The 109,826-nt window shown below is 63.9% G+C and carries 121 protein-coding genes, 5 tRNA genes, 1 other RNA gene and 1 pseudogene (2 of these 128 cut by a window edge); 70 read left to right on the forward strand and 58 right to left on the reverse strand.

The window, feature by feature from the left end:
• The 5 genes from trpC to KBZ13_RS01200 all read right to left on the reverse strand — a co-directional run.
• On the reverse strand, positions 1-819 hold the 5' portion of the coding sequence (gene trpC, locus KBZ13_RS01180; protein WP_255005209.1) for an indole-3-glycerol phosphate synthase TrpC. 66 nt of this gene lie to the left of the window's left edge; only the first 819 of its 885 coding nucleotides appear in the window; its start codon is at positions 817-819; its stop codon lies beyond the left edge, outside the window.
• A 3-nt stretch (positions 820-822) separates the two neighbouring features.
• Positions 823-2,292 (reverse strand): dihydrolipoyl dehydrogenase, encoded by a 1,470-nt coding sequence (locus KBZ13_RS01185; RefSeq protein ID WP_255005210.1) that lies wholly within the window; start codon positions 2,290-2,292, stop codon positions 823-825.
• Positions 2,293-2,337: 45 nt separating this feature from the next.
• Complete coding sequence (locus KBZ13_RS01190) at positions 2,338-3,171, reverse strand: TrmH family RNA methyltransferase (protein WP_255005211.1); 834 nt, start codon at positions 3,169-3,171, stop codon at positions 2,338-2,340.
• 21 nt (positions 3,172-3,192) lie between these two features.
• On the reverse strand, positions 3,193-3,441 hold the full coding sequence (locus KBZ13_RS01195; protein ID WP_255005212.1) for a hypothetical protein: 249 nt from the start codon (positions 3,439-3,441) through the stop codon (positions 3,193-3,195).
• A 51-nt stretch (positions 3,442-3,492) separates the two neighbouring features.
• Positions 3,493-3,576, reverse strand: a tRNA-Leu gene (locus tag KBZ13_RS01200).
• 185 nt (positions 3,577-3,761) lie between these two features.
• Here KBZ13_RS01200 and murA point away from each other — a divergent pair.
• The 5 genes from murA (at position 3,762) to KBZ13_RS01225 (ending at position 8,193) form a co-directional block, all read left to right on the forward strand.
• Positions 3,762-5,060, forward strand: coding sequence for a UDP-N-acetylglucosamine 1-carboxyvinyltransferase (gene murA, locus KBZ13_RS01205; RefSeq protein WP_255005213.1), 1,299 nt, complete (start codon positions 3,762-3,764; stop codon positions 5,058-5,060).
• Positions 5,061-5,106: 46 nt separating this feature from the next.
• A tRNA-Leu gene (locus tag KBZ13_RS01210) sits at positions 5,107-5,188 on the forward strand.
• Between the two features lie 11 nt (positions 5,189-5,199).
• Positions 5,200-6,387 carry an aspartate aminotransferase family protein gene (locus KBZ13_RS01215; RefSeq protein ID WP_255005214.1) on the forward strand — a complete coding sequence of 396 codons (1,188 nt, stop codon included), beginning with the start codon at positions 5,200-5,202 and terminating at the stop codon, positions 6,385-6,387.
• 4 nt (positions 6,388-6,391) lie between these two features.
• Positions 6,392-7,678 (forward strand): bifunctional folylpolyglutamate synthase/dihydrofolate synthase, encoded by a 1,287-nt coding sequence (locus KBZ13_RS01220; protein WP_255005215.1) that lies wholly within the window; start codon positions 6,392-6,394, stop codon positions 7,676-7,678.
• 38 nt (positions 7,679-7,716) lie between these two features.
• On the forward strand, positions 7,717-8,193 hold the full coding sequence (locus tag KBZ13_RS01225) for a pentapeptide repeat-containing protein (protein ID WP_315859585.1): 477 nt from the start codon (positions 7,717-7,719) through the stop codon (positions 8,191-8,193).
• A 32-nt stretch (positions 8,194-8,225) separates the two neighbouring features.
• Here the strand turns inward: KBZ13_RS01225 and KBZ13_RS01230 are convergent, their stop codons facing one another.
• The 3 genes from KBZ13_RS01230 to KBZ13_RS01240 are packed head-to-tail and all read right to left on the reverse strand — an operon-like array spanning position 8,226 to position 11,322.
• Positions 8,226-9,596: an FAD-binding oxidoreductase gene (locus KBZ13_RS01230; protein ID WP_255005217.1), complete on the reverse strand. Its 1,371-nt coding sequence runs from the start codon at positions 9,594-9,596 to the stop codon at positions 8,226-8,228.
• Positions 9,593-10,891 carry an amidohydrolase family protein gene (locus KBZ13_RS01235; RefSeq protein WP_255005218.1) on the reverse strand — a complete coding sequence of 433 codons (1,299 nt, stop codon included), beginning with the start codon at positions 10,889-10,891 and terminating at the stop codon, positions 9,593-9,595. Before KBZ13_RS01235 ends, KBZ13_RS01230 begins: the two co-directional genes overlap by 4 nt.
• Positions 10,888-11,322, reverse strand: coding sequence for a DUF4359 domain-containing protein (locus KBZ13_RS01240; protein ID WP_255005219.1), 435 nt, complete (start codon positions 11,320-11,322; stop codon positions 10,888-10,890). Before KBZ13_RS01240 ends, KBZ13_RS01235 begins: the two co-directional genes overlap by 4 nt.
• A 47-nt stretch (positions 11,323-11,369) precedes the next feature.
• On the opposite strand from KBZ13_RS01240, the gene KBZ13_RS01245 reads away from it, so the two are divergent.
• A tRNA-His gene (locus KBZ13_RS01245) sits at positions 11,370-11,442 on the forward strand.
• Positions 11,443-11,481: 39 nt separating this feature from the next.
• Here KBZ13_RS01245 and KBZ13_RS01250 read toward each other — a convergent pair.
• Both KBZ13_RS01250 and KBZ13_RS01255 read right to left on the reverse strand, forming a co-directional pair.
• Positions 11,482-12,588 carry a DUF1611 domain-containing protein gene (locus KBZ13_RS01250; RefSeq protein ID WP_255005220.1) on the reverse strand — a complete coding sequence of 369 codons (1,107 nt, stop codon included), beginning with the start codon at positions 12,586-12,588 and terminating at the stop codon, positions 11,482-11,484.
• Positions 12,585-13,667 (reverse strand): dipeptide epimerase, encoded by a 1,083-nt coding sequence (locus KBZ13_RS01255; protein ID WP_255005221.1) that lies wholly within the window; start codon positions 13,665-13,667, stop codon positions 12,585-12,587. The genes KBZ13_RS01250 and KBZ13_RS01255 overlap by 4 nt, the downstream gene beginning before the upstream one ends.
• 89 nt (positions 13,668-13,756) lie before the next feature.
• Between KBZ13_RS01255 and miaB the strand changes: the two genes are divergently transcribed.
• The 5 genes from miaB (at position 13,757) to ftsZ (ending at position 18,882) form a co-directional block, all read left to right on the forward strand.
• Positions 13,757-15,121: a tRNA (N6-isopentenyl adenosine(37)-C2)-methylthiotransferase MiaB gene (gene miaB, locus KBZ13_RS01260; protein WP_255005222.1), complete on the forward strand. Its 1,365-nt coding sequence runs from the start codon at positions 13,757-13,759 to the stop codon at positions 15,119-15,121.
• 41 nt (positions 15,122-15,162) lie between these two features.
• Positions 15,163-16,308 (forward strand): D-alanine--D-alanine ligase family protein, encoded by a 1,146-nt coding sequence (locus tag KBZ13_RS01265; protein ID WP_255005223.1) that lies wholly within the window; start codon positions 15,163-15,165, stop codon positions 16,306-16,308.
• Positions 16,305-16,715: a hypothetical protein gene (locus KBZ13_RS01270; protein WP_255005224.1), complete on the forward strand. Its 411-nt coding sequence runs from the start codon at positions 16,305-16,307 to the stop codon at positions 16,713-16,715. The genes KBZ13_RS01265 and KBZ13_RS01270 overlap by 4 nt, the downstream gene beginning before the upstream one ends.
• Positions 16,712-17,578 carry a cell division protein FtsQ/DivIB gene (locus tag KBZ13_RS01275; protein WP_255005225.1) on the forward strand — a complete coding sequence of 289 codons (867 nt, stop codon included), beginning with the start codon at positions 16,712-16,714 and terminating at the stop codon, positions 17,576-17,578. Before KBZ13_RS01270 ends, KBZ13_RS01275 begins: the two co-directional genes overlap by 4 nt.
• A 134-nt stretch (positions 17,579-17,712) precedes the next feature.
• Positions 17,713-18,882 (forward strand): cell division protein FtsZ, encoded by a 1,170-nt coding sequence (ftsZ, locus tag KBZ13_RS01280; protein WP_409995588.1) that lies wholly within the window; start codon positions 17,713-17,715, stop codon positions 18,880-18,882.
• Positions 18,883-18,989: 107 nt separating this feature from the next.
• Here ftsZ and ffs read toward each other — a convergent pair.
• Positions 18,990-19,086: signal recognition particle sRNA small type (ffs, locus tag KBZ13_RS01285), an RNA gene on the reverse strand.
• A gap of 45 nt (positions 19,087-19,131) precedes the next feature.
• On the opposite strand from ffs, the gene panB reads away from it, so the two are divergent.
• Complete coding sequence (panB, locus tag KBZ13_RS01290) at positions 19,132-19,947, forward strand: 3-methyl-2-oxobutanoate hydroxymethyltransferase (RefSeq protein WP_255005867.1); 816 nt, start codon at positions 19,132-19,134, stop codon at positions 19,945-19,947.
• On the opposite strand, the gene hemW is transcribed toward panB, so the two are convergent.
• Positions 19,871-21,097, reverse strand: coding sequence for a radical SAM family heme chaperone HemW (hemW, locus tag KBZ13_RS01295; protein WP_255005226.1), 1,227 nt, complete (start codon positions 21,095-21,097; stop codon positions 19,871-19,873). The genes panB and hemW overlap by 77 nt on opposite strands.
• Before the next feature lie 93 nt (positions 21,098-21,190).
• Here hemW and KBZ13_RS01300 point away from each other — a divergent pair, with 93 nt between their 5' ends.
• The 6 genes from KBZ13_RS01300 to cbiB all read left to right on the forward strand — a co-directional run bounded on the left by KBZ13_RS01300 (position 21,191) and on the right by cbiB (position 26,886).
• A complete protein-coding gene (locus KBZ13_RS01300) occupies positions 21,191-22,273 on the forward strand; it encodes a PIN/TRAM domain-containing protein (RefSeq protein WP_255005227.1) in 1,083 nt (360 codons plus the stop codon).
• Positions 22,274-22,307: 34 nt separating this feature from the next.
• On the forward strand, positions 22,308-22,979 hold the full coding sequence (locus KBZ13_RS01305) for an ATP-dependent Clp protease proteolytic subunit (protein WP_255005228.1): 672 nt from the start codon (positions 22,308-22,310) through the stop codon (positions 22,977-22,979).
• Between the two features lie 48 nt (positions 22,980-23,027).
• Positions 23,028-23,630, forward strand: coding sequence for an ATP-dependent Clp protease proteolytic subunit (locus KBZ13_RS01310; RefSeq protein WP_255005229.1), 603 nt, complete (start codon positions 23,028-23,030; stop codon positions 23,628-23,630).
• A 61-nt stretch (positions 23,631-23,691) separates the two neighbouring features.
• Entirely contained in the window at positions 23,692-24,687 is a 996-nt protein-coding gene (gene ilvC, locus KBZ13_RS01315) for a ketol-acid reductoisomerase (protein ID WP_255005230.1), read from the forward strand.
• Positions 24,688-24,751: 64 nt separating this feature from the next.
• On the forward strand, positions 24,752-25,801 hold the full coding sequence (locus KBZ13_RS01320) for a hypothetical protein (protein WP_255005231.1): 1,050 nt from the start codon (positions 24,752-24,754) through the stop codon (positions 25,799-25,801).
• A 68-nt stretch (positions 25,802-25,869) separates the two neighbouring features.
• A complete protein-coding gene (gene cbiB, locus KBZ13_RS01325) occupies positions 25,870-26,886 on the forward strand; it encodes an adenosylcobinamide-phosphate synthase CbiB (RefSeq protein ID WP_255005874.1) in 1,017 nt (338 codons plus the stop codon).
• Here the strand turns inward: cbiB and KBZ13_RS01330 are convergent.
• On the reverse strand, positions 26,880-27,632 hold the full coding sequence (locus KBZ13_RS01330; RefSeq protein WP_255005232.1) for a sugar transferase: 753 nt from the start codon (positions 27,630-27,632) through the stop codon (positions 26,880-26,882). The genes cbiB and KBZ13_RS01330 overlap by 7 nt on opposite strands.
• A 50-nt stretch (positions 27,633-27,682) precedes the next feature.
• Positions 27,683-28,915: a glycosyltransferase gene (locus KBZ13_RS01335; RefSeq protein ID WP_255005233.1), complete on the reverse strand. Its 1,233-nt coding sequence runs from the start codon at positions 28,913-28,915 to the stop codon at positions 27,683-27,685.
• 68 nt (positions 28,916-28,983) lie between these two features.
• Here KBZ13_RS01335 and KBZ13_RS01340 point away from each other — a divergent pair, with 68 nt between their 5' ends.
• Positions 28,984-29,226, forward strand: a complete 243-nt coding sequence (locus KBZ13_RS01340) for a hypothetical protein (protein WP_255005234.1) — start codon at positions 28,984-28,986, stop codon at positions 29,224-29,226.
• A 34-nt stretch (positions 29,227-29,260) separates the two neighbouring features.
• Here the strand turns inward: KBZ13_RS01340 and KBZ13_RS01345 are convergent, their stop codons facing one another.
• The 6 genes from KBZ13_RS01345 to KBZ13_RS01370 all read right to left on the reverse strand — a co-directional run bounded on the left by KBZ13_RS01345 (position 29,261) and on the right by KBZ13_RS01370 (position 33,552).
• Positions 29,261-29,500, reverse strand: a complete 240-nt coding sequence (locus KBZ13_RS01345) for a hypothetical protein (protein WP_255005235.1) — start codon at positions 29,498-29,500, stop codon at positions 29,261-29,263.
• A gap of 453 nt (positions 29,501-29,953) precedes the next feature.
• Entirely contained in the window at positions 29,954-30,121 is a 168-nt protein-coding gene (locus KBZ13_RS01350; protein ID WP_255005236.1) for a ribbon-helix-helix protein, CopG family, read from the reverse strand.
• Positions 30,122-30,312: 191 nt separating this feature from the next.
• A complete protein-coding gene (locus tag KBZ13_RS01355; RefSeq protein WP_255005237.1) occupies positions 30,313-30,582 on the reverse strand; it encodes a Txe/YoeB family addiction module toxin in 270 nt (89 codons plus the stop codon).
• Positions 30,569-30,844 carry a type II toxin-antitoxin system Phd/YefM family antitoxin gene (locus tag KBZ13_RS01360; RefSeq protein WP_255005238.1) on the reverse strand — a complete coding sequence of 92 codons (276 nt, stop codon included), beginning with the start codon at positions 30,842-30,844 and terminating at the stop codon, positions 30,569-30,571. The genes KBZ13_RS01355 and KBZ13_RS01360 overlap by 14 nt, the downstream gene beginning before the upstream one ends.
• A 419-nt stretch (positions 30,845-31,263) precedes the next feature.
• Positions 31,264-31,348 (reverse strand) — tRNA-Ser (locus KBZ13_RS01365).
• Between the two features lie 95 nt (positions 31,349-31,443).
• Positions 31,444-33,552, reverse strand: a complete 2,109-nt coding sequence (locus tag KBZ13_RS01370; protein WP_255005239.1) for a ComEC/Rec2 family competence protein — start codon at positions 33,550-33,552, stop codon at positions 31,444-31,446.
• 83 nt (positions 33,553-33,635) lie between these two features.
• Here KBZ13_RS01370 and KBZ13_RS01375 point away from each other — a divergent pair, with 83 nt between their 5' ends.
• Positions 33,636-34,490: a LysM peptidoglycan-binding domain-containing protein gene (locus KBZ13_RS01375; RefSeq protein ID WP_255005240.1), complete on the forward strand. Its 855-nt coding sequence runs from the start codon at positions 33,636-33,638 to the stop codon at positions 34,488-34,490.
• 4 nt (positions 34,491-34,494) lie between these two features.
• Here KBZ13_RS01375 and KBZ13_RS01380 read toward each other — a convergent pair whose 3' ends face one another.
• From KBZ13_RS01380 to hisF, 6 genes are all read right to left on the reverse strand, one after another.
• Positions 34,495-34,680, reverse strand: a complete 186-nt coding sequence (locus KBZ13_RS01380) for a hypothetical protein (RefSeq protein WP_255005241.1) — start codon at positions 34,678-34,680, stop codon at positions 34,495-34,497.
• Entirely contained in the window at positions 34,677-35,561 is an 885-nt protein-coding gene (gene glyQ, locus KBZ13_RS01385; protein WP_255005242.1) for a glycine--tRNA ligase subunit alpha, read from the reverse strand. Before glyQ ends, KBZ13_RS01380 begins: the two co-directional genes overlap by 4 nt.
• A gap of 55 nt (positions 35,562-35,616) precedes the next feature.
• Positions 35,617-36,363: an EAL domain-containing protein gene (locus KBZ13_RS01390; protein ID WP_255005243.1), complete on the reverse strand. Its 747-nt coding sequence runs from the start codon at positions 36,361-36,363 to the stop codon at positions 35,617-35,619.
• 141 nt (positions 36,364-36,504) lie between these two features.
• The gene (gene ubiE, locus KBZ13_RS01395; RefSeq protein WP_255005244.1) at positions 36,505-37,203 is read right to left on the reverse strand and encodes a bifunctional demethylmenaquinone methyltransferase/2-methoxy-6-polyprenyl-1,4-benzoquinol methylase UbiE; all 699 of its coding nucleotides are present in this window, start codon (positions 37,201-37,203) and stop codon (positions 36,505-36,507) included.
• A gap of 6 nt (positions 37,204-37,209) precedes the next feature.
• Positions 37,210-37,581, reverse strand: coding sequence for a hypothetical protein (locus KBZ13_RS01400; RefSeq protein WP_255005245.1), 372 nt, complete (start codon positions 37,579-37,581; stop codon positions 37,210-37,212).
• Positions 37,582-37,655: 74 nt separating this feature from the next.
• Entirely contained in the window at positions 37,656-38,429 is a 774-nt protein-coding gene (hisF, locus tag KBZ13_RS01405) for an imidazole glycerol phosphate synthase subunit HisF (RefSeq protein WP_255005246.1), read from the reverse strand.
• 55 nt (positions 38,430-38,484) lie between these two features.
• Between hisF and KBZ13_RS01410 the strand changes: the two genes are divergently transcribed.
• From KBZ13_RS01410 to KBZ13_RS01420, 3 genes are read left to right on the forward strand one after another with little or no spacing between them, the layout of a single operon-like run.
• Entirely contained in the window at positions 38,485-38,709 is a 225-nt protein-coding gene (locus KBZ13_RS01410) for a DUF2862 domain-containing protein (protein WP_255005247.1), read from the forward strand.
• Positions 38,710-38,767: 58 nt separating this feature from the next.
• Entirely contained in the window at positions 38,768-39,694 is a 927-nt protein-coding gene (gene chlG / locus KBZ13_RS01415) for a chlorophyll synthase ChlG (protein WP_255005880.1), read from the forward strand.
• Complete coding sequence (locus KBZ13_RS01420) at positions 39,691-41,778, forward strand: transglycosylase domain-containing protein (protein WP_409995589.1); 2,088 nt, start codon at positions 39,691-39,693, stop codon at positions 41,776-41,778. Before chlG ends, KBZ13_RS01420 begins: the two co-directional genes overlap by 4 nt.
• Here KBZ13_RS01420 and KBZ13_RS01425 read toward each other — a convergent pair.
• The 4 genes and pseudogenes from KBZ13_RS01425 to KBZ13_RS01440 all read right to left on the reverse strand — a co-directional run.
• Positions 41,775-43,097 (reverse strand): annotated as a pseudogene (locus KBZ13_RS01425) (16S rRNA (cytosine(967)-C(5))-methyltransferase); the annotation flags it as partial. The gene KBZ13_RS01420 and the pseudogene KBZ13_RS01425 sit on opposite strands and share 4 nt — an antisense overlap.
• A 10-nt stretch (positions 43,098-43,107) precedes the next feature.
• Positions 43,108-43,452, reverse strand: coding sequence for an MGMT family protein (locus KBZ13_RS01430; RefSeq protein WP_255005248.1), 345 nt, complete (start codon positions 43,450-43,452; stop codon positions 43,108-43,110).
• Between the two features lie 8 nt (positions 43,453-43,460).
• On the reverse strand, positions 43,461-43,787 hold the full coding sequence (locus KBZ13_RS01435; protein ID WP_255005249.1) for a hypothetical protein: 327 nt from the start codon (positions 43,785-43,787) through the stop codon (positions 43,461-43,463).
• Positions 43,788-43,823: 36 nt separating this feature from the next.
• Entirely contained in the window at positions 43,824-44,108 is a 285-nt protein-coding gene (locus KBZ13_RS01440; RefSeq protein WP_255005250.1) for a nucleotidyltransferase domain-containing protein, read from the reverse strand.
• Positions 44,109-44,142: 34 nt separating this feature from the next.
• Between KBZ13_RS01440 and trmH the strand changes: the two genes are divergently transcribed.
• The 6 genes from trmH (at position 44,143) to KBZ13_RS01470 (ending at position 47,291) form a co-directional block, all read left to right on the forward strand.
• Positions 44,143-44,832: a tRNA (guanosine(18)-2'-O)-methyltransferase TrmH gene (gene trmH, locus KBZ13_RS01445; protein ID WP_255005251.1), complete on the forward strand. Its 690-nt coding sequence runs from the start codon at positions 44,143-44,145 to the stop codon at positions 44,830-44,832.
• Positions 44,833-44,867: 35 nt separating this feature from the next.
• Complete coding sequence (locus KBZ13_RS01450) at positions 44,868-45,455, forward strand: hypothetical protein (RefSeq protein WP_255005252.1); 588 nt, start codon at positions 44,868-44,870, stop codon at positions 45,453-45,455.
• A 3-nt stretch (positions 45,456-45,458) separates the two neighbouring features.
• A complete protein-coding gene (locus tag KBZ13_RS01455) occupies positions 45,459-46,040 on the forward strand; it encodes an RES domain-containing protein (RefSeq protein ID WP_255005253.1) in 582 nt (193 codons plus the stop codon).
• Between the two features lie 44 nt (positions 46,041-46,084).
• Positions 46,085-46,231, forward strand: coding sequence for a hypothetical protein (locus tag KBZ13_RS01460; RefSeq protein WP_255005254.1), 147 nt, complete (start codon positions 46,085-46,087; stop codon positions 46,229-46,231).
• Positions 46,232-46,377: 146 nt separating this feature from the next.
• Entirely contained in the window at positions 46,378-46,833 is a 456-nt protein-coding gene (locus KBZ13_RS01465) for an antitoxin Xre/MbcA/ParS toxin-binding domain-containing protein (protein ID WP_255005255.1), read from the forward strand.
• On the forward strand, positions 46,830-47,291 hold the full coding sequence (locus KBZ13_RS01470) for an RES family NAD+ phosphorylase (protein ID WP_255005256.1): 462 nt from the start codon (positions 46,830-46,832) through the stop codon (positions 47,289-47,291). The genes KBZ13_RS01465 and KBZ13_RS01470 overlap by 4 nt, the downstream gene beginning before the upstream one ends.
• Positions 47,292-47,609: 318 nt before the next feature.
• Here the strand turns inward: KBZ13_RS01470 and KBZ13_RS01475 are convergent, their stop codons facing one another.
• Positions 47,610-47,996, reverse strand: coding sequence for a type II toxin-antitoxin system VapC family toxin (locus KBZ13_RS01475; protein ID WP_255005257.1), 387 nt, complete (start codon positions 47,994-47,996; stop codon positions 47,610-47,612).
• Positions 47,993-48,241: a type II toxin-antitoxin system Phd/YefM family antitoxin gene (locus KBZ13_RS01480; RefSeq protein WP_255005258.1), complete on the reverse strand. Its 249-nt coding sequence runs from the start codon at positions 48,239-48,241 to the stop codon at positions 47,993-47,995. Before KBZ13_RS01480 ends, KBZ13_RS01475 begins: the two co-directional genes overlap by 4 nt.
• A gap of 204 nt (positions 48,242-48,445) precedes the next feature.
• On the opposite strand from KBZ13_RS01480, the gene KBZ13_RS01485 reads away from it, so the two are divergent.
• The 11 genes from KBZ13_RS01485 to KBZ13_RS01535 all read left to right on the forward strand — a co-directional run bounded on the left by KBZ13_RS01485 (position 48,446) and on the right by KBZ13_RS01535 (position 56,308).
• Positions 48,446-48,733 carry an AbrB/MazE/SpoVT family DNA-binding domain-containing protein gene (locus KBZ13_RS01485; RefSeq protein WP_255005259.1) on the forward strand — a complete coding sequence of 96 codons (288 nt, stop codon included), beginning with the start codon at positions 48,446-48,448 and terminating at the stop codon, positions 48,731-48,733.
• Positions 48,730-49,125, forward strand: a complete 396-nt coding sequence (locus KBZ13_RS01490; RefSeq protein WP_255005260.1) for a type II toxin-antitoxin system VapC family toxin — start codon at positions 48,730-48,732, stop codon at positions 49,123-49,125. Before KBZ13_RS01485 ends, KBZ13_RS01490 begins: the two co-directional genes overlap by 4 nt.
• A gap of 170 nt (positions 49,126-49,295) precedes the next feature.
• Entirely contained in the window at positions 49,296-49,403 is a 108-nt protein-coding gene (locus KBZ13_RS01495) for a type II toxin-antitoxin system RelE family toxin (protein WP_255005261.1), read from the forward strand.
• 432 nt (positions 49,404-49,835) lie between these two features.
• Positions 49,836-50,609 (forward strand): glucose-1-phosphate cytidylyltransferase, encoded by a 774-nt coding sequence (gene rfbF / locus KBZ13_RS01500; protein ID WP_255005262.1) that lies wholly within the window; start codon positions 49,836-49,838, stop codon positions 50,607-50,609.
• Positions 50,606-51,709 carry a CDP-glucose 4,6-dehydratase gene (rfbG, locus tag KBZ13_RS01505; protein WP_255005263.1) on the forward strand — a complete coding sequence of 368 codons (1,104 nt, stop codon included), beginning with the start codon at positions 50,606-50,608 and terminating at the stop codon, positions 51,707-51,709. Before rfbF ends, rfbG begins: the two co-directional genes overlap by 4 nt.
• Positions 51,709-51,978: a hypothetical protein gene (locus KBZ13_RS01510; protein ID WP_255005264.1), complete on the forward strand. Its 270-nt coding sequence runs from the start codon at positions 51,709-51,711 to the stop codon at positions 51,976-51,978. Before rfbG ends, KBZ13_RS01510 begins: the two co-directional genes overlap by 1 nt.
• Entirely contained in the window at positions 51,957-52,202 is a 246-nt protein-coding gene (locus tag KBZ13_RS01515) for a hypothetical protein (RefSeq protein ID WP_255005265.1), read from the forward strand. The genes KBZ13_RS01510 and KBZ13_RS01515 overlap by 22 nt, the downstream gene beginning before the upstream one ends.
• Positions 52,203-52,209: 7 nt before the next feature.
• A complete protein-coding gene (gene rfbH, locus KBZ13_RS01520; protein ID WP_255005266.1) occupies positions 52,210-53,721 on the forward strand; it encodes a lipopolysaccharide biosynthesis protein RfbH in 1,512 nt (503 codons plus the stop codon).
• 223 nt (positions 53,722-53,944) lie between these two features.
• The gene (locus KBZ13_RS01525; RefSeq protein WP_255005267.1) at positions 53,945-54,826 is read left to right on the forward strand and encodes an N-acetylneuraminate synthase family protein; all 882 of its coding nucleotides are present in this window, start codon (positions 53,945-53,947) and stop codon (positions 54,824-54,826) included.
• Positions 54,816-55,322: a KdsC family phosphatase gene (locus tag KBZ13_RS01530; RefSeq protein WP_255005268.1), complete on the forward strand. Its 507-nt coding sequence runs from the start codon at positions 54,816-54,818 to the stop codon at positions 55,320-55,322. The genes KBZ13_RS01525 and KBZ13_RS01530 overlap by 11 nt, the downstream gene beginning before the upstream one ends.
• Positions 55,319-56,308: a glycosyltransferase gene (locus KBZ13_RS01535; protein ID WP_255005269.1), complete on the forward strand. Its 990-nt coding sequence runs from the start codon at positions 55,319-55,321 to the stop codon at positions 56,306-56,308. The genes KBZ13_RS01530 and KBZ13_RS01535 overlap by 4 nt, the downstream gene beginning before the upstream one ends.
• Positions 56,309-56,714: 406 nt before the next feature.
• Here KBZ13_RS01535 and KBZ13_RS01540 read toward each other — a convergent pair whose 3' ends face one another.
• From KBZ13_RS01540 to KBZ13_RS01570, 7 genes are all read right to left on the reverse strand, one after another.
• Complete coding sequence (locus KBZ13_RS01540) at positions 56,715-57,752, reverse strand: NAD-dependent epimerase/dehydratase family protein (RefSeq protein WP_255005270.1); 1,038 nt, start codon at positions 57,750-57,752, stop codon at positions 56,715-56,717.
• Between the two features lie 117 nt (positions 57,753-57,869).
• Complete coding sequence (locus KBZ13_RS15680; protein WP_255005271.1) at positions 57,870-59,027, reverse strand: FkbM family methyltransferase; 1,158 nt, start codon at positions 59,025-59,027, stop codon at positions 57,870-57,872.
• Positions 59,024-59,860: an SDR family oxidoreductase gene (locus KBZ13_RS01550; protein ID WP_255005272.1), complete on the reverse strand. Its 837-nt coding sequence runs from the start codon at positions 59,858-59,860 to the stop codon at positions 59,024-59,026. The genes KBZ13_RS15680 and KBZ13_RS01550 overlap by 4 nt, the downstream gene beginning before the upstream one ends.
• Positions 59,857-60,609: an SDR family NAD(P)-dependent oxidoreductase gene (locus KBZ13_RS01555; RefSeq protein ID WP_255005273.1), complete on the reverse strand. Its 753-nt coding sequence runs from the start codon at positions 60,607-60,609 to the stop codon at positions 59,857-59,859. Before KBZ13_RS01555 ends, KBZ13_RS01550 begins: the two co-directional genes overlap by 4 nt.
• A gap of 9 nt (positions 60,610-60,618) precedes the next feature.
• A complete protein-coding gene (locus KBZ13_RS01560; protein WP_315859586.1) occupies positions 60,619-61,455 on the reverse strand; it encodes a sugar phosphate isomerase/epimerase family protein in 837 nt (278 codons plus the stop codon).
• On the reverse strand, positions 61,455-62,258 hold the full coding sequence (locus KBZ13_RS01565; RefSeq protein ID WP_255005274.1) for an SDR family oxidoreductase: 804 nt from the start codon (positions 62,256-62,258) through the stop codon (positions 61,455-61,457). The genes KBZ13_RS01560 and KBZ13_RS01565 overlap by 1 nt, the downstream gene beginning before the upstream one ends.
• On the reverse strand, positions 62,246-64,087 hold the full coding sequence (locus tag KBZ13_RS01570; RefSeq protein ID WP_255005275.1) for a thiamine pyrophosphate-binding protein: 1,842 nt from the start codon (positions 64,085-64,087) through the stop codon (positions 62,246-62,248). The genes KBZ13_RS01565 and KBZ13_RS01570 overlap by 13 nt, the downstream gene beginning before the upstream one ends.
• Before the next feature lie 542 nt (positions 64,088-64,629).
• On the opposite strand from KBZ13_RS01570, the gene KBZ13_RS01575 reads away from it, so the two are divergent.
• The 3 genes from KBZ13_RS01575 to KBZ13_RS01585 all read left to right on the forward strand — a co-directional run bounded on the left by KBZ13_RS01575 (position 64,630) and on the right by KBZ13_RS01585 (position 67,977).
• Positions 64,630-65,223, forward strand: a complete 594-nt coding sequence (locus tag KBZ13_RS01575; RefSeq protein ID WP_255005276.1) for an SIS domain-containing protein — start codon at positions 64,630-64,632, stop codon at positions 65,221-65,223.
• Positions 65,224-65,608: 385 nt separating this feature from the next.
• Positions 65,609-66,883 carry a hypothetical protein gene (locus KBZ13_RS01580; RefSeq protein ID WP_255005277.1) on the forward strand — a complete coding sequence of 425 codons (1,275 nt, stop codon included), beginning with the start codon at positions 65,609-65,611 and terminating at the stop codon, positions 66,881-66,883.
• Positions 66,880-67,977: a hypothetical protein gene (locus KBZ13_RS01585; RefSeq protein WP_255005278.1), complete on the forward strand. Its 1,098-nt coding sequence runs from the start codon at positions 66,880-66,882 to the stop codon at positions 67,975-67,977. The genes KBZ13_RS01580 and KBZ13_RS01585 overlap by 4 nt, the downstream gene beginning before the upstream one ends.
• An 89-nt stretch (positions 67,978-68,066) precedes the next feature.
• Here the strand turns inward: KBZ13_RS01585 and KBZ13_RS15685 are convergent, their stop codons facing one another.
• Positions 68,067-69,884: a tetratricopeptide repeat protein gene (locus tag KBZ13_RS15685; protein ID WP_255005279.1), complete on the reverse strand. Its 1,818-nt coding sequence runs from the start codon at positions 69,882-69,884 to the stop codon at positions 68,067-68,069.
• Between the two features lie 1,399 nt (positions 69,885-71,283).
• On the opposite strand from KBZ13_RS15685, the gene KBZ13_RS15690 reads away from it, so the two are divergent.
• Positions 71,284-71,688, forward strand: coding sequence for a type II secretion system protein (locus KBZ13_RS15690; RefSeq protein WP_315859587.1), 405 nt, complete (start codon positions 71,284-71,286; stop codon positions 71,686-71,688).
• Positions 71,689-72,822: 1,134 nt separating this feature from the next.
• A complete protein-coding gene (locus KBZ13_RS01600; RefSeq protein WP_255005280.1) occupies positions 72,823-74,535 on the forward strand; it encodes a tetratricopeptide repeat protein in 1,713 nt (570 codons plus the stop codon).
• Between the two features lie 889 nt (positions 74,536-75,424).
• On the opposite strand, the gene KBZ13_RS01605 is transcribed toward KBZ13_RS01600, so the two are convergent.
• Positions 75,425-76,279: an ABC transporter permease gene (locus tag KBZ13_RS01605; RefSeq protein ID WP_255005281.1), complete on the reverse strand. Its 855-nt coding sequence runs from the start codon at positions 76,277-76,279 to the stop codon at positions 75,425-75,427.
• A 45-nt stretch (positions 76,280-76,324) separates the two neighbouring features.
• Here KBZ13_RS01605 and KBZ13_RS01610 point away from each other — a divergent pair, with 45 nt between their 5' ends.
• Entirely contained in the window at positions 76,325-77,044 is a 720-nt protein-coding gene (locus tag KBZ13_RS01610; RefSeq protein ID WP_255005282.1) for a response regulator transcription factor, read from the forward strand.
• A 74-nt stretch (positions 77,045-77,118) separates the two neighbouring features.
• The gene (locus KBZ13_RS01615; protein WP_255005283.1) at positions 77,119-77,538 is read left to right on the forward strand and encodes a response regulator; all 420 of its coding nucleotides are present in this window, start codon (positions 77,119-77,121) and stop codon (positions 77,536-77,538) included.
• Here the strand turns inward: KBZ13_RS01615 and KBZ13_RS01620 are convergent.
• The 3 genes from KBZ13_RS01620 to KBZ13_RS01630 form a co-directional block, all read right to left on the reverse strand.
• A complete protein-coding gene (locus KBZ13_RS01620) occupies positions 77,495-78,922 on the reverse strand; it encodes a sensor histidine kinase (RefSeq protein ID WP_255005284.1) in 1,428 nt (475 codons plus the stop codon). The two genes, KBZ13_RS01615 and KBZ13_RS01620, sit on opposite strands and share 44 nt — an antisense overlap.
• Positions 78,923-78,994: 72 nt before the next feature.
• A complete protein-coding gene (gene pyrF, locus KBZ13_RS01625; RefSeq protein ID WP_255005285.1) occupies positions 78,995-79,825 on the reverse strand; it encodes an orotidine-5'-phosphate decarboxylase in 831 nt (276 codons plus the stop codon).
• A 113-nt stretch (positions 79,826-79,938) separates the two neighbouring features.
• Positions 79,939-80,316: a hypothetical protein gene (locus tag KBZ13_RS01630; RefSeq protein WP_255005286.1), complete on the reverse strand. Its 378-nt coding sequence runs from the start codon at positions 80,314-80,316 to the stop codon at positions 79,939-79,941.
• Between the two features lie 776 nt (positions 80,317-81,092).
• Between KBZ13_RS01630 and KBZ13_RS01635 the strand changes: the two genes are divergently transcribed.
• The 6 genes from KBZ13_RS01635 (at position 81,093) to KBZ13_RS01660 (ending at position 86,791) form a co-directional block, all read left to right on the forward strand.
• Positions 81,093-82,664 carry a class I SAM-dependent methyltransferase gene (locus tag KBZ13_RS01635; protein WP_255005287.1) on the forward strand — a complete coding sequence of 524 codons (1,572 nt, stop codon included), beginning with the start codon at positions 81,093-81,095 and terminating at the stop codon, positions 82,662-82,664.
• A 71-nt stretch (positions 82,665-82,735) separates the two neighbouring features.
• Positions 82,736-84,508, forward strand: a complete 1,773-nt coding sequence (locus KBZ13_RS01640; protein ID WP_255005288.1) for a hypothetical protein — start codon at positions 82,736-82,738, stop codon at positions 84,506-84,508.
• Between the two features lie 17 nt (positions 84,509-84,525).
• Complete coding sequence (locus tag KBZ13_RS01645; RefSeq protein WP_255005293.1) at positions 84,526-85,134, forward strand: prepilin-type N-terminal cleavage/methylation domain-containing protein; 609 nt, start codon at positions 84,526-84,528, stop codon at positions 85,132-85,134.
• A gap of 5 nt (positions 85,135-85,139) precedes the next feature.
• Positions 85,140-85,706, forward strand: a complete 567-nt coding sequence (locus tag KBZ13_RS01650) for a Tfp pilus assembly protein FimT/FimU (protein WP_255005294.1) — start codon at positions 85,140-85,142, stop codon at positions 85,704-85,706.
• Positions 85,707-85,712: 6 nt separating this feature from the next.
• Positions 85,713-86,264, forward strand: coding sequence for a type II secretion system protein J (locus KBZ13_RS01655; protein WP_255005295.1), 552 nt, complete (start codon positions 85,713-85,715; stop codon positions 86,262-86,264).
• 8 nt (positions 86,265-86,272) lie between these two features.
• The gene (locus KBZ13_RS01660; RefSeq protein WP_255005296.1) at positions 86,273-86,791 is read left to right on the forward strand and encodes a hypothetical protein; all 519 of its coding nucleotides are present in this window, start codon (positions 86,273-86,275) and stop codon (positions 86,789-86,791) included.
• 7 nt (positions 86,792-86,798) lie between these two features.
• On the opposite strand, the gene KBZ13_RS01665 is transcribed toward KBZ13_RS01660, so the two are convergent.
• The 9 genes from KBZ13_RS01665 to lepA all read right to left on the reverse strand — a co-directional run bounded on the left by KBZ13_RS01665 (position 86,799) and on the right by lepA (position 93,377).
• Positions 86,799-87,299, reverse strand: coding sequence for a type II secretion system protein J (locus tag KBZ13_RS01665; protein WP_255005297.1), 501 nt, complete (start codon positions 87,297-87,299; stop codon positions 86,799-86,801).
• Positions 87,296-87,817, reverse strand: a complete 522-nt coding sequence (locus KBZ13_RS01670; RefSeq protein ID WP_255005298.1) for a Tfp pilus assembly protein FimT/FimU — start codon at positions 87,815-87,817, stop codon at positions 87,296-87,298. Before KBZ13_RS01670 ends, KBZ13_RS01665 begins: the two co-directional genes overlap by 4 nt.
• Positions 87,814-88,248, reverse strand: a complete 435-nt coding sequence (locus KBZ13_RS01675) for a hypothetical protein (protein WP_255005299.1) — start codon at positions 88,246-88,248, stop codon at positions 87,814-87,816. Before KBZ13_RS01675 ends, KBZ13_RS01670 begins: the two co-directional genes overlap by 4 nt.
• Positions 88,245-88,736: a hypothetical protein gene (locus KBZ13_RS01680; protein WP_255005300.1), complete on the reverse strand. Its 492-nt coding sequence runs from the start codon at positions 88,734-88,736 to the stop codon at positions 88,245-88,247. Before KBZ13_RS01680 ends, KBZ13_RS01675 begins: the two co-directional genes overlap by 4 nt.
• A 56-nt stretch (positions 88,737-88,792) precedes the next feature.
• The gene (locus KBZ13_RS01685) at positions 88,793-89,947 is read right to left on the reverse strand and encodes an ATP-binding protein (RefSeq protein WP_255005301.1); all 1,155 of its coding nucleotides are present in this window, start codon (positions 89,945-89,947) and stop codon (positions 88,793-88,795) included.
• Positions 89,948-90,077: 130 nt separating this feature from the next.
• A complete protein-coding gene (locus KBZ13_RS01690; protein ID WP_255005305.1) occupies positions 90,078-90,701 on the reverse strand; it encodes a Uma2 family endonuclease in 624 nt (207 codons plus the stop codon).
• Between the two features lie 135 nt (positions 90,702-90,836).
• The gene (locus KBZ13_RS01695) at positions 90,837-91,172 is read right to left on the reverse strand and encodes a nucleotidyltransferase domain-containing protein (protein ID WP_255005306.1); all 336 of its coding nucleotides are present in this window, start codon (positions 91,170-91,172) and stop codon (positions 90,837-90,839) included.
• Positions 91,147-91,557 (reverse strand): HEPN domain-containing protein, encoded by a 411-nt coding sequence (locus KBZ13_RS01700; RefSeq protein WP_255005308.1) that lies wholly within the window; start codon positions 91,555-91,557, stop codon positions 91,147-91,149. The genes KBZ13_RS01695 and KBZ13_RS01700 overlap by 26 nt, the downstream gene beginning before the upstream one ends.
• 11 nt (positions 91,558-91,568) lie before the next feature.
• Entirely contained in the window at positions 91,569-93,377 is a 1,809-nt protein-coding gene (lepA, locus tag KBZ13_RS01705; protein ID WP_255005310.1) for a translation elongation factor 4, read from the reverse strand.
• Positions 93,378-93,463: 86 nt separating this feature from the next.
• Here lepA and KBZ13_RS01710 point away from each other — a divergent pair, with 86 nt between their 5' ends.
• The 7 genes from KBZ13_RS01710 to KBZ13_RS01740 all read left to right on the forward strand — a co-directional run bounded on the left by KBZ13_RS01710 (position 93,464) and on the right by KBZ13_RS01740 (position 99,831).
• A complete protein-coding gene (locus KBZ13_RS01710; protein WP_255005312.1) occupies positions 93,464-93,643 on the forward strand; it encodes a UPF0175 family protein in 180 nt (59 codons plus the stop codon).
• Between the two features lie 161 nt (positions 93,644-93,804).
• Positions 93,805-94,062 (forward strand): NifU family protein, encoded by a 258-nt coding sequence (locus KBZ13_RS01715; RefSeq protein ID WP_254938407.1) that lies wholly within the window; start codon positions 93,805-93,807, stop codon positions 94,060-94,062.
• Positions 94,063-94,121: 59 nt separating this feature from the next.
• The gene (serS, locus tag KBZ13_RS01720) at positions 94,122-95,402 is read left to right on the forward strand and encodes a serine--tRNA ligase (protein ID WP_255005314.1); all 1,281 of its coding nucleotides are present in this window, start codon (positions 94,122-94,124) and stop codon (positions 95,400-95,402) included.
• A gap of 42 nt (positions 95,403-95,444) precedes the next feature.
• Positions 95,445-96,533 carry an RIP metalloprotease RseP gene (gene rseP, locus KBZ13_RS01725; RefSeq protein ID WP_255005316.1) on the forward strand — a complete coding sequence of 363 codons (1,089 nt, stop codon included), beginning with the start codon at positions 95,445-95,447 and terminating at the stop codon, positions 96,531-96,533.
• Between the two features lie 46 nt (positions 96,534-96,579).
• Positions 96,580-97,230, forward strand: a complete 651-nt coding sequence (gene nth / locus KBZ13_RS01730) for an endonuclease III (protein ID WP_255005317.1) — start codon at positions 96,580-96,582, stop codon at positions 97,228-97,230.
• Between the two features lie 34 nt (positions 97,231-97,264).
• Positions 97,265-97,567, forward strand: coding sequence for a 30S ribosomal protein S14 (gene rpsN / locus KBZ13_RS01735; RefSeq protein WP_255005319.1), 303 nt, complete (start codon positions 97,265-97,267; stop codon positions 97,565-97,567).
• A gap of 134 nt (positions 97,568-97,701) precedes the next feature.
• Complete coding sequence (locus KBZ13_RS01740) at positions 97,702-99,831, forward strand: polyribonucleotide nucleotidyltransferase (RefSeq protein ID WP_255005320.1); 2,130 nt, start codon at positions 97,702-97,704, stop codon at positions 99,829-99,831.
• 14 nt (positions 99,832-99,845) lie between these two features.
• Here the strand turns inward: KBZ13_RS01740 and KBZ13_RS01745 are convergent, their stop codons facing one another.
• Positions 99,846-100,775 carry a 3'(2'),5'-bisphosphate nucleotidase CysQ gene (locus KBZ13_RS01745; RefSeq protein WP_255005885.1) on the reverse strand — a complete coding sequence of 310 codons (930 nt, stop codon included), beginning with the start codon at positions 100,773-100,775 and terminating at the stop codon, positions 99,846-99,848.
• 21 nt (positions 100,776-100,796) lie between these two features.
• Between KBZ13_RS01745 and rsmI the strand changes: the two genes are divergently transcribed.
• Together rsmI and KBZ13_RS01755 are read left to right on the forward strand one after the other, a co-directional pair.
• Positions 100,797-101,651, forward strand: coding sequence for a 16S rRNA (cytidine(1402)-2'-O)-methyltransferase (gene rsmI / locus KBZ13_RS01750; RefSeq protein WP_255005321.1), 855 nt, complete (start codon positions 100,797-100,799; stop codon positions 101,649-101,651).
• On the forward strand, positions 101,651-101,908 hold the full coding sequence (locus tag KBZ13_RS01755; RefSeq protein ID WP_255005322.1) for a hypothetical protein: 258 nt from the start codon (positions 101,651-101,653) through the stop codon (positions 101,906-101,908). Before rsmI ends, KBZ13_RS01755 begins: the two co-directional genes overlap by 1 nt.
• Here KBZ13_RS01755 and KBZ13_RS01760 read toward each other — a convergent pair.
• The 3 genes from KBZ13_RS01760 to KBZ13_RS01770 form a co-directional block, all read right to left on the reverse strand.
• The gene (locus tag KBZ13_RS01760) at positions 101,887-102,690 is read right to left on the reverse strand and encodes a hypothetical protein (RefSeq protein ID WP_255005323.1); all 804 of its coding nucleotides are present in this window, start codon (positions 102,688-102,690) and stop codon (positions 101,887-101,889) included. The two genes, KBZ13_RS01755 and KBZ13_RS01760, sit on opposite strands and share 22 nt — an antisense overlap.
• A 63-nt stretch (positions 102,691-102,753) precedes the next feature.
• Entirely contained in the window at positions 102,754-103,032 is a 279-nt protein-coding gene (locus tag KBZ13_RS01765; RefSeq protein WP_255005325.1) for a hypothetical protein, read from the reverse strand.
• A 138-nt stretch (positions 103,033-103,170) separates the two neighbouring features.
• Positions 103,171-103,566: a PilZ domain-containing protein gene (locus tag KBZ13_RS01770; protein ID WP_255005326.1), complete on the reverse strand. Its 396-nt coding sequence runs from the start codon at positions 103,564-103,566 to the stop codon at positions 103,171-103,173.
• A 152-nt stretch (positions 103,567-103,718) separates the two neighbouring features.
• Between KBZ13_RS01770 and KBZ13_RS01775 the strand changes: the two genes are divergently transcribed.
• The 3 genes from KBZ13_RS01775 to KBZ13_RS01785 all read left to right on the forward strand — a co-directional run bounded on the left by KBZ13_RS01775 (position 103,719) and on the right by KBZ13_RS01785 (position 104,682).
• Positions 103,719-103,792: transfer RNA gene (locus KBZ13_RS01775), tRNA-Arg, on the forward strand.
• A gap of 55 nt (positions 103,793-103,847) precedes the next feature.
• Complete coding sequence (locus tag KBZ13_RS01780; RefSeq protein WP_255005328.1) at positions 103,848-104,378, forward strand: hypothetical protein; 531 nt, start codon at positions 103,848-103,850, stop codon at positions 104,376-104,378.
• The gene (locus tag KBZ13_RS01785) at positions 104,335-104,682 is read left to right on the forward strand and encodes a hypothetical protein (RefSeq protein WP_255005330.1); all 348 of its coding nucleotides are present in this window, start codon (positions 104,335-104,337) and stop codon (positions 104,680-104,682) included. Before KBZ13_RS01780 ends, KBZ13_RS01785 begins: the two co-directional genes overlap by 44 nt.
• 24 nt (positions 104,683-104,706) lie before the next feature.
• Here the strand turns inward: KBZ13_RS01785 and KBZ13_RS01790 are convergent, their stop codons facing one another.
• A complete protein-coding gene (locus KBZ13_RS01790; RefSeq protein ID WP_255005331.1) occupies positions 104,707-104,988 on the reverse strand; it encodes a 2Fe-2S iron-sulfur cluster-binding protein in 282 nt (93 codons plus the stop codon).
• 101 nt (positions 104,989-105,089) lie between these two features.
• On the opposite strand from KBZ13_RS01790, the gene KBZ13_RS01795 reads away from it, so the two are divergent.
• The 5 genes in view from KBZ13_RS01795 to KBZ13_RS01815 are tightly spaced (each overlapping or abutting the next) and all read left to right on the forward strand, a layout consistent with a single transcriptional unit that may run on beyond the window.
• A complete protein-coding gene (locus KBZ13_RS01795; protein WP_255005335.1) occupies positions 105,090-105,575 on the forward strand; it encodes an NAD(P)H-dependent oxidoreductase subunit E in 486 nt (161 codons plus the stop codon).
• Positions 105,572-107,191, forward strand: a complete 1,620-nt coding sequence (locus KBZ13_RS01800; protein WP_255005338.1) for a NuoF family protein — start codon at positions 105,572-105,574, stop codon at positions 107,189-107,191. The genes KBZ13_RS01795 and KBZ13_RS01800 overlap by 4 nt, the downstream gene beginning before the upstream one ends.
• Entirely contained in the window at positions 107,188-107,901 is a 714-nt protein-coding gene (hoxU, locus tag KBZ13_RS01805) for a bidirectional hydrogenase complex protein HoxU (protein ID WP_255005341.1), read from the forward strand. Before KBZ13_RS01800 ends, hoxU begins: the two co-directional genes overlap by 4 nt.
• On the forward strand, positions 107,898-108,446 hold the full coding sequence (locus KBZ13_RS01810; protein ID WP_255005342.1) for an oxidoreductase: 549 nt from the start codon (positions 107,898-107,900) through the stop codon (positions 108,444-108,446). The genes hoxU and KBZ13_RS01810 overlap by 4 nt, the downstream gene beginning before the upstream one ends.
• Positions 108,446-109,826: the 5' portion of a Ni/Fe hydrogenase subunit alpha gene (locus KBZ13_RS01815; protein WP_255005345.1), read on the forward strand. It continues 74 nt past the right edge of the window; only the first 1,381 of its 1,455 coding nucleotides appear in the window; its start codon is at positions 108,446-108,448; the stop codon falls past the right edge of the window. Before KBZ13_RS01810 ends, KBZ13_RS01815 begins: the two co-directional genes overlap by 1 nt.

Below are 109,826 nucleotides of genomic sequence, written 5' to 3' on the forward strand. Positions count from 1 at the left end.
CAGCACCGCGTCCGCACCTGCGCTCACCACCCGGTCCAGATCGCCGCGGTTGAGCAGGCCCGATTCGCTCACCAGCAGGGCCCCGCTGCGGCGCACCCGCTCGCCGTAGGTCGCCATCAGCGTTTCGGTGACGGCCAGATCGGTGTGGAACGTGGCCAGGTCGCGGTTGTTGATGCCGATCAGGTTCACCCCCTCGAGCCCCAGCACCCGCTCCAGTTCGGCGCCGTCGTGCACCTCCACCAGCGCGGCCAGGCCCAGGCTCCTGGCCACCTTGAGCAGATAGGCCAGATCCTGATCGCTCAGGATCGCGGCGATCAGCAGGGCGGCGTCGGCCCCGGCCGCCCTGGCCTGGAACAGTTGATAGGGCGAGAGGATGAAGTCCTTGCAGAGCAGTGGCAGGTCCACCTGCTGGCGCACCGCCACCAGCACCTCGAAGCCCCCCTGGAAGAAGGCCTTATCGGTGAGCACCGACAGGCAGCTGGCCCCACCGGCGGCGTAGCCCCGGGCGATCGCCTCCGGGTCGAAGGCCTCGCGGATCACCCCCTTGCTCGGGCTCGCCTTCTTGATTTCGGCGATCACCGCCGGTTTGCGGCAGCTGGCACGCAGGGCGGCCACAAAATCCCTGGGCGCAGGCAGGAGCGCCACCTGCTTCTTGAGTTCCGCCAAGGGAACCCGTTCACGGGACGCGTCCACCTCCCTGTCCTTGGCCCAGACGATCTCCTCGAGGATGTGGCGCGGTTCCGCCTCCGGATGGCGGATGCCGAACTGGAGGTGGGCCACCTTCACCGGCGGGTTCGGGGGGCGACGACGGATCTCCATCGCTCAGACCCCCACGGGCTGACGGGCGGCGCTCACCGCTGAAGCCGCCTGCTTGTAGGCCACCTCCACCAGCTCGCTGAGGGTCGGGTGGGTGTGCACCTCGGTGGCCAGCTGCAGCACGCTCTGGCGGCGGGCGACGGCGTTGGCGATCTCCTGGATCAGATCAGCCGCATGGAGGCCGTAGATGTGGGCGCCGAGCACCTCGCCGCTGGCCTTGTTGAACAGCAGCTTCATCATTCCATCGCTCTCCAGTTCAGCCAGGGCCTTGGTGTTGGCCTTGAAGTAGCTGCGCACCACCCCCAGCTCGAAGCCGCCGGCGACAGCCAGGTCCTTGGCATCGGCTTCGCTCAGCCCCACCGAGCTGATCTCCGGATGGGTGAAGGTGGCCGCAGGGATCGAGCGGTAATCGATCGTGCGGGGGTGGCCCAGGATGTTGTCCACCGCCACGGTGCCCTGGGCGGCGGCGGTGTGGGCCAGCATCAGCTTGCCGGTCACATCGCCCACGGCCCAGAGGTGGGGCACCGGCTCCCCGTTCAGCAGCACCCGCAGGCTGTCATCGACGGGGATGAAGCCGCGGTTGGTCTCGACGCCAACGCTCCCCAGGTTGAGTTCCTTGCTGGTGGGCACCCGGCCGGTGGCCACCAGCACCGCATCCACCTCCAGCACCTCCACCAACTCCTTGCTGGCCATGTCGGCCAGCTCGATGCGCACGGGGCTGCCGGGGGTGACCTTGCGGGCCAGCAGACCGGTGCGCGTCTCGATGTCGCGGCCCTCGATCAGCTTGCGGGCCGCCAGCTTGGCGATGTCGGGATCAAAGGTGGGCATCACCCGATCGAGCGCCTCGATCAAGGTGACCTCACAGCCCAACGCCGTGTAAACATCAGCAAACTCCAGGCCGATGTAGCCGCTGCCGATGATCGCGATCCAGCGCGGCAGCGAGGCCAGTTCGATCGCCTCGTCACTGGTGAACACGGTGCGGCCGTCGGTTTCGATGCCGGGGGGCACGAACGGATCGGAGCCCGTGGCGATGATCACCTCCCGGGCCGAGTAGATCCGATCGACGCCATTGCTCTGGCGCACCCCCACCTTCTGGGGCCCCTCCAGCCGGCCCTTGCCCCGCAGGATCGTGGCCCCGGAGCGCTCCAGGGTTTTGGTGAGGTTGGCGCGGATCGCGGCCACCAGCTGGGCGGCGTGGTCGGCGATCGCCTGGCGCTCGAAACGCACCGGGGCGGCGTGAATACCGAAGGCGCGAAGGTGCTCGGCGTCGGCCAGTTCCCGCACCCGGCCGCTGGCCGCCAGCAGGGCCTTCGAGGGCACGCAGCCGCGGTTCACGCAGGTGCCGCCCATGTCGCGGGATTCGATGATCGCCGTGCGCAGGCCGTGGTCGGCGGCGTGTTTGGCCGCATCGAAGCCGCCGTAGCCGGCGCCGATCACGATCACATCGAAGTCGAAAGGCGCGCTTGCGTCAGACACCGGCCGGAGGCAACTGAGGTGGCATTCTCCCCCGCCGCAGCCCCCTCAGTCCGTCCCCGGGCCCTCGCCCCCTGAAGCGAAGCGCTGGCGGCTGCGCTCCAGCAGCAGCGGAGCCGCCGCCACGGCCACGTTCAGCGATTCCACCTGGGGGCTGTGGGGAATGCTGATCCGCTGAGTGCAGCACTCCAGCAGCTCCGGAGCCAGCCCCGCCCCCTCGTTGCCCAGCAGCAACACCGTGGGCTGACACCAATCCAGCTGCCAGTAGGGCAGGCCGCCGCGCACCACCGTGGCCACCACCTGCAACCCCTGGTCCCGGGCGGCGATCAGCCGCTCCAACAGGGCCGCCGTCCCCTCCAGGCGGCGCAGGGGCAGGGCCAGGGCCGCACCGGCGGAGGCCCGCAGCACCTTGGGCTGCCAGGGATCCGCCCCCGCCGCCAGCCAGAGCTCGTCGACACCGGCCGCCAGGGCCGTGCGCATCAAGGTGCCCAGGTTGCCGGGATCCTGGAGGCGATCGAGCGCCAGCACCAGATCGAGCTGTGGGGCCGGCCCCGGTTCGATCAGGGGCAGGCTGAGCACGACCCCATCGGGGTGCTCGGTGGTGGCGACCGCCGCCAGCAGCGACTCCCCCACAGGCTGCAGCGCAACATCCAAAGGAAGGGCCCGCACCAGGGGCCCGTGGCGTTCAAGCCAGGCTTCCGTGGCCAGCACCAGCTCAGGGCGCAACTGCCGCGCCATCACCTCCTCGAGCAGATGGGTGCCCTCCAGCAGCACCAGACCCTGCTCCCGCCGGCCACGGGCGCCATGGAGGGCACGAAAACGGGCCACCAGCGGATGGCGACGGCTGCTGATCAGCTCGGGCAGGGTCCGACCAGCGCTCATCGGGCCTGCCGCGGCCGAGGCTCAGAACAACTGATGACGGCGTACATGGAGCTTGTCACCGAGCACCAGCTTGGTGTCAGCGAGGTCGAGACCGTTCACGGAGGCCACCTCACCCTTGAGACCCTCCTGGGAGAGGTTTTCGACCAATTTTTTAACCAGGATGTCTTCCATCATCGAATCATCGAGGCTTTCGGGGCTAAGGCTTCCGAGAAACTTTCCAAGTTTCGATGCCACCACTTCAGAGGCGTTGGTGATCTTCAGCACGATCATGTGGAGGGCTCAGCTGAGGTGATGAAGCGAGAAGAGCCGAGAAGAGTGAAGTGCGGATGGGGAGACTTGAACTCCCACGACATTGCTGCCACTAGTACCTGAAACTAGCGCGTCTACCAATTCCGCCACATCCGCGGGCGTTCGTCGCGATGGCGACCTGGCCACCATAAAACACCGCCTGGCGCCCACACCCTCCATGGCCGGAACTTGTCCCATGGCAGTGGAGGACTGGGGGACAAGACAGTTCCAGCGGCGGACCTCTAGACGGTGCAGCGAATCATTGTCAAGATGTCGGCACAAAAAGCGGAACCGCTTAAGTCATGACCCTGACGGCCGTTCCGTCCCAGAGCCTGGTGACACCCCAACTCGAAATCTCCGGCGGCCGCCGTCTCAGTGGGGATCTTCGCGTCAGTGGCGCCAAGAATTCCGCTCTGGTGCTGATGGCGGCCTGCCTGCTGAGCGAAGACGGCCTGCGACTGCGCAACGTGCCTCCGCTCACCGACATCGCCGCCATGGGCGAGATCCTCGCCGCCCTTGGGGTGGGTGTGCGCCGGGGGGGCGACTGGATCGAAATGGACGGCCGCACGCTGAACAAATCGGCGCCGCCCTATGAACTGGTGAACAGCCTGCGGGCCAGTTTCTTCTGCATCGGCCCCCTGCTGGCCCGCCTCGGCGTCGCCCGGGTTCCCCTGCCCGGTGGCTGCCAGATCGGCACCCGTCCCGTGGTGGAGCATGTCAAAGGGCTCAAGGCCCTCGGTGCCCAGGTCACGATCGAGCACGGGGTGGTCTCGGCGGTGGTCCCGGGCCGCGGCCACCGGCTCAGCGGCGGCCGCATTCACATGGACTGCCCCAGCGTCGGCGCCACCGAGACCCTGATGATGGCCGCGGTGCTGGCCGACGGCGAGACGGTGATCGAGAACGCCGCCCTCGAGCCTGAGGTCGTCGATCTGGCCGGTCTGCTGATCGCCATGGGCGCCCGCATCCGTGGCGCCGGCACCCCAAGCATCACCATCGTCGGGGTTGATCGCCTGCACGGTGCCGACTACGCCGTGATCCCCGACCGCATTGAAGCCGGCACCTTCCTGCTGGCCGCCGCCATCACCCGCTCGACCCTGCGGGTGTCGCCGGTGATCCCCGAGCACCTGGGCGCCGTGCTCACCAAGCTCGAAGAGGCGGGCGCCCTGCTCGAAGCCGATGGCACCGCCATGACCATCTCGGCCGAGACCATCAACGCCGTCGACCTGCGCACCCAGCCCTTCCCCGGTTTCCCCACCGACCTGCAGGCCCCGTTCATGAGCCTGCTGGCCACCGCCAAGGGCACCAGCGTGATCACCGAGAACATCTTCGAGAACCGCCTGCAGCACGTGGCTGAACTGCAGCGCATGGGGGCCGCGATCCGCATGCAGGGCAACACCGCCTTCATCGAAGGGGTCCACCGCCTCAGCGGTGCGCCCGTGCAGGGCAGCGACCTGCGGGCCTCCGCCGCCATGGTGCTGGCGGGTCTGGCGGCAGAGGGGATCACACGGGTGCAGGGGCTGGAGTATCTCGATCGGGGTTACGCCGACTTCGAGGGCAAGCTGAACGCCGTCGGAGCCTCGATTCGTCGCCACGGCGGCTGAAGCGCGGCACGAAGCCAGCGAAGGCCCTCACCTACAGTCGAAGGGCGGGAGCGTGCCGGAATTGGTAGACGGACTCGACTCAAAATCGAGCGCCTTCGGGCATGTGGGTTCGAGTCCCACCGCTCCCATCTCGGCCGTGATGGACACCTACAGCCGCTTCGATCTGGAGCTGGTGAAGGGCAAGGGCGTCTGGGTGAAGGACAGCCACGGCCGCAGCTACCTCGACTGCGTGGCAGGCATCGCCACCTGCACCCTGGGGCACAGCGACCGGGCCCTGCGCAAGGCCCTGAGCAGGCAGCTGGGCCGGCTGCAGCATGTTTCCAACCTCTACAGGATCCCCGAGCAGGAGGAGCTGGCCCGCTGGATCACCGACCACAGCATCGGTGAGCGGGTGTTCTTCTGCAATTCCGGCGCCGAAGCCAACGAGGCCGCCATCAAACTGGCCCGCAAGCATGGCCACCAGCAGCGCGGCATCGAGCGGCCGGTGATCCTCACGGCCCAGGCCAGCTTCCATGGCCGCACCCTGGCGGCGGTGAGCGCCACGGGCCAGCCGAAGTACCACCACGGCTTTGAGCCCCTGGTGGAGGGCTTCCGTTTCTTCCCCTACAACGACACCGCCGCCTTCGAAGCGCTGCTGGAAGAAACCGAGGCCGAAGGCCCGAGGGTGGCGGCGGTGCTGATCGAGCCCCTGCAGGGGGAGGGTGGGGTCAATCCCGGCGATCCCGCCTTTTTTGCCCGGGTGCGCGAACTCTGCGACCAGCGCAACATCCTGCTGATCTTCGATGAGGTGCAGGTGGGGGTAGGCCGCAGCGGCAAGCTCTGGGGCTATGAGCGCCTGGGGGTGCGCCCCGATGCCTTCACCCTGGCCAAGGGTCTGGGGGGCGGCTTCGTGATCGGCGCCCTAGTGACCACCGCCAAGGCTGATCTGTTCAAACCCGGGGAACATGCCAGCACCTTCGGCGGCAATCCCTTCGCCTGCCGCGCCGCCCTCACCGTGGTGCACGAACTGGAGCGACGCGATCTGGTGGCCCATGTGGCGGCCGTCGGCGCCAAGTTGCGGCAGGGGCTCGAAGACCTGGTCCGGCGCCATCCAGACCAGTTGGAGTCGGTGCGGGGCTGGGGGCTGATCCAGGGCCTGGTGCTCCAACCCGGAGCCCCCAGTGCTCCTGAGCTGGTCAAGGCGGCGATCGATCACGGCCTGCTGCTGGTGCCGGCGGGCCCGAATGTGGTGCGTTTCGTACCGCCCCTGGTGATCCGCCCCCGGGAACTCAAGCAAGCGGTGAAGCGCTTTGAGACGACCCTGATCCAGCTCACCGCCGCCGGCTGAGCGGGTGAGCGCCAGCCGCGTTGATCCGTTGGCGGATCTGATCGAACCCTTCCAGCGCCGGGGGGTGGACCTGGGTCTGGAGCGCCTGCAGGGTGCCCTGGCCGAACTGGGCCACCCCGAACGCCGGTTCATGGCCGTGCAGGTGGCCGGCACCAACGGCAAGGGCTCCATCTGCACCCTGGTGCACGCCGCCCTGCTGGCGGCGGGCCACTCCTGCGGGCTCTACACCTCTCCCCACCTGCTGAGCTGGTGCGAGCGCATCCGGCTGGGGGCCGAGCCGATCACCGAAGGTGAGCTGCGGCGCCGGCTCCTGGAGCTGCAACCGCTGGCCCGCCGCCACGATCTGACCCCGTTCGAGCTGATCACGGCGGCGGCGTTTGTGGCCTTCGCGGGCGCGGGGGTGACGATCGCCGTGCTGGAGGTGGGCCTGGGGGGGCGACTGGATGCCACCACCGTCCACCCCCGCCGCGACGTGATCGGCCTGGCCTCGATCGGCCTCGATCACAGGGAATTCCTCGGCCCTGACCTGGCCAGCATCGCCACGGAAAAAGCCGGGGTGCTGCACCCGGGCGCCCGGGTGGTGAGCGGCCCCCAGACGGCGGCGGTGCGGGCGGTGCTGGAGGCCCAGGCCGTGCGACAGGGCTGCCAAATGCAATGGCGCGAACCCCTGCAGCAACAGGGCGAGGAGTTGGTGGCCAGGGAATTGCGTTGGTGCAGCGGCCTGGCGGGGTCGGTGCAGCGCACCAATGCGGCCGTGGCCCTCGGGCTGATCGAGGCCTTGCGCGAGCTGGGCTGGGCGATCCCGGATCAGGCGATCCGCCGTGGCTTCAGCGAGGCCCGCTGGCCGGGGCGCCTGCAGCGCGTCCGCTGGCGCGGCCAACCCCTGATCCTTGATGGGGCGCACAATCCACCCGCTGCCGTTGCCCTGCGAGCCGAGCGGGATCGGCTCGGCGACGGGTCGATCCACTGGGTGCTCGGGATCTTGGCCAACAAGCAGGCGCCGGAGATGCTCGAAACCCTGCTCGCCCACCAGGATCGGGCCTGGATCGTGCCGGTGAGCGGCCACAGCAGCTGGGGGGCCGAGGAGCTGGCGGCCGCTTGCCCCGCACTGGCGGGCCGGCTCAGGGGCGCCGGAGATCTCGAGGCCGCCCTCACGGACGCCACCGGCTCGCGAGAGAGCCCCACGCGCCCGGTGATCGTGGCCGGCTCCCTCTACCTGCTGGGCGACCTGCTGGCCGCGGCGGACCTAGACCAGGGTGAGACGCCGTCCCCGCCATGCCATCCGTTTTGATGCCTCGGTGGGGGATCGCCGGTCGCTGCTGGCGTTTGATGGCGCTGGGGTCGCTGCTGCTGGCTCTGGTGCTGGGCGCCCCCGGTCCCTGGAGGGCCGCCCCCGCGTTCGCCGTCGATTTCACGCTCACCAGCCAGAACGGCGCCGATTTCCACGGCCAGGAACTGGCGGGCAGCTCCTTTGCCGGGGCGGTGGCCCGCGGTGCCAACTTCGCCGGTGCCCAGCTGCAGGGCGCGATCCTCACCCAGGCCAACTTCGCCGAATCCGATTTCAGCGGCGCTGACCTCTCCGATGCCCTGATGGACCGCACCGATTTCAGTGGCACCAACCTCACCGGAGCCGTGCTCACAGGCGTGATCGCCAGCGGCAGCAGCTTCAGCCAGGCCCGCATCGACGGGGCCGATTTCAGCGGCGCCCTGCTGGACCGCAACGACCAGCGCAGCCTCTGCCGGCGCGCCCAGGGCACCAACCCGATCACCGGCGCCGACACCCGCCTCAGCCTCGATTGCGGCTGAGTTGAGCTGGCCCGTGCGGCTCCCATGCCACTTCAGCGCTCCAGCCAGCCCCGCAGCTTGCCGGGGTTGAGCAGACCCCTGGGGTCATGGGCCGCCTTGGCGGCCACCTGGTCGGCGTCGATCACCCCCAGGCCGCCATCCTCGACGGTGAGCACGTGGGGATTGAACAGCACGCCCCCCAGCTCCTTCACCTGGGCGATCAGCTCCGCAAGGGGTCCATCCCCGCTCCAGCGCACCAACGGCAGCGCCGCCAGCCGCGCCACCCCCTGCTGACGCACCGCTTCGAGGTGCCAGAGCAGGTCGTCGCCCCAACGCCGGCGCAGGGCCGCGATCGCTGGGCCCTCAGGCTGGGGCAAAAGGAGTTGCAGGTAGGTCCAACCGGGATCCTGGGCGCGCAGGTGCAGGGTGGTGTGGTTCCAGCTCAGCTCCCGCAGCGGCAGCCCCCTGGCACCCGCCTGGGGGGCCTGCCAGACGATCCGTCCCCCCAGCTGGGGCACCCAGGGCTCCAGCACCGGCAGGGCATCGGGGGCCGCCAGCAGCAGCAGCCGGTGGCCGGCGGCCGGCGGGCAGCCCGCCGGGCTGGGAAGCCGCCTGGCCAGGGGCGCCTCCAGCAGGCAGAGGGCATTGAGCAGCAGGGCCGCGGCCGGCAGGGCGCGGGCCGCCTCCAGGGCGGCGTCCCAGTGCTCGAACTCCAGCACCAGTTGCCGCCAGTCCACCGCTTCGGTGGTCGCCAGGGTGAGGGCGGTGAGCAGGCCGTTGGTGCCGTAGGCGTGGTTGAGCGCCCGGCTGGCGGAGGCATCGAGCTGCAGCAACCTGGGTTCCCGCTCCAGCGTGACCACCTCCAGGCCCAGCAGATGGCCCGGATCACGCAGGAAGCCCCAGCGGATCGAGCCGATGCCGCCGGAGCCCCCGGCGATGAAGCCGCCGAGGGTGGCGCTCCGGTAGGTGCTGGGGGCCAGCCGCAGGGCCCGGCCGTGGGGCTCCAGCTGGCGGTCGAGGCTCGCCAGCAGGCAGCCCGCTTCGGCGGTGACGATGCCGCTGGCCGGATCGAAACCCCGCAACCGGTTCAGCCCACTGAGATCCAGCACCACGCCACCGGCCAAGGGCACGCACTGGCCGTAGTTGCCGGTGCCCGCCCCCCGCGGCGTCAGCGCCACCTCGTGGCGGGCGCAGGCCGCCGCCACCCGAAGCACGTCATCGACGGATTGAGCCCGCACCACCAACTGGGCCAGCCGTCCCTGGAGCTGGCGATGCAACAGCGGTGAGTAATCGAAGTAGTCGCTGGAGAGGCGTTCCAATTCGAGGCCCGCGCGCACCAGATCGAGGCCGCTGAGATCGGCGACCAGCGCCTCGAGCCGCTCGGCGCTGGCCGGAGCGGGCGACTCGTGGGCCGGGCGGGTCATGGGCCCTGGGGTTGCGGTGACAACCCCGCCAGAAACGGGGAGTCGGTCGGTTCCGGCGCCAGCCACTGACCGGCGCGCAGCACCCGCCGTTGGGGCGGTCGGGCCAGCAGCTCACCCCAGGAGCCGGCCGAGAGCACCACCAGATCGGCGGGGGCCCCCACCCGCAGCACCCCATCCCAGGCCAGGCCCAGGAGCCGGGCGGCCGCCGTCGTGAACGGCGCCAGCCCCAGCCGCTGCCAGGGGGCCAGCTGGGCCGCCGCCAACGACTGGCGCAGCAGTTCGATCGGATCAAAGGCGCCGCCGGGATACCAGGGGTCCTGGACGTTGTCGCCGCCGACTGCCACGGTCACCCCGGCCCGCTGCAACTGCCGGATCGGGGCCAGGGGCCGGCGGCTGGGGGTGGCCTCGCCGCGTCGACCCAGCAGCCAGAGGTTGGTGAGCGGCAGGGCCACGACCCCCAGGCCCGCCGCCGCCATCGCCTCCGCCAGCCGTTCCAGGGCCGGCGCGCTCAGCAGGCCCAGGCTGCTGCTGTGGCTGCAGGCCAGGGGCACCCCGAACCCGTGCCGGCGCACCAGGCGGCTCACCAGGGAGACGCCCACCCCGGGCTGGACGTCGGCCTCATCCACATGCAGATCCACGCCGCAACCCAGCCCTTCCGCCAGGCGCAACAGGGCAAGCAGCCCCGCCTCTGCCGCCTGGGGCGCCACAAACCCCGGCCCCAGCACGCCCCCCAGCAGCCCAGCGGCATCCGCCACCCGCCGCGCCAGGGCCGCCCCCTCGGGCGCCTGCCAGTGGTCGATCGGCACCAGGGCCACCAACTGCAACTCGATTCGCCCCTGCCAGCGTTGGCGCAGCTCCAGCAAGGCCTCCCAGCTGACCGCCGCCGCAGGACCAAGGCTGTCGATGTGGCTGCGCACGGCCCGCAGCCCCGAGGCCCAGGCCAGCCCCAAGGCCCGCTCCCCCCTCTCCAGCACCCGCTCACGCGTGCGGCTGAGGTGCTCCTGGCCGTTGGCCGCCAGGGCTCCCGCCACGGTGCCGGCTTGGTTGGGATGCTCCGACCAGCTGAAGGCCTTGTCGAGGTGGGCGTGGGGCTCCACCGGCGGGGTCAGGGCCAGGGGGAGCGGCGCGCCGCCCTGGGGCTCATGGGGCTCCAGGGCGCTGATGCGTCCCTCGGCCACGCGCAGCTGCACCGCCACCAGGCCCTCGCCATCGGCCCTGGGACAGGCGAGCCAGAGGGGATCAAGCAACGCCCGCGGCAGGAGCAGGGGCGGCAGCGGAGGGCCCGAGCGACTCACTTCCGCTCCACCGGGCGGCTGATGGCCTCCAGCTGCAGGAACTGGCCGGCCCCCGCCAGGGTGGTGACGTGGTAACGGGGCAGATGCAGCCAGGGCAATACCTCCTGCCCCCCCACATCGGTGTTGTAGAGGCTGAACAGGCCAGCGTTGAAACGACGGGTGTTCGCAGCCGCCAAGGAGCCCAGCAGCTTGCGCTGGCCGTGCACCAGCTCCGGGCAGTTCTGCACCAGCAGGCCGAGCAGCATCGGCAGACCGTCGTCGCCGCAGATCTCACGGGTGGTCAGGTCCACCAGCCGCTCCCCTGCGTAGAGCTCGAACTCGGCGGGGGTGGGATTGCTGAACACCAGCGCCGCGCCAGCGGCCAGCGCCGCTCCGCCACCCAGCAACAGGGTCCGCGCTCGCCGGGTCGAGGTGGTGGGCGGGGGGCTCAACGGCAAGGGAACAGAGGAGTCAGGTTGATAGGATCGCGCAGCCCACGGCGGGCGTAGCCAAGTGGTTAAGGCAGCGGATTGTGATTCCGCCATTCGGGGGTTCAATTCCCCTCGCTCGCCCTTTTTCTCTTCGCTCCCCTTCGGCTTCGTCCCTCGCCGTCAGTCCCCCAGCAGGGCTTCGAGAAGCGTGGCACCCCCGTTTCTGACCGGATCGTCCGTGGGCAGGCCAAGCCCATTCTGACAAACCTCGATCGCCGTTGATGCCCCGGCCGGATCGAGGCCACTGGTGTTGAGGGCGATGGCGCGCACCCGCGGGGGGGCCGCCACGCAGCCGACCGGACGGGCCAGGGCGGCCAGGGCCTCCACCACGGCCACCAGCTGCTCCAGGGGGGGAATCGGCACCGGCGCCGCTCCCGGCCGCTCCCGGATGCACTCCTGAGCAGCCCGGTGCACCAGCACCAGATCGGTGGGCTGGCTGCCCCGGATCAGGGGCAAGGTGGCGGTGGAGCCCGGATGGCAGAGGGAGCCCTGGCCCTCCACCAGCAGCAGTCCGTCCTCGGGCAAGCCCTGGCCCGCCTCCAGCACGGCCCGCTCCACCGCCCCGGCGGCGTAGTCGACGCGCACGGCATCGAGGGGCACCCCTGTGCCGGCGATCAGGATCCCCGCCTGGCCGGTGCCCACGAAGCGGGCGTCCAGCCCGCGACCCAGGGCCGCGGCCCGCAGCTCCAGGCAGACGCTCATCTTGCCCACGGCCATGTCGCTGCCCACCGCCAGGAGGCGCCGGCCCGGCAACGCCGCGGCCCGGGCGGCCCCCACCTGCAGCCCCTCGGGCTCCTGGCGCAGGTCCCAGATCCACTGGCCCTCCCCCACCAGGGCCGCCAGGGCGGGGTCGTCCCCCAGGCGCGTATGCAGCCCGCTGGCGACGTTCAGGCCCGCCGCCAGCGCCGCGAGCAGATCCCGCCGCAACGGCTCCGGCAGCAGCCCGCCGGAGGGGGCCAGCCCCACCACCGCCACCTGCGGCCCCAGGGGCAGGGCCTCCTGCAGCGAGGCCAGGATCGGCACCGCCCGCTGAATTCCCGTGAGCGCCCCGAGATCTTCGCCCGCGTGGGCCGGGTCCACCACGGCCACGATCGGTCCGGAGCGATAGCGGAGCATCGCCAGACCGGTCTTGCCGGAGAGGTTGTCGAGGCCGCCGTGCTGCAGCAGCACCAGCGGCGCCTGGGGATCCAGCGGTGAACGGGGGCCCAGCGCCAGGGCCGCGCTCATGGCCGGCCGATCCAGCGCACCCCCAACCCCGGCCGCTCCGACGGCCGCACCCGGTCGCCCTCCAGCGGCGGGCCCTCGAAGGGGTCATCCACCAGGTTCAGGTGGCTGTCCAGGTCGGGCCAGCGCACCAGGGGCAGCAGCTGGGCGGCGGCGCCGTTGAGCAGGGCGCTGTCGGAGTAGCAGCCGAGCATCAGATCAAGCCCCAGCCGCTGGGCGACGCCGGCCATCAACAGGGCCTCGCTGAGGCCCCCGGTCTTGAGAAGCTTGAGGTTCACCCCATCCACATGGGGAGCGAGCCGCAGCAGATCCTCGAGGTTCCAGCAACTCTCATCGGCCACCAGGGGAATCGGGCAGTGCAGATCGAGGGCGGCGAACCCCGCCGTATCGGCCTCGGGATCCGCCAGGGGCGCCAGGGGCTGCTCCACCAGCACCACCCCCTGCTCCGCCAGCCAGGGGATCAGCCGGCAGGCCGCCTGCAGGTCCCAGCCGCCGTTGGCATCCACCTGCAGCTCCAGCGCCTCACCCTGGGCCTGGCCCTGGCGCGTCAGGGCTTCCGCCACCGCCCGCACCAGGGCGCGGTCATGCTCCACCCCATCGGGGCTGCCCAGCTTGAGCTTGAGACGGCGCGCCGGCAGCTGCAGCCACCAGCGCTCCAGCCGCGAAAGCACCTGCTCCACGCTGCCCAGCCCCAGGGTGAGGCTGGTGGGCTTCACGGCCGTTGGATCCAGGCCCCAGAGCCGCCAGAGGGGCTGCCCCAGCCGCTGGCCCCACCAGTCATGCAGGGCCAGATCCAGGCCGCAGCGGGCCGGTGGCGAGAGCTCTGCGAGCAGGGGCTCGAGGGCCTGGCGATTGGCGGGGTCCCGTCCCGCCAGGGCCGGTGCCAGGGCCCGCAGTTCGGCTTCCACCGGCTCCAGGTGGTAAGCCCGGTGACCGGTCTCGAAGCCGCCGGTTTCCCCCTGGCCTTCGATCCCTTCATGGATCAGCCGCACCCGCAGACGCGTGACCGCAGCGGTGGTGCCGCGGCTGATCGCCAGCGGCACGGCCTTGGTGAGCACGAAGCGATCGAGGCGCAGCTCCATGGGGGCGGGGCCTTGTCCGCAGAAGGCTTGCACCGTAGCCAGCGCCAGCGAAGTCAGCGCATGGGCCGGCGATCAACGAAACTGGGCCCATGGGCGCGCAACCAGCCGTGAGGGGCAGCTACTGGATCACCACCTTCGGGTGCCAGATGAACAAGGCGGATTCCGAGCGCATGGCCGGGATCCTGGAAACCATGGGCTATGCCCCCGGCAGCGACGAGCACAGCGCCGATCTGGTGCTCTACAACACCTGCACGATCCGCGACAACGCCGAGCAGAAGGTCTACAGCTACCTGGGCCGCCAGGCCCAGCGCAAACGCCTCAATCCCCACCTCACCCTGGTGGTGGCGGGCTGCGTGGCCCAGCAGGAAGGCGAAGCGCTGCTGCGGAGGGTGCCCGAACTGGACCTGGTGATGGGACCCCAGCACGCCAACCGCCTGGGCACGCTGCTGGAGCAGGTGGAGCTCGGCCAGCAGGTGGTGGCCACCGGCGAGCACCACATCCTCGAAGACCTCACCACCCCCCGGCGTGACAGCGGCAGCTGCGCCTGGGTGAACGTGATCTACGGCTGCAATGAGCGCTGCACCTACTGCGTGGTGCCGGCCGTGCGGGGGAAGGAGCAGTCGCGGCTGCCGGAAGCGATCCGGCTGGAGATCGAGGGGCTCGCGGCCCAAGGTTTCAAGGAAATCACCCTGCTGGGGCAGAACATCGATGCCTATGGCCGCGATCTGCCCGGCATCACCCCCGAGGGTCGCCGCCAGCACACCCTCACCGACCTGTTGCATCACATCCATGGCGTCGAAGGGATCGAGCGGATCCGTTTCGCCACCAGCCATCCGCGCTACTTCACCGAGCGCCTGATCGACGCCTGCGCGGATCTGAGCAAGGTCTGCGAACACTTCCACATCCCGTTCCAGAGCGGCGACAACGACGTGCTCAAGGCCATGGCCCGCGGCTACACGGTGGAGCGCTACCGGCGGATCATCGAGCGCATCCGCGTGCGTATGCCGGAGGCCTCGATCAGCGCGGATGTGATCGTCGGCTTCCCGGGCGAAACCGATGCCCAGTTCCGCCACACCCTCGATCTGATCGAGGAGATCGGCTTCGATCTGGTCAACACCGCCGCCTACTCCCCCCGCCCGGGCACCCCGGCCGCTGACTGGCCCGGCCAGCTCAGCGAGACGGTCAAGGTGGAGCGGCTGCAGGAGCTCAACGCCCTGGTGGAGCGCACCGCCCGCGCCCGCAGCGCCCGCTACCTGGGGCGCGTCGAGGAAGTGCTGGTGGAGGGCGCCAACCCCAAGAATCCCGGCCAGCTGATGGGCCGCACACGGACCAATCGGCTCACCTTCTTCCCGGACGAAGGGCAGGGCCTCGGCGCGCTGGTGCCCGTGCGCATCGAGGAAACCCGCTCCTTTTCGCTCAGCGGTCGCTCCCTCGCCCCCGCCCTGCGGCACTGATACGTTTGGGCCCTGCCCCCTGGCCCCTGGGCCAGTTCCCGATGCCGTCTGCGCCCACCTCGATCGGTCTGGTGTTCGGCGGAGTGTCCGGGGAGCATGCGGTCTCGATCCGCTCGGCCGCCACCGTGGCCGGCGCCCTTGGCCGCGGTGCCAATGCAGAGCGCTACCGGCTGTTGTGCTTCTACATCGACCAGGCCGGCCATTGGTGGCCGCCGGCGGTGGCCGAGGCGGTGCTGGCGGCGGGCTGCCCCCCCGAGCCGGAGGAGCAGCCGGCCACGTCGGTGCGGCCGGGCTTCCAGGGGCTGCCCGCCGGGGCGGCTGAGGTGGAGGTCTGGTTTCCGGTGCTGCACGGCCCCAACGGGGAAGACGGCACGATCCAGGGGCTGTTCACCCTGATGCAGGTGCCCTTCGTGGGCTCCGGGGTGCTGGGCTCGGCCGTGGGCATGGACAAGCAGGCGATGAAGGCCGCCTTCGCCGCCGCCGGCCTGCCCCAGGTGCCCTATGTCTGCGTGCAGGCCGCCGAACTGGACGCCCCCCAGCGCGCGGCTGCCCTGCTGGAGCGCCTGGAGGCCAGCCTCGGCTATCCCTGTTTCATCAAGCCCGCCAACCTGGGGTCCTCGGTGGGCATCAGCAAAGCCACCGACCGCGCCAGCCTCGAAGAGGGCCTGAAAGAGGCCGCTCGCCACGACCGGCGCCTGGTGGTGGAAAAGGGCATCGTCGCCCGCGAGCTTGAATGCGCCGTGCTCGGCCGCGAGGCGATGCGGGCCTCGGTGTTGGGGGAAATCCGCTTCGACGCCGACTGGTACGACTACACCACCAAGTACACCGAGGGGCTCAGCCACACCGTGATCCCCGCCGATGTGCCAGAGGCGGTGAGCGAGCGGGCCCGGGCGCTGGCGATCCAGGCCTGCCGGGCGGTGGCGGCCGAAGGGCTGGCCAGGGTCGACTTCTTCTATGAAGAAAGTGGCGGCGACGCGGGCGGCGCCGCAAGCGCTGTCGAAGCTGGTGGCGGCACCCTCTGGCTCAACGAGATCAACACCCTCCCCGGCTTCACCAACCAGAGCATGTATCCGCTGCTCTGGGCCGCCACGGGCCTGCCGCTGGAGGAGCTGGTGCACCAACTGGTGCAGCTGGCGGGAGAATGGTCCATCGACACCCACCCAGACAGGGAGGCACAGGCGGCATGAGTCAGGGACTGCTGTGGTTGCCGTTGCTGGTGGTGTTCGTGCTGCTCACCGCCCTGGGCTGGCTGGAGCGGCGGCGCCAGCGGCTGTTCCAGGAGTGGGCGGAAGGCTCTGAGCTGGCCAAGCTCGATGGCTGCGGCGCGGCCCGACTGATCGATGGTGAACTGAGCTGGAGCCGTTTCCACGCCGGCAACCTGGAGCTGGAGGACACCTTCACGATCAAGTCGCTGGAGCTCGTCGAGCTGCTGGCCCTGGGATCCGGAGAAGCGCCGCTCACCGAGGAAAGCCAGGGCAGCTGCCGCCTGCGGCTGGTGGGCTCCGGTATTCAGAAGGATCTCCCCTTCGCCGATGCCGAACGGGCCCGCCGCTGGATGGACGATCTGATGTCGCGCTCCCGCTGCGAACTGTGAGTTCCAAGCCGGAGTCCCCGCCCGCAGGACCCCGCCAGGTGCTCCCCGCCGGCGCCGAGCGGCGGCGCCAGCTGCGCCAGCAACGACGCACTCAGCTGCTGCGCCACAGCTGGCAGGTGGTGGTGCTCAGCGCCGCCGCGGCCGGCCTGGGCTGGGTGCTGTTGCGCCAGGGCTGGACCCTGCAGAGCCCTGCGCAGGTGGAGGTTTCCGGAAGCCAGCAGGTGAGCCGCGAGCAGGTGATCCAGGCCGCCCAGCTGCGGTTCCCCTTGCCGCTGCTGGAACTGCGTCCCCAGGCGATCACGGCGGCACTGGCGGCGGCCCTGCCGGTGGAAAACGTCCAGGTGAGCCGGCTGATGCTGCCGCCCCGGCTGCGCATCCAGCTGGTGGACCGCCAGGCGGTGGCCCGGGCCGAACGGCGCACCCCCCGGGGGCTTGAGCTGGGCTATGTGGATCGTTTCGGCAGCTGGATGAGCCGGCGCCAGCAGCAGGGGGCCGGTGGCGCCGGCCCAGCCTCCAGGACCACCGTGGTCGGCTGGCAGGAGCGCTATCGCCCCGCCCTCGGACAGGTGCTGGCCCGCCGCGATGACCTCGGTAGCCCCCTGCTGGAGGTGCGCTTCGAGCCCAGTGGCTCCCTGTGGCTGCGCACCGCCTCCCTGGGGTTGATCCGCCTGGGTCCCCCCGACGCCCAGCTGGAGCGCCAGTTGGAGGTGCTCAGCCACCTGTCCGAGGAACTGCCCGCCAAGGTGCGCAACCTCAAATTGCAGTCCATCGACCTGAGCAACCCCGACCAACCGGAGCTGGGACTGCCAGCCCCCTTCAACGGCAGCGGCGGCAAGGGAGCCACTCCGGCCGGGGTGGACTGAGTGCAGCGCCGTCCCCCTGGGCTCAGGCCGATTGCCGGCTGTGGGGAATCCGGCAAAGGTGTATCAGGAGACGAAGACCCATCGCGCTTTCCACCGACATAATGCTGCCCATGGTCTTCGGAGCGGTGCGCCCCATGGAACAGCCCCCCGAGGCCCTGCCGACCGTCCCCATCCCTCTATTTGCGGTACCCGCCGACATGTCCCTGAGCCCCGCCAGCAGCAACGGCATCGTTCCGAGCCAATCCGCGCGGATCGAGGTCATCGGCGTCGGCGGCGGCGGCAGCAATGCGGTCAACCGCATGATTGCCTCCGACCTCCAGGGGTTGAGTTATCGGGTGCTCAACACCGACGCCCAGGCCCTGATCCAGTCGGCGGCGCAGCAACGGGTTCAGCTGGGCCAGAAACTCACCCGTGGCCTCGGCGCCGGAGGCAACCCGGTGATCGGCCAGAAGGCGGCCGAGGAATCCCGGGCCGAACTGGCCCAGACCCTGCAGGGCGCTGATCTGGTGTTCATTGCCGCCGGCATGGGCGGCGGCACCGGCACCGGCGCCGCCCCGATCCTCGCGGAGGTGGCCAAGGAGTGCGGCGCCCTCACGGTGGCGATCGTCACCAAGCCCTTCAGCTTCGAGGGCCGCAAGCGCATGCGCCAGGCCGAAGAGGGCATCGCCCGCCTGGCCGAGCATGTGGACACCCTGATCGTGATCCCCAACGACCGGCTGCGGGAGGCGATCGCGGGCGCGCCGCTGCAGGAGGCCTTCCGCGCCGCCGACGACGTGCTGCGCAGCGGCGTCAAGGGCATCAGCGACATCATCACCAGGCCGGGCCTGGTGAACGTGGACTTCGCCGATGTGCGCTCGGTGATGGCCGAGGCCGGCACCGCCCTGCTGGGCCTTGGTGTGGGCTCGGGCCGCTCCCGTGCCACCGAGGCCGCCCAGGCGGCGATCAGCAGCCCCCTGCTGGAGGCGGCCCGCATCGACGGCGCCAAAGGCGTGGTGATCAACGTCTGCGGTGGCAAGGACATGACCCTCGAGGACATGACCAGCGCCGCTGAGGTGATCTACGACGTGGTCGACCCCGAGGCCAACATCATCGTTGGAGCCGTGGTCGACGAAAGCCTTGAGGGCGAGATTCACGTCACCGTGATCGCCACAGGCTTCGATGCCGGCAACACCTACCGCCCGGAGGCCTCGATCAGCAGCTTCGTCTCCTCCCTGGGCTCCTCCAACGCCAGCACCAGCGAAACGGAGCTGCGGGGCGCCACGATTCCGGCTTTCCTGCTCAACCGCCAGAAACACGAGGGCTGACGCTGGCTCTCCCAGGGCCCGCAGCTGTGCTGCCGAGTGTGCTGGCGAATCGCTGAAAGCGTGGGGCCTAAGGCCATCGAGCCGCCAACGGCGAGTCCCATGAAAAGGGTGACCCGGAGTCCACGCCTGCCCCGAGCATCCCGTTTGGCTGCTCCCTTCCGGGTCTGACCAGGTTTGGGCGTCTGAGCCGCGTGGGTCCGAGTCGAATGGATGCTAGCAATGGCCCCTGCGCACCTCTGGCCTGTGCCCCTGCGTCCCGGTGATCTGATCAAGCGGAAGCAGGCCGGCCAGCGCTTCGCGGTGCTGACCGCCTGGGACGCCCTCTCGGCCGCCCTGGTGCTGGAGGCCGGCGCCGATGTGGTGCTGGTGGGCGACTCCCTGGCGATGACGGTGCTGGGGCACGCCACCACCCTGCCTGTGACCCTCGAGGAGATGATCCACCACACCCGCGCGGTGGCCCGGGGCCTGGGCGCCGCGCCAGCCAGCCAACCCTTGCTGGTCTGTGATCTGCCCTTTCTGAGCTACCAGTGCGGCTTGGATCAGGCCGTGGCGGCGGCCGGGCGGGTGCTCAAGGAGACCGCCGCCGCCGCCGTGAAGCTGGAGGGGGGGGAGAGCGAAACCGTGGCCGTGGTGGACCGGCTGGTGCGCAGCGGCATTCCGGTGATGGGTCACCTGGGGCTCACCCCCCAGTCGGTGCACCGCCTGGGCTACCGCCGCCAGGCCAACGACCCGATCAGCCAGGAGCGCCTGCGCCGGGCGGCCCTCGACCTCGAGGCCGCCGGCTGCTTCGCCCTGGTGCTGGAGCACGTGCCGGCCGCCCTGGCGGGCGCCCTGCGGCGGGAGCTCTCCATCCCGGTGATCGGCATCGGCGCCGGCGACGACTGCGACGGCCAGGTGCGCGTCACCGCCGACCTGCTCGGCCTCACCCCCAGCCCGCCCCCCTTCTGCCCGCCGCTGCTGCCGGGCCGGGAGCTGGCGGTGGAGGCGCTCAGGGGCTGGCTGGAACGGCAGCGGCAGAGCGCTGCTCCCACCACGCCAGCAGCTCCCGCAACACCGCATTGCTGAGGGCCAGACCCTCCGGGTCGCTCAGCCGCCAGCGGGGTCCCTCGATCCGCAGCAGCCCCCGCTCCCTGAACGGCGCGCAGAGCTCCCGCAACTGATCGAGCTCACCGGCCCCCAAGCCCGACTCAACCGCCAGCTCGGCCATGTCGACCCCTTCCCGGCGGCGCAGGCCCACCAACAGACGCTCATCGAAGGGCAGGGGCACCGCCGCCGCATGGTTCAGCTCGATCGGGGGCTCCGCCGTCGCCTGGAGCTCCCCCAACCAGGCGGCGTAGGCCGCCCGGGTGCGGGGCCTGGCCAGGCGCCGGCCGTAGGGGGCGGAGGTGGCCCCGAGGCCAAACCCCCACCAGCCGGCCCCACTCCAATAGACACGGTTGTGGCGGGAGGCATGGCCAGGAAGGGCGTAGTTGGAGATTTCGTAGTGGCCATAGCCGGCCGCCCGCAGCCGCTCGGCGCTCAACTCCATCAGATCAGCGCTCTGGTCTGGATCCGGCAGGGGCAACTGGCCCCGGGCCTGCAGGCGCTCGAACACGGTGCCGGGCTCAACGATCAGGTCATAGATCGAGAGGTGAGGGGGCGCTTCAGCCAGGGCTTGCTCCAGCTGCGCGCGCCAGTGCTCCAGGCCCTGCTCCGGCAGCCCCTGGATCAGATCCAGGCTCCAGCTGCCCAGCTCCCCCATCGCCTGGGCCTGGCGCAGCCAGCCGGCGGCCTCGAGCAAATCCTGTCGCCGGTGGCGCCGCCCCAGGCGCGCCAGCACGGCGTCATCGAAGCTCTGGCCCCCCAGGCTCACCCGGTTGATGCCCGCCGCCAGGTAGCCCGCCAGCCGGCCCTGGTCGAAGCTGGCGGGATCGAGCTCCAGGCTGATCTCCGCCCCCGGGGCAATTCGGAACCGCATCGCCAGGGCCGTCAGTAGCCGCCCCACCTGGGCCGGGGTGAGCAGCGAGGGGGTGCCGCCCCCCAGGTACACCGTCGAGAGCGGTGGGCCGCCTGGCGAGCGCTCGATTTCGGTTTCGATCAGCTCGAGGTAGGCGGCGATCGAGCCGGAGGAGGCGCCGTCAGCGTGGTCCCCCAGGGGCACCACCGCGAAATCACAGTAGAAGCAACGCCTGTGGCAGAAGGGGATGTGGAGGTAGGCGCTGCGGGGCTGGAGCAAGGGCTGGCCCCGAGGTGCGGTTACCTGGCCGAGTCAAACCGGCCATCGTCCGGCATGCTGCCTGCCTGAGCGCAGGACTGCCGCAAGCCGGCCATGGTGGACACCCTGATCCTGGTGCTGTTCCTGATCTCCGGTGCGGCCACGGGGTGGCTGGGGGTCGATCTGCTTCCCGAAGACCTTCTGATCAAGGTCAGCGATCTCGCCAAGCTGCGCTGGGAACTGGCGGGCTTCGGGACCTTCGTCGCCCTGCTGGCGGGCCTGTTCTTCCAGCAGCTGCGCCGGCGGCTGATGGCCCAGGTGCGCAGCATGCCCACCGACCTGCTGGTTAGCCGGGCGGTGGGGCTGATCCTGGGGCTGCTGGTGGCCAACCTGCTGCTGGCGCCGATCCTGCTGCTGCCGCTCCCCTGGGAGGTGGTGTTCGTCAAACCGCTGGCGGCGGTGCTCAGCAACGTCTTCTTCGGGGTGCTGGGCTACAACCTGGCGGAGGTGCACGGCCGCACGCTGCTGCGCCTGTTCAACCCCTCCAGCACCGAGGCCCTGCTCGTCGCCGAGGGGGTGCTCCAGCCCGCCAGCGCCAAGATCCTCGACACCAGCGTGATCATCGACGGCCGCATCCGCGGCCTGCTGGAGTCGGGGCTGCTCGAAGGCCAGGTGATCGTGGCCCAGGCGGTGATCGATGAGCTGCAGGCCCTGGCCGATTCGAGCAACAACGAGAAGCGGGGCAAGGGGCGTCGGGGTCTGATCCTGCTGGCGGAGCTGCGCAAGCTCTACGGCCGCCGGCTGGTGGTCAACACCACCCGCTACGAGGGCATTGGCGCCGACGAGAAGCTGCTCAAGCTCACCGCCGACACCGGCGGCACCCTGCTCACCGCCGACTACGGATTGACCAAGGTGGCCCAGGTGCAGGAGCTCAAGGTGATGAACCTGAGCGAGCTGGTGATCGCCCTGCGGCCCGAGGTGCGGCCGGGGGATGCCCTGCAGCTCAAGATTGTGCGCGAGGGCAAGGAGGCCGAGCAAGGGGTGGGCTACCTGGACGACGGCACGATGGTGGTGGTGGAAGCGGCCAGGGGGCGGATCGGCGAGCGCCTGCCGGTGACCGTCACCGGTGCCCTGCAGACCCCATCGGGCCGCATGGTCTTCGCCCGCTGGGATCAGGAGCCCGCGCCCCCCCGCTAGGCTCCAGCGCAGTGGTTTTGGAGTGAGCCCTTTGATGTCGGTGTCGGCCCCCTACTACGGCGATTCAGCCGTCATGCGCACACCGCCGCCTGATCTGCCCTCGCTGCTGCTCAAGGAACGGATCGTCTACCTCGGGTTGCCGCTCTTCTCCGACGACGATGCCAAGCGGCAGATGGGCGTCGACGTGACCGAGCTGATCATCGCCCAGCTGCTTTTTCTGGAGTTCGACAACCCGGACAAGCCGATTTTCTTCTACATCAACTCCACCGGCACCAGCTGGTATTCGGGCGATGCGATCGGCTTCGAGACCGAGGCCTTCGCCATCTGCGACACGATCCGCTATGTCAAGCCGCCGGTGCACACCATCTGCATCGGCCAGGCCATGGGCACCGCCGCGATGATCCTCTCGGCCGGCGCCAAGGGCCACCGGGCGGCCCTGCCCCATGCCTCGATCGTGCTGCACCAGCCCCGCTCCGGCGCCCGCGGTCAGGCCACCGACATCCAGATCCGGGCCACCGAGGTGCTGCACAACAAGCGCACGATGCTCGAGATGCTCTCTGAGAACACCGGTCGCAGCCCCGAGCAACTCTCCAAGGATTCCGATCGCATGACCTACCTCACCGCCGCCGAAGCGGTGGAGTACGGCCTGATCGACCGCGTGCTCACCAGCCTCAAGGACCTGCCGGCACCGCTTCCTGGGCTCTGAGCCTTTCCTCCCACCGATCCCGCTTCCACCACTGCACCTGCTTCCGCCATGCCCATCGGCACCCCCAGCGTTCCCTACCGCCTCCCCGGCAGCCAATACGAGCGCTGGGTCGACATCTACACCCGCCTCGGGGTGGAGCGGATCCTGTTTCTGGGCTCTGAGGTGAATGACTCGATCGCCAACAGCCTGGTCGCCCAGATGCTCTATCTGGATTCCGACGACAATAGCAAACCCATCTACCTCTACATCAATTCACCGGGGGGGTCGGTGACCGCCGGCCTGGCGATCTTCGACACCATCCAGTACGTGAAATCCGATGTGGTGACGATCTGCGTGGGCCTGGCGGCCTCGATGGGGGCGTTCCTGCTGGCGGCGGGCACCAAGGGCAAACGCCTGGCCCTGCCCCACAGCCGGATCATGATCCACCAGCCCCTGGGAGGCACCAGCCAGCGGCAGGCCAGCGACATCGAGATCGAGGCGCGCGAGATCCTGCGCATGAAGGACATGCTCAACCAGTCGCTCGCCGACATGTGCGGCCAGAGCCTCGAGAAAGTCACCAAGGACACCGACCGCGACTACTTCCTCAGCGCCGCCGAGGCCAAGGAGTACGGCCTGATCGACCGGGTGATCGCCCACCCCACTGACGCCTGATCTCTCTTAGGCCGGTCGGCCGCGACCGTAAAGTCGCCGATTGCACCGCCCGCCGCCCGGAATGGCCCAGCTCTTCTACGACTCCGACGCCGACCTCAGCCTGCTGAACGGCAGGACGGTGGCGATCATCGGCTACGGCTCCCAGGGCCATGCCCACGCCCTCAACCTCAAGGACAGCGGCGTGGCCGTGGTGGTGGGCCTCTATGAAGGCAGCCGGTCGGCCGAGAAGGCCAGGGCCGATGGCCTTGAAGTGTTGAGCGTGGCCGATGCCTGCGCCAAGGCCGACTGGATCATGGTGCTGCTGCCCGATGAATTCCAGAAGAAGGTCTACGACGCTGAGATCGCGCCCCACCTGAGCGCCGGCAAGGTGCTGAGCTTCGCCCATGGCTTCAACATCCGCTTCGGACTGATCAAGCCCCCTGCTGATGTCGACGTGGTGATGATCGCCCCCAAGGGCCCGGGCCACACCGTGCGCTGGGAGTACCAGAACGGCCAGGGCGTGCCGGCCCTGTTTGCGATCGAGCAGGACGCCTCCGGCCACGCCCGCGCCCTGGCGATGGCCTACGCCAAGGCGATCGGTGGCACCCGCGCCGGGATTCTGGAAACCAACTTCAAGGAAGAGACCGAAACCGACCTTTTCGGGGAGCAGGCGGTGCTCTGCGGCGGGCTGAGCGAGCTGGTCAAGGCCGGCTTTGAAACCCTGGTGGAGGCTGGCTACCAGCCCGAGCTGGCCTACTTCGAGTGCCTGCACGAGGTGAAACTGATTGTTGATCTGATGGTCAAGGGCGGCCTGACCGCCATGCGCGATTCGATCTCCAACACCGCCGAATACGGCGATTATGTGAGCGGCCCGCGCCTGATCACCGCCGACACCAAGGCGGAGATGAAGCGCATCCTCACCGACATCCAGGACGGCACCTTCGCCCGCAATTTCGTGGCCGAATGCGACGCCGGCAAACCCGAGATGACCCGCATCCGTGAGCGGGACAGCCAGCACCCGATCGAGAAGGTGGGCACAGGCCTGCGGGCGATGTTCAGCTGGCTCAAAGCCGCCTGAGCGCGGCGCAACGGGCTGGCTCGAACGACCTCCGGGGGCAAACTGGCGCCAATCGCCTGAAGCCATGAGCAGCCTGCTTCCCTCCCTGGCCTGGGGCAGTGCCCAGGCCGGTGGAGCCCTCACGGTGGCCTCCACCGGCTGGCTGGTCAGCGGGCTGAGCCCCTCACCACTGGTGAACAGCCTGCTCCCGGCGCTCGGAGCCCTGCCGGCCCTGCTGCCCCTGCCCCTGAAGGCCAAGGAGGGATACGGCCTGCAGTTGGCCAGCGCGCTGCTGCTGCTGGCGGTGAGCGTCAAACTCACCGGACCCTCGGTGCTGTGGCCGCTGCTGGCGGTGCTGCTCTTCGGCCTCGGGAGTCAGATGAGCCGCCTGCCCCTGCAGCAGACCCTGCTCAGCCGCTCGCGGGTGCCGATGGAGCAGCTGCGCCTCGGTGGATCCCTCGGTCAACTCCTGGGAAACCTGCTCACCGGCGTGCTGTTCCCGATCGGCAAGGCCGTCGCCCAGTACGCCAACGCCCTGGTGCTGCTCTTGCCCCTGTTGCCCCTGGCCTGGGCCTCCGGCCGCAGCGGCCCTGAGGCCGCGCCCCCAACGCCGCTGCCTGTGCCCAAGGGTGGATTCGAGCTCCGCAGCCTCCTGCAGGGGGTGCTGTTCGGCAGCCTGTTTGCCCTGCTGGCGCTGTGGGTGCGCAAGGTGGGCGCGGGCAACTGCTTCGATTTCGGCATGGTGCTGACCGCCTATGGGCTCGGCCGCACCCTGGGGGCCACCCCGCTGCAGCCCAGGCTGCGGCCCGGGCTGCCCTACCTGCTGATCGCCCTGCTGCTGGCGGCCACCCAGGCGCTGCCGGGCTGGGGGGCGGTGCTGCTGTTCCTGCCGATGGGCCTGCTGGCGGCCGGCAGCGACGGCCATCTGATCGACGCGCTGGCCCCCTTGGGGGCGGTGGCCGTGCGCTGGCAGGTGCTGGAGCGCTCAGGGGCCCTGGGGGGTCTGCTGGGCACCCTGGCGATCGGAGCTCTCAGTCAGGCACTGGGCCTGGAGCGGGCCCTGCCCATCGTTCTGGCGGCCTTCGTGCTTGCCGCCCTGCTGCTGCACCGCCGCTGGCGCCCCCAGCTGGCGTGAATGCCACCAGCCTCGACGTCACCGCCACAGCGGCACTGGGGACCAGGCTGCTGGTGACCTGGTTCCTGGTGGCCTTGGCCTGTGGGCTCGATCGCCTGCTGGGGGACCCGCGCCGCTGGCTGCATCCGGTGCAGGTGATGGGCTGGGTGATCGACGGCCTGCGGAGCTTGGCCGAGGCCTGGGCGGGCGATCGGCCCGCTGCCCTGCGGTTGGCGGGGCTGCTGATCACCCTGCTGCTGCTGGGGGGAAGCGCCGCCGCGGGCCTGGCGGTGGAGCACCTGGTGCTTGCACGTCCGTTGCTTGGGCTGCCGCTGCTGCTGCTCGGCCTGGCCAGTGCCCTGGCCGGCCGCAGCCTCGAGCAGGCCGTGGGGAGCGTGCTGGCCGCCCTCGCGGCCGGCGACCTGGAGCAGGCCCGCGAACGCCTGAGCTGGATCGTGGGCCGCGATGTGGAGGGTCTGGCGGAGGCGGAGATCCTGCGGGCAGCGGCGGAGACCGCCGCGGAAAACGCCGTTGACGGGCTGTTCGGACCCCTGTTCTGGATGCTGCTGGGGGGGTTGCTCTGGCCCTTGGGGGGCCCTGGCCCCCTGGCCCTGGCCTGGGTCTTCAAGGCGGCCAGCACCCTCGATTCGATGCTGGGCTACCGCCGCGGCCGCCTGCGCTGGCTGGGCACCGCCGGGGCGAGGCTCGACGATCTGCTCACCTGGCTGCCTTGCCGACTGGTGGCCCTGGGGCTGGGACTGCTGGCAGGGCACCCCATCAAGCTGCTCCAGCAAGCCCTGGCTGATGGGGCGCCCGACCCCTCCCCGAACGCGGGGGTCTCCCAGGCGGCCTACGCCCATGCGGCCAGGCTGCAACTGGGAGGGGCCAACCGTTATGGCGGCCAGTGGATGAACAAACCCGTGCTGGGAACTGGCCTGGGGGCCGTCACGGCCCCGGGGGTTGGTCGCATCCTGTCGCTCAGCCGCAGGCTGGAGGGACTCTGGCTGGGGACCAGTCTGGCGGTGGCGCTGGCTCTTCCGGCTGGGCTCCAGGCGGCTGGACGGCTGGCGACTTGGCAGCTGGGAAGCTTGCCGCTGCCTCAGTAGGCGCCGCGGTCGCGGGGGAACAGGATCACGCCGATGGTGCGCACGATGATGCCCAGATCCATCACCAGGCTGCGGCGGCGCGCGTAACGCAGATCCAGGCTCACCCGGGTTTTATAGCTGAGGTTGTTGCGGCCCGACACCTGCCAGAGGCCTGTGAGACCCGGGCGCACGGCCAGCACCTCATCCATCTGCAGGCCGTAGCGCTTGAGTTCGGCGCGCACGATGGGACGCGGACCCACCACGCTCATTTCGCCCCGCAACACATTCACGAACTGGGGCAATTCATCGAGGCTGGAGCGGCGCAGAAATTTCCCGATCCGGGTGATGCGCGGGTCATCCTTGAGCTTGAAATCGTTCCTGAATTCCGCCTCCAGTTCCGGTGAGCGCTGCAGCAGTTCAGGCAAGATCCGATCGGCGTCCTTGCGCATCGTGCGGAACTTGATGCAGCCGAAATCGCGGTAGCCCCGGCCCACCCTCCGTTGCACGTAGAACACCGGCCCGTGGGAACTCAGCTTCACGACCACCGCCAGAGCCAGCAGCACGGGTGATCCGAGCGTCAGCACCAGGGCAGCGAAGAGCAGATCACCGCTGCGCTTGAGCACCCGTGAACCGATCGCCTGGGCGTCGATCAGATCCTGGGCCGTGGGCACTGAAGTCCGGCGCTGATGATCAAGTTCCACGAGCAACAGATCACCAGCGCGATCGTTCAGGCGGCGGGGTGAAGGGCTCAGCGTGCTGTCAGCCATGGACATCATTCAATGATCCCCAGGTGCGTCGATCCAATCGCCAGGGTCACTCAAACCAGAGGCACAGCGCCCGGTCGGCTGTCGTGGGCCAGCCGGCGCCGGTGCTGCTCCCAGCTGCGCTCGAGCACGCTGAGCATGCGTTCCTCGAAGCGCTCGGGGGCGAAACGCTCGGCCCAATGGCGCAGGGCCTCGCTGGAGAAACGCCTCCAGAGCTCCTGGTCGTGGAAATAGGCGACGGCCGCCTCCAGTGAGGCCACGGTCTGCTCGGGGAACAGCAGACCGGTGGGGCCCGGCACGCCACTGCGCAGGCAGCGCACGCTGTCCAGCAGGCCCCCCTGGCCCAGCCCGATCACCGGGGCGCCCGCCGCCATGGCCTCCACCGGGGCAATGCCGAAATCCTCCAGTCCGGCGAACACGTAGGCGCGGCAGCGCCCCATCAGCTCATTCACCTCCGCCTCGCTGCGGCGCCCCAGCAGCCGCACGGTGGGGCCCGCGATCGCCTCAAGCCGCCGCCGCTCAGGGCCATCGCCGACCACCAGCAGCGGCAGGGCGAGGCGATTGAAGGCCTCGATCACCAGATCCACCCGCTTGTAGGGCACCAGGCGGCAGAGAGAGAGATAGAAGTCATCGCGGGGGGCCCCCGGTCTGAAACGGGAGAGGCTCACCGGCGGCGGCACCACCAGGCTCTCGCGCCGCCAGTAACGGCGGATGCGGCGGGCCGTGAAGCGGGAATTGGCCACGAGCACATCAACCCGGCCGCTGCTGAGCGTGTCCCACAGACGCAAGCGGTGAAGTTGCCAGCGGATCAGCGGCCCCAGGGGGCTGCGGGCCAGGGCGGAGCTGGCCAGATAGGGGTGCATCTGGTCCCAGGCGTAGCGCACGGGGGTATGCACGTAACTCACGTGCAGCTGGTCGGGGCCGGTGAGCACCCCTTTGGCCACCAGATGGTTGCTGCTCACCACCAGGGGATAGCCCGCCAGATCGAGCTGCTCGATCGCCAGGGGCAGCAAGGGCAGGTACTGCTGCACATGGCTGATGCCCCAGGGCAGCTGCTGAATGAAGCTGGTGCGAATGCGGCGGCCCGCCAGCCAGCTGTCGTCGCGGTGGCTCTCGCCATCCACCAGGGCGAACAGGTCCGGCCGCAGCACCGGATCGAGGGCCTGCACCACCTGCTCCGATCCCCCCACCGAGCGGGGGGTGAACCACTCGTGCACGAGGGCGATCGGAGCGGGAAGGCGGTGCATGGGCGCACCGTAGGTGGCGCTGCCATCGGGGGCGGACATCACGAAAGCTCTCAGCTGATTGCCCCCCAGCCCAGAGATTCCGATGCTGTCCGAAGTTCCGTCAGGCCATGCCGATCCGCGAGCTGCTTGAAGACGCCATGAAGGAGCCGTCGATCGGCACGACGGCCTGTTTCAGCTGGCATGCCACCCCGGTGGGCATCGCGGCGCTCTGGCGTGTGGGGAAGCCGCCCGTCTCGCCGCCCTATGAGGACGCCCTCAAGGAGGGCCTGCTGGTGGGACTCGACCTGAGCCGTGAGGAGCGGGAGTTTCACCAGCTCAGCAACGGTCTGGTGCTGTTGTTCCACTCCTGAGTTTCGGCGGTGAGCCGGCAAGGAGCGCCGCCCCTCAGGGCAGGGAGGAGGGGGAGGAGGTGGCCGACAGGCGCTGCTGCTCCCAGTACTGCTGGGCGGTGGGCAGCAGACCGATCTGGACCTGACCCAGCAACAACATCAGGCGGTTCTGGGTCTCGGGATCCTGTGGCATGAAATCCGAGAAGATCGCCGCATGGCAGACATCAACGAACAGGGCTGCCTCCTCTGAAGACAAGCCGATGAGGTGCTCGTCGTTGTAGTGGGTGACTTTCAACGTCCAACGGCCCGTTGCTTTCACCCTAAACCCGCTACCTCAGTCCTGCTCAAACGCAAGTGTGACAACAGATCACCCGAGCGAGCCCTCTCCAGGGCCATGGGTTCGGGCCCATGGTCGATCGATTGAGGAAGCAACTACACGGATCGGTGAACCGAACCGCCCAAGACGAGAGATTCGTTACAAAGTGCCATAAAGTGGAACTGGTCATCGAGCGGAGCCACCCGGGTCCGCTTTTTTCTTGCCCATCCATGCTTCCAGCAGCGATCTGGCCTACGGAAGGTTGCTAACAACCGTTGCCGAGGGGTAGAGGGTGCCCCAGAGCCATGACGCTCCAGTAGGGATCGGTCCCAGCCGCGCCCATGGGCCGATCCGCTTCCTCGTTCTCGCCCGGGCCCCCAGCTCGATCGTTGCCGCGATCCGTGCAAGACAACCAAGCGGATCTCGCTGGGCTCAATCACCCTGCAGGCGACGAATCTGCCCATCAAGCAACTCCAGGGCGACTTCGTTGATCGACCGGCCCGTGCGCTGCGCCAGCTCGATCAGGAGTTCCATGGCCTCTGCGGAGATCTCCAGCTCAAGGCGGCGGGGGAACCGCGCCGGATCCAGGCCTTCATCCAAGCCCAAGCAGGCACAGACCAACGTTGCAGCATAGATGCATCACATACGCTCCAAGGCAAGGCTGAGGTCCCGCCGCGCAGCCCAACTTCTCCGCTGCTGCCCGATCAATCACCCACCGGGCCTGGAGTGGCCCATGGCACTCCCGGGGGCTCACCCCAGCAACGTCACGGGCTCTTGCCGAGCTGCCCGTTTCAGCGGTAGTGATACCGGCAAGCCAGGATCAGCAAAACACCTGCCTCCAGTCGATAAAACAGCCGGTGCTCGTCGTTGATGCGCCGCGACCAGCAACCGGAGAGATTTTCACGCAACGGCTCAGGCTTGCCGATGCCCGCACAAGGGTCCCGCAGACAGGCCTGGATCAGTTGATTGATCCGCCGAAGCTGTTGGCGGTCCTGACCCTGCCAGTAGAGGTAGTCCTCCCATGCCGCCGGGGTCCAACCGAGCCGCTCAGCTGCCGGCATCAGCGAGATCCGGATCAATCAGACCATGCTGGAACAGCTCACCGCGCTCCGCCTGCCCAAGGGAACGCTGAAGGTGGGCTGCATTGGCGGGAGAGCGCAGCAGATGCACCGTCTCCATCAGGCTGTTGTAGGTGTTGAGCGACATCAGTACGGCGCCCTGGGCGTGGCGGCGGGTGATCAGGGTCACATCCGCATCAGCTTCCACGCGATCAAGGACGGCCTTGAAGCTCTCGCGGGCCTCCGAAAAACTGACCACCTGCATCTGATCCGTCCAATTCCCTGTACAACAGGCTAAAGCTTCTACCTGGGATGAGCACGGCAACAGCAGGGGGAACTCCCTATTGGCGCTTGCCCCACCCAGCGGCCGTCCCTGCGCCGGGTCTTGGCGACGGAGCGAGCCACCCAGGGCTAGAGGCGATCGCGGTCGTGGTGCCTGGTACCGGCTTTGTGACCGCTCGACGGAGGGCCCAAATTGCTTTCCCCGAAAGCATTTTGGAATTCGCGGAGGCCATCTTGCCGCAAAGGCTCCGAACGCAGAGGCGCCGTAGTTGACGGTATCGGCGTCAGCCGGGGGTTGATGCAGGCGGATTTCCCCGGATCAGCCCGGACCAGGGTTTCCTCAAAAGCCTTACGGTGCAACACTTCTCGTGCGCCGCCGGATTTCGTCGGATGGAGCAAAAACGGAGAGGGTGGGATTCGAACCCACGGAAGGTTTCCCTTCAAACGATTTCGAGTCGTTCGCTTTCGACCACTCAGCCACCTCTCCAGACCACCGCGCTGCAGGGACCACAACGCCTGGCCGGCCCGCAGGCCGAGGGCACTGTAGACATCGGCCCTGGGTCCGCAGATCCAGCAACGGCCTCAGCCCGGCGGCCCCTGCAGGGAACCGCTGTCCCCACTGGCGAACCAGCCCCCGGGTAGCGCCCCCTTCCCGGCCGGGGCCCGTCCGCTCAACCACAGCCGCGGGGGAGCCAGCGACGCCAGCCACACCCGCTCGGCCCGGCGGGGCCGGAAACCCAGCCACAGGCCCGCCAGCCGTGGCCTTTCGCCGACGACCGCCTGCTGCCAAGACCACAGCGACTGGCGATCCGGCAGCAGCACCCAGGGGTGCTCCCCCACCTGCAGCCGCAGGGCCAGACCGCCGGCCGCCAGAGCCTCCAGGCTCAGCCCCGGACTCTCCAGCCGCTGCCCAGGCGCCAGCGGCAAGCGCTGCTCACCGGAGCTGAGCACCAGGGGTGAGAGCGCACGCCAGCAGGCCGGGTCGGCCGCTGCCACCGGATCGCTGACCAACAGCCAGTCGTAGCGCTGCAGACCGAGGCCCAGGGCCAGCTGACGGGCGCGGCTGCAGCTGAGGCCATCGCTTCGGGTGCTCACCAGGGCAGCGCGTCCCTGGTGGGTGGCCAGCAGCAGATCCCCCGCCCCCTGGTGCACCAACAGCAGCTGGTCGACACCGATCAGGGCCAGGTGCACCGCGCTCGCCAGGGCGATCAAGGCCAGCCCGCAGGCCCGACCCCGGCGCCATCGACCCAAGGACGCCACCAGCAGCGGCAGCAAACCCAGGCTGAACAGCAGCACCAGCCCCGCATTGGGCCGCCCCAGCTGCCACTGGGCCATGGGCAGGGCCGCAAACCAGCGGGTGATCGCCAGCAGCACTCCGGTGAGGGTCACAAGGGGCCAGGCCAGCAGAACCAGCAGCGGTGGCGCCAGCACCGCCAGCAGCGCCATCGCCATCGCCCCGAGGGTGAGGGGCGTCAGCAGTGGTGAGACCACCAGATTGGAGGGCACGGCCCAAATCGGCACACTGCCGAAGTGCAGCAGCTGCAGCGGCAGGGTCCAGAGCGAGGCCGCCAGGGGCACCGCCAGCCCCGCCGCCAGGCCCCCCGACAGCTTGTGCGCCCAGGGAGCGGAACTGAGCGACCGCAGGCGAGCGGCCAGGGCTGTTTCCAGGTCGCGGGAGGTGAGCATCAGACCGGCGGTGGCCGCCACCGAGAGCTGGAAACCCACATCCAGCAGCCACAGGGGCTGCACCAGCAGCATCAGCAGCACCGTGAGCAGCAGCACCCCCAGGGGCCGGCCGCGCTGGCCGCTCTCCAGCACCACGAAGGCCACCGCCCCCATCAGCACGGCCCGCACCACCGAGGGCTGGGGCCCCGCCAGCAGCAAGAACAGCAGCATCGCCCCGCCGGCCAGGGTCCAGCGGATCGGCCGGGGGGAGCGCCGCCCCAGCACCATCACCGCCCCGAGCAGCACCGTGAGGTGAAAGCCACTGGCCGCCAGGGCGTGGGAGAGGCCGGCGACGCGAAAGGCCTCGCGCACGGCCTGCGGCACGGGCACCACGGCGCTGCCCAGCACCAGGGCCGCCAGCACCCCGCCCCTGTCGGGTCCGCCCTGCTGGAGCAGGGCCGTGGCCATACGCCGGCGCAAGTCGGCCACCGGCGTCGCCGGTCGCTCCAGCACCTCCACTTTCTCCACACGCATCTGGCTCCAGATGCCCTGGCGGGCCAGCCGCTCGGCGGCACTACTGAGCAGGGGATGGGGCCCCGAGGCCGGCCGTCGCAGGACGCCGCTGACACGCAGGCGCCAGCCCTGGCGCAGGTCGGGGCAGGTGGAAAAACGCAGCTCCGTGGCGCCCCCGGCCTGCTCGAGCACCGCCCGGCAGCCCTCACCCGCGCTGAGGGGCTGGGGATCAACCGCCAGGCGCCCCTCCAGCACGGTGATCGGGGCCGTCCCCACCAGCCGGCTCGGATCGGCCGGCCCGGGGTGGCTCTGGTGAATCAGCCCCCACAGCAGCAGCAGCGGCAACAGCGCCAGCAGCAGGGCCCGCTGACGCAGGCCCCAGGCGCGGCGCTGGCTCAACCAGCCCGCTAACGCGACCAGGGGCACAAGGGCCAGCCAGCGGACGGGATCCGGCAGCGACACCACCCCCAGGGCCAGGGCCACCAGGGCCAACGCCACCACAACGGCAGGCATAGGGAGGTCGGAGAACACCTCGTCAGGGTTCCCAGGGGGTTCCCCTAGGGTTCGGCCACTGTCCCGTCCGTTTCCCAAAGCCCGTGCGTGCCTCCGCCGTGGTTTTCGCCCTGCTGCTGGCCGCCTGCGTGCCCGCAGGGCTCAGCCAAGCCCCTCTCCAGGCCCAGTCCCTGGCCCAGGGCCTCGGCCCAGGTCGCTCGATCACGGTGCGCGAAGGGGACACCCTTGAGGCCATCGCCCAGCGCCACGGCGTCAGCGTCGAGGGGCTGATCGAGATCAACCAGCTCAAGGACGCCAACCAGCTGGTGGTGGGCCAGCGGCTACGGCTGCCACCAGCGGGGCCGGGGCTGCTGATCCGCTCCGGCGACACCCTCGAAGCGATCGCCAACCGCAGCGACACCACCGTGGACGCCCTGCAGCGGCTCAACCCGGGCCTGCGGGCCGAGGCCCTGCCGGTGGGCAGCTGGCTGAAGCTGCCGGGGAGCCAGGGAGTGCGCCCTGAAGCGCCGGCTCCGCCGCGCCCCCTGGGGCCCGCCATTCCAGCGCCGCCGGCCGGCACGGGGGACCAGACCGCCGCCGCCGCCTTGCTGCTGAGCCCAGCCGAGCGCCGCGACCGGGCCGATCTCAGCCTGCGGGAGCAATCGGGCCGGGCCCGCTGGCGCCGCTACGGGAGCACGGAGGTGGACTGGGCCGGCTGGCGGCTGCACCCGGGCGGCGTGCGCATCACCCTGGTGAAGCCGGCCGTGGCCGATCTGGGGGTGCGGCGGGCCGGGGCAACGGCGGTGGCGGTGCAGTGCGAGAGCCTGCGCCAGACCTGGCGCATCGATGGGGACTGGGAGGGCTGGGCGCCGCCGGATCCCAGATCCATCGGCCAGCAGATCGTGATCGACCTGTGCAGCAACACCCTCGATGCACCGGCCCTGCCGGTGGCCCCCTGAGCGCTCAGGGGCTGGGCAACTTGAGCATCAGATCGCAGAGCTGGGGGCTGGGCATCTTCTGGCCGATCAGCGGCGCCAGCAGGGCGGCCACGGGCCGGATGCGGCAGGGCCCCACGGCCCGCTCGGTGAGGCGGCCCCCCTGGAAACTGCCCGCAGCCACCACCACCAGCAGCAGGATCCGCTTGATCACACCGGCACCGCCGGGGCCTTGAGCAAGGGGAAGCCCAGGGCCTCGCGCTCCTGCAGCCAGGCTTCGGCCACCTGCCGGGCCAGGTGCCGGATGCGGGCGATGGTGGCGGTGCGCTCGGTGACCGAGATCACGCCACGGGCCTCCAGCAGGTTGAAGGTGTGGCTGCACTTGAGCACGTAATCGAGGGCTGGGGCCGGCAGGCGCCGTTCCACCAGCTCAGTGGCCTCGGCCTCGTAGAGAGCGAACAGCTGCAGCAGGCGCTCGGCGCTGGAGGCTTCGAAGTTGTAGGTGCACTGACCCTTCTCAAACGGCAACCAGATGTCGCCGTAGGTGCGCTCGCCGTTCCAGCTCAGCTCCCAGATGCTCTCCACGTCCTGGAGGTACATCGCCAGGCGCTCGAGGCCGTAGGTGATCTCGATTGACACCGGCCGGCAATCGAGACCGCCGCACTGCTGGAAATAGGTGAACTGGGTGACCTCCATGCCATCGAGCCACACCTCCCAACCCACGCCCCAGGCACCGAGGGTGGGGGATTCCCAGTTGTCCTCCACGAAGCGGATGTCGTGGTCAGCGGCGCGGATGCCCAACGCTTCAAGGGAGGCCAGGTAGGTCTCCTGGATGCCATCGGGGGAGGGCTTGATCAGCACCTGGTACTGGAAGTAGTGCTGGGCGCGGTTGGGGTTGTCGCCGTAGCGGCCGTCGGTGGGGCGGCGGCAGGGCTCCGGATAAGCCACGGCCCAGGGCTCCGGGCCGATCGCTCGCAGCACCGTGTGGGGGCTCATCGTGCCAGCCCCCTTCTCAGTGTCGTAGGGCTGGAGCAGCAGACATCCCTGTGCCGCCCAGAACTGATTCAGGGTGGAAATGATGTCTTGGAAGTGCATCGCCCGCGCCGCTTGAGGATCGACCTGGTCGATCCCGATGATCCCAGACCGCCGCTCAGGAGGCGTTGAGGATGCGCCCGAGCGACTGGGTGACCGACTCCATCGGCACCGTGAGCGCCTCGAACTGATCGGCGGGGAGTGCCTTGCTCCAAAGCCAGCCCTGACCCTGGTCGACACCGATGCGGCGCAGGAAGGCGGCCTCGGATTCCGTTTCGACGCCCTCGGCGCACACCTCCACACCGATGGCATGGCAGCCGGCCAGCAGCCACTGCAGAAAACGCTGGCGGTAGCTGTCGGAATCGATGCCGGTGATGATCGAGCGGTCGACCTTCACCTTGGAGAACTTCAGCGAGAGCATGTGGGAAAGGGGAGCATCCCCGGTGCCGAAGTCATCGACGGCGATGGTGTGCAGACCCGTGAGCTCGTTGATGAAGGCCGATTCCTCATGGCCGGCCACGCCACGCTCGGTGACCTCCACCACCAGACGCTTGCCCACCTTGCGGCGCAGGTTGTCGAGGTCAGGGACGGCGCGGGAGATCGGGCGGAAGAACATCCGGCCCGAGCCGATGAAGCGGCAGGAGAGGTTGACCGACAGCCAGACGTTGGTCTGAATCCGCTCCAGCTGGTTGAGGACGAAGACGAAGGAATCCTGGGTGACCTTCAGATTCAAGGTCGGATCATCTTGCAGGGCCTGGAGCTGCTCAGAGGCAGGAGCATTGCCGTTCGGCCGCCAGAGGACCTCCCCACCGCAGACACGGCCGCTGGCGAGATCGACGATGGGCTGGATGTGGAAGTTTTCCACGCTGAAGGTTCCGTTCGGATGATGTCTAATCGCCTTCAGTTCAACGTGCATGGTTGGCGCTGCCTTCCCTGGCCCACCAGTGCCGCAACCGTCTACCGGCCAGCGGCAGCCTGGCGATGGGGAGGGGCAGGGGAACCTGCCTCAGGCCACCAGCTCCAGCAACCCCATCAGCCCCCCCGCGAGGGGGCGGTGGCGGGCCTGGGCGAAACCGGCCGCCCCGGCCAGCCGCTCCTGCTCGGGGCCGCTGGGAAAGCGCTCCAGGCTGGGCTCCAGGTAGGCGAAGTGCTCCCGCAGCCCGAAGCGCTCGGCCGTGGGCACCACCAGCCGCCGCAGGGCCTGGCGCTGCAGGGCCGCAACCGCCGGGGCGCTGGGCCGGTTGAAATCCAGAACCGCCGCGCGGGCGCCCGGTTTGAGCACACGCCGCAGCTCCGCCAGGCCCGCGGCGGGATCCGTGAGGTTGCGCAGCCCGAAGGCCATCACCGCCCCATCCACGCTGGCACTGCCCAGGCCGGTGGCCAGGGCATCGGCCTGGTGCCACTCGAGGGGCAACCAGGGCTGGGCGGCGGCGCGGCGGCGGGCCAGCGCCAGGGGAGCGGCGGCCGCATCGAGCCCCAGCACCCGGCCCGCAGGACGCACCCGGGCCGCCAGCAGCAGGGCCAGATCACCGGTGCCGCAGCAGAGATCGAGCATCCGCTGGCCGGGACACGGCCGCAGCCAGGCGATCGCCTGGCGTTTCCAGAGCCGGTGCAGCCCCAGGCTGAACAGGTCGTTGAGCAGGTCGTAGCGGGGGGCGAGCGCCTCGAACAGCTCGCGCACCGCGGCGGGATCACCGGGCTTCACGGGCGCTCAGCCGAGGGGATCAGCGGTCCGGCCGCTGGAGGGGGCCAGCCGGAACGCTGCTCCCGAGGCCCCTTGATCAAGGGCCATTTGATCCCACGGCAAGGCGATCGCATCGAGACTGATCCCAGCTTCGCCGTCGCTGGCCAGACCAGGGGGGCGGGCGGCGAGCAGACCGTGGGGCCCTGACAGGGTGATCACCATCACCGTGGCCAGGCCCACGGCGGCGAAGCAGACCATGCAGCCCGCCAGCATCAGGGCGAACTCCTTGCGGTCATTGGCGGCCTGCATCAGTTGCAGGGCCCAGGCCACCAGCGCCAACACCGTGACCACCATCAGCAGGGCCAGGGCAGTGGACAGGGGTGGAGCCAGGGGCGGCAACGGATGGTCTCGGATTGTTACTCACAATGTAACGAGGGATCACAGCCCCGAAGGGCCGCCCGGCCCATCAAGGCTCAGGGCCCATGCAGCGGGCGGATCTCCAGCCCCCGTCCGATCAGGTCGGCCTTGATCTCCCCCACGGTCAGCACGCCGTCGTGGAGCAGGGAGGCCAGCAGGGCCGCCGAGGCCTGGCCGGGCCCCAGGGCTTCGGCGATGTGGTCGATGCAGCCGGCGCCGCCGGAGGCGATCACGGGCACCTCCACGGCGGAGGCCACAGCGGCGGTGAGCGCCAGGTCATAGCCCGCCTGGGTGCCATCGCCATCCATCGAGGTGAGCAGGATCTCGCCGGCCCCGAGCTCCACCACCCGCCGCGCCCAGGCCAGGGCATCGAGGCCGGTGTTCTCGCGGCCGCCCTTGACGAACACATCCCAGCCCTCGCTGCTTGAACGGCGGCGGGCGTCGATCGCCACCACGATGCACTGGCAGCCGAAGCGCTCGGCCCCCCGGCTGATCAGCTCGGGATCGGCCACGGCCGAAGAATTGAGGCTCACCTTGTCGGCGCCGGCCCGCAGCAGTTCGGTGATCCCCTCCACCGAGCGGATGCCGCCCCCCACGGTGAACGGAATCGTGACCGCCTCGGCGGTGCGCCGCACCAGTTCCACCAGGGTGCCGCGCCCCTGGTGGCTGGCGGCGATGTCGAGGAACACCAGCTCATCGGCGCCGGAGCCGTCGTAGCGGCAGGCCAGCTCCACCGGATCGCCCGCATCCCGCAGGTCGACGAAATTGACCCCCTTGACCACCCGCCCAGCGGCGACGTCGAGGCAGGGAATGATGCGCTTGGCAACCATCAGAACTGGCAGGGGGTGACTGTTAGTGTTGCGCTTCTCTCCCGTCGCGCAGGCCATGTCCCAGGCTGCCACCTCCGGCACGGTCCAGATCGGCTCGCGGGTCAAGGTCACCCGGGTGCGCGATCGCATTCCCGCCGAGATGGTGGAGCTGCTGCGCACCGACGCCACGGGCACCGTGAGCGGCTACAAGATGACCGACGGCAGCGGTGTCGGCGTCGTGGTCGAGCTGAGCAACGGCAGCAGCGGCTGGTTCTTCGACGACGAGATCACCCCCGCCTGAGGTGAGCGACTCCCCTGAGCCCACTCCCAGCGGCGGCGGCGCCCGCCAGCTCCTTGGCATGAAGGGGGCGGCCGGCACCACCAGTGCCTGGAAGCTGCATCTGCAGCTGATGAAACCCGTCACCTGGATCCCCCTGATCTGGGGCGTGATCTGCGGGGCGGCCGCCTCCGGCAACTTCAACTGGTCGCTCAGCCAGGTGGGCGCCTCGATCGCCTGCATGCTCATGAGCGGTCCGCTGCTGGCGGGCTACACCCAGACGATCAACGACTACTACGACCGCGAGATCGACGCGATCAACGAGCCCTATCGGCCCATCCCGTCGGGCGCCGTGAGCCTGGGGGCGGTGAAGCTGCAGATCTGGGTGCTGCTGCTCGCCGGCCTGGCGGTGGCCTGGGGGCTCGACCTCTGGGCGGGCCACAGCACCCCGGTGCTGCTGCTGCTGGCTCTGGGGGGCTCACTGGTGAGCTACATCTATTCAGCTCCGCCCCTGAAGCTCAAGCAGAACGGCTGGCTGGGCAACTACGCCCTCGGCGCCAGCTACATCGCCCTGCCCTGGTGGGCGGGCCAGGCCTTGTTCGGCCAGCTCACCTGGACCACCGCCCTGCTCACCCTCGCCTACAGCCTGGCGGGGCTCGGCATCGCGGTGGTGAACGATTTCAAGAGCGTGGAGGGGGATCGGGCCCTGGGGCTGCAATCACTGCCGGTGGTCTTCGGGATCCAGCGGGCCAGCTGGATCAGCGCCGGAATGATCAATGTGTTCCAGCTGGCGATGGTGGGCGTGCTGATCGCGATCGGCCAGCACTTCGCCGCCGTGCTGCTGGTGCTCTTGATCGTTCCCCAGATGACCTTCCAGGACATCTGGCTGCTGCGGGATCCGGTGGCCTTCGATGTGAAATACCAGGCCAGCGCCCAACCGTTTCTGGTGCTGGGCATGCTGGTGACCGCCCTGGCGATCGGCCACAGCAGCCTGGTCGCCACGATGTGAGCAAGCGCAGTCTCCAACTGCTGCTGCTGGGGGCGCTGGCGGCCGGCGCCGGCGCTCTGGTGGCGGTGGGCCAGGGGGCCCTGGTGCGCTCGATCGACGGGATGCTGCCCGAAGTGGAGCGGATCAGCAGCTTCAACCGCCCGGGCACGATCACGGTGCTCTCGGCCGATGGCCAGGTGCTGCAGAAACTCGGCCCCGCCACCCGCGAGAAGGTGGCCAGTGGCCAGATGCCCCTGCTGGTCAAGCGCGCCTTCATCGCCGCCGAAGACCGGCGCTTCTACCAGCACGACGGCATCGATCCGGTGGGCATCGGCCGGGCGATGGTGCGCAACATCACCCGCGGCTCGGTGGAGGAGGGGGCGAGCACGATCACCCAGCAGCTGGCGCGCACGGTGTATCTGAGCCAGGACCGCACCCTCTGGCGCAAGTTGGAGGAGGCGGCCCTGGCGGGCAAGCTCGAGCGCCAGCTGAGCAAGGAGCAGATCCTTGAGCAATACCTCAACTACGTGTATCTGGGCTCCAGCGCCTATGGCCTCTCCGATGCGGCCTGGATCTTCTTCTCGAAGACCCCGGACCAGTTGACCCTGCCGGAGGCGGCCCTGATCGCCGGTCTGCCGCCGGCCCCCTCGGTGTATTCGCCGCTGGTGAACCCGGAGCTGGCCCTGGAGCGCCGCGCCGTGGTGCTCAGGCGGATGCGTGAGGCCGGCTTCATCGACGATGCGCAGCAGCAGCAGGCCGAGGCCAGCCCCCTGAAGCTCAAGCCCGCCCTGCCGAAATACTGGAACAGCCGGGCGCCCTACTTCACCAGCTGGGTGGCCCAGGAGCTGCCCAAGGTGCTCACCCCCGAACAGCTGGAGGTGGGCGGGCTGACGATCCGCACCAGCCTCAACCTGGCCTGGCAGAACCAGGGGCAGAAGGTGATCGACACCTACGCCTACGGAGCGATGGAGGGGGCGCTGGTGTCGATGGAGCCGGGCACCGGCCTGGTGCGGGCGATGGTGGGGGGCAAGGATTACAGCAAGAGCCAGTTCAACCGCGCCAGCCAGGCCCTGCGCTCCCCGGGTTCCACCTTCAAGCTGTTTGTGTATCTGACAGCCATCAAGGAAGGGATGAAGCCCGAAGACATCGTGGTGGATTCACCCCGCTGCTTCGCCGGCTACTGCCCCAAGAACTTCGGCAACCGCTACATGGGCGCCGTACCGCTCTATGTAGCCCTCAAGAACTCCCTGAATGTGGTGGCGGTGGGGCTGCTGCAGAAGCTCGGCTTCGACAAGGTGATCGCCACCGCCAAGAGCCTGGGCATCCACCGGGAGCTGGGGCGCTTCTACCCGATGGCGATCGGCGCCTACGAGCAGACCGTGCTCGACATGACCGCGGCCTACGCCGCGATCAACAACCGCGGCGTCTACGTGACGCCCACGCCCTTCGAGGAGATCGACGGGCCCAGCGGCGAGCTGCTCTGGAGCCGCCGGGTGGATGGCGACCGCGGCAAGCGGGCCGTGGAGAGCGACATCGCCGACGCCATGCTCTGGATGCTGCAGCAGGTGGTCAACGGCGGCACGGGCGGCGGGGCGGCCCTGCCCGGCCGCCCCGTGGCCGGCAAGACCGGCACCTCCGAGGGGGGGCGCGATCTCTGGTTCATCGGCTCGATTCCCCAGCTGACCACGGGGGTCTGGCTGGGCTACGACAACAACCGTGAAACCGGCTCCACCAGCGTGGTGGCCACCTACGCCTGGCACGACTACATGGCGCCGATCGTCAAGGATCTGCCCGTGCGCCCGTTCCCGCCCAAACCGGTGCTGACGGGGGTGTTCCGGCCAGAGAAGTCCAAGACCTCCAGCCGCAGCGACGCCTGGAGCGAACGACCCCGCGAGCGCAGCTGGGAGCCCGAGCCCACCAAGTTGCCAGCGGAGAACACCCCCTACGAAGCTCCAACGGGCTCCGAACCACCCCCCACCAGCGGGCCTTCCACTCCGGCTCCGTCGGCGCCTCCCGAGAGCCCCAGCGCGCCGCCGCCCGTGCCCAGCGCCCCTGTGGCGCCGCCACCGCCCGTGGCTCCTTCGGCGCCCCCGCCGCTGCCCTGAAGCGCCGCCGCGAAAAAGCCATCGCCCCCAGCGGGGCCGGGCCAGATCTGCAGCTCGGCGTGCAGCGTCCAATCGGGGTGGCGCAGCTGAAACGCCTCCAGCTGCCGCTGGTTCTCGGCCGGATGCACCGTGCAGGTGGCATACACCAGCCGTCCTTCGGGCTTGAGCAGAGGCAGCAGCGCCTCCAGCAGATCGCGCTGCAGCGCCACCAGCTCAGCGATCGCCTCGGGGGTGAGGCGCCAGCGGGCATCGGCGTGGCGCGCCAGGGTGCCCAGGCCCGAGCAGGGGGCATCGATCAGCAGCTTGTCGAAGCTGCCGAGCAGCTCCGGGCGGTCCTGGGCCAAGGTGAGCCCATCGGCCTCGAGCACCTGGATCGAGCCCATGCCGAGGCGCTCGGCATTGGCGAACACCCGCCGCAGGCGCGGGCCGGAGCGATCGAGCGCCCAGACCTCACCCCGATCGCCCATCAGCTCGGCCAGGTGGGTGCACTTGCCGCCGGGGGCGGCGCAGGCATCGAGAACGCGCTCCCCCGGCTGGGGATCGAGCAGCGGCGCGATCAACTGGGCAGAGCGGTCCTGCACGCACCAGTGCCCTTCGGCAAAGCCCGGAAGGGCGCGCAGATCGCCGCTGCGGGCGGTCAGCGTCAGGCCCTGGGGCAGCTCCGGCAGCGGAGCAGCGGCGACGCCAGCGGCGGCGAAATCAGCCAGCAGCCGTTCAACGCTGGTACGCAGGGGATTGACGCGCAGATCCAGCGGCGGCGGCTGGTTGCAGGCGATCCCAAAATCCTCGGCCCGCGCGGGAGGCAGCCAGCTGAGCAGCTCGGCGGCCAGCCAGTCCGGCAGGGAGTGACGCCGGGCCAGGGCGTCTGCGGGGCTGGAGGGAGGCGGCAGGGGTTCGCCGGTTTCCTGCCGCCGCAGGAACGAGCGCAGCAATCCATTCACCACCGGCGCCAGGCGGCCCAGGCCGCCGCGTTTGGCCAGCTCCACCGTGGTGCTCACCGCCGCCGAGGCGGGCACACGATCGGCGTGCAGCAGCTGGTAGAGCCCCAGGTGCAGCAGCCAGCGCAGCTTCGGGGGCTGGCGGGCGGCCGGCACCTTGCCGAGAGCATCGAGCCAGCCATCAAGCTCCCGGCGCCGGCGGATCGAGCCGTAGGCCAGCTCAGTGGCCAGGGCCCGATCGGCCGGAGCCAGGGGATGGCGCTGAAGTTCCCGCTCCAGGGCGGCGTCGGCATAGGCCCCCGAACCCACCGCCAGCAGCACCTGCCAGGCCAGTTGGCGGGCCTCCAGGCCGATGGCGCTCGAATCAGGAGGTGTGCTCAAAGGGGACGGCTCAAACGCAGGGATCCGGCTCGGGTCTCCACAGATAGCGCCCCAGGGGCAGGCGGCCCTGGGCATCGACGGGGATGCCCTCGGAGCGCAGCCGGTCGGCCTGGATCCAGTCGCTGCCCAGGCGGCTCAGGCTCAGGCTGATCTGCCCCCTGGCGTTGACCACGCGGTGCCAGGGCACGTCGGAGGGCAGGCTCAGGCGCCGCAGGGCCCAGCCCACCTGGCGGGCGCAGCCGAAGGCTCCGATCCGATCGGCGATCTGGCCATAGGTGGCGAGCTGGCCGAAGGGAATGCGGGCCACCTCCGCCCAGACCCTCTGGTCAAAGCTGGGGGCTGACGCGGCGCTCAAGCTGGAGCTCAAAAGGGCAGCAGCAGATCGTCGCTATCGGCCGCACGGACCGAGGCCATGTCGGCGTGGGCCCTCGGGAGCCACAGGGCCAGGGACACCCCCGCCACATCGAGCAGCAGGTGATGGCCGGTGAACAGACACACCAGAAAGGCGGCGGTGCCGAGCAGCAGCTCCAGCAGACCGATCACATCGTCGCGGTTGCTGGAGCCCATGGACCAGAGCACCACGCTGAAGGCGAGCAGCAGCAGGGTCAGCCAGACGGGCATCACTAGGCGCAGGGGCACATCCTTCATAGCCTGACCTTGCACGGTGGCGCGAATGGCAGCGGATGCCACCGAAAGAACGCTCAGGCCAGGCCTCCAGCCGAGGTGTCATGGCTTGCTTCCAGCGGCGATCAAAATCGCCTCGCGGCTGATCGCACGCCAATGGGGATCGCCGAGCGAACGGCGGGCCTGCCACTCGGACGTCTCCACGGCGATCAGGTCCACGGTGATCAGGTCCAAATCAGTGCGGGCATCCCAATCCCCCCGGGCCCAAGAACCAAACAGCCACACCTCCGTGCCCACACGGCCCGCCAGAAGTGGCGCCACCGACGTGCTCAGCCGTCCAAAGCGCTCCTGCTGGAGCTGGTCACGAAGTTCAGCGAGCTGGCCCATGGCACCAAAGTAAGGAGTGACCGCCCATCCGCCCATGCCCCTGCTGCCCCGACGCTTCGAGCGGCTCCAGGGCGTGCTCAACCAGCGCATGGAGAACCTGACGGTGCTGCTGGAGCATGTGGACAAGCCCCACAACCTCTCGGCGATCCTGCGCAGCTGCGATGCGGTGGGGGTGCTTGAGGCCCATGTGGTGAGCCTGCCGGGGCGGCCGCGCACCTTCAACGACACCGCCAAGGGCAGCCAGAAGTGGGTCAGCCTGCACCCCCAGAGCGACACCCCCACAGCCCTGGCCCTGCTGCGGGAGCAGGGCTTCCGGATCTTCGGCACCCACCTGAGCGTGAACGCCGTGGATTACCGAACCTGCGACTTCACCGGCCCGACCGCCTTCGTGCTCGGCGCCGAGAAATGGGGCCTGGCGGAGGCCACGGCCAACGGGGTGGACCAGGCGCTGTTCATCCCGATGATCGGCATGGTGCAGTCGCTGAATGTGTCGGTGGCGGCGGCGATCCTGCTGTTCGAGGCGCTCAGGCAGCGCCAGGCGGCCGGACTGGTGCCCACCCAGGGCGAAGGGGTGGCGCCGGAGCGCTACGGGCGGCTGCTGTTCGAGTGGGCCTACCCCCAGGTGGCGGCCTGGTGCCAGAGGGAGGGGCGCCCCTACCCGGCACTCACGGCCGAAGGAGAGATCGCCGAGGAGCTGCCGCGCACGCTGAGGCTGCGGTGCTGAGGGGCAGAAGCAATCAACTGGTCTAGATTTGGATCATGCTTGCAATCCAATCTGGATCCACGCGACCCCAGCTGGCTGAGGCTCAGTTCCTGGCCCGGGTGCGGCGGCTTGGCCTTGTGAAGCACCCTTCAGACACCACGGAGGCGGCCATGCGCAGCCTCATTCTTCATGGGCTCTGCAGGACGCCCGCGGAGCAGTGGTTAGCCCTCGGGCCCGCTCAAGCCGAGGCACGCGCTGAGCTCCTGACGGAGACCTACCGGCGCCTGGAGGAGTGCCCGACACCCACAACGGAGTGGCAGGGCCTCAGGGAGTTGCTGGGTGACGAGCTCCTGGCCCCGCTGGTGGCTGTGTCGCTGCCCAGCCTGCGCCGCTACGCCAAAGGGGAGCGGGTCTGCCCGGATCGGGTCGCGGCCCGGCTCCACTGGCTTGCACTACTCATCGATCATCTGGAGGGCAGCTACAACCCCTACGGGATCCGGCGCTGGTTCCAACGGCCCCGCTCCGCGCTTGGGGGCCAGGCACCCCATGAACGACTCCACGGGGATTGGGACCCCGACGAGGCCACGGTGCAGGCCGTCCTAGGGCTGGCAGAAGCCACCCGCCTGGGCATGACAGCCAGCTGAGCGGTGCCTGAAGCGCCCTTTCGGCTGGGTTTCCGCGTCTGTGACCGGCGTTTGGCGTTCCTCTGGGATGGTCCTGGTCAGCGCTCAGGCCGCTGGAATCAGGCTGGCGATGAACCCATTCACTACATGGCCTCATCGCCGATGGTGGCCTGGGCCGAGTGGCTCCGCCATGAAGAGATCGAAGACCCAGCCGATCTTGAGGGGATTGCGGCGGCCCTGTGGGCGGTGCTGATTCCTGAGGCCTGGGGACCTGATCACCTGGCGGCGGTGCCTCTACCGCTCCACACCGTGCTCAGCACCACAGAGGCCGCAGCCCAGGCTCGGCTCAATCAGGTGGCCATGCTCAAGCTCTGCGGTGCAACGGGGCTGAAAGCTCCGACGGCGGCCTTGCTCGAGGTGCAAAGCCATCGATGCCTGCGGGTCCAGCAAGGAGCCAATCAGATGGCTGCTTTGCCCGTTGCGGCCGAGGTGATCGTGCTCTGGTGCCCAGCCAACGACCTGGCGGGCTGGTGCTGTGTGCCGGAGGGCCGGCCTGGTGCTGAGTTGCTGCCCCTGGTGCGGCGTGAAGGGAGGCTGCCGCAGTGAGTCCTGCCGCCAACCTGGGACCTACCCCGTCAGCCGCCAGGGTGATGGCCCGTGAGGCCCAGCCCAAGGGATTGGCTTCAAGCTGCGCCCTGCCAGCCAGCCGCAACGGCTTTCCCCTGTTGCCCCTTCGCCCGGAGGGAGCCCCTGTGGATCTGGAACTGGTGAACGCCCTGCGGGACCAGCTGGGCTGAGCGTGGAAGCCCTTTCCTGTGAAACGACAGACCCTTGCCTGCTGGCCCCGGCCGTGGAACGGGGCGCGCCGCCGGCCATCACCGTCATTTGAAGCTAGTGTTCTATCACTTGACAACCTGCCGGAGTGGTCCGGACCTTGCCCGCCATGGCCCTTGCCTGTCCGACCGCCTGTGATCCCGGCAACCTCGCCGAGACCTTTTGGCAGCGCACAGCTGAACTGGGTGCCCTCAGTGAGCAGCAGCGTCTCGAAGCCATTGAGCAGGGCTGGAGCAGCAGCTGGCTGAGCGCCCTGCGCCAGCACCTTCATCTCAAAAATGCCGAGCTGGAGCCCTTGCTGGCCTTCTCGGAAGCCACCCTGGCGCGACGCGTCCGGCAGGAGGCCCCACTGGAGCTGGCGCCATCCGAACGGCTGGATCGCCTGATCGAGGTGATCAGCCTGGCCTATGACGTGTTCGAATCACCAGGCAGCACAGAAACCTGGCTGAAGACGCCCCATCCACTGCTGCTGCAGGCCCCGCCGTTGCAGCACTGCCGCACCGCCATCGGCGCAGCCCAAGTGCGGCGGCTGTTGCAGGCGATCGCCCAGGGAGCCCCGGTTTGATCCAGGCCTGGCGGCTCAGCAAGGCTGCCTACGCCGGTGATCTGTCAGGTGGGGGCGCCGCACGGGATGGTCAGCGCTGGAATCAGCCCGGTCAGCGGGCGGTCTATCTGGGGCTCACCGCCGAGATCACGGTGCTGGAGTTGCTGGTTCATCTCAATGGTGTCCTGAGCGCCCCCCTGGTGTTGTGCACCTATGCGGTGCCGGATGCTCCGGGGCTGATCACTCGGCCTGAGCTCGACACATTGCCTGATGAGTGGGATGCGATCCCCCATCACGGTGCCAGCGCTACCGACGGAGCTGACTGGCTCAGAGCTGCTGAGCAACTCGCTCTGGTGCTGCCGTCGGTGGTGGTTCCCCAGGCCCGCAACCTGCTGCTCAACCCACTGCATCCCGCCATCGCCCAGGTCTCCCTTGTGGATCAGATCCCCTTCCGTCTCGATCAACGGCTGGCGATGTGAGTGCGCTGTGGGCAGCTGGGCAGCGACCAGCTGCCCACGTTTGACCGCGAAGCCGCGCGCCTGCTGAGCGGGGCCGGTGAGCCGGTGCATCTCCTGTGACTGAAACAGGCAGGGGCCATCGCTCTTGCCTTCGCGCTCGGTGCTGAGAAATGGGGCCTGACGTAGGCCACGGCCCACGCGCTGGACCAGGCGCTGTTCGTCCCGATGATCGGCATGGTGCCGTCGCTGAATGTGTCGGTGGCGGCCTGGTGCCGAAAGCAGGGGCGGGGCTTAACCGTAGCGCTGAGCTCCTGGCCACGTTGGTGGGTGTAAGGAGCCTCAAATCTGCTCCACCCGTCGCCCGTAGGCCACCAGTTGGCGGTCAGCCGTGAGCAGGGTGAGCTTCAGGGCCTTGGCCTGGGCCAGCAGCAAGCGATCAAACGGATCTTGATGCAGCGTGGGCAGCAGGGCGGTGGCGGCGGCATGGCTGGCCTCGATCGCCAGCAGGTCGAACCCGGCGCTGGCGATGGCCTCGATGAGTTGCTGGGGCGACACCGGAAGCTTGCCCAGTTGATGTTTGATCGCCACCTCCCAGACCGAGGCCGCACTCACCAGGGCACGGGCCGCACGGATCTGGGCTTCCCGCGCCCGGCTCAGGCGGGCGTCGCCGCTCAACCACCAGAGCAACACGTGGGTATCGAGCAGATAGGGGCCGTTGGTGGTCATGGCCGAGCGGGCCCCAGCATCAGCTCAGCCACCTGTTCCTCAACCTCGGTGGAAAAGGCAGCATCGATCTGGGCGGGATCCAGCGCCAACAGGCCCCTGCCGGCCAGGGGCTGGATCGGTGTGCCCGGCACCAGACGCACCAACGGCTTGCCAGCCCGGGCAATCCAGACCTCTTCGCCGTCAAGGGCCGCCTGTACGAGCTCGGAGAGCTGGGTTTTCGCGGCGTAGAGGTTCGCCTGTCGCACGAGGCTGCTTCAACGAGTCACCAACCCTATCGCCTGTATGACCAAGTTAGTTAGACCAAAGGCAATCAGAACAAGAGCACGGGGGCTATGGGCTGCCAGGCGCTGTTCATCCCGATGAGGCCCTGCGACCCAGGTGCGGCGGCTCAGCATGGCGATTAGCAAGGCAAAAACGCCTTACATTCAGTGTTGGATGGCCACATGGCGATGACCAACGTTCCAAGTCACGGCTCTCGATCCCTCACCGTCACCAGCAAGGGTCAGGTGACGCTACGCAAAGAGCTGCTGGTCCACCTCGGCCTTCAGCCTGGCCAGCGCATTGACGTGGAAGTTCTGCCAGGCGGCCGGTTAGAGCTCCACGCCGAGCAAGCCACCGGCAGCATCACCAACTTCATCGGCCTGCTGGCAGGCCGCAGCAGCCACCGTGCCAGCCTGGAAGAGCTTGATGAGGCCGCTGCCTCGGGCTGGGCCGCTTTGGGCGGCACCAGCCCATGAGGATCACGGCCGACACCAACGTGCTGGTGCGCGCCTTGGTGCAGGACGATCCGGAGCAAGCCCGCTCAGCCAGTGCGCTTCTGGAGCAGGCGGAGCGGGTTGCGATCTCGCTACCGGTGCTGAGTGAACTGGTGTGGGTGCTGCGCCGTGTCTACCACTTCTCCAACGCCAGCTGCGTCAGCGCCATCGAAGCACTGCTGGCCAGCAGCAGCGTGGCCGTCGATCGGCCTGCCGTTGCAACCGGGCTCAAGTTGCTCTCGGCGGGCGGCGATTTCGCCGATGGCGTGATCGCCTTTGGCGGGCGGCAGCTGGGCAGCGACCAGCTGGCCACGTTCGACCGCGAAGCCGCGCGTCTGCTGAGTGAGGCCGGTGAGCCGGTGCTTTTACTTTGACAACAACCGGCAGGGGCTTTGGTAATCCTGCAGATCCGCGATCGTCCTGATCCCCTGCATCAGCCGTTTCAGGGGCGGGTGCCCGGTGTCAACGACGCAGGCGGTCTGATCCGCGCACTCCTGACCGGACAGGCCCCGCGCCCGAGGGAAGCCGCAGCGTGGGACGGTTAATGTCACGGTTACGGGTGGGCCACTACCGCGTTGTCTACGAATGGCAGCGCAGCGAGCTTGTGATCCTGGTGCTGCGGATCGCTCACCGCAGGGTGGTTGACCGCTGAACCGCTACAGCCCAGCGGGATCCAGTGCCAACAGGCTCCAGAGCGCGCCCGAGCCGGTGATGCCTTGATGCACTGATGCCACGATGCAGTCATGTGCATCACGCTCGACATTGAGGACGACGTCCCGGCTGCCCTATCGGGCGATGGGGCGCCAATGGCGAGGAAACCCCAAGCGGTTGCTGGGTTCCGCCCCTTTCAGTCAATCCAGGCGGAACTGATCAGCAACGAGCAGATCGATCAGCTCCGTGATCGCGACGGCCTCTGATGCACGGGGACAACCACCTGTCCCATCATCGAAATGGGGTTGTGCGGATCATGGCCCAGCCCGCCTATCCCAACCATCGACCGGCTGGATCTGACCGCAGACACTGATGCTTGCGGTGTTGAGGGGTGGGAGGCGGCAACATGGGCCCGTCCGAGCTCCCGCCCCCGATGAAAGCCGTGATCCTCGCCGGGGGGCTGGGCACCCGCATCAGCGAAGAGACCCATCTGCGGCCCAAGCCAATGCTGGAAATCGGCGGCAAACCGATCCTCTGGCACATCCTCAAGACCTACAGCCACCACGGCATCCGTGAGTTCGTGATCTGCTGCGGCTACCGGGGGTATGTGATCAAGGAGTACTTCGCCAACTACTTCCTTCACCTGAGCGATGTGACCTTCGATCTGGCCGCCAACCGCATGGAGGTGCACCGTCAGGAGGCCGAACCCTGGCGGGTCACGTTGGTGGACACTGGCGAGGACACCGCCACCGGCGGCCGCCTCAAGCGGGTGGCGGAGCACCTGGATGAGGGCCCGTTCTGCCTAACCTATGGCGATGGGGTGGGGGATGTGGACATCACCGCCCTGCTGGCCTTCCACAAAAGCCACGGCAAGCCGGCCACGGTCACGGCGGTGCAGCCCCCCGGCCGCTATGGCAGTCTGCTGATCGAGGCAGGGGCGACGTCCGTGGGCGGCTTCGAGGAAAAGCCCCAGGGCGATGGCCACTGGATCAACGGGGGCTATTTCGTGCTCGAACCCCAGGTGCTGGAGCTGATCGAGGGCGACGCCACCACCTGGGAGTTCGAACCGCTGAGGGCCCTGGCCCACCGGGGTGAGCTGGAGGCCTTCCAGCACCGGGGCTTCTGGAGACCGATGGACACGCTCCGGGACAAGACCCAGCTCGAGGAGCTCTGGGCCAGCGGCAAGGCCCCCTGGAAGGTGTGGTGAGCGCTGTGCTCAGCCCTGATCCTTCCTTCTGGCAAGGCCGGCGGGTGCTGCTCACCGGCCACACGGGCTTCAAGGGCAGCTGGCTCACGCTCTGGCTGCTGGAGCTGGGGGCGGAGGTGTGGGGGCTGTCCCTGGCGCCGGAAGGGGATCCCAACCTGTTCGAGCAACTGGGGCTGGCCGGGGCGCGGGCCGACCGGCTGCGGCATCGCGAAGTCAACCTGCTCGACCCCGGCGGGGTGCGGGAGCTGGTTGAGCAGTGCCGCCCAGAGCTGGTGTTCCATCTGGCCGCCCAGTCGCTGGTGCGACGGGGCTACCGCGATCCGCTGCTCACCTGGCAGACCAACGTGATCGGCACGTTGCAGCTGCTGGAGGCCCTGCGGCAGCGGCCCGAGCCCTGTGCGGTGGTCTGCGTGACCACCGACAAGGTGTACGAGAACCACGGCGGCGTAGCCGCCTTCCAGGAAGACGACCGGCTGGGGGGAGATGACCCCTACAGCAGCAGCAAGGCGGCGATGGAGCTGGCGGTGGACAGTTGGCGGGAGAGCTTCTGGGGCTCGGCCCCCCACCAGCATCCGGGGCTGACGCTGGCGACGGCCAGAGCCGGCAACGTGATCGGCGGCGGCGACTGGGCCAACGACCGAATCCTCCCCGATGCCATCCGGGCGCTGCAGGCTGAAAAAGCAATCGTGGTGCGTCAGCCGGCCGCGATCCGCCCCTGGCAGCACGTGCTCGATCCGCTGGCGGGCTATCTGCTGCTGGCGGAGCGGCTTCATCACGGCACCCTGGCCGAGAACACCTTCAACTTCGGGCCCGATCCGGCGGACAGCCGCAGCGTCGCGGAGGTGGTGGACACGCTGCTGCGCCACTGGCCAGGCCAGTGGCGCGAGCAGACGGATCCCCAGGCCCCGGCCGAGAGCGGCGAGCTTCGGCTCAATTCCGACCGAGCCCGCCAGCTGCTCGATTGGCGGCCGCTGTGGAGCTTTGAGGAGGCGGTGACCCGCACGGTGGGCTGGTATCGCGCCGTGCACGAAGGGGCCAGACCCCTAGAGTGTTGCCTGGCGGATCTGGAGTCCTATCGGCGGATGGGCGGCGGCGCGTAGTGGAACTCAGCCGCCACGCCATCGACAAGCTCGAGACCTATGGGGTCTGCGCTGACCGTTTGCAGGGCTGGCTCCAGGCGCTGAGTGCCGGAGAAAGCTTTCTCGATACGACCACTGGGGCTTTTGGTGTGGTTGTTCACTGGGAAGAGCGGCCTTGGGTGGTGATTTTGAGCGAGGATGGCAACAAGGTCGTGACGACCTACCCAAGCGATGAGCGGACGATCAACAATCGCCGCCTAGGAGGCCGATGGATCGTTCCCAACAACTGACCCTTCAGCTCAAGCAGATGGAGCGTCTCGTTGACACTGAAAGCGGTGCCATCCTCTTCCGGCATCCCAGCCTGCGCGGCATCCCAGATCTGGTTATCGAAGGAGACGGCTACACCATTGAATTCATCGGTTCCACCTTGCTGTGCCTCGACATCCGCGATCCTTCAGGAATGGTCCGTCTCCTCGCTGATCCCCTGAAATCTCAACTCCCTGTTGGAGTTTGATTGGTTGATGACCCAAAGCCCCGAGGAACTCAAAACGCAGATCCTCGCGCTCACTCGCGAGTATGCCCGGCAGGTCCACGCCCAACACCTGCCCGCCGATGACCCGGGGCGCCCAACCTGGAGAGGTGGGCCGATCCCCTACGCCGGAAGAGTCTTCGGGGAAGAGGAGGTAGAGGCGGCGGTGGCCAGCAGCCTCGATTTCTGGCTCACCTTGGGGGCCGAGGGTGAGGCCTTCGAGCGCGAGCTGGCGGCCTTCCTGGGGGTGCGCTCCTCGCTGCTGGTCAATTCGGGCTCCTCGGCCAACCTGATTGCCCTGAGCACGTTGACCTCACCGCTGATCGAAGCGGAGCGGCGGCTGCGGCCAGGCGATGAGGTGATCACCTGCGCGGCGGGGTTCCCCACCACCGTGGCGCCGATCCTGCAGAACGGCTGCGTGGCGGTGTTCGTGGATGCCGACCCGATCACCGCCAATCTGCGGGTGGACCAGCTGGAGGCGGCTTACTCCCCGGGCAAGACCAAAGCCGTGATGCTGGCCCATGCCCTGGGCAACCCCTTCAACATCGCTGCGGTGCTGGGCTTCTGCCGCCGCCATGACCTCTGGCTGATCGAGGACAACTGCGATGCCCTCGGCTCCACCTATTCGATGCCCAGGCCGCTGGCCGAGTGGCTGGGATTCAGCGAGAACAGCCCAGGCCTGGATGAGGGCTCCGAGCGGGTGGTGCGCTACACGGGCACCTGGGGCGATCTGAGCACCCAGAGCTTCTATCCGCCCCACCACATCACCATGGGCGAGGGCGGCGCTGTGAACGTGGTGAGCGCCAACGGCCGCCTCAGGCGCATCGCCGAGAGCCTGCGCGACTGGGGCCGCGACTGCTGGTGCCAGAGCGGCCGCGACGATACGTGCGGCAAGCGCTACGGCTGGCAGCTGGGGGAGTTGCCGCCCGGTTACGACCACAAATACATCTATTCCCACCTGGGCTACAACCTCAAACCCCTGGATCTGCAGGCGGCGATCGGGCGGGTGCAACTGAGGCGGCTGCCGGGGTTCGTGGAGGCGCGTAAGCGCAACTGGCTTCAGCTGAGGTGTGAACTGGAGCCCCTCTCCCACCTGTTCGACTTCGGCCTGCCCACCCATGCCACGGGTTTCGATCCGGAATCCGGAGACGTCCAGTGGGATGCGAGTGGTTGCCGGAGCGACTGCAGTTGGTTCGGGTTTCTGCTGCTCGTGCGGCCGGAGGCGCCGTTCACGAATTCGGAACTTGGACGGCACTTGGCGGCTGAGGGAATTGGCAGCCGCATGTTGTTTGGAGGGAACTTGCTGCGGCAGCCGGCATTTGTGCAACTGCGCCAGGATCGGCCGGAGGCGCTACGGGGGGTGGCAGGGCAGATGGAAGGGGCTGATGGGTTGATGGAGCGGGCCTTGTTTCTGGGAACCTATCCGGGGTTAAACTTTGCACAGTTCGGCAAGATCTCCAATGAAGTCAATAAATTCATCAAAAGATATATCAATAAGGAATAGGAAGTACCGCCGTGGCAACGACTTATACAAGACAAGTTAAAAGTTTGACATGATTCGACCACGGGAAGGATTGCATACTTTTACCACAAAGTAAATGCATGCCAAACAAACCTATCAGAATCAGCCAATCGTAGAAAGTCAGAATTTGTCGGAAACCAGTTATCACGAGTCATTGCGCGTCCAAGCAATGGTAAAATCCAAAAGACATGGCAAAAATTGAGGCATGGCTCTCACCAAAATCAGAGGACGGACAATTGGCGAAAAAAATCCAGCATACATAATTGCCGAGATTGGCATCAACCACAACGGTGACATTCAACTATGCCGAGAATTAATAGACTCAGCCATTGATGCAGGCTGCGATGCAGTAAAGTTTCAGAAGCGCACAATAGAAAAAGTCTACGGCGAAGAAGAGCTACTACGTGCTCGGGAAAGTCCGTTCGGCACAACAAATGGAGATTTGAAGAGAGCACTTGAGTTTGGAATGAAAGAGTATAAATGGATCGACGACTACTGCCGATCAAAGCAAATCGACTGGTTTGCCTCCTGCTGGGACGAAGAATCTGTCGACTTCATCTCGACATTCAATCCACCCTGCTGGAAAATAGCATCCGCGTCTCTTACCGATCACAACCTACTTCTCCACACGCGCAAAGCAGGTGGGCCTATTCTTTTATCTACAGGCATGAGCAGCCATGATGAAATACACGATGCTGTCCAAGTTCTCGGGAAGCAAAATCTTGTTCTTCTGCATTCCTGCAGCACATACCCTGCCTACTATGAAGAGCTCAATCTACGCATTATACCAGTACTAATGCAACAGTATGACGTACCCGTAGGTTACTCTGGCCACGAAACAGGAATTGCATCAAGTGTGGCGGCTACAGCACTCGGGGCTTCCGTCATTGAACGCCACATTACAATAGACCGATCACTTTGGGGAACAGATCAGGCTGCATCTCTAGAGCCAAGTGGGTTCAAACGGCTCGTTCGCGACATCCGCCTCGTCGAAACATCCATGGGCGACGGCGTAAAGCGCGTTCTCCCTCGAGAAGTTCCTGTGATGGAAAAGTTAAGGAGAGTAGGGGGATGGCGTGACCGCTAGTACCAAGTTCCAGGACATCAAGGCGATTGCACTCGACGTGGATGGCGTCCTGACCGATGGAAGCTTTTGGTGGGGGCCAAATGGAGAGGAATGGAAGCGGTTTTGCTTTGCCGACATCATGGGAATCTCAATAGGCCAAAAGGCTGGACTGATCTTCAGCTTGATATCTGGCGAAGGTAGTCCTTTAGTTGACAGGTTTGCGGCAAAGATGGGGATCAAAGATGTATTCAAAGATTGCAATGACAAAGCTTCTGCCTTGCGAACTTTTGCAAACCGAAATAAACTCGCACTGTCACAGGTCGCATTCATGGGTGACGATGTCAATGATCTCGAAGCGCTGGATTTAGCAGGCTACAGCGCAGCCCCGGCGAATGCGCAGAAAGAAGTAATGAAACGAGCATCTTACACATCAGAGTTAAAGGGTGGGGAAGGGGCCGTTAGGGATTTCATTGAACTTACACTCAAAAGAGCCAGTCAGGAAACTCAAAACAAATGAGTATCGAGAACAGATATCTGAAAATAGGCTTTGTTTGCTCATGTCTCAATGAAGCCGAAAACGTATGGCCACTATACAAACAATGTGTTGATGCATATGAAGCATTTAAGAATCAGCAAAGGAATCCGCATAGATTCGCATTTTCCCTAACAATTGCCGACAACGCAAGCACAGACCACACAGCCAAAGTACTAGCTGAAATAGCGAATCAAGACGAACGCGTAAAAGTACTTCTCAATGCAAGGAACTATGGACCGGAAATTTCTGGTGTCAATGCACTTGCTAACACTCAGTCGGATATTTATGTACTGATAGCATCAGACCTTGAAGATCCACCCGAGCTAGTTGCAGAGATGCTAAATATGCTAGTACTAGCAGAAGAAAAATATGATGGCATAGTCGCGATAAAAAGCAATACAGATGAATGGGCATTAATGAGAGCCGCACGGCACATATACTACTCCCTGTTAGACGCAGGAAGCCGCAATAAAACCATCCCGAACGGCTTTCATGGCTTCGGATGTTATAAGCAATTAGCGATGAAAGATGCCATTAGAGCCTGGCGTAACAATCCACAAGGTTTTCGGACTGCCTTATACAACTCATTGGTACAACCGATTCATATAAACTATAAGAAGCCAAAAAGAAGATATGGTACATCAAGCTATGGATTGTGGGGATATGTAAGCTTTGCAGCCGAGACCATTCTTAGTGGAGATGCACTTAATAGCCGATTCATGACAAGCCTTGGTGCAACTTCCTTACTTGCAAGCCTACTTCTAGGGATAACACTTCTAATTCGCGTGGTCAGCGGACAAAGTGGCTATACAGCAGGCACCCCTACAATCATGCTGCTTGTATTGCTGAGCCTGGGCGTGCAAAGCCTCATGCTTGCAATGCTCTCATTCCAAATCGAGAACCAGCGTATGACATACAAACGCCCTCGTGTTCGTGCACAAGTGCTTCAAAAGACAATAAAGCAATGAACGCAGGCGCCTAAATGCCACCAAGAAATGCACTTCAAAGATACATTGTAGCGGGTGCTTGTTTTACTCTGCTGGGTCCTTTTTTGTTCTGGATTCTGTATCCAATAGGTGCAATAATCGCGTACCTATGTACAGAATGCACAGTGCACCTAATTCGCTTCACCTGCTACCACTACTACGTTTATCCAAGCTCAAGGCCGCTCAGTAAATCATTTCAACTATATTTGGTGGCAATCCTTCCGGTATCTATTCTAGGATTCCTCTATGTGAAAGTCCTGTCAGGTTATCTTTCGCGCGAAACATTGGTTCTTTCAGGCTTATTCGCTGGGATTGCAATGGGTTTTCTATGGTCAAGGTGGTTGTACAACTCCAACAAGCAAAACCATTGGTAAAGAAGCTAATAAGGCTAAATACCTAGATCATGGTGTAGTGCAGTGGCCTTGATCGCATGCTCAAGAGAAGTCCATACCTCGAGGCCATGAAGCAGGCGTGCACGACTAATATCTGGTAGATAGTAATTGCGTCTTGTAACTAAAGTAGATGTGCTTAAAATATCGATCGACTTACTAGGCGAAAGCAAGTTACGAACAATTGTAGCAATCTCCAAAATTGTCATACCAACATCAGAGCCGACATTGACGACTTCAATGCCACTCGCCGATACCAAAAGGGACCAAAGCCAAAATGCACAATCAAATGTATAGAGGTAGGAGCGTACAGCCAAACCGTCTCCCTTGACAACCACGGAATCAGAATACAGAGCATCACGTATAAAGTTACCAATGGCAAAATGTGCATTGACTGGCATTGAAGGACCAACAAAAGCGAAACAGCGCGCAATTGTAAAATCAACGCCATATTGCTTGTGAAAATTAGAGCACATGCTCTCAGCCATCAACTTTGCATGAGCATAATCATTGAGTTCGCTTTCAATTGGCGTATGAAGTTTAATATCTTCCGATAAGTTTTGCCCGCCTTGAGTTAAAGAGCACTCATAAACAGCTCCAGAACTTAGGAATAGTATCTTTTGAATTGACTTTATTCGACAAAATTCAAGACAGTTACGCGTGCCCTTCAAAATGACATCAATTTTAGAGTTTGAATATAAGCCGCCCACATTACTAGAATCTACAGCCCCTAGGATACATGCTGAATAAGATCCATTAAGGGAAAAAGGGTTACAAACATCTACTTCAACAAGACTTATAGTAGATTGCGTGCTCCAAGAAGGGAAGCGAGCCAAGGTTTTAGGAATGCTACGGGTGATCAATGTAAGTCTTAAATTAAGATTAAAACGGATATTCGCCTCGCATGCCAAGCCAACAAGTGGAGAACCTAGAAACCCTGTTCCTCCGCTAATAAGTACGGTTTGATTCTTAAGGGATGACCAAAGGACAGAGTATCCGGCACAATCCCATAAGAAATCAGAAACTGACTTAGACATAACAGTCTCGCTCTTCTAACAATACGTCAATGCGCCCTAGCACTAATAGAGGCAATAAGAGAACCTCTCATCTTGAAGTGGAAAAAATGCCTCAGATTAGGCATCTTGTACGAAAAGTCACTGTTTTCTCAGAAAATAGATAATAGTATCATCGAGACAGTCGCTATAGTGTGCGACATGGAGGTCAAAATTCTCCACACGATAACCATGACCAAAAAGGTAATCAGGAATTGTAGCTAGATCTTGTGGCTTGTGATATGCGGCTATCGCAAGGTCAGGAAAACCCTGTAGAACAGAGCGCAAACCAACGAGTGCGTTGATCTCGGCACCTTCTATGTCGATCTTAATAAGATCAACAGATTCGTTGACACTTTCGTCGATTGGAGCGGCCTCTAACTCTCCATCATCGGCCTCGATGACAGAAACCATCCCACCTCTCACCTCAGTTGCTTTTAGGCGACAACGGTGTGACCATGCAGCATAAGGCACAATCAGGACCTCTTCAGAGATTCCGATTCCTGAAGATCGTATCTGAGGAAAAAGCGCTGCGTTCGCCTCAACAGCAATCGCACGTTGAATCAACAACCTTGAAAATGCCTGCCGAATTGTATCTCCATCGAAAGCGCCTACATCGAGAAATATTTTGTAGTCTCTTGTGGAGCCTGTTTCAATAATGTCAAACCACATATTACGATTATTCCTTCTAGTATCAACAAGATCTCTTGGATCAAGTGAATTGCGGAATCTAATAACTGCCATGAAGGCCTCGCGAGAGCGAGGATGTACGAGCATGTAGGTCCTGTAGAGGGAGTCTAGATTTGCGACTACCCATTCAGAAAACTCACGTACTTTGTTTGCAAGATGGGGGGCATCAAACAGATGGGCAGCTTCTTGAAAAAAAACAGCTCTGGCCCCTACTTCTCGCGCCTGTTCGAGCTGCGACTGACATGCGCCAAGAATGACGATCCCCTCGGAACTCTGTATCGAATAAAGGTCCTCTACTACATCAAAACCTTCAGCTAAAGCACGAGCACGAACGGCAGGATCAGAGTCGTAGATAATGAGCTCAACGTTGGATGTGGCACGAATGTGAGAGGCAAGCCCACGTCCTTTCCCTCCGAAGCCGAAGAAACCTACCCGGCCAATATTTGCCATTTTACTAACTTCCATAAGCCTAATATTTGCCCGCTGCTGCGCATTTTGCAGAATATTCCTGAAGTCAGAATACGAAAGTTCTGATATCGCCTGATTCATTTTATCCATTGGTATTGTCACCAAACCGATCTCCCACCGTCAATTATAAGATTTTGTCCAGTCATGTAGGACGATGCATCAGAACAAAGGAACTGAACAGCACCCCTGTACTCATCTGTACGGGCCATACGAGCCATCGGAATGCGATCGTTGAGCTTTTCAACGAATGTAGAACTCTGTCCATTAAAAACACCTCCCGGAGAGAGGGCATTCGCCCGCACAACCCCACCAGGCCAGTAGGTGGCCAAATAGCGCGTAAGTCCGAGCATCCCTGCCTTAATCACTGAATACGACACTGGCTTCACTGGCTGCGAATTCTCATCACACTCAGCCAATCTATAGAGTCGCTGATCAGGGCTAATCACAGAAAGGTCGGAAGCAATGTTGAGGATGACACCACGGCCATTATTGGCCATCCGCGTTCCAAACTCTTTAGAGCATAATAATGCCCCAGTCAAGCCGACATCAATCTGTAATTGCCACGAGCCTCGATCTAGACTTTCCAATCTTGACGGTTCAAATAATCCCTGAGTGCCTACCTTCGGATCAATTGATGCATTGTTTACTAGTACGTCAGCGGTCCCAAAGTCACTCTCCAACCTGCAAGCCAGAGCCTCGATACTTCTCTGGCACGTTACATCTATCCATGATGAAATTGCGCATCCAGGATAATCAATGGCATTCACTTCCTCGGAGACAGCATAAGCCGCTTCTTCTGCGAGATCAGCAACCACCACAGTTGCGCCCAATTCCGCTAGTGCTAACGCATGTTCACGCCCCAGTAACCCGCCTCCACCAGTAACAACGGCCACCCTGCCAGATAGATTGAAAGCTTTCGGCAAAATCAAGCTCACGATTTTACTTGCCCCCCATCGACAACAAAAACTTCACCAGTGACGAAGGCAGAAAGTGGCGAAGCTAGGAATACCACACACGATGCAACTTCATTGATAGTGCCGAAACGGCCCAAAGCAACTTCACGCGAAATCATCTGCTTCACGCCAATAGCATCCGTTTTCAATTTAGACTCCCAAACAGAGCCTGGAAATATAATATTTCCAGGTGCAATAGCATTGATGCGAATAGAATCAGGCGCAAGGTGCCGCGACGCACCACGAACGTAACTGTTTAGAGCAGCCTTGGCAGCTGAATACGCCAGAGGAGCACCCAATGACTCGAGCCCACAGATCGATGAAACGCAGACAATTGACCCGCCAGCCCCACGCATCAGCGGTGCGATAGTCTTGACAAGTAAAGTTGCGGAAAAAAGATTAATCCGCAGCATCATCTCCCATTCAGCCAGCCCTTCTTGAAGACCTGTAAGCGAACGTCCAGATCCTACATTGCAGACCAGAACATCCAACAAGCCAAATCGGTTAGTCACCCAATCGACCAGCTTATTAACACCACTCGCGGTAGAAACATCAGCAGAGAAAAAGGCCTCTGCACCAATCTCATCGGAAACAATTTCGAGCTTGGAAGAATGACGTGCATTAACAAGCACCCGACAACCTTCTTGAACCAGGATGCGAGCAACACCCTCGCCAATTCCAGACGAAGCTCCCGTAACTAAGGCAAGGCGTCCATCAAGGCCAAGGTCCATCGTGTTCTCCTAAGAAATAGAGTCCTTCAGCCAGCCCTTAACCATATTGAGGTATACCACCAAAGCACCTAGATGATCGTCGTCGACGGCACGAGCTGTCTGCAAAATGAAATCACCGGAATAGCTGACGCGTTCAAGCTCTCCGAACACCATTGCGAAGTCTGCATCTCCTTGACCTAGAGGTACGCTCTCACCACCCCGCAAACGATCTTTGACATGAACATTCATAATGCGATCACCATAAACAGAAATCTCCTCATGTGGGTTCCATCCCAGAGAAGCGCTGTTACCCACATCGTAATTCACACCAAATGCTATAGATGGAAACTGACCAATCATTTCACCAAGCTCCTGGGGACCAAAGTCTGACTCAAAAAGTATTGAGATTTTCCTGTCAAGAAGCCAATAAGTCCAAGGCATTAAGTCGTCGAGAAGTGCGGATATCTGCTCATGGTTATCGATACTACCTGAATCTACCAGGGGAACAACTAGGAAGGAAACTCCCAACATTTCACACGCCTGTAGGACGTAGTTAAATTCGTTAAGCAAATGTCTCCTGATCGAGCCTTCCGCTTTCCAAAAAGGAGCCTGCATAAAGCAGTCTCCGGTCACCGAGGCGACTGTCAATCTCATTTCATCACTTAGATGGCGTATTGTGCTTCGGCCCGATGTACTCAACAGTGGATTCTCGTGAAGGCGCTCGTGATCGATAGTCCATTCAATAAGATCAAACCCTGCTTGGGAACCGCGAATAAATTCATCCTCCCAGCAGCTCCAAGGGAATGCCTGTATGCGGCCATCAACAAGCGGAGAAAGCCTACCTTGCATAAATCCAATCTTCCTCATTACAATCCCTTTGCTGTCCAGCCTCCATCAACAAAAATATCTTGGCCTGTGACATAAAGAGATGCGTCTGAGACAAGAAAAAGAATTGCTCCAACCAAATCCACAGGTTCCCCCCAGCGCCCGAGTATGGTTCGTTGAATTCTTTGCCTACGACGAGTCGAATCAGCATAGCTCTCAGCTGTCATTGCAGTTTTCACATATCCTGGTGCTAAGCAGTTGACACGTATTCCCATATCTCCCAGATCAACAGCCAGTGCTTTTGCTAATTGCCTGAGCCCGCCCTTGGCAGCCGCATACCCTGGATTTCCAGGGAATCCCAATGCTGAATTAACACTGGTAATGAAAACGATTGAAGCTGGGCCACTCATCCACTGAAGCGCCGAGAGTGTACAGCTATATGCGGCCAAAAGATTAGTCGAGATGGTTCTGGAAAAGTCGTCCATGTTTTGAAGGGCAGATTGTGAGGGATAAGTAACGCCTGCCGAGAAAACAAATGCATCAATATTTTTTCTCGAAGATGCAATGTCCGCACACAACGCCTGAAAAGCGCCACCATCTGTAAGGTCACAAACGCGATAGTCAAACACTTGAGATGATATCTGCTCACAGGCCGTTCGTCCACAGCCAATCACGTCACCACCTGCAGCTGATAGACCTTCCGCAAGCGTCGCACCGATGCCGCGTGAAGCACCCGCGACTAACACTGTCCTCCCCCGAAGATCAAACAAAGAAAAGGGAAAAGGGAGTCCACTGCTCGGCGAGGCAAAATGTGTATTGCCCTCATCAACACTCACACCGTCCATGACACTTCCTCGAGATCAGTAGAATAAGGAGTACCATCATCTCGGAAGCGCGTCACGATAGAGGGGCCACGATAGCCATCAGCATCAATCATTAGATTTATCATCAGCCTACTACCTCCCTGCTTGATTTCCTCAAGAGTGTCCATCAATGCCCTAGGGCTGTCGACGAGCCTGTATTTGAGCCCGAACGCGGAGGATAATTGTTCAAGATCAGGAGATGATAAACCGGAAGACGGTGAGGCTCCAAATTCCTCTCCAAAAGTGCGCAGCTGTGAACGGGATATCGACACATAGCCTCCATTGTTAAGCAAAATAATTGATATATCAAGCTCTGGATTGGCCTGAATAGTCGCCAATTCCTGGACATTGAGCATTAATCCGCCATCCCCCTCCAGGCAGACCACTCTGCCAACGCGAGCCGCCGCAGCGCCTACTGCTGTTGGGAGGCCAAGGCCCATAGACCCCAGAGAATGCCCACCGTAGATAATCCGATTACCGTTTGCAGGGCGGAAGAATCTTGCGATGCCTTCGATAGCATAACCAGACGCAGTTGTAACAAAAATCATATTAGACAAAGTATCTGTCAAAGCAAGGGAAATATTTCTAGCATTGAGGGCTCCGCCAGCACCAAGACACCTCATTTCATGACGCTCATCTTCCTGCTTCCAAGACAAACACTGAGAAAACCAGGCTTCATGTGCATCAACAGGCCCTGCTGCCATGGCCCTCAGCCAATCCAGTGCTTCTGATGCATCAGAATGACAACAATCAAGAAACTCAATCTTGGCAAATTTTTCCAACTCCAAACCATCGACATCAATAACAAGGCGATGCGCTCGCCTGCCAAATGCTGAAGGATTAAAACCAGTAGTCAACAAATCCAATCTAGCGCCAAGAAAAATTACTGCATCAGCATTCTGAAGTATTCTATTACTGTGGGTCGACGCCAATCCACCTGGGCATCCAAAATTTAGACCATGTCCTGAATCAAGCAAATCAGCACTAGGCCAACTGAATAGCGTCGGAACATTGAGTGTCTCAGCCAATGACCTTATACGATCTCGGGAAACACCTGAGATCCTGGTACCGTTCCCAATAAAGAGCACTGGACGTGAAGCCCCGCGCCAGTATGTCTGCAACCAATGGCCAGATCCTTCCGAAGGTGCCAGGCGTGTTGACCTATGGCCGTGGATAATCGAAATGATTAGATCAAGCCTAGATTTTGCATTGTCTACATCAATTGCCTGGAAATCTAATGGGACTTCAATAAGAACTGGGCCCATGCGTCCAGATACAGACTTGGCTAACACCAAGGCAAGGCTCTCATCATCAATCTCGGCAGGATCATAGCGGAGTACGCTCTTGGCGATTGGCCTAATCACATCCAAAGAAGGAACCTCCTGAGCGCCATGGCTTCTGAGGCCAAATCGATTGATATCTGCGGATTTAACCTGACCCGCCAGAATCACAACAGGAACTGAATCATGATACGCCGAGGCAATAGACGTAGCAATATTTGTCACGCCAGGTCCTGAGGTTACAATCGCCAAGCCTGGGCGAAGATAATCAAAAGCCTTTGCATAGCCATCAGCCGATGCAACACAAGCCTGTTCATGATTACAGTATAATAAATTAAGGCTAGAATTTGCTGCTGCATAATGAAGATGCGTGGCCATCCCACCTGTCAAGCAATATGCTGTATCCGTGCCAAGATTAATAACAGATTGAAGAAGAAATTCGGCTACATTCAATGCACAACTCCGAAACGGTAGGTTAGCGAATAAACCTCCAGCAATGCCTAGTCTAACAGGCTTGTGGATGATTTCCAAGGCAAAAACCAAACCATGAGCTTAAGCCCAAGCAAAGATGCAGAAATTATTATTTTGACCAAGAATCGACTAATGTAAAACAGGAAAATGACCGAGCATAAATAGCACATTATGGCTAGCGACTTGCGTCACTAGGAAACGTCTATTCTTTAATTCCCATATTTGCTGGAGGCACTTTCAAGATAGTGCATTTCTTGGCAATGCTCTGCATGTTCAGCCTCGTTCAAGGCCTCCCCGGGTAAAATTCATTAAGAAAGATATTTAAACTCACAATCCAAATCAGCTTTCATCGGCAGCATTCCTGCTCATAAAGGCATTTTTACTTGCCTTAACCATTCGTTATCCATCGAGCGCAGAGGAATCTTGAGGATTTTAACCATCGACCTCTGCCCAGAGATCCAAGTGAACTTGGGTAATGATGAAGAAATTTTCATGCCAATTCCCTCACCTCTTCGATAATGAGCCTAATTACTCAGCTTTGCAGGCTAGAATCCATTTCGGAATCAAGCCACCATTTTGAACAGCTGAATTACTTGAATATTATGCCAAGTTCCGAAGAACATCTCTACACTGATACATTAGGCCAAGAGCTCAGCGATGCACTTAGCGTCCTTTCCAGGCTAGGTGAATCAATTTCTGTACTCACCTCGATTGCCAAGTTGATTCTTGATGTCGATGAAGTGGGTCGTACAGTCTACCTCTGCGGCAATGGAGGCAGTGCTGCAGATGCCCAACACGTGGCGGCCGAGCTGATGGGGCGTTACCAGCTCAGTCGCCGACCGATTGCTGCAGTTGCATTGACCACCGATAGTTCCGTTCTTACGGCCATTGCCAACGACATAACCTTTGAAGAGGTGTTTGCACGGCAAGCCAGGGCGTTGGTCAAGCCGGGTGATTGCTTTGCAGCTATCAGTACGAGCGGGCAATCGAAAAATGTGTTGAGAGCGCTGCGAGTAGCGCGCAATCAAGGAGCGACAACGGTGGGCTTCACGGGGAGCAGAGGCATGGATATGGTCCCACTGTGCGACCATCTACTCATGGTTGATTCAACCAACACTGCAAGAATTCAGGAGAGCCACATACTTGCTTGGCATATGATATGCAAAATAATTGAGGAGCGGTTGATCCCCGAATGAAAATCTTTCTCGATTACAATCGTATGCAATGCTTGATCTGTCATGTTTCAGCGCTCGCAGCGAAGCCTATGAGCTTTTCGCTGGTGCCCGCCTGCCTTGCAACTTCCCCTAGTTAAAATATTTAGCGAATCACTACTGCTAACAACAAATACTTTAAAATGCCGATATAAAATACAAAGCCCGCAAGAGCCGTAAGCGTTAACTGCTATCGCCCCCTACATTAAGACCGCCACCATCACCAGGACCAGCGGGAAATCAAACAGCTCAAACAGGAGCTGCGCCGCAAGGAGAAGGCCCTGGCAGCTACCGATCCAGAACAAGCAGCCTTTCAGGTTTTAGTCTCTTGGTCATTCAAGGGGCTTTCTCCTTGCAAAAGCACCCCAGATTGCCCGGATCGCCTCAACGCCTCCTCCCCTGGGCTCTCCTTCCCCTGGCCGCCCTCGCCTGGTGGCCCACCTTCCTGAGCCTCTCGCTTCCTTCCGCTGATCAGGTCTGGGAACGCTTCGGCATTGGGAGCTCCTGCGTCGCTGAACGCTTCCAGCTGGGCTGGATCGGGCCTGGAAGCAGTCAGAATCTCGGTGCGTTCACCGGTTCTTTGGCCTCGACGGCCGTCACGGGCCTGAGTTGCCAACTTGCCCGCCACAGCCGCCTAGACCCGCTCCAAGCGTTCCTGATCCTAGGCCTTCTGCTCACGTTCGGCCTCACGGCCCTGGCCTGCCGCTGGGCTGGGTTTCGACCCGACACCAGCCTGATCACCGCCTTCCTGATCACCACGGCCCCCTGCGCCTTCTCCCGGGTGGGTCACCTCTCCCTGGCCACCCTCTGGGCTGTGATTCCTGGGCTGCTGGCCTGCCATGGCCTCTGGCGATCCATGGGCAGCCGACGCGAGCCCCTAACCCTGGCAGCAGCGGGGGCGATCGCCGCGCTGCTCTGCCTGCCCACCCAGGACTACTACGTGTTCTTCACCCTGCTGCTACTCCTCTGCTGTTTTGGCCTGTTGCTGCTGCTCGCCGCCACCCGCACGGTGGATCTGGGCCAGTTGGGATCCATTCTTGGCCGGGGGCTGCTGTTCAGCACCGGTTTTGTGGCAGTGCTGGTGCTGCTCTACGTACCCAAACTGATAATGGTGACCCAGGCGGACACGGCACCTCCAGCTTTCTGGGCCACCCCCCGCTATGCGATCGAACAGTTCCAATACGGACTGCTGCCCTTCACCTGGGTGATCCCCTCCCCCTGGGTGGTGGTGGTCCAAAAGGCTTTGGAGGACGGAGGAATCAGCACCGGAACGGAGAACTACTTCTGGTCCACGGGCAGCTTCCTGATTCCGATCGCCTGGGGGGTGGCGCTCTGGACCGTCGCTCGGGAGCGCCAGCGGCCGCCCCAGGTAGGCCCGCCCCTCCAGAGGAGCCATGGGCTGGGCCACAGGGACCTGCTGTTTTTCGCGCTTCTGCTCTTCATTACCACCTTTGTGGGCCTGTTCTGGATGACCATGGGGGGGCTGGGCACGCTCTTCGCCGTGGTGGTGAGCCCGGTTCTGCGCTCTCTCGCCCGCTTCACGGCCTTCGAGTACGGGGCCGCCGTGCTGATGCTGTGCGCGCTCCTCGACCGCTGCCTCGGGCTACACATCCAGGGCTCTGGGGCGGCGGAGCAAAAGCAATGAACACCCCCCGCCCGCAGACAATTGATCCGATCTGGGCTGGCTTTGGCCTACTGGCTCTCTGGATCGGCATAGAACTGCTTTCAAGCAGCCGCTGGTTGGAGCTCCCCTCGATCCAGCAGCACCACCAACTCCTAGAGACAGACAGCACCCACAAGACATCAAGTCCAAAACTCAGCGCCCTTCTATCTGAAGTGCCCTTGGCCGAGCGCAAGGTCTGGTTTGCGCCCTACACCACCTTTCCGGAAACTGGGGTAGTCGAAAGCCGCTTGCGCCAGGGGGTCTACGACACCTTCAAGACCTTTCCCGACTCCGGGATCAGCAGCAACTACGGAGCCTTCAAGCATAGCCCCGCGGACAGCCTGTTTACCCAGGCTTCGAGCCAGGGACTGGTGGCGGAGGCCCACCTGGCCCAGCGCCTCGGCTACCGCTTCTTCGCTCTGGATCTCGGGGCCGTCGAAGACCCAATAGAAGCACTTAAGTTATGTCGTCAAATCACCGGTTGCCAACACACGTCAGACGGCTATTCCCTGTATCCCATGAACCGGAAAGCCATTATATGGATCCGCTCCCTCGCAGCGTTTCAGCGCCGCATCCCGCTATTGCCACAGCAATCAGCATCTCCACGTTGGAATGGTTTGGTCTTTGCCCCCAACCAATGGTGGCTGCCAAAGGCAGAGTCTTTGAAGGCTGCCACCGGATCGATGCGGATACGAGCGCGGGCACTATGGGCATTGAGCCTCTATCGCTACGAGCCATCAGAGCTTCCGGCATCGGCGCGAGCCAATCTTGCCTCAAGGGAGCTATCTGTGAAAGCACTGCTCGGCCCTGGATTGAAAGGAGCGGATCTTTGCATAGCCTCGAAAGTGACCGCTACATCAAAGAACCGTTGCCAAATAGTTTCTTTGCGCTCCGGTGACGGGCCAGTCGAGATCACCCCTTGGTTATCGCAGGGGTCGGTTACACAAATTCAAGTGGAGGCCATATATGACAAATATGGCCTGCCGACCACGATGGAGCGACTTCCAAGTGTTGACAACAGCGAATTGCAACCATCTCCATTTTCACTAGCGATCACACCACTTCGGCTTCATTAACGCTGCAACGAGAGGGTTGTTGAATCGGACAGGGATCCTGAAGCCTTGATTGGAAATCTGGAAAGATCGCATGGCCGGATGGGCCTTGATTATCTTGTCCATTCCACATCTTGTACGTGTAAATAAGCCCTCCGGCTCATCTCTTGAAATGCCTCCTGGAGGTGATGAGACAGATCCGCCCCATCGAACAGACAACTGGCAAGAAATTCTGATTGTCGAGCAGCCTTGGCCGACCGAAGATCGTTGAGGTTTGCGCATAGGTTTATGACAATTCTGGCGTAGTCTTCTGGTGAAGATGCAACCCATCCCCCGCGATTGAGAGCCGAGACCAAAGACGAACTCATGCGCGCCGCCATGCAATCCCCCTTGATCGCCACAAGTGGCACACCCATCGCCAAGGCGTCGAACCCGGTAGTTGCACTGCTCCATGGCGTGGTGTCGAGAGCTAAATCGATTCGGTTGTAAGTGGCCATATGCTCCTCCCATGTGGCGGTAGCTGGAAGGAAGCCGATTCGCTTCTCCTCCACATCTAGCCCTCGAAGCGTGGAAAGGATTCTCTGCTGTAGGTGTAAATCTTCTGCATGGCGACCCTTAATCAGCAGGATCGCATTGGGCACGGCCCGCAGGGCTGCTGCCCAATGATTCAAGGTATCTTGTCGGACTTTGGTGAGTTGATTGAACGATCCGAACACAGGTTCTTCTCCCCAGGCCTGGGGGAGAGCAAGAGGCGGTCGTTTGGAGAAGGTACAAGCTAGCCAAGGGCGAGGCAAACGCCAGAGGGTCTCGCTGAAGACATCTTCGAACTCTGGCGGTCCGGTTTCGGAGTCGCAAATGAAATAATCAATCGCGTGCAATCCTGTTGACGCATGGAATCCAATATAGTGGCATTGAACCGGAGCGCATCGTTCGGCAAGAATCTGGATCCCTGAATCGGCCAGATATCCTGATGTTTCGACGATAATGTCATACTTATTCCTGAGCAGTAGGTCGCGGCATTCAGAGAGTGTGAGACCATCCAAGAAAACCTCCTCGCTCACCAGCGCTCCCATTGGCGAGGATGTCATCGATTGATTCCTGGTCAGAAAAATCAAATCGACCGAAAAGTCATTTCGGCTATAATGCCGGAGGAAGGAGTTGAGAAATAAGTTGTCGCAATGTCGGCCCAGAAAACCAATCCTCAATGGTCTGGCTTGCCCACTTACTAGTGCCCAAACCAGATCATAATGATCAGTGGCTGTTCGCACACCAATTTCGCGCCAATAGCGTTCAGAGGTCTCCAGAAGCAACTGCTGGTGTTCCCTGCCGCCGATCGAGTAACAGAACATGAGATTGGTGAATGAGAGCCAATCACCTGGGAGCAACTCAAGCGCACGATCGAAGCACTTAATGGCCTCATCTAGCAATCCGCGCAAGCGATGAATCCCACCTAGTGAACGCCAAGCCTCCGCTGAAGAAGGCTCAAGCCTAATGGTTTTAAGATAACCCTCAGCAGCCTGCTCTAGATCACCAATCTCCTCTAGCACCTCAGCAAGCAAGAGATGAGCTTTGGGCATATCTGGTTTGAGCAGCAAGACTCCAAGCAGAGCCATGCTTGCCTCCTCGAGCCTACCCTGTTCCTTGAGTATGTTCCCAAGGTTGAACTGGGCAACTGCTAGATCGGGTTGGATTTTCAGAGCGTTCTGGTAAGCGACCATGGCCTCGTCAAGGCGGCCCGCTGCCTTCAATCCGTTCCCAAGATTGTTGAGTGCCTCTGGATACTCCGGCCGGATGGACAGCGCTAGGCCATAGGCCTCAATGGCTTGAGAGTGATCACCGCGAGCGAGGAGATCATTACCGAGACAGTAATAGCTTGTGGCCTGCTTCTGATCTGAGACGTGATCGAGGCTATGCTCTTCTCCAGGATTCACAAAGACACCTCCCTAGTACATGTTTTTCGAGTTGATTGGGAGGGGCATTGCCAGCCGATACCTTCACCAAGAAAAGTCTCCATCTCCTTCCCATGGGACGACAGACCAGACACCATCATAATGTCGAAAACATAAAGAGAGTGAGCAGTACGGTCGTCGATTCAGCCACGTTGTACAGAGAAAACATCTCAGGATCCTCGTGAGCCCGTACCTAGTAACTTGGCCACTTCCTAATAAAGATCTGTCTTGACTGAAGCCACCTAGCTTGCTATCGCCTTGGCCGCGCTCCTCTCCTTTTATGTTTATAACACCACCATACGTCAACCGACCGCAAGATCATGACGGTTCTCCATGAGTACGTGGCATCGGCAACACCGCTGAAATGGATGTGCATTGGGCTTCCGGGTCAGCAAGGCCACTCCTTCAGCAAAGACTGCGTCTGAGAAATCCATGCAGAAACGGGGAGGCCTCGTTGCTGAGCTTGATGAAGCGAAGTCGCCTCATGCACGGTGTCGTCACTTTTTTTGGGGAGCGCCGAATCCCTCACCCTGCCCTGTGGGCGGAGGCGAACCATCCTCCCGACCAATGGTCCGCTTCAAGGAGGCGTATGAGGCCAAGGCCTGCAAAAGCTTGCCATCCCCACAGAAGTAGCCGACAGCGCACAGAGGCTGGCCTCCAGAGCGCCCATCAGCTTCTCTAGAAACTTGCCAAGGACGGCCTCATTGAGAGGCTGGCCACGATTCATGGTGTAGATGAAATTGACCGGAGGCTATCGGTGCTGGGATGACCGATCGGATGGTCAGGCCATCTACCCAGAGAAATAGCACCTTACGGCGGAGCCGCTCAACCCACAGCCTCTCAGAGTGAATCACATTGAAAGCCTGCAACAACGAGGCCAACACCAACTGCGCTGCCTTCACCACCGACGGCGCTCCTAATTAAGCATAAAAATCACAAAAGGTAGGATTAAGTCAATTGAGAGCCAGTGAGGCAGATCTACCAGCTTCCGAATCCGCTTAAGCGGGTAACGGGCCAGGATCCGCTCCTCAATCGAAACGCTTTCCGCAAATCCCAAGGGAGACTGACGTGAGGTACGGGCCAGCCTCTTTGCCGTGAAGGCACGGGAACCATGGCAAGATTAAAAAATGGTGAGAGCTCGTCGAGAAGCAGAGGTGACTGCCCTGATATCAAGCGGCACCTAAGGGCAGCTGAGAGGGTGTGCACGGGCTCTTTAACCGTCCGTTGACCCGAAAAAGCTAATGACTGCAGGGGTTTTGGCAGATATCTCATCCGAATCAACGCACCAAAGGATCTCAGTGCAGCAGGCTCCATCAGTGTGTGGATGACTGGACGCGCCCTCAGCATGAGCCTAGAATTGGAAAGAGCGATACCCAAAACCATGCGCACCAAAACCCAGTTGGCTCTCATCCGCAGCCTGCAGGCTCGTAGAAGGGCCACAGCCTCCGCATTCACTCTTGTCGAGCTGATGATTGTTGTGGCTGTGATCGGCATTCTCTCTGCTGTAGCCTTACCTCAATATCTGCAAGCACGTGTTCGGGCCGCGGCGGGTGCTGCGGTTGGCGAAGCCATCGGATTGGCTAAAGAATGCGCGGTAGCTCAGGCTTCTCAGCTCCCAGCCACACCGATTTCGGGAAAAATTTGCAATGGTTCAGCACCTGTCCTCTTTAACGCCACCTGGTCTGGTGGAACGACTGATGGAGTGAAGTGTTTGCAAGCAACGGCTGCATCTGCTGCCAGCTTTGTCGTCACAGCCTCTTCCAATGGCGGACTTAGCTGCGCCTAAGCGTTCGACAATCTTCCCTTAATAGTCTCACAAAGCCGCTTATATTTAAGCGGCTTTTTTGTACATTTTTCGAAAATATGAGCCACATGTGTTTTAACCTACCCAATGGTCATGCACGACTAGTATCTGCAAGCGATCACATTTTGCCTCTCAGCAGCACAAGGTATACTTGCTAGGAAGCATACAGCGCAGGGGATAACACATGTAAAATTCTTGAACATAATCCTTCGAGCCTATGCCTCCATCCAGCTAGTGTGGCGCTGATTTATTATCATTGAATGCTAAACCGTCCATAAATGTTGGTTGGCCACGTCCTTGAACAAACCAGATCAACGAAGATAGTTTAGTGTCGGCAAACAGGATCACAATGCAAGAATATTCTGACTTGAATTAATTAACACCATCCAATCTTCAGCATTGGCCAATCTATGCCAAGTTAATTTAGCGTGACATGAGGACAATTAGCGCCAAGCCTAATCGGGCAAGACAAATGATGATGACACGGAAGTCCTTGACGCCTATTATCATAAAATGAGCTGGTATTGGCTACTTCTGGTTTTTGACTCCAGCGAGTGCCAAGGGTGTTCTCATAAGCGAGAATGCCTGACTTTGCAGAATATGATCAAGTGCACGGCATAAATTCAAATTTATGGATTGTTCTATGACTTCAGTGAAAACCTTGGCAACACTAATTCTCACCGTCCTATACCACAGGGTATGGACTAGATGATCCAATCAGCCATTATCCAATTGTTTATAGTAGTGTCTGCCGCTCACCATTTGCTCTACTGAAGCCCGACCGTATGCTTTCAAGAACTAATAATAGCATTTTCTGCTGCTGCTGTTGAGGCACGGTGAATGGCCGAAGAATCACTAAAGGCAATGGCATCCATCTCTGTTGCTAGCCACGCAGATTGCGAGAAAAGTCTGCATAGATAGGCTTGATGACCCCTCAAGGACAGATTGGCCAATAGCGGATCAATGCGCTAAAATGCCAAACTCTAATAGGTACATTTACCTCTAGCATTCTATGGTCACAGCTTCCAGCAATAGCTCCCTTAAAAATAATTAACAATTACGCCTGCTTGCTCTTGCATATTTGGGTGTTTAATTGAGCAACTTTCTGTCTTTAGTATGTCAGCCAGCAAAGAATCAGTGGAGCAATTGATAGAAGAAGCCTATCTCCTCCTATCAAAGCACCAGCATCAGCCGGCATTGGATAAGGCTTTGATGGCCTTTGAGCTGGAGTCGGCTGACTCCACCTCTTCTGTCAATCTTGAAATTCTCTACTTGATAGGCGAGCTTCAAATTGAACTGCAGCAAACTGATCAAGCAATCAAAACCGTGAGGCTGGCATTTGATATCAATCCTTCGGATCAACGAACCAAGCTATTGCAGGCTGGATTAATGGCCATGCTTGGGCAGCTTGAGACAGCTGTGCAAATAGCATCTTCTGCTCAAGTTGGCCCAAGAGCTTCAAAAGCGTATTATCTCATTGGCTTAATCGCTCTCGATTTATCAACTTTAGAAGAGGCTGAAAAATATTTTCGTAAAGCGCTAGAATATGATCCGAAGTCTCGACAAGCGTTACTTGACCTAGGGCTTGTGTACGCTTATCGCAAGCAATATCCAGAGGCTCAAGCGCTTATTGATCAAGCCTTATTATTGGGCGACCTTAGCTTGAAAGAAATACTAAAACTAGGCAATACATTCCTGGCTATCGAAGATTACGGCAAAGCATTTGAGTGCTATTACAAAGCAGTTGAGCATGCTCCAAGCTCAGCTTCGGCCCATTCCAATCTAGGTCTAGTTTATCATATTCAAGGCCAGCTAGAAGCCGCGATTAACAGCTATATATTGGCAGTCTTTCATGAGCCGATGCATTCGATGGCTCATTTAAATCTAGGAATCGCTCTCCTGCTGATGGGAGATTTCGCCACTGGCTGGGCGGAGTATGAATGGCGAAGAGCACTACGCGATGATCCACATATTTGCGATGAATGGTCTATCCCTGAGATAACAAGTGCAAATGGCCTCCCTGATGTTGTTATTATTGCGCATGAGAATGGAATTGGAGACAGCATTCAATTTATGCGCTACGGTCAATTAGTGCGAGATCATGGCCGTCAAGCCGTTCTGCTCTGTCCTCCCAAAATGGCCCCAGTTGCTGATAACTCTGGCTTATTTGATCAAATTGAAACTCGAGCAATTACTACGCTTGAGGATGGAAAAACCTATGGCTGGATACCTGCTCTAAGTATTCCAAAAGTATTTGGCATCACGCCAGAAAAGCCATTAGTTGATCCGCCTTACCTGTTTCCTCCCACTGATCGAGTAAAACACTGGCATGATCGCCTTAGGACAAAAGACTCATTTCTAGTGGGCCTTCACTGGCAAGGCAATCCAGCTGCTGAACGCACTACTTTTCGCGGGCGTTCACTGCCATTGGCTGTATTTGAATCGCTGGCTTCATTGCATAATATTCATTTCGTATCTTTGCAGAAGGGCTATGGCTCTGAGCAGATGGATACGATTTCATTTCGTAATTGCTTCGTTGATGCGCAATCGGAAGTCGACGAAGCTTGGGACTTCATTGAAACCATGGCCATTGCCAAATGCTGCGATGTGGTAGTATCCAGTGATTCTGGCCTTGCTCATCTTGTCGGAGCAATGGGACATCCGCTTCTCTTACTTTTGTCAATGGTACCCGAGTGGCGCTGGGGCTTGGTAGGTGATCGTACAGCTTGGTACCCCTCTGCAAGGCTCTATCGCCAGACCATGTTAGGAGATTGGACCGGGGTGATTGAACGGGTGAGGCTGGACTTAGAAAAAAGATTTAACCCCTGATTAAGCCATGTTATTCAGGGCTCTAGCCTTGTTCATTTATCAATTGCTATTTGCAGTAATCATTGAACAAATTTCATGGTTCAGACGGCAAGTCTTTAAGATCTCACCCCTTGAAACGCTCTCTGCTTTTTTGCCGGCGAATCCCACCGCAAGGCGCTGGTTCACGCCGCATTAGATAACTCATGGTGTTGATCTCTACATCAGTAAAGACATTTCTTTAATTTCAGTCGCGAGACGCCTCGAACATCTCAGCATCTTGGCTAATGGGGGAATATCGTCTTCATACGCTCAACCTGCGGCTGGGAATAGATAGTAGTACCTATTAATCTGTTCGACCGGTGTGTCCTCTGCTGGTGGACTCAAGGCTGAAGGATTTCATGGTGGTCAAGCCCCTCGATTATCGGTGGGTCGAGCCCAAAAAAGCCTTCTGCTCCACATTCACCAGGGCAGGTAATGCCGGATGTCCGCCTGGCGCAAGCTGCTCAGCACACATCAGATCTTCGGCAATTTGTCCGCCAGGTTTGCTGCATACAAATCTCCATGGTGGAGGGGTTTTTCTCCACCATCAAAATGAAGCTGCCTTGATGACGGGCATGACGTTTGACGTTCTGCTCTCACCCCGACAGCTTCAGTGCGAGCTACAGCGCTGGATTTATGAATACGACAACTGCGAGCTCCTTCACTCAAGGAACGATCACTCCAATTCAATCAGTCACGAGCAGGTATTCCTCGACACTCTGACACTCTCCTCTGATTTTTCCTTATCGATATTCACGAAATCTGTGGAAGTCCAAAATCATCGCTAGAGAGAATGGACAGTCCACAAAGATCATGGTTATCTTGGAAAGTTTAGAGCATGTCACGCCTACGCCAAGCCTATCAAACCCTATCAGATCCCTCCTGCCGCATCACCCCCACTCACCCAACTCTCCAACCCCTCCCCCAGAAACGAGAGCCCCAAAACCAACACAAACATCGCCAGCCCAGGAAACAACGCCGTCCACCAGATGCCCGTGGGCAGGGCCGTGAGTGCCTGCTGCAGATCACTGCCCCACTCGGGAATCGATTCCGGCAACCCCAACCCAAGAAACCCCAATCCCCCCAGGATCAGCACCGCATCGGCGGCGTTGAGGGTGAGCAGCACCGGCACCGAGGTGATCACATTGCGAAAGAGGTAGCGCCGCAGGATCCAGAGCGGCCCGGCCCCGAGCGACTGGGCCGCCTCGATGTAGAGCTCCGCCTTCACCTGGGCCGCCTGGTTGCGCACCACCCGGAAGTACTGGGGCACGTAGACCACACACAGCGCCGCCGCCGCATTGGGCAGGCCGCGGCCCAGCAGGAAGGCGAGCACCACCGAGAGCAGCAACACCGGCAAGGTGTAGAGCGTGTCCATCAGCAGCACCAGCACCCGGTCCACGGCCCCCCCCAGGTAGCCGCTCAGCATCCCCAGCGGCACCCCAATCAACAGGGCCAGCACCAGCGCCAACGCCACCACCTGCAGCGCCACGCCGCTGCCCGCGAGGGTGCGCACCCCCACATCCCGCCCCAGGCGATCCGTGCCGCACCAATGGGCCCAGCTGGGGGCGGCGTTGATGGGATTCTCCAAGCCGGCGTTGGGATCCGCAAGGGCACCGAGCTGCACCAGCAGCGGCGTCAGCAACGCCACCAGGGCATAGAGCAGCACGATCACCACCCCCCAGCGGGCCAGACGATTGGAAAGCGACCGGCCTTGCTGAGCTGCCACGAAAACGGCTGGTAAGCCGGCGCCACTAGGGCTAGCGTATCGGGTGTGAGCGACGCGACAGAAACCCAGGCCCAGGTGCTGATCGTCGATGACGATCCGCGCCTTCGCGCCCTCTTGGCCGGGGAGCTCGGCGTGGAGGGCTATGGGGTGAACGAGGCCTTCGATGGCCAGTCGGCCTTGATCCACCTGCGCTCGGTGCCCACCGACCTGATCCTGCTGGATTGGACCCTGCCGGACTTCAGCGGTGTGGAAATCTGCCGGCGCATGCGCTCCAGTGGCGTGTTCACGCCGATCCTGATGCTCACCGGCCGCGACGAGGTGCGCGATCGGGTCGAGGCGCTCGATTCCGGCGCCGACGATTTTTTGCTGAAGCCCTTCTCGATCGAGGAGTTGCTGGCGCGGGTGCGGGCCCAGCTGCGGAGGGCTGGCTACGCCCAGGCCGCCGCCAACCGCGACCGGCTCGTGCTGGCGGATCTCTCGGTGACCCTCTCCACCCGCGATGTGAGCCGTGGCGGCCGCCCGATCCAGCTCTCGGTGCGCGAATACGACCTCCTGGTGTGCCTGCTCAGGCGCTGCAACAGCGTGGTGGACCGGGAAACGATCCTGCGGGAGGTGTGGGGCGAGAACCACTTCGGCGACGACAACCTGCTGGATGTGTACATCCGTTATCTGCGCAAAAAGGTCGAGGGCCCCGGCCAGCCCACCTTGATCCAGACCGTGCGCGGCGTGGGCTTCATGCTGCGGGAAGGGGAGCTCCGCGGCTGAGCCTTCAGCCAACTCTCAGGCAACCGATGGATCCCCCTCAGCCAAAGGCGTGTTAAGCCGGCCAGATTGGTCCGATGAGTGGCCATCAAAAACATCTCAGCGTGGCGGTCGTCGATGACGACCCGCGGATCAGGGAGCTACTCGCCCTTGAACTGGCCGACCTGGGCTCCACCGCCACGGTCTACGCCTCGGCAGAGGAGCTGCTCGTTGATCCCCAGTGCCCTGGCTTCGATCTGCTGCTGCTGGATCTGGTGCTGCCCGGTATCGATGGCTTCAAGGCGCTCCAACGGCTGCGGGCCAAGGGGCATCAGGGGCAGATCGTGATCATCAGCGCCAATTGGAACCTGGGACGCTCCCAGCAACTGATCGCCGCTGGTGCCAACGACTACATCGTCAAGACCAGCCTGCTCGAGCAACTGCCCGAGCTGCTGGCCAACCTGCTCCCGGGCCTCAAGCCCTGCCCAGGGCAGGAACGGGCGCTGCAGAGCGCTTGAGCTGCAAGCGGAAATCGGCCCCGCCCCCCGGGGCATCCACGACGAACACAGCGCCGCCCATCCCACGCATGAGCGCATCGACCACCGCCAGGCCGATGCCACTGCCGGCCGTATCGCCGGCGCTGCTGCCACGCTTGAAGCGCTCAAAGATCAGCTGCCGGTCGGCCGCCTGCACGCCGGGGCCCTGGTCGATCACATGCAGCAGCAGCTCCTCAGGGGTGGCGCTGAGGCGCAGGCTGATAGGAGTAGACGCTGGGGCGTACTTGAGGGCGTTCTCGATCAGGTTGGCGAGGCACTGCTCCAAGCGCTTGGCATCACCCAAGGCAAAGCAGCCCTCGTTCTCGGTGAAGGGGCCCAGTTGCAGGCGGCTGCCGGCATGGCGCTGCAGACGATCGCAGACGTTGCCGAGGCAGGCGATCGGATCGATGGGTTTGGCCTCGAGCTGCAGCTTGCCGGCATCGCTGCGGGCCAGATCGAGCAAATCGGTGACCAGGTGTGCCATGCGCCTGGATTCGGCCTCGATCAAGGCGATCTGCTCCTGCTGCTCCCCATCGAGACCCACCGAACCGCGACGCAAGCGGCTGGCATAGCCCCCGATCAAAGTGATCGGTGTGCGCAATTCATGGGACACCCCGTTCACGAACGAGCGCTGCCGCTCAAAGGAAAGACTGAGCCGATCAAGCAAATCATTGAAGGCCAAGGCGATCGGCGCCAGTTCGGCCGGCTGACGCTCCACCGGAATGTGCTGCCGAGTCAGGCTCTCGGAGCTGACCCCCTCGAGGCGATCGGAGAGGATTTCCAGCGGCCGCAGACCGCTGCGGATCACGGGCCGCAGCAACAGGCTGGTGAACAGGGTGGCCAGGCCGGCCGCCGCGATCAGCAGAAGCTGGGCCCTGCGCTCCTGCTGGGCACTGGCGCTGAAATCCTCAAGAAAACGTAGTTGGGCCGGGCGTCCCTCCAGCTGGATTGGCTGGCTGCTGGTGACGTAGACCTTGCCGCCCAGCTCGAACTCTTGGGGGATTGACCTTGACTCGGCCGCCGCATCCGCCCTGGAAACCAACTTGACCAGCGAGCCAGGCAGCGAAAAGCTCTCGTTGGGGCTGGGAAGCTTGTAGGTTTTTCCCTCTTCCAGGCCCACCCACACCAACAGCCCCGGGGTGAGGATCTGGCCCAGCAACTGCTGCAGTCCCGCCGCCCCCTCAAGAGGCGAGCGCCGGTTCAGCAGCTCCGTGCGCACCAGCGCCACCGATTGTTCATGGGCCTGCACCCGCGCCTGGGAGGAGATCGCCCGCTGCACCACCAGCAGGAGGCCGTAGCCGGCCAACACCGCCAGCAGGGTGGTGGTGAGCAGGCGACGGCGGAGGGAGAGGGGGTGTTTTTCCATGCTTTTCGAAGGAAGGCTACCCGGCTTGATCACTGACCAAAACCCTGCTTGATGTAAAGCGATCAGAACGACTTATGATACGCCGTAGCCAAAGGAATTCGGCTGACTAGAAAAAATTTTTGAAATTCTCCGTTGAATATCTTTAGCTGCTTCCGATGGAATCATATCTTTTTCAGGCTCACGTATAGGACGACCAACAACAATATAATCCGCTCCATTTTGGAAAGCCTTTTCAACATCGACGGTGCGCTTCTGGTCGTCAGTATTCTCTACTGGACGAATTCCCGGGCATACTATCAAAAAACTATCGCCGAATTTGTCGCGCAACGCAGGAGCTTCAATCCCCGAAGAAATGACACCATCAACGCCCACCTCAAGAAAGCGCTGAGCGCGGCCTATGACAAATTCTTCAATCGATATAGAATTCGGGATCCCATAAAAGCTATTCAAGTCTGATTGATTGAGACTTGTCAACATCGTTACAGCCAAGATCTTAACGCCATTCCTTTCGCGCACGGCCTCTTTCAGCATTTCATCATCCCCATGGACAGTGACAAAAGAGGCTCCGTGCTCATGGGCGCGCCGGACAGCAGAACCAACCGTGCGTGGAATATCCCAAAACTTAAGGTCTACAAACACTTTTTTCTTTTGTTTAACTAACCAGTCAACAAGTTCAAAATAGCCGCTTGCCATGAAAAGCTCCAATCCGAGCTTATAAAAAGTTACCGTCTCTCCTAAGTCGTTAACAAGTTGCTTTGCCTGCTCGGCCGTCGGCACGTCAAGCGCTACGATAAGCCTGTCTTCCGGGGGAATGATCTTGCTCGAAAGATAAGATCCTGAATCAGGAATTGGATTACTCATGGATTTAAATGTAATGGGTTTGTTGCGCCGCTGTCCTGGCATGACTTGGCATTTGACATCCTCATGCTCGCTTGAATTTGGGTTGGCACAAGGCCTCTAATGCACCTTAGGTTTTGCTAGAAACGATACATTTATAGCCAACCTACTCATCCATCCTAGATCATCACCTTTGAACGCCCCTCCAGCTGGATCGGCTGGCTGCTGGTGACGTAGACCTTGCCATCGAGCTCGAACTCCTGGGGCGTTGACTGTGATTCGGCCGCCGCATCAGCCCTGGAAACCAGCTTGACCACGGAGCCAGGCAGCGAAAAGCTCTCGTTGGGGCTGGGAAGTTTGTAGGATTTGCCCTCCTCCAGACCCACCCACACCAGCAGCCCCGGGCTGAGGATCTGACCCAGTAACTGCTGCAGGCCCGCTGCGCCTTTGAGAGGCGAGCGCCGGGTCAACAGCTCCGAGCGCACCAACGCCACCGATTGTTCATGGGCCTGCACCCGCGCCTGGGAGGAAATCGCCCGCTGCACAACCAGCAGCAAGCCGTATCCGGCCAGAACCGCCAGCAGGGTGGTGGTCAGCAGGCGGCGGCGCAGGGAGGGGGCGCTTCTCCTTGCCTGGCGAAGGCGGCATCGTGTAGAGACTACAGAAGATGAGTTTAAGGCACAAAACCCCACGACCTCAGGGCACCAAAAATATTGCCACTCTCGAGGCAACCTTGAGATGCCGCAAGGAAATCCTCAGCACGTGTAGGTCAACACGATGACTCGGATTCATACCCTCAAGCCAGAGCGATTGTCCACAATTTGAATGATCCCTCAGCTTTCAGGAAAGATGTCATCCCTCTGATCCGTGTGGCCCACTCTCGGCATTCAGTGCAGCTGCCGGGTCTGCATCTGATCGGGCTCCATTGACAGAGAAACCCCGCGGAACTCGCCGAAGTCGACTTCGTCTCCCTTCAGAAAGGCTGCAAAGCAGCTCTACCAAGCAAGGTGCCTTGCGGTGACCGCTTCATGGAGGCCCAGCCGGAGGTGGACACTGCCTTTGATTTCGTCGAAACTAGACTCATCACTTCCGCCTTCGACTTGTTGATCTCCAACAATTCCAGCCTCGCGCACCTCACGGGTACTCTCGGTCATCGCTTCTTGCTGTTGCTCTCCGACTTCTACCAGTGGCGCTGGGGGCCAGATGGGGAGAGCACCGCTTGGTCTCCCTCAGCGCGGCTAGTTCGACAGCGACCGATCGGTGACTGGACTGAGCTGATCCAGCGGCTCATGGCTGAGCAGGGGGCACGGATCCCTTCCCCCAGTCGATCCTGATGGCCTGGAATCACGGCTACTACAGCCACGGCACCTACACCAAGCAGTTCTACAGGGAGCTTGCTCCGAACTGGATTGACTTTGCCTTGTTGATTCGTGGCCATGAGCCCCCCAGGCCAACGGAAGGCAGCCCCTTCCGCTATCTGGAACTGGGCAGTGGCATGGGATTGGGCCTCTGCCTGCTGGCGGCGGCCTACCCGGAAGGAACCTTTTTGGGCGTGGATTTTCTGCCAGCCCACATCGCCCACAGCAACTGGCTGGCCAATGAACTGGGCCTGGAGAACATCCGCTTTCTGGAGGCTGATTTCCTGGCCCTGGCCGAAGATCCGGCCCCGATCGATGTTCGGCCTGGAGTGGATCTCTATGACTACGTTGCGGCCCACGGCATTGCCACCTGGGTTACCCAGCCGGTCCAGAAGGCCCTGTTGACCGTCGCCGCAGCCGCGCTGCGGCCTGCAGGAGTGTTCTATTGCTCCTACAACACCTATCCGGGCTGGCTCGAACGCAGCGCCTTCCGGGCCCTGGCCCTGCTCGAACTGGATCGCACCGATCGCCACCGGCCTGATCTGGCCTATCGCACAGCCTCAGACCAGCTGCGGGTGATGATGGGTTCCAGTGAGGCTCCCATGCCCCTGGCCAGGGCCTTCCCAGGCCTGGGTGCTTCTCTTGATGTCATCGATCAACAGCCAGCCAATTATCTGTGTCAGGAGTTCGCCAACGAAGGCTGGCAGCCGCTCTATGTGGCCGAGATGCACCAGCGCTGCGCTGATCACGCCCTCGAGCCTGCGGGCAGCGCCACATTGGCTGACCTCTTCGAGCAACTGATGGCGGAACCCATGCGTTCGCTGGTGCTGGCCGAGAGCGATCCCGTGATCCGGCAGACCTTGATCGATCTGGCGACCAACAAATCCTTCCGCCGTGATCTTTTCGTGAGAGGTCCGCTGCCGCTCTCGCCGCAACGCCGGCAGATGCGGCTGGCGGCCCTCCAGGTGCGCCTACAGGAACCCACCAGCACCGACACTTACAAATTCAACTCCGATTTTGGCGAACTGACGGCTGACCCCGTCAATTGCGCGGCCCTGGAAGCCGTCTTGGTGGCAGGCCCGAAAAGCCTCGGCGAGCTGTTCGCCGCTACCACAACGGATGTCGAGGAGCTGGTGCTGCTCGTCGCTTTGCTGCTCAGCGCCAACCGGCTGGGCCTCGATCGAGGCGAGGCTGGGCGGAAAGCCCTGGAAGGTGCCCAACGCATCAACCTGAAGCTGATGGAACTGATGGCGGAGGGCGCTGGCTACACGCAACTGGTGGCTCCAGCCATCGGCAGCGGCGTGGGCTTCAATCTGCTGCAAAGTCTCATCCGCACGGCCTTAGCACAGGGGTTGGAGACTGACAACCTGATCGCATGCGTGCTGTTTGCACTCTCGGAGATCGGCGCTGAGCTGCGGGGCCCACAGAACGAACTGGTGAGCGAAGCCAACGAGCAGGTGGAGGTGCTGCGGGGGATGGCGGAGACGCTGGCCCGTGAGCGCCTCCCACTGCTCCGGTCGTTGGGGGTGTTTGCCTCCGGTGCCTGAAGGGAACGGAGGCGCCAAGGGCCATCACCGGTCGATCCGATCGATCAGGCCTAGGATGGAACCTACAAGGTATGGCGAAGCACGGATCGCCAGAGGAGATGACACCTCGAGTTCTTCTGAATCTGCTGGCCCGCACCCGAACCCAGCGCTCGCTGTCACGGCCGCAGGGATCGGAGGCAGGTTTTTCGCTCGCCGCCACATTTCTGATTGTCCTGGCGGTGATCCTGGGCACCCTGGCCCTGGCCAACCGCAACAGCCTGGGGGTGCTTGGCTCGGCCTATGACAGCCAGAGCCGTGAAGCCCGATCGGCCGCTGAGATTGGAATCAACAACATCATCAGCGAGCTCAACCGGCGCCGTAATAGGCAGTTGCTCGTCAATGCGATTCTACTGGACACGCAGACCAGAACGATTCTCGAGGACGGCACCAAATACGGCGCCACCATCAATGTGCCCGATGGTCTTGCGAATAAAGTGCCCGATCTTTCGGCCACCTTTACCACCACAGACCTCAAGGCTGAGCAGACCATTGATGCCACCAAGCGATTCAAGTTGGTGTCGATCTGCAACAGCTCTAATTGCAGCAGCAATCCTCCTCCAGATGTTTATTCTGCCAGTAAGACCACTGGTACATTTGGTCCCAATTTGCCGCCCACTGGGTCATTCTCTGTAACAATTGGCAACAAAAACACTCCGGCTCAAGCAGGAGTGATCACTCTCACGGTTCAAGGCTTTGCCTATCGGGGCTCCACGATCGTGGGAACCTCCACGGTTACCAAGAGTTTTGAGGTGGTGCCGAAATGCCTCGATCGCAGCCTACGTGGGATCAACAGCACCTTCGGCAATGCTTTCGGCAACGACACGAGGGTATGCACACTTCCCGCAGGCGCAGGGTTCATCGCCGGGGCGGCCGAGAGTAACAGCGGTGATTTGACAATCTCCGGCAAAGGCAAGGTAACGGTCGACCCAGTCACCTGCATTGCTACATTTACCAAAGGTTGCATAGATAATCTCGACAACAATACCGTCAACGTCGTTAATATTCCACTTCCCGACGCGCTTACTGCCCCCGCCTCCCCAGCCCCAACAACATCCTGCGTAGGCATTCGTTCCGGAGATTGCAATGTAATACTTTCAGACAGCCTAACACTTTCAACAGCACCCACAACCGCAACCAACATAGACACAGCAACTATTGATTATTGGCCCTGGACAACCACAGCAACAGCCAAAATCACTGCAATCGGAAACGTTTGCGCTCGTACACCCGCCGTTACAGCAGATCCACTAGCGCTGCCACTACCAATATTGGCCAAACCGGCAGAAATCAATTGCACAATGAATAGATTTGAAGCGATAAGCGGTGGCGGGCCCAAGAATCCTACCCTTGACACAGCCGGTGGCCCAGTACGGTTCTTCTTCCCAAACAACACAAGTGGCAATTCAGGCAAAAACACAATTCAGCTAAACAACAACGGCGGCTTCATTCATGTCAACACAGCCAACACCGGAAACCTTCCACTAAAGGAGACAGACCTCTCCATGTTCGGTTGCCAAAGCTGTGGCACTCAGGTTGTAGAACTTCGAAATGGCTCTGGGACCAGTCTTCAGCTTTTTCTCTACTTCCCCAATGGAGACATCCAGATGGGAGGCACCGCAGATTACACCGGAGCGATCTGGACCAATGACTTTCAAAGCGCCGGCAAAAACACAATCTCAATTCCCGACACTGTTATCGCCAACGTCGTCGAGCTAATGGGGCTAGGCGGAACCCAATGGGATACAGCCTTTAATCCATATATTGACTATGTAACCCGCTCCATCCAGTCGATGCGGTTCTTCTGATTGGTTGAGGTAACACCATGACAGCCCAGCCCAGCCCACCCCGGATCAAGCGCAGCCGGATGGAGACCCCTGCGAGATACTCCAAAGCCGGCGAGGGGTTCACCCTCACGGAGTTGCTTGTGTCTGTCGTAGTGCTTGGTGTGGTGCTGGCGGGCACCGCACAGCTGTTCAGCCGAACGAACCAGATGTCCGCATCCACCAATACCCGGATCAGGCTTCAAGCGCTTGTGGACCAAGATATCTCAAGGGTGCAGCGCCTCAATGACCGCTTCACCTGTGGTGATCTTACTGTAGCCACGGGAGGCACCTGTGTGATCAGAGGCTCAGATCCAACGAAAATCCAGTATTTCCCCTCTGTTGCCAACGGAATCACCAACTTTCAAGCTCGCTGTTCGGGCACAACCCTGATCACAGATCTTGTAACAGAGCTCAACGCCACTTTGCCTGGCTCGCTTGCAACGGAAGGAATCACCTTTGCCGTTAATACCGGATCGCAATCTGCTGTTCATCGTTATACGGTGACTTACACCAACACCTCTACATCAGAAGTACTCCGCCAAGTCTCTTTAACTCCAACCACAGTTGCTTGGTGTCCCACAATATCGGAACCAGCAAATTTAACTTGATGGCCATGCCTAAGCGACAGCCTGGCTTCACCGTGACCGAGTTGATGGTTGTTGTTGCCATCCTGGGCATTCTTAGTGGCATTGCCATCTCCATCAGCGGAGCAGAATGGCGCCGCACGCGGGTCAACACTGTGGTCACGGAGCTCTCGGGCTGGCTGGAAGCTGTGCGCCGCGCCTCTCTCAAAGGCAATGCCTGCCAGGTCACCATCACGGGAGGGGACTTGATTGGTAACGCTCCACTAGCTTCAGCCACTGAGATTGCAGCCACAGGGAGTGAGATCACTAATAATTGCCTTTCCAACTCGCCCCTGACAATATCATCAGTGTTTGCGACCAATGAAACGATGACAATTTCACCAAATGGCCCCACAATCTTCAAATTCACTCCCAGAGGAAGTGTCAATGCACAAGCAGACAATACACCTTTGGGAAGTGCCGTTGTTATTGAGGTCTTTCTGACGGGCTCAACGGGGCCTAAGCGCTGTGTTCAGATTTCTCCAGGCCTGGGCCTGATCAGCATTGGTTCCAGCGACACCTCCGGTGGGACTTGTACCTATGGCGGAACCTTCTAATTTGTTATGAAACAGCTGAACTTTCCCTCGACACCTTCTCTGCGTTCCGCCACAAACCGTTGCGTGGTGATAACGAGTTTTGGCTTCACGCTTATCGAGCTTCTGATTGCCGCAGCGATTGGTGGTGTCATTCTTGTCGGCGGTGCAAGGGTTATTGTTTCAAACATCAAAGCCGAAGCCAGCCAGGAGTCGGTCCGTAGGCTCAGAGATACTTGGGGTCGCATCAACTACCTGATGGACACCGAAATTGGTGAAGCCAGCACGGCGGTTGTCAGCGGCAGCACTTTGACCCTGACCCTTCCCAACGGTTCAACAATCGCCTATTCCCGGAGCGGAACTGATCTGCAGCGGACTGGCCCTCCGATCAATGATAACGGCTCACTCGGAGCGGGGAGTGGCACCTCCACCCTTGCAGAAAACGTCAGTAGCTTTACTCCGTCTGCCGCCAACTCCAGAGACCCTGTCTACACGATGACCCTCACCGATTCCAGGGGTACTACTTATACAGGTCTCTCCAGCGCTGCTCGGACAAGGATCCAAAGCTATCCCACCAATTGAATTCCAAATTGATTAGCAAACCTGCCATTGTTGTTTCTCTTTCCTTGGCCCTGTTGATGGTTCAAGCCTGTCAACCGAAGGGGAGCGAACTTTCCCCCCGTCTCAAACAGGCCTGCCGACAGCAAGCCGAATCTGAGCCCATCAGCGGGCAGCAGATGGCGGCCTATCAGAAGTGCCTGGCCCAAGGAGGTCCGACGATCGTTCCCAGGCAAGATCCCCCAGCTCCCACGCCAACCCTACTAACAAAACCGTCTCTCACTGGAGCGGATCGCTACATGTATTGCAAGGTACACCAGGATCGTGTGATCGCTGCCAGCCAGCAATTGGTTGCTGTCCAGGGGCCGTGGGTGCGTGCGATGAAGGTTGGGGATCCCAACTCCATCGAGTTCCTGGACGCCAAGCGAAATCTTGAAAGCGCCCAGGCCGAGTTGGAGAAAATCCTCCCGCCCGAAATCCGTCATGGACAAGCGATGGTGCCCGATGCCATCAAAACCTTCAGCACCTGCAACCCTGAAGATTTCGAGTGATCTCGGCTCACTGGAGCTGGGAGGCAACGGTCTCCATCCACTCCCTCAACCCCTCCTCCCCCTCCATCCCATCCAGCACCACCCGGTTCTGCCAGGCCCCGTCGAGGTTCTGGGCCCCGTCGATCCCGAAGGCGGGCCCGCAGCGCATCAGCACCTGGCCGCCCCAGATCGCGCTTGGCGCCGCACCCTGGGAGTAGGTGATCGGCGCTCGGTTGGGCCCCAGGCTCAGGTGCAGCACGGGTGTACGCCCGCTCAGGTTGCAGGCGGTTTGCTCGCTGGCCGGATCGGCGCTCACCGCCTCGGCCCGGCGCAGGTCGCTCTCCACCAGTCGCCGGGCCCGCTGGGCAAACTCCTGCTGGCGCAGCTGGCGGCCCAGTCGCTGGCTGAGGGCGGTGCTAGCCAGCAGGGCCTGCACGATCGCGCCGCCCACCACAAGGGAGAGCGCCAGGGCGATCAGCAGTTCCACCAGGGTGAACCCGGCGTTGGCCTGGTGCTTGGCGTTCCTCATGACGCCCCATCGCGCAGGCAGTTGCCGCTGAGCGTCGCCTGGGGTGTGCCCTCGTAGCGGCCCACCCGCAGCACCCCCAGGGGCAGCGCCATCACCAGGCAGCGCTGCAGGCCGGTGCCGCGTCCCCAGACCACGGCCGTGCCGCCATCGATCACCAGGCCGTTGGCGCTGAAGCGCAGGCTCAACGGGAAATTGCTGGCCCACTCCACGCCATAGGCGCGGTGGTTGTCGCCCAGGTCACTGAGGGCACCCTGGCAGGCCGGCAGCGACCCATCGCTGGGTGCCTGCCAGCCCTCGGCCCCCAGGCTCAGGCCGCAGGGTTGGCCGGAACGCTCGGCTTCGGCGCGGCCTTTCAAGATGCCCTCCTGCAGCAGGCGGGCGCTGGCCTCCACCCGCTGGCGGGCCAGCAGCTCGGCGCCCGTGCCAAAAGACAGGGCCGCCAGGAGCCCCAGCACGGCGGCGCTGATCATCAGTTCCGGCAGGGTGAAGGCGGCGTTGGTGTTGGGGGGGCGGCTCATGGCGTCACCCCCGTTGAGGCCCCAGGGGCGCACAGCCCATAGGCCGCCGGTGTGAACAGCCTCTGGCGTGCCGTCATTGGGCCCGCCCCCATGAAGCTCAGGCGCACCTGTTGGGGGCCCACGGCCTCCAAGCGGCGCTCGAGTCCTGCTGGCAACGGCTCTGAAAGGGGCGCCTGGGCTTGGGGCGCCTGAATCAGTGCCACCATCAGCCCCGCCGGATCGGCGCAGGCCGGGTCCGCGCTTGGGATCTGGGCCGCCCCCTGGCGCAGCCGTTGGTCAGCGGCCAGCAACTCCAGCTCGATCCGCTCGCTCCGTTGTCGGTCAGCCCGTTGCTCAAGGAGCGAACGGCCCATGCCGGCGGTGAGCTGCAACGAACTGCCGCTGGCCATCGAGAACACCAGCGAACCCACCAACACATCAGCGAAGTTCATGGCCCCTCCATGCGCAGGCCGCGCACCTGGGCTGTGCTGGGATCAAGCATCAGCCGGAAGCTGCCGGTGCGGCCCGCCGCCTGTCCTGCCTGTGCGGCTGGATTCGCCTGTTGGGCCGGATCCGCCTGGAGTTGGAGCCGCATCAACGCCGAATCAGCCCCGGGCTGCCAGCTCAGCAGCTGAACGGTGGCATTGGCCTCCCCAAGGGGCACCTGCAGGCTCGCGGTGGGCGGGCTGCCGGGCAGCAGCTGAGCCGCGATCAGTTGGGCTGCCGAGTTCAGGGCGTCTTCCCCCTGGAGGCGGCGCAGGTCGGCGGCCTGGGCCTGGCGGCCGGCCAGGGCCGTGCCGAGCAGCGACAGGCTGCTGAGCACCATCACCAGCGCCGCCACCGTGGCCAACGGCAACACGGATCCGGCGTCAGCTCGGGGGCGGGGCGTCTTGGAGCGAGGGGGGCCTGGGGGGCCCAGGCGCTGAAGGGGGCGGGGCATCGGAAACCTCTCCGGATGAACACCCGTTCAGCGTTCCCACGGGTGGACAGGGCCGACTAGATCGGCAGTGGCGCCTGGGGATCCAGGGCCTGCAAGAAATCGCCGCACGGCAGGCAGAGAATGCCGTCGATCCGCAGCGGCTCCGGGCCCAGATGCAGCAGGGCCACGTCCGCCTCGGGGTAATCGGCCTGGAAGGCCTTCAAGCCCTGAAGATCACGGGAGTGCACCTGGCGGCTGCGCTTCACCTCCAGGGCCGCAAAGCTCTCGGGTCCGTACACAACGAAATCCACCTCCCGGCCAGCCTTGGTGCGCCAGTAGAAGAGCTTGTCGATACTGCCCCGATAGGCCATCCAGGCCCGCAGATGCTGGGCCACCAATCCCTCCAGGGCCATGCCCTCGATCTCCGCGGGGGCATCCAGCGGGCCGGCGGGCCTCAGGGAGCGAAACACTCCGGCATCGAAGTAGAAGAACTTCTCGTGGGCCACCAGTTGGCGCTGGGCTCGCCGGCTGAACACCGGCACCCGGAAAGCCAGCAGCAGATCCTCCAAAATGCCGAGGTAACTCTCCACCGTTTTGCGACCCACCTGGCACTCCCTTGCCACGGCGGAGAGATTGAGAGTGGATCCATGGGAGAAGCTGATGCCCTCGAGAAACCGGGCGAAGCCGCCCAGATCGCGAACCAGCGCCTCTGCCTGCACCTCCTCCCTCAAGTACAACGAGGTGTAGGCCCGCAGCGTCTGCTCCGGGTCGGCGGCTTCCAGCACCAAGGGGACCAGTCCGATCCGCAGAGCGCGCTCCAGGCTGAACGCGGCCCCCAGCTCTGAGGCCAGGAAGGGATGCATGGAGGCAGCCACCAGTCGACCAGCCAGCAGGTTCCAGCTGCCCCGGCGCAACTTTCGGGCGCTCGATCCGGTGAGCACGAACCGCAGGCCCGGTCGCTCTTCCACCAGTGAATGCACCACATCCAGTAGCGCCGGCACCTTCTGCACCTCATCAATCACCACCGTGGAAATGGTGGGTTCGGCGGCCAGCCTCTCTCGCAACCGTTCCGGCCGGGCCTGGTGCAAGCGCTGAGCCTCCGGATTGAGCAGGTCGAGCCAGTAGGCGGTGCCGTGGACCTGGCGCAACCAGGTGGACTTACCGGTGCCGCGGGGACCAAACAGGAAGAAACTTCCGGCTGGTTCCTGCAGACATCGCTGGACCGCCGCCATATCCGCCGCCTTTTTGGAGTTTCCACTTCCAATTCTGCCGGTCTCGCTCGCCCTGGGCGAGGCGCGGGTTCCATCGGGGCAAACGGTCCCAAGACTCAGGGCGGCTGACGGGCTACCGCCAAGGGCCTGCTCAAACCTCCCAGATGGGGGCCAGATCCAACGTCAACCCGGCGAACAGCTCGCCGCCCTCCAGCGTGGCGGCGCCGCCCTGGCGCTCGGAGCTGGTGGCGCCAGCACGCCAGATCTCCACGGCCCGTTGCTCGGGAAGCAATAACCAACCCAGCTGGGCCCCATTGGCCCGGTAGGTCTCCATCTTCTGGCGCAGGGCGCTGACGCCGCGGCTCCCCTCGTCTGAGGCGCGGGCCAGTTCGACCACCAACTCGGGGCAGAGGGGGGCGAAGCCCCGGCGTTGCTCCGGGCTGAGGGCCTGCCAGCGATCCATGCGTACCAAGGAGGCATCGGGGCTCAGCACCGAGCCGTCCGGCAGGCGGAAGCCGGTGGAGCTGTCGAACCCTTGCCAGCCGCCCGAGGCCTTCGCGAAGCGCTTGAGCTGGAAGCACAGCTCGTTGTTGCGGGCGCCGGTTTCGCTGCCGGTGGGGGTCATGGCGATCAGCTCGCCATCGGCCGTCAGTTCCAGCACCGCATCGGGATTGGCCTGGCACACCCGCTCAAACTGATCGGCATTGAGCCGCAGATCCCACGGCAGCTGCAGAGGTTGCAGAACGGGCCCTGGGCTTGGAGGGGCCAGCGTCATGAACCATCCGCCTGGTGACCTTCAGGCTACCGACGTCATCAGGGCCGCCAGATCCGCCGCCTTTTTGGAGTTTCCACTTCCAATTCTGCCGGTGCCGCCAGCCCTGCCCATGCCGCTGGAGCGACGGCTTCAACGTCAGAGCGGAATCAGCCAGCGCGTTTCCGTGCCGAGAACCTGGGCCAGGCGCGGGTTCCATTGGGGCAAGGTGTCCCATTCCTGGCGTGAGTACACCAGCAGATCCGTCGCCAGTGGCAGAGGGGCGGTATCCCAGCGCCGCAACCGCTCCCAAATCGGCAACTCACAGCTCTCGAGCACGAGTACCAGATCCAGGTCGCTGCCCACACCGGCATCGCCGCGTCCGTAGGAGCCAAACACTCCCACCGCCTGCAGATCGCTGTGGTCCGCGGCCTGCTGCCGCGCCCAGCGCTCCGCCTGGGCCAGCACCTCAGCCGCGCTCGGCCAGCGCAGCACGGATCCAGTCGACGACAGCGCGGGCATGGAACAACGCTTGTTCACTCTGTAGTTTGCCAAAATGTTCACCGGGTGTGCCGTCCGGATAGCTGTCGGGATAGCGCGTCGGGATGTAGAAGCCATCCAACAGGCGCAGGCGATCTTCAAGCCCATCCGGGGGGGCCGGCCGCCAGGCTTCCTGCGCAGGCACCAACGACCAGAGCCGCGTGAGGGTGTGCCCCCAGGCCTGTTGATCGAGGGCCAGGTTGAGAGCCTTCAGCGCCTTCTCCGTGGCCTGGTGGGCCGCGAAGCAAGCCCACTCATGACGTTCGGCCTCCATCGAGGACTGGGCCTGCTCCAGGTCTCGTCCGGCCTGTTGGAGCCAATCGCCTGCCCGTGATCCCATCGATCAATCCATCACTGGTTCAACTTCAGCACCGCCATGAACGCCTCCTGGGGCACGTCCACCTTGCCCATCGCCTTCATGCGTTTCTTGCCCTTGGCCTGCTTCGACAGCAGCTTTTTTTTGCGGCTGATGTCGCCGCCGTAGCACTTGGCGAGCACGTCTTTGCGGATCGCGCTGATGCTTTCGGAAGCGATGATGCGGCTGCCGATCGAGGCCTGGATCGGAATCTTGAACTGCTGGCGCGGGATCAGTTCCTTGAGCTTCTCCACCAGCCCCTTGCCCACGTTGTAGGCCTTGTCGCGGTGCACGATCGTGGTGAGCGGATCGGCCTTCTCGGCGTTGATCAGCACATCGAGGCGCACCAGTTCGTTCCTGCGGTAGCCGATCAGGCTGTACTCCATCGAGGCGTAGCCCTTGGTGCGGCTCTTCATCTGATCGAAGAAATCGGTCACCACCTCCGCCAGCGGCATCTCGTAGTGCAGCGTCACCCGCTCCGGGGTGATGTATTTCATGTCGATGAACTCGCCCCGGCGCTCCTGGCACAGCTCCATCAGCGCCCCGTTGTAGGTGTTGGGGGTGTAGATCTCGAGCTTCACGTAGGGCTCTTCGATCGATTCGCGTTGCTGTGGATCGGGCAGGGTCGCCGGGTTGTCCACCAGCATCGTGGAGCCATCGATCATGTTCACCTGGTAGATCACCGACGGCGCCGTCACGATCAGATCCAGGTCGTATTCGCGCTCCAGGCGCTCCTGCACGATCTCCATGTGCAGCAGCCCCAGAAAACCACAGCGGAACCCGAAGCCCATGGCGCTGCTGGTTTCGGGCTCGTATTTCAGCGCCGCATCGGAGAGTTGCAGTCGATCGAGCGCCTCGCGCAGATCCGGGTACTGGTCGGCGTCGGTGGGGAACAGGCCGCAGAACACCATCGGCTTGGCCTCGGCGTAGCCCGGCAGGGGCGCATCGGCCGGATCGGCCAGCAGAGTGATCGTGTCGCCCACGCGGGCATCGGCCACCGCCTTGATCGAGGCCGCCAGGTAGCCCACCTCACCGGCATGGAGGCTCTCCACCTGGCGCTGATCCGGCGCCATCACCCCCACCTCATCGAGCTCGACGGTCTTGCCGCTGGCCATCAGCAGCACCTTGTCTTTGCGGGCGATCCGTCCGCTGATCACCCGGAAGTAAACGATCACCCCCCGGTAGGCGTCGTAGTAGGAATCGAAGATCAGCGCCCGCAGCGGTTCATTCACCCGATCGGGCGGCGGCGGCACCCGGTCGACCACCGCCTGCAGGATCTCGGGGATTCCCAGGCCCGTCTTGGCGGAGCAGGGGATCGCATTCGAGGTGTCGAGGCCGATGATCGACTCGATCTCCTCGCTGATGCGCGCTGGATCAGCTCCGGGCAGGTCGATCTTGTTGAGCACCGGGATGATCTCCAGATCGTTCCCCATCGCCAGATACACGTTCGCCAGGGTCTGGGCCTCCACCCCCTGGCTGGCATCCACCACCAGCAACGCCCCCTCGCAGGCCTGCAGCGAGCGGCTCACCTCGTAGGAGAAATCGACGTGGCCGGGGGTGTCGATCAGGTTGAGGATGTACACCTCGCCATCGGCGGCGGTGTACTCCATCCGCGCCGCCTGGAGCTTGATCGTGATGCCGCGCTCGCGCTCCAGCTCCATGTTGTCGAGGAACTGGGCCTGCATGTCCCGCGCCGCCACGGTGCCGGTGGCCTGCAGCAGCCGGTCGGCCAGGGTCGATTTGCCGTGGTCGATGTGGGCAATGATGCAGAAATTGCGGATCCGTGAAACGGGAACGTCGGTCATCGCGCCTTGAAAGCCCGCTCAGGGAAACCAGTGGGGCCGATCCTAGGAATCAGAGGGCTAGTCCCCAGCACCTGGCCCACCTAGGCGTGACCCTGACCCTGATCCAGTCCGGTTCGATTTCCACCGCCGCCGCCGCTCGCCTCGCCGACCTGCCGCTGCCCCGCTTCCTGGAGCTGCTCTCCAACCTGAAGCTTCCCCTTTGCTCCAGCGATCCGGCCGACACGCGCTCCGATCTGGAGGCCGCCCGGCGCGGGCTCGGCCTGTAGGCCCCTGCCTGCAACGGTTGCCCCCAGCTCCAACGCTTGATTCAGCGGTCAGCGCCGGTTCTGCGGGCGTTGAACGAGCGCTGAAGGCGAAGCGAGCTCCCAGGCCCATCCGTCAGCCATGGAGGTGCCTCCCTAAGCTCAGTCCATCGCGCCAAATTCCCATGAGCACCGAAACCGTTAACGACCCCCGCGCGCTCACGATCGAGAACGTCGAGCGGGTGCTCGATGAGTTGCGCCCCTACCTGATGGCCGATGGCGGCAACGTCGAGATCGTCGAGATCGACGGCCCGATCGTGAAGGTGCGCCTCCAGGGCGCCTGCGGCACCTGCCCCAGCAGCACCATGACCCTCAAGATGGGCATCGAGCGCAAGCTGCGCGAGGAAATCCCCGAAGTGAACGAAGTCGTTCAGGTGCTCTGAAGCCCTGCGGCCCAGCAAGGGCAGCCCCGTAAGCTCCCCTTTCCCCTGCCGCCTGCCCCGTGCTGGATCAGCGCCTGGTGCGCCAGAACCCTGAGCTGGTGGTGGAGCAGCTGGGGCGCCGCGGCCTCAAGCTCGATCTCACCGGCCTGCAGCTGATCGCCCAGCAGCAGCGCGACCTCGAAGAGCGCCTCAGCAGCCTCCAGGCCGAAGGCAACCGTGTGGGCAAGGAGGTGGGCCAGCGCATCCAGGCCGGCGCCGCGCCGACTGGCCCTGAAGTGAAGGAACTGCGCGAGCAGGGCAACCGGCTCAAACAGCAGGTCTCCGTGCTTGATGAGGAGGAGAAAACCCTCAGCGCCCGCCTGCGCGAGCAACTGCTGGGCCTGCCGAACCTGCCCTCGGCCCTCAGCCCCGAAGGCGTCAGCGAAGCCGACAACGTGGAGGTCAAGCGCTGGGGCAAACCCCGGATCGAAGCGGGCCTGCTGGAGCACGGCGCCATCGCCGAACGGCTCGGCCTGCTCGACACCGAGCGCTCGGTGCGCATCGCCCAGAGCCGCTTCGTCACCCTCCTGGGCCAGGGGGCGCGGCTGGAGCGGGCGCTCATCAATTTCATGATCGACCTACACGCGCGCAAGGGCTACCGCGAAGTGCTGCCGCCGATCCTGGTGAATTCCGCCAGCCTCACGGGTTCCGGCCAGCTGCCCAAGTTCGCCGAGGAAAGCTTCCGCTGCGCCGACGACGACCTCTGGCTCACCCCCACCGCCGAGGTGCCGGTCACCGCGTTGCACCGCGACGAGATCATCCCGGCCGAGCAGCTGCCATTGCGGTATGTCGCCTTCACCCCCTGCTTCCGGCGCGAGGCCGGCTCCTACGGCCGCGACACCAAGGGCCTGATCCGTCTGCACCAGTTCCACAAGGTTGAGCTGTATTGGTTCAGCCATCCCGAGCACTCAGACGCCGCCCACGAGCAGCTCACCGGCGATGCCGAGGCGGTGCTCGAAGCCCTGGAGTTGCCCTACCGCCGCATCGAGCTCTGCACGGGCGATCTGGGCTTCTCCGCCGCCCGCACCTTCGATCTGGAGGTCTGGCTGGCGGGGGCGGGCACCTACCGGGAGATCTCCAGCTGCAGCACCTGCGCCGACTTCCAGGCCCGCCGCTCCGCCATCCGTTTCAAAGAAGGGAAAAGCACCCAGCTGCTGCACACCCTCAACGGCAGCGGCCTGGCGATCGGCCGCACCATGGCCGCCCTGCTGGAGCACGGCCAACAGGGCGATGGCTCGGTGGCCCTGCCGGCGGCGCTATGGAGCTATTTCGGCGCTGAGCGGATCACAGCGGAAGCCTGAGCCACTGCGCCAGACTCAACCATTCTCACGAGCTGTCACTGGATGGGCGTCCTCACCGCACTGGCGATCCTGGCGGGCCTGATCGTCGTGCATGAGGCGGGCCACTTCTTTGCCGCCACCTGGCAGGGCATCCGCGTCAGCAGCTTCTCGATCGGCTTCGGGCCGGTGCTGCTCGAGCGCCAACGCCGGGGCGTGCAGTTCGCCCTGCGCGCCCTTCCGCTCGGCGGCTTCGTGGCCTTCCCCGATGACGACGAGGACAGCGGCATCCCCAGCGATGACCCGGATCTGCTGCGCAACCGGCCGTTGCCCCAGCGGGCCCTGGTGATCGCCGCTGGCGTGCTCGCCAACCTGCTGCTGGCCTACGCGGTGCTGCTGGGCCAGGGCCTGGTGCTGGGCATCCCCTCGGGCTTCAGCGCCACCCCCGGGGTGCTGGTGGTGGCCGTCCAACCGGGCCAGGCGGCCGCCAGCGCCGGCCTGCTGGCGGGTGATCGGATCGTGGCGCTCGGGGGCAGCGCGATCGCCGGCGGCCAGGAGGCCGTGGTCGGGGTGGTGGAGCAGATCAAGGGCGCCCCCGGCCAGGCGCTGCAGCTTGAGGTGGAGCGGGAGGGCCGGCGAATTCCCCTGCGCCTCACCCCGGTCGAGCGCAGCGGCAGCGGCCGCATCGGCGCCCAGCTGCAACCCAATGGCACGGAATCCTTCCGCGCCCCCAGCAGCCCCCTGGAGTTGATCGGCCAGGCCAACCGGGAGTTCTCCCAGCTGCTCGGCCGCACCGTCGATGGCTTCGTGACCCTCGCCACCCACTTCGGCGAGACCGCCGGCCAGGTGTCCGGGCCGGTGAAGATCGTTCAGATGGGGGCCTCGCTGGCCAAGCAGGGCGGCAGCAGCCTGTTCGTGTACACCGCCTTGATCTCCATCAACCTGGCGGTGCTCAACGCCCTGCCCCTGCCCCTGCTCGATGGCGGCCAGTTCCTGCTGCTGCTGCTCGAGGGCGTGCGCGGCAAGCCGATTCCCGAGCGCCTCCAGATGGCCTTCCTCCAATCGGGCTTCGTGCTGCTGGTGAGCCTGAGCGTGGTGCTGATCGTCAAGGACACCTCCCAGCTGCCGCTGGTGCAGCAACTGCTCAACCACTGATCCCCCGCTGATCGCGCCCGCCAGGCCTCCCCCAAGCCACCCGACCATGCCCCGTTTCCCCAGCGCCCGCACCCGGGCGCCGCTGATCCTCGAGCGCCTGGGGGAGCTCTACCCCGAGGCCACCTGCTCGCTTGATTGGCGCACCCCCTGGGAGCTGCTGGTCGCCACCATGCTCTCGGCCCAGTGCACCGACGAGCGCGTCAACAAGGTCACCCCGGCCCTGTTCGAGCGCTTTCCCGATGCGGCCGCCGCGGCCGCGGTGACCGGCCTCGCTGTGGAGCCCTATGTGAAATCCACGGGCTTCTTTCGCAACAAGGCCAAGAACATCGTCGCCAGCTCGCGCCTGCTGATGGAGCGCCACGGCGGCGCGGTGCCGCGCTCGATGGAGGAGCTGCTGGAGCTGCCCGGTGTGGCGCGCAAGACCGCCAATGTGGTGCTGGCCCACGCCTTCGGCATCAACGCCGGGGTCACGGTCGACACCCACGTCAAACGGCTCAGCAACCGCCTCGGGCTCACCAAACAGAGCGACCCGCGCCGGATCGAGCCGGAGCTGATGAAGCTGCTGCCCCAGCCGATGTGGGAAACCTTCTCGATCCGCCTGATCTTCCACGGCCGCGCCGTCTGCAACGCCCGCAAACCCGCCTGCGACGGCTGCCCCCTGGCCGACCTCTGCCCCAGCCATCCGCCGGGGCGGTAAGCTCAGCAATCTCCTGCTACCCAGCCCCAGCCGCATGGCGAAGAAGTCGATGATCGCGCGTGATGTGAAGCGCAAGAAGATGGTCGAGCGCTTCTCTGTGAAGCGCGCTGCGCTCATGGAGGCCTTCGGGGCGGCGGCTGATCCGATGGCGCGCCTTGAGATCCACCGCAAGATCCAGGGCCTGCCCCGCAACAGCGCCCCCAACCGCGTGCGCAACCGCTGCTGGGCCACCGGCAAGCCCCGGGGCTACTACCGCGATTTCGGCCTCTGCCGCAACCAGCTGCGCGAGCGTGCCCACAAGGGCCTGCTCCCCGGCGTCACCAAATCCAGCTGGTGAACCAGCCGGCGGCCCCGCCGCCCAAGCTGAGCCAGGAGGGGTCCCCGTTGGGGGCCCCTTTTTTGCGCCCCATCACGGGGAGTTCACACCGAATGCGAGAATGGCATTTGACAACAAAACGGACATAAGCGCACGTGTCAGGACACATTCAGACGGTCTCCTTCGATGGTCGGGAGATCCGGCTGACCACAGGTTTGTATGCCCCCCAGGCCGGGGGTTCGGTACTGGTTGAATGCGGTGATACCTCCGTGCTGGTGACGGCCACGCGTGCCAAGGGCCGCGAAGGCATTGATTTCCTCCCGCTCACCTGCGACTACGAAGAGCGCTTGTACGCCGCCGGTCGCATCCCCGGCAGCTTCTTCCGCCGTGAGGCCCGCCCCCCCGAGCGCGCCATCCTCACCACCCGCCTGATCGATCGCCCCCTGCGGCCCCTGTTCCCCTCCTGGCTGCGCGACGACATCCAGGTGGTCGCCACCACCCTCTCCCTCGATGAGCGGGTGCCGCCCGATGTGCTCGCCGTCACCGGCGCCTCGATCGCCTGCCTGCTCGCCCGCATGCCCTTCAGCGGCCCGATGGCGGCCGTGCGCGTGGGCCTGCTCGGCGACGACTTCGTGCTCAACCCCAGCTACCGGGAAATCGAGCGCAGCGAGCTCGATCTGGTGGTGGCCGGCACCCCCTCCGGCGTGGTGATGGTGGAGGCGGGCGCCAACCAGCTGCCCGAGCAGGATGTGATCGAAGCGATCGACTTCGGCTATGAGGCCGTGGGCGAGCTGATCAAGGCCCAGCTCAAGCTGCTCAGCGATCTGGGCATCGAGCAGGTGATCCCCGAGACCAAGATCGAAGACCCGGCCCTGCCCAACTTCCTTGAGCAGGAATGTGGCGCCGGCATCGCCGAGGTGCTCAAGCAGTACAGCCTCACCAAGCCTGAGCGCGACGCCAAGCTCGACGTCCTCAAGGGCGAAGTGGCTGCCAAGATCGCCACCCTCGGCGACGACGACCCGATCCGCCTGGCCGCCGCGGGCAAGGCCCTGGGCAACACCTACAAAGGTGTCACCAAGAAGATGATGCGCGCCCAGATCATCAACGAGGGCAAGCGCGTCGATGGCCGCGACCTCGACCAGGTGCGCCCGATCACCGCCGCCGTCAGCGTGCTGCCCAAGCGCGTGCATGGCTCCGGCCTGTTCCAGCGCGGGCTCACCCAGGTGCTCTCCACCGCCACCTTGGGCACCCCCAGCGATGCCCAGGAACTGGACGACCTCAACCCGTCCAGCGAGAAGACCTACCTGCACCACTACAACTTCCCCCCCTACTCCGTCGGTGAAACCCGGCCGATGCGCTCCCCCGGCCGCCGCGAGATCGGCCACGGCGCCCTCGCCGAACGGGCCCTGGTGCCCGTGCTGCCCGCCAAGGAAGACTTCCCCTACGTGCTGCGCGTGGTCTCGGAGTGCCTGAGCTCCAACGGCTCCACCTCCATGGCCTCGGTGTGCGGCAGCACCCTGGCGCTGCTGGATGCGGGCGTGCCCCTCAAGGCCCCCGTCGGCGGCGCCGCCATGGGCCTGATCAAGGAGGGCGAGGAGGTGCGCATCCTCACCGACATCCAGGGCATCGAAGACTTCCTCGGTGACATGGACTTCAAGGTGGCCGGCACCGAAAAGGGCATCACCGCCCTTCAGATGGACATGAAGATGGCCGGTCTGGCGGTCAAGACCATCGCTGAGGCCGTCAACCAGGCCCGCCCGGCCCGGCTGCACATTCTCGGCAAGATGCTCGAGGCGATCGACAAGCCGCGCGACACCCTCTCGCCCCACGCCCCGCGGCTGCTCAGCTTCCGCATCGACCCCGAGTTGATCGGCACCGTGATCGGCCCCGGTGGCCGCACGATCAAGGGCATCACCGAGCGCACCAACACCAAGATCGACATCCAGGACGGCGGCATCGTCACGATCGCCAGCCATGACGGCTCCGCCGCCGAGGAAGCCCAGCGGATCATCGAGGGCCTCACCCGCCGCATCAGCGAAGGGGAGCAGTTCAGCGGTCACGTCACCCGCGTGATCCCGATCGGCGCCTTCGTCGAGATCCTGCCCGGCAAGGAGGGGATGATCCACATCTCCCAGCTCTCCGAAGCCCGGGTGGAGAAGGTCGAAGATGTGATCAAGGTGGGCGATCAGGTGCGCGTGCGCGTGCGCGAAATCGACAACCGCGGCCGCATCAACCTCACCCTGCGCGGCGTCGACCAGGAAGAGCCCGTGGCCGTCACCGCCTGACCCCCTGCGGGGGGCTACACCGCGAAGCCGGGATCGATCTGCGCCAGCGCCGTCACGGCCCGATCGCAGATCCTCCCGTGGCTGAGGCCATGGCTGGCCACCAGGCAACCGGCCTGGCGCACGTCGCCATCGTTGTAGGAGAGGGGGCGGCCGTCGGCATGGCTGAAGGCTCCACCGGCGGCGATCAGCACCGCTTCCGGTGCCGCCATGTCCCAGTCCTTGGGGGCACTGCTGCCAGAGAGCGAGATGTAGAGGTCGGTTTCGCCGCGCAGAATCGTCGCCACCTTGCCGCCGACGCTGCCGATCGCCTTGGTGTCGCCCAGGGCCAGGGCCTCAAGAAGTTGCTCGAGCCGCTGGTCGCGGTGATTGCGGCTGGCCACCAGCACCAGCTCGCTTAGCTCGCGGCGGCCACTCAGGGCGGGCGGGAACTGCCCGCCGGAGCGGTCCTCCCGCCAGGCGCGGCCGCTGCCATCGGCGCCGAGCCAGCCGATCCAGAGCTCGTCGAGCTCGGGCAGCAACACCACCCCCAGCACCGGGCGATGGTCCTTCACCAGGGCCAGATGCACGGCGTACTCACCGCTGCCCTGCAGAAAATCCTTGGTGCCATCGAGGGGATCGAGGATCCACAGCCACTCGGCCGCCAGGGGTTCGCCAGCATAGAGCTGCTCAGCGGCGGTCTCCTCGCTGAGCACGGTCCAGCCGGCCTGCGGGAAGGCGGCGGCCAATCCTTCCAGCAACCAACTGTTCACCGCCAGATCCGCCGCTGACACGGGCCCTTCGCCGCCCTCCTCCACGCTCAGGGCACGGGGGAATCCATGGGGCGGCTGCTCGCCGCGGGCATAGGCCCGCAGGATGTCCGCCGCGCCCCAGCTCAAGCGACGCAGCTCTTGAAACAGCCCCTCGGGGTCAACGCCGGGGGGCATGGCCGCGGCGGCCGGCATCATGGAAGCGCTCATCGGTGCATTGTGCAGGACCTGGAACCCGCCGCCGGCGTCCTCTACCTGGTGGGCACGCCGATCGGCAACCGTGACGACCTCTCCCCCCGGGCCCTCAAGGTGCTCGCCGGTGTGGACCGCATCGCCTGCGAAGACACCCGCCACAGCGGCTTGCTGCTGGCGGGGTTCGGCATCCGCTCGAAGCTGATCAGCTTCCACGCCCACAACCACCTGGCCCGCATCCCCCAGCTGCTGGAGGCCCTGGAGCGGGGTGAGCGGCTGGCGGTGATCAGCGATGCGGGCCTGCCCGGCATCTGCGACCCCGGCGAGGAACTGGTGGCGGCGGCGCGCGCGGCCGGCCGCACGGTGATCTGCATCCCAGGCCCCTGCGCCCTGACCACGGCCCTGGTGAGCAGCGGCCTGCCCAGCGGCCGCTTCTGCTTCGAGGGCTTCCTTCCGCCCAAGCGCAACCCGCGCCGGGCGCGGCTGAAGGAGCTGGCCGATGAGCCACGCACCCTCGTGCTCTATGAGGCCCCCCACCGGCTGCTGGAGCTGCTGGAGGATCTGCTCGAAGCGCTGGGAGACCGCCCCTTGCAGGTGGCCCGGGAACTCACCAAGCGCCACGAGCAGCAGATCGGCCCCACGGTGGGCGCCGCCCTGGTCCATTTCAGGGGCACCCCTGCGCTCGGGGAATGCACCCTGGTGCTCGGCGGAGCGCCGCCGGTGATCGAAGCAGCCCCTGATGAACAGGAGCTGCTGGCGGAACTGCAGCGGCGGGTGGCGGCGGGCGCCAGTCCCCGGGATGCGGCCCGCCAGCTGGCGGAGGCCACGGGCCTCTCACGCCGGACCCTCTACGGTTTGTTGCACCGGAACGGGGAACCCTGATGCTGCTGCGCCTGCGCCTGCTGCTCGCCAGCGCCGGGGGGGGCCTGCTGCTGCTGCTGATTCTCTGCCTCGGGGCCCAGAACCTGAGTGATCGGCCCAGCCTGCAGCTGGGACTGGGCCGCAATGTGGCGCCGCTCCCCAGCGGCTTCCTGGTGGGCCTGGCGCTGGTGGTGGGGGTGATCAGCGGCGGTGTCAGCGCGGCCCTGCTGCTGCCGGGATCGGAATCAGACCGCGATCAGGAGCCGGGCAACGCGTAGAGAGAACCCTCCAGCACCAGGCGGCTGATGCCCTGGGAGAGCAGGTAGGGGGCCGTGCGCTCGAGCACACCGCTGTCGGGCACCTTGATCACGCGCTGGCTGCGGCCGCAGTGGCGCTTGGCCTGGCGCGGGTTGGCGAACACCGCCAGGGCCTGGCGATCGCGTTCATCGGCGCTGAGCGAGCCCAGCTCGGGGAAATCCGTGAGCGGGCGGGCCTGCAGTTCCACGGTCTTGTCCACGAGCAGGTAGACGCTGCTGGGCAGCTCGACGCCGCTGAGGGGCTGGGCCGAGGCGGGGGGCCGTTCCTCGATCGGCTGGCCCACCACCGCCACGGTGACGAACTCGCTGGCCTCGAAGGGCTCAGAGTCGTCCTCGCCATCGAGATCGGGATCGTCCTGGGCATCCTCGCCAAAATCATCGGCGTCATCGATGGCCAGCACCAGGTGTGGATCGCTCTCCAGAGACTCGGTCTCCTCCCCAGGGAGCGGATCCAAGGGCTCCAACGGATCAAGAAGATCGAGGGGATCTTCAAAGGCTTCGGCCCCCAGGGGCAATGAACTGGCCTCGGGCATCAGCGGCAGCTGCCCGGGGGCCGCAGCCCCCCGGGAGCGCTGCAGTTTGATCTCTGCGTAGGTAGCAGGATCCAGGGCCGCCTTGACCACCCGGCTGACGGTGTTGGGGCTGCAGCCGTAGGCCTCCGCCAGCACCAAGGTGGCCTCGCCCGCCCGGAAGCGCGCCACCAGCTCCTGTTTCTGGCTGTCGCTGAGCCGGGTGACCGCCATGAAACACATTCGCTCAGCCAACCACCTTAATTGCAATGGGCGCCTGAGGTTCCTGCCGGTGACCTAACGCAGATCATCCAGCCGGCGCACCTGCATCGCATCCACCCAGGACACCTTGAAGTAGGGCGTGAGAAAGCTCTTCTGCGGCAGCCGACCGCCGATGAACATCAGGCCCATGAAGGTGGCCTGGGGGGCGGGCTCGATCCAGCGCAGCTCCACCACCAATATGAGCTGAGCTGGGCTGTGGGGATCGCACACCAGCAGCTCGCCGCGGCAGCCCACCCCGGTACCCACGCGGCTCGGGACCACCAGGCAGGCCCCCAGGGGGCTGATGTCCCACATCTTGCCCTCAAGAGTCTCCTCCTGTGCTTCCGGAGAGAAATGCCCAACCACCGACGCCAGGGCTGAGGGCAAAATGTACCGCTGATGGCGGCGGGGGATCTCTGGCCCGGAACCGGTCATCGCAGCCCCGAGGGCAATTCAATTACCACCAGCTTCCCGGTAAACCTGCATCCGGTCCACCCAGGAGGCCTTCATGTAGTCATCCAGGAACGTGCCGGGCCCCAGAAGGCCATCGGAAAACACCAGACCCAGGAAGGTGACGTGACGGGCTGGGCACGACCAGCACACCTGGACGGGCAGAGAAAACTGATCGGAACTGAAGGGATGATGCAGCAGCAACAGGCCGAGGGCGTTCTCGGAGATGGGCACATGCTGGCGCAACTGCAGGCACGCACCCGCTGAACTGACGTCCCAGAGTTGGCCGATCTGCCGGTCGCCTTGGGTGTCGTGGAATTCCGCCTCGACCATGGCGAGGGTGGCCGGAAGGGGATGACGCTTGTGACGGCGGGGCGGTAAATCGCCAGAACGTGCCATGGCTCAGATTCCGCCTGGTTCTCATCCTGGCCCAGCCAGGCCAAGGTTCAAGTCAGCGGTGAACAGGATCCGATGGAACTCAATACTTCCAGGGGCCACGGGCGGCCGAAACAACAGGACTGTCACAATGCTGAAGCCCCAAGTGGGGCCCTGCTCCCTTAGCTCAGCTGGATAGAGCAGCTGCCTTCTAAGCAGCCGGTCGTGTGTTCGAATCACACAGGGGGCGTCAGCCACAACGGCCGCGAAACGGCCGCGAAACGCCCGACGATGACAGCCTCGCGATGACCGCCCCCGAGCCGGCCTCTACGCGAGCGCCGCTGCCCTACGCCACGGCCTACCGGCTCCGCCTCAAGGAACGCCCCCTGGGCACCTGGCTGTGGGCCCTCGCCCAGAACGTTCCGGCGGCAGGTCTTGCCGCGCAGCTCTACTACGCCATCAGTCGGCGCACGATCACGCCGATGATCGGGGCCTCCGTGGGCCTGTTGGCGGGCCTGGGACTCGCGGGCATCGGCTACGGGGCCCTGGGCCATCCTTCGGCAAGCCTCGAGTGCCTGGCCTTCCTCGACCCGCTCGCCCCCCCGGACCAGCTGGAGCGCCAGGTCCGTGACTGCCTGCGCCGCTCCCTGCCCGATCACCTGGGCGGATCGCCCCTCCATGGTTCAGGCCTGGAATGGGCGCTCGCAGGGCTGATCACGGCCGGCTCCGTGCTGGGGACCCATGTCGGCCAGACTCTGGCGATCAAGGACGCCCGGCGTCGACTCGAAGCCCATGAACCTTCGCCATCGCACCAGGGCCCAAGCCCAGGCACCTGAAACGCTCGTTGTTCTCGCCCGCCGCCTGGCGGCCCTGCTGCCGCTGGCGGCCATGGTGCCTGTGGCGGGCCTGCTGGCGCTCAGCGCCCCAGGGGCCCTGGCCCAGCCGATCACCGACTGCCGCCGTGAGGCCACCAACCGCGATCCCCTCAGCGGAGCCGAAGCCTGGGCGATCGAAACCTGCACCACCACCGACCGCGTCACCGGCGCGTTCATCAAGGTGCAGACCTGCACCACCAACCGCCGCTACGCCACCACCGAATGCGTGGATCAGGTGCTGCCCAAGCCCGCCCAGAAACCTTGAGGCGCCCGGTGGGGAGCGCAGCAATCAAAGCTCCGCCTGCACGCCCGCGCGGATGGTGCAATCGGCCAGCGGGTAGCTGACGCAGAGCAGGGCATAGCCCTGGGCGATCTGATCGTCGTCGAGAAAGCTCTGATCCGCCTGGTCGACGCTGCCGGCGAGCACCTGGCCGGCGCAGGTGCTGCAGGCGCCGGCACGGCAGGAACAGGGCAGATCGACGCCCTTTTCCTCAGCGGCATCGAGGATGTATTGATCGTCGCCACAGCTGAAGCTGCGACCGTCTTCGAGGCTGATCGTGTACGAAGCCATGGCAGCGCGAACGGGTGGCTGACCACGTTCTAGTCCTGTGAAGCGGCGGCGGACAGCGGCAACAGATCTGCTTATGGTGACGAAAGCGCCGGGTCCAGGCCGTGAGCGATGCCAATACCGAAGCCAGCACCAAAGCCAGCACCGAGACGTTCGCCGAGCTGGAGCCCAGCCTGCGGGAGTGCCACCGCCAGCCCTCCGCCCTGATCGAACTGCTCAACCGCGCCCAGGAGCTCTACGGCCACCTCAGCGGGCCGTTGCTGCGTCACCTGGCGGTGGCGCTGGAGCTGCCCCTCAGCCGCGTCTACGGCACGGCCAGCTTCTATCACCTGTTTCGCTTCCAGCCACCGGCCCCCCATCAGCTGGTGGTCTGCACCGGCACCGCCTGCCACGTGAAGGGCGCCGATGGGCTGCTGGCGGCACTGGCAGGGCGAGGGGCGGAAGGCGACCAGACGGCGGGATTCGAGTTGAGCCGTGTGCGCTGCCTGGGCACCTGCGGCGGCGCGCCCTTGGTGGTGGTGGACGGCACCGTCTGGACCCACCAGAGCGCGACCTCCCTGCTCCAGCGGCTGCGGGCGCTTCCGCGATGAGCGGGTCTGCGGCCCCGGGGGCGCCGGCGAGTCTGCGGCTCTGCGCGGCGGCGGGCTGCCGAGCCTGCGGCAGCGAAGCGATCCGCTCCCATCTGGAGACGTCCCTCGCCGAACGAGGCCTGGCCCAGCGGCTGCGGCTGCGCAGCGTCGGCTGCCTCGGGCCGTGCGGCGCCGGCCCCCTGCTGGCTCTCGATTCCGGCGCTGATCGGGGTGGCGGTGATCAGGGTGGCGGTGTGATCTACGGCGGTGTGACGCTCGCCGATGCCGATGGCCTGATTGACGCCCTCGCTGCTGGTGCACTGGACACTGGTGCCCTCGACACCTGGAGACCAGCCACCGCCCAGCGACTTGATCCGGAGCACCCCTTCTTCAAGCTGCAGAGGCGCATCGTGCTGGAGAACTGCGGCCAGCTCGACCCCGAAAACCTCGACGAGGCGATCGCCGCCGGCGCTTATGTCCAGTTGAAGCGTCTGCGCGCCGGCGTGAGCCCCGAGCAGGTGATCGAGCAGATCCGCCGCAGCGGCCTGCGCGGACGCGGCGGAGCCGGCTACCCCACCGGCCGGAAATGGCAGCTGGTGGCGGCCATGGCCGGCCCCGACAAGGTGGTGGTCTGCAACGCCGATGAGGGTGACCCCGGCGCCTTCATGGACCGCACCGTGCTCGAAGGCGATCCCCACCGGGTGCTGGAGGGAATGGCGATCGCCGCCTACGCCGTCGGCGCCCGTCTGGGCTTCATCTACATCCGCGCCGAGTACGACCTGGCGATCGCCCACCTGCGCCGGGCGATCGAGCAGGCCCGCGGGCGCGATCTGCTCGGCGATGTCTCCCTTGAGCTGCGGGTGGGCGCCGGGGCCTATGTCTGCGGCGAGGAAACGGCGCTGATCCATTCGATCGAGGGCGGCCGGGGCACACCGCGGCCACGCCCCCCCTACCCGGCGGAGCACGGCCTCTGGGGCCGCCCCACCTTGATCAACAACGTCGAAACCTTCGCCAACGTGGTGCCGATCCTGCGCGAAGGCGCCGACTGGTTCGCCGCCATCGGCACCCCCACCAGTACCGGCACGAAGGTGTTCTCGCTCACCGGCCACGTGCGCCTGGCCGGGGTGCTGGAGGTGCCCATGGGCACCCCCCTGGCGACGGTGGTCGAGCAGATGGGCGGCGGCGCGCCGGGCGGGGTCCCCATCAAGGCCGTCCAGACCGGCGGCCCGTCGGGCGGCTGCGTGCCGGCGAAGCATCTGGACACGCCGGTCGACTACGAATCGCTCAAGGAGCTGGGCACGATCATGGGCTCCGGCGGCATGGTGGTGCTCGATCAGACCACCGACATGGTGGACCTGGCGGCCTTCTTCATGGGCTTCTGCCGGGAGGAATCCTGCGGCAAGTGCGTGCCCTGCCGCGCCGGCACGGTGCAGCTGCACGATCTGCTGCGCAAACACCTGGGGCGGCGCGCCACCGCCGCTGATCTCGTGCAACTGGAATCGCTCTGCCACATGGTCGCCGACACCAGCCTCTGCGGCCTGGGCCAGAGCGCCCCGAGGCCGGTGCTCAGCGCCCTGCGCCATTTCCGCGGCGACTTCCTCGCCCTGCTGCAGCCCGGCGCGAGCGCTGCCCCATGACGGTCATCACCCTCACGATCGATGGCCGCAGCGTCGCCACAGCCAGCGGCGCCACCCTGCTGGAGGCGGCCCGCGCCGGGGGCAGCGCCATCCCCACCCTCTGCCACCTGGAGGGGCTGAGTCCGGTGGCCGCCTGCCGCCTCTGCCTGGTGGAGATCGACGGCGATTCGAGGTTGCAGCCCGCCTGCGTCACGGCCGCGGCCGACGGCATGGTGGTGCGCACCAGCAGCCCCCGGCTGGCGGAGCTGCGCCGCACCGTGATCGAACTGCTGTTCACTGAAGGCAATCACGTCTGTGCCATCTGCGTGGCCAACGGCCACTGCGAACTGCAGGACCTGGCTGTGGCCGTGGGCATGGACCACTCCCGCCTGCCCTACCGCTTCCCATCGCGATCGGTGGATCTCTCCCACCCCCTGTTCGGCCTCGATCACAACCGCTGCATCCTCTGCACCCGTTGCGTGCGCGTCTGCGCTGAGGTGGAGGGGGCCCACGTCTGGGATGTGGGCTGGCGGGGCGAACACTGCCGGATCATCTCCGGCCTCGATCAGCCCTGGGGGGCGGTGGACGCCTGCACCGACTGCGGCAAGTGCGTGCAGGTCTGCCCCACCGGTGCCCTGTTCCACAAGGGCGAAGGAACAGAGGAAAAGGAGGGGCACCCCGAACAGCTCCAGAACCTGGTGCGGGTCCGCCGGCAGGGGGGGTCGCCATGAGCCGCCTCAACGTCGCCACCGTCTGGCTGGCCGGCTGCTCCGGCTGCCACATGTCGTTCCTCGATCTCGACGAATGGCTGCTGGAATTCGCCGAGCTGGCGAACGTCGTCTACAGCCCCGTGGCCTCCGACACCAAGATCTACCCCGAGGGCGTCGACATCGCCTTGGTGGAGGGCGGTGTGGCCAACCGCGACAACCTCGAGCTGATCCTGAAGGTGCGCGCGCGCACCCGCATCCTGGTGTCGTTCGGCGACTGCGCCATCACCGCCAACATCCCCGGCATGCGCAACATGCTCGGGGGGAGCGAACCGGTGCTGCGCCGGTCCTACCTGGAGCTGGCCGATGGCAGCGGCGCCCTGCCCCAGGCCCCGGGCCTGGTGCCGGAGCTGCTGGAGCAGGTGCTGCCCGTGCATCAAGTGGTGACGGTGGATGTCTACCTGCCCGGCTGCCCCCCCTCGGCCGATCGCATCCGCGCCTGCCTCGAGCCGCTGCTCCACGGCGAATGGCCCGTGATGGAAGGCGCCGAAATGATCCGCTTCGGCTGATGGACAGCCCCACCCCCGAAACCAGCCAGCCACGCACGGTCCTGATCGATCCGGTCACGCGCATCGAAGGCCACGCCAAGATCTCGATCCACCTGGACGCCAATGGCCAGGTGGAGACGGCCCGGTTTCACGTGGTGGAGTACCGCGGCTTCGAGAAGTTCTGCGAGGGCCGGCCGTTCACCGAGATGGCGGCGATCACCGCGCGCATCTGCGGCATCTGCCCGGTGAGCCATCTGCTGGCGGCCGCCAAAACCGGCGACAAGCTCCTGGCGGTGACGATCCCTCCGGCGGCCGAGAAGCTGCGGCGGCTGATGAACCTGGCCCAGATCTGCCAGTCCCATGCCCTCTCGTTTTTTCACCTCAGCAGCCCCGATTTCCTGCTCGGCTGGGACAGCGATCCCGCCAAGCGCAATGTCTTCGGGCTGATCGCCGCCGACCCCGAACTGGCCCGCTCCGGCATCCGCCTGCGCCAGTTCGGCCAGGCCCTGATCGAAGCCCTCGGGGGCCGCAAAATCCATGCCGCCTGGGCGGTGCCCGGGGGGGTGCGTGCGCCCCTGGCCGAGGGGCTCAAGGAGCGCGTCCTGGGCCAGTTGCCGGAGATGTTCGCCATCGCCGAATTGGCCCTGGGCCTGTTCAAGCAACTGCTGGACACCCAGCTCGGCGAAGAGCTGGAGGTGTTCGGCTCCTTCCCGTCGCTGTTCATGGGCCTGGTGGGCAGCGATGGCCGCTGGGAGCACTACGGCGGCGGCCTGCGGATCATCAACGCCGAGGGCAGCGTGCTCGTCGATGGCCTGAGTGAAGACGCCTACGCCAGCGTGATCGCCGAGGCGGTGGAGCCCTGGAGCTACCTGAAGTTCCCCTACTACAAGCCCCTGGGCCCTGAAGCGGGCAGTTACCGGGTGGGCCCCCTGGCCCGCCTCAACCTCTGCGAGCGCATCGGCACCCCCCGGGCCGACCGGGAGCTGGCCGAGCTGCGCCAGCGGGGGGGGCGGGTGGTGAACGGCTCGCTGTACTACCACCTGGCCCGCCTGATCGAAATCGTCGCCTGCCTGGAGGGGATCGAAGCCCTGCTGAACGATCCCGGCATCGGGGGGCGCCACGTGCGCGCCCGGGCCAGTGTGAACTGCCTTGAGGCCGTGGGGGTGAGCGAAGCGCCCCGGGGCACCTTGTTCCACCACTACCGGGTGGACGCCAACGGCCTGATCGAGAAGGTGAACCTGATCATCGCCACGGGCCAGAACAACCGCGCCATGAACCGCACGGTCACCCAGATCGCCCGCCATTACCTCGATGGCGCCCATCTCAGTGAGGCCCTGCTCAACCGCGTGGAGGCGGGGATTCGCTGCTACGACCCCTGCCTGTCGTGCTCCACCCACGCCG

It is taken from the genome of Cyanobium sp. ATX 6F1 (assembly GCF_024346315.1).
Taxonomy (GTDB): domain Bacteria; phylum Cyanobacteriota; class Cyanobacteriia; order PCC-6307; family Cyanobiaceae; genus ATX-6F1.

Coding starts and splice junctions, on each gene's coding strand:
- KBZ13_RS01190 (WP_255005211.1), bottom strand. CDS start 3,171: ATGAGCGCTGGTCGGACCCTGCCCGAGCTGATCAGCAGCCGTCGCCAT.
- KBZ13_RS01195 (WP_255005212.1), bottom strand. CDS start 3,441: ATGATCGTGCTGAAGATCACCAACGCCTCTGAAGTGGTGGCATCGAAA.
- murA (WP_255005213.1), top strand. CDS start 3,762: ATGACCCTGACGGCCGTTCCGTCCCAGAGCCTGGTGACACCCCAACTC.
- KBZ13_RS01215 (WP_255005214.1), top strand. CDS start 5,200: ATGGACACCTACAGCCGCTTCGATCTGGAGCTGGTGAAGGGCAAGGGC.
- KBZ13_RS01225 (WP_315859585.1), top strand. CDS start 7,717: ATGGCGCTGGGGTCGCTGCTGCTGGCTCTGGTGCTGGGCGCCCCCGGT.
- KBZ13_RS01230 (WP_255005217.1), bottom strand. CDS start 9,596: ATGACCCGCCCGGCCCACGAGTCGCCCGCTCCGGCCAGCGCCGAGCGG.
- KBZ13_RS01250 (WP_255005220.1), bottom strand. CDS start 12,588: ATGAGCGCGGCCCTGGCGCTGGGCCCCCGTTCACCGCTGGATCCCCAG.
- KBZ13_RS01255 (WP_255005221.1), bottom strand. CDS start 13,667: ATGGAGCTGCGCCTCGATCGCTTCGTGCTCACCAAGGCCGTGCCGCTG.
- miaB (WP_255005222.1), top strand. CDS start 13,757: ATGGGCGCGCAACCAGCCGTGAGGGGCAGCTACTGGATCACCACCTTC.
- KBZ13_RS01265 (WP_255005223.1), top strand. CDS start 15,163: ATGCCGTCTGCGCCCACCTCGATCGGTCTGGTGTTCGGCGGAGTGTCC.
- KBZ13_RS01270 (WP_255005224.1), top strand. CDS start 16,305: ATGAGTCAGGGACTGCTGTGGTTGCCGTTGCTGGTGGTGTTCGTGCTG.
- ftsZ (WP_409995588.1), top strand. CDS start 17,713: ATGGAACAGCCCCCCGAGGCCCTGCCGACCGTCCCCATCCCTCTATTT.
- KBZ13_RS01300 (WP_255005227.1), top strand. CDS start 21,191: ATGGTGGACACCCTGATCCTGGTGCTGTTCCTGATCTCCGGTGCGGCC.
- KBZ13_RS01305 (WP_255005228.1), top strand. CDS start 22,308: ATGTCGGTGTCGGCCCCCTACTACGGCGATTCAGCCGTCATGCGCACA.
- KBZ13_RS01310 (WP_255005229.1), top strand. CDS start 23,028: ATGCCCATCGGCACCCCCAGCGTTCCCTACCGCCTCCCCGGCAGCCAA.
- ilvC (WP_255005230.1), top strand. CDS start 23,692: ATGGCCCAGCTCTTCTACGACTCCGACGCCGACCTCAGCCTGCTGAAC.
- KBZ13_RS01320 (WP_255005231.1), top strand. CDS start 24,752: ATGAGCAGCCTGCTTCCCTCCCTGGCCTGGGGCAGTGCCCAGGCCGGT.
- KBZ13_RS01330 (WP_255005232.1), bottom strand. CDS start 27,632: ATGGCTGACAGCACGCTGAGCCCTTCACCCCGCCGCCTGAACGATCGC.
- KBZ13_RS01335 (WP_255005233.1), bottom strand. CDS start 28,915: ATGTCCGCCCCCGATGGCAGCGCCACCTACGGTGCGCCCATGCACCGC.
- KBZ13_RS01340 (WP_255005234.1), top strand. CDS start 28,984: ATGCCGATCCGCGAGCTGCTTGAAGACGCCATGAAGGAGCCGTCGATC.
- KBZ13_RS01355 (WP_255005237.1), bottom strand. CDS start 30,582: ATGCCGGCAGCTGAGCGGCTCGGTTGGACCCCGGCGGCATGGGAGGAC.
- KBZ13_RS01360 (WP_255005238.1), bottom strand. CDS start 30,844: ATGCAGGTGGTCAGTTTTTCGGAGGCCCGCGAGAGCTTCAAGGCCGTC.
- KBZ13_RS01370 (WP_255005239.1), bottom strand. CDS start 33,552: ATGCCTGCCGTTGTGGTGGCGTTGGCCCTGGTGGCCCTGGCCCTGGGG.
- glyQ (WP_255005242.1), bottom strand. CDS start 35,561: ATGCACTTCCAAGACATCATTTCCACCCTGAATCAGTTCTGGGCGGCA.
- hisF (WP_255005246.1), bottom strand. CDS start 38,429: ATGGTTGCCAAGCGCATCATTCCCTGCCTCGACGTCGCCGCTGGGCGG.
- KBZ13_RS01410 (WP_255005247.1), top strand. CDS start 38,485: ATGTCCCAGGCTGCCACCTCCGGCACGGTCCAGATCGGCTCGCGGGTC.
- chlG (WP_255005880.1), top strand. CDS start 38,768: ATGAAGGGGGCGGCCGGCACCACCAGTGCCTGGAAGCTGCATCTGCAG.
- KBZ13_RS01440 (WP_255005250.1), bottom strand. CDS start 44,108: ATGGGCCAGCTCGCTGAACTTCGTGACCAGCTCCAGCAGGAGCGCTTT.
- trmH (WP_255005251.1), top strand. CDS start 44,143: ATGCCCCTGCTGCCCCGACGCTTCGAGCGGCTCCAGGGCGTGCTCAAC.
- KBZ13_RS01450 (WP_255005252.1), top strand. CDS start 44,868: ATGCTTGCAATCCAATCTGGATCCACGCGACCCCAGCTGGCTGAGGCT.
- KBZ13_RS01460 (WP_255005254.1), top strand. CDS start 46,085: ATGGCCCGTGAGGCCCAGCCCAAGGGATTGGCTTCAAGCTGCGCCCTG.
- KBZ13_RS01465 (WP_255005255.1), top strand. CDS start 46,378: ATGGCCCTTGCCTGTCCGACCGCCTGTGATCCCGGCAACCTCGCCGAG.
- KBZ13_RS01475 (WP_255005257.1), bottom strand. CDS start 47,996: ATGACCACCAACGGCCCCTATCTGCTCGATACCCACGTGTTGCTCTGG.
- KBZ13_RS01485 (WP_255005259.1), top strand. CDS start 48,446: ATGACCAACGTTCCAAGTCACGGCTCTCGATCCCTCACCGTCACCAGC.
- KBZ13_RS01490 (WP_255005260.1), top strand. CDS start 48,730: ATGAGGATCACGGCCGACACCAACGTGCTGGTGCGCGCCTTGGTGCAG.
- KBZ13_RS01495 (WP_255005261.1), top strand. CDS start 49,296: ATGTCACGGTTACGGGTGGGCCACTACCGCGTTGTCTACGAATGGCAG.
- rfbF (WP_255005262.1), top strand. CDS start 49,836: ATGAAAGCCGTGATCCTCGCCGGGGGGCTGGGCACCCGCATCAGCGAA.
- KBZ13_RS01515 (WP_255005265.1), top strand. CDS start 51,957: ATGGATCGTTCCCAACAACTGACCCTTCAGCTCAAGCAGATGGAGCGT.
- rfbH (WP_255005266.1), top strand. CDS start 52,210: ATGACCCAAAGCCCCGAGGAACTCAAAACGCAGATCCTCGCGCTCACT.
- KBZ13_RS01525 (WP_255005267.1), top strand. CDS start 53,945: ATGGCTCTCACCAAAATCAGAGGACGGACAATTGGCGAAAAAAATCCA.
- KBZ13_RS01535 (WP_255005269.1), top strand. CDS start 55,319: ATGAGTATCGAGAACAGATATCTGAAAATAGGCTTTGTTTGCTCATGT.
- KBZ13_RS01540 (WP_255005270.1), bottom strand. CDS start 57,752: ATGTCTAAGTCAGTTTCTGATTTCTTATGGGATTGTGCCGGATACTCT.
- KBZ13_RS01555 (WP_255005273.1), bottom strand. CDS start 60,609: ATGGACCTTGGCCTTGATGGACGCCTTGCCTTAGTTACGGGAGCTTCG.
- KBZ13_RS01560 (WP_315859586.1), bottom strand. CDS start 61,455: ATGAGGAAGATTGGATTTATGCAAGGTAGGCTTTCTCCGCTTGTTGAT.
- KBZ13_RS01565 (WP_255005274.1), bottom strand. CDS start 62,258: ATGGACGGTGTGAGTGTTGATGAGGGCAATACACATTTTGCCTCGCCG.
- KBZ13_RS01575 (WP_255005276.1), top strand. CDS start 64,630: ATGCCAAGTTCCGAAGAACATCTCTACACTGATACATTAGGCCAAGAG.
- KBZ13_RS01585 (WP_255005278.1), top strand. CDS start 66,880: ATGAACACCCCCCGCCCGCAGACAATTGATCCGATCTGGGCTGGCTTT.
- KBZ13_RS15690 (WP_315859587.1), top strand. CDS start 71,284: ATGCGCACCAAAACCCAGTTGGCTCTCATCCGCAGCCTGCAGGCTCGT.
- KBZ13_RS01600 (WP_255005280.1), top strand. CDS start 72,823: ATGTCAGCCAGCAAAGAATCAGTGGAGCAATTGATAGAAGAAGCCTAT.
- KBZ13_RS01615 (WP_255005283.1), top strand. CDS start 77,119: ATGAGTGGCCATCAAAAACATCTCAGCGTGGCGGTCGTCGATGACGAC.
- KBZ13_RS01620 (WP_255005284.1), bottom strand. CDS start 78,922: ATGGAAAAACACCCCCTCTCCCTCCGCCGTCGCCTGCTCACCACCACC.
- pyrF (WP_255005285.1), bottom strand. CDS start 79,825: ATGCCAGGACAGCGGCGCAACAAACCCATTACATTTAAATCCATGAGT.
- KBZ13_RS01635 (WP_255005287.1), top strand. CDS start 81,093: ATGGCCTGGAATCACGGCTACTACAGCCACGGCACCTACACCAAGCAG.
- KBZ13_RS01640 (WP_255005288.1), top strand. CDS start 82,736: ATGGCGAAGCACGGATCGCCAGAGGAGATGACACCTCGAGTTCTTCTG.
- KBZ13_RS01645 (WP_255005293.1), top strand. CDS start 84,526: ATGACAGCCCAGCCCAGCCCACCCCGGATCAAGCGCAGCCGGATGGAG.
- KBZ13_RS01650 (WP_255005294.1), top strand. CDS start 85,140: ATGCCTAAGCGACAGCCTGGCTTCACCGTGACCGAGTTGATGGTTGTT.
- KBZ13_RS01655 (WP_255005295.1), top strand. CDS start 85,713: ATGAAACAGCTGAACTTTCCCTCGACACCTTCTCTGCGTTCCGCCACA.
- KBZ13_RS01665 (WP_255005297.1), bottom strand. CDS start 87,299: ATGAGGAACGCCAAGCACCAGGCCAACGCCGGGTTCACCCTGGTGGAA.
- KBZ13_RS01670 (WP_255005298.1), bottom strand. CDS start 87,817: ATGAGCCGCCCCCCCAACACCAACGCCGCCTTCACCCTGCCGGAACTG.
- KBZ13_RS01675 (WP_255005299.1), bottom strand. CDS start 88,248: ATGAACTTCGCTGATGTGTTGGTGGGTTCGCTGGTGTTCTCGATGGCC.
- KBZ13_RS01680 (WP_255005300.1), bottom strand. CDS start 88,736: ATGCCCCGCCCCCTTCAGCGCCTGGGCCCCCCAGGCCCCCCTCGCTCC.
- KBZ13_RS01685 (WP_255005301.1), bottom strand. CDS start 89,947: ATGGCGGCGGTCCAGCGATGTCTGCAGGAACCAGCCGGAAGTTTCTTC.
- KBZ13_RS01690 (WP_255005305.1), bottom strand. CDS start 90,701: ATGACGCTGGCCCCTCCAAGCCCAGGGCCCGTTCTGCAACCTCTGCAG.
- KBZ13_RS01700 (WP_255005308.1), bottom strand. CDS start 91,557: ATGGGATCACGGGCAGGCGATTGGCTCCAACAGGCCGGACGAGACCTG.
- lepA (WP_255005310.1), bottom strand. CDS start 93,377: ATGACCGACGTTCCCGTTTCACGGATCCGCAATTTCTGCATCATTGCC.
- KBZ13_RS01715 (WP_254938407.1), top strand. CDS start 93,805: ATGAGCACCGAAACCGTTAACGACCCCCGCGCGCTCACGATCGAGAAC.
- rseP (WP_255005316.1), top strand. CDS start 95,445: ATGGGCGTCCTCACCGCACTGGCGATCCTGGCGGGCCTGATCGTCGTG.
- nth (WP_255005317.1), top strand. CDS start 96,580: ATGCCCCGTTTCCCCAGCGCCCGCACCCGGGCGCCGCTGATCCTCGAG.
- rpsN (WP_255005319.1), top strand. CDS start 97,265: ATGGCGAAGAAGTCGATGATCGCGCGTGATGTGAAGCGCAAGAAGATG.
- KBZ13_RS01745 (WP_255005885.1), bottom strand. CDS start 100,775: ATGATGCCGGCCGCCGCGGCCATGCCCCCCGGCGTTGACCCCGAGGGG.
- KBZ13_RS01755 (WP_255005322.1), top strand. CDS start 101,651: ATGCTGCTGCGCCTGCGCCTGCTGCTCGCCAGCGCCGGGGGGGGCCTG.
- KBZ13_RS01760 (WP_255005323.1), bottom strand. CDS start 102,690: ATGGCGGTCACCCGGCTCAGCGACAGCCAGAAACAGGAGCTGGTGGCG.
- KBZ13_RS01765 (WP_255005325.1), bottom strand. CDS start 103,032: ATGTGGGACATCAGCCCCCTGGGGGCCTGCCTGGTGGTCCCGAGCCGC.
- KBZ13_RS01770 (WP_255005326.1), bottom strand. CDS start 103,566: ATGGCACGTTCTGGCGATTTACCGCCCCGCCGTCACAAGCGTCATCCC.
- KBZ13_RS01780 (WP_255005328.1), top strand. CDS start 103,848: ATGACCGCCCCCGAGCCGGCCTCTACGCGAGCGCCGCTGCCCTACGCC.
- KBZ13_RS01785 (WP_255005330.1), top strand. CDS start 104,335: ATGAACCTTCGCCATCGCACCAGGGCCCAAGCCCAGGCACCTGAAACG.
- KBZ13_RS01790 (WP_255005331.1), bottom strand. CDS start 104,988: ATGGCTTCGTACACGATCAGCCTCGAAGACGGTCGCAGCTTCAGCTGT.
- KBZ13_RS01800 (WP_255005338.1), top strand. CDS start 105,572: ATGAGCGGGTCTGCGGCCCCGGGGGCGCCGGCGAGTCTGCGGCTCTGC.
- hoxU (WP_255005341.1), top strand. CDS start 107,188: ATGACGGTCATCACCCTCACGATCGATGGCCGCAGCGTCGCCACAGCC.
- KBZ13_RS01810 (WP_255005342.1), top strand. CDS start 107,898: ATGAGCCGCCTCAACGTCGCCACCGTCTGGCTGGCCGGCTGCTCCGGC.